This window comes from Aeromonas sp. 600774, from assembly GCF_049175075.1.
GTDB lineage: Bacteria > Pseudomonadota > Gammaproteobacteria > Enterobacterales > Aeromonadaceae > Aeromonas > Aeromonas veronii_A.
In genome coordinates this window covers 113,947-229,289 of the sequence record NZ_JAAKUJ010000004.1, presented here as the reverse complement: position 1 = coordinate 229,289, position 115,343 = coordinate 113,947, and the positions used below count along the sequence as shown (strand labels likewise).

Here is a 115,343-nt window from a genome sequence, read left to right as displayed (position 1 = left end):
AGTGGGAAAAAGTCGTCTCGTAATAGTCCTTGATAAGGGAGAGATCGGCGTCACAGTACTCCTCGAAGATGAGTTCCATCGCCAGCATTCCTGACACAAAAATACCTTTATAATCAATTATAAAAATAGATAAAGACTAACTAGCCAGACCAGCTGACATAAGCAAGATAGCACGCATTTTGTTAACAAAAAAGCGAACATCCTAGAGCACTTCCATAAGGCGATTATGACCATTGGCTACCGGAAAGTTCCACCGTTTAGCTCCTCTCCTGGCCATACTCTGGCATCCCCCCATCCCTCGGCCAAATCCCCCTTCAACTTCACAACTCCCTGTTTGTACGCTTGTTCTGCACTCGCCATGGTGCTTTACTCAACATGATGATCCCTGGAAGGAGTGTGACGGTTGAAAGCATGGATGCTGGCAGGCCAGATGGTGTTGATCCCATTGAGCGGATGGAGCCAGACGCCCCCTCCCGCGGAGGTGGTCTTCCTGACCGTAGCCCCCTCTCCCTTACGCTCGGTCGGTCATGCTGCGCCCGCTCCACAACCCGAAACCGCTCAAACGGCGGCAACCGCCGCTGGCGGCAAGAAGCAGATCCAGGTCTATAAATCGGTGCAGCAAAACGGGGTGGTACGTTACTCCGATATGGCGCCCGAACAGGGCCATTACGAACTGCTGCTGTTCAACGACTGCTTCGCCTGCGATCCCAAATCCAGCGTCAACTGGCAGACCACAGGACTGTTTCTCTATGACTATGCCAGCACCATCAAGGCTGCCGCGAAAACCTATCAGGTTGAGCCTGCGCTGATCAGAGCCCTGATCCATGCGGAATCCGCTTTCAATCCGCTGGCGGTCTCCCGCAAGGGGGCGATGGGCCTGACCCAGCTGATGCCAGCCACAGCGCGGGAGCTGGGGGTCGGCAATGCCTTGCTGGCGGAGCAGAATATTTTCGGCGGGGTGAAATACCTGGCAGGACTGCTCAAACAGTATGACGGCAACATTGCGCTGGCAACTGCGGCCTACAACGCCGGGGCTGGCGCAGTGCAAAAACATGGCGGCATTCCGCCCTATGCGGAAACGCGCGCTTATGTAGAGCGCGTCCAGTTGCTCCATCAACGCTACAAAGAGATGCTGCAGGCCAAGGGACTCTGACGTTTGGCTTGGTGAGTTCTCTTATCTCACCCTTCCAGAAACAAAAAACACGCCCACAGGCGTGTCGATACCACACTTTGTTTCGCAAATGATTACTTCTGCTCAGTCGCCACCAGGCGATAAGCCAGCGCACCCAGAATGGCACCGACAATCGGGGCAACCCAGAACAGCCAGAGCTGGCTGATAGCCCAGTCACCGACAAACAGCGCAACACCGGTACTGCGGGCCGGGTTGACCGAGGTATTGGTCACCGGAATGCTGACGAGGTGGATCAGGGTCAGGCACAGACCGATGGCGATCGGCGCGAAACCGGCAGGCGCACGGCTATCGGTGGCGCCCATGATGACGAACAGGAAGAAACCGGTCATCACCACTTCACACACCAGTGCGGCAGTCAGGCTATAACCACCCGGAGAGTGCTCACCGTAGCCGTTGGAAGCAAAACCGGCAGAGAGATCAAACCCGGCCTGACCGCTGGCAATCACGTAAAGCACGGCAGCAGCGGCAATGCCACCCAGCACTTGCGCCACGATATAAGGCAGTACACCGGATGCCGGAAAACGACCACCCGCCCACAGACCAACGGTCACGGCCGGATTGAGGTGGCAACCGGAGATATGGCCGATGGCAAACGCCATGGTCAGCACGGTCAGACCGAAAGCCATCGAGACCCCCAGCAGACCAATCCCGACGTGAGGGAAGGCCGCAGCCAGCACGGCACTGCCGCACCCGCCCAATATCAGCCAGAAAGTGCCCATAAACTCAGCAGCAACAGGTTTCACATTATTTCTCCCATTTGAGATAACACCGAACAAGACCCGAGAAGGGCCCATGCTTGAACAAGCGCAGCATTATGGGAGTGTGAGTCCAGATTGCGAACCCGGCAGGCGGGGCTCACTCAATGTGACATTCGTCACAATTCGTTGATTAGATAAGAGATTTATCATTAAGACAGCTGGCTGCACATCTCATACCCAAGGGCGTCATGCGACAACTTGTGACACCGTTTAGCTCGAGTAATCATCCCTTGAACGATAAAAACGGAGGCGTGGTCAGTATCCTGCAGGGGCAAAACGGCTGACAACCTGCCCCTGATGCTCAATCCACTCCATAAACATGGCGACGGGACGGGCATAGACGGTGCCATCCTGTTCCGACTGATAGATCACCAGCTGCTCGCCTGTCTCGGTATGGCTGGCCAGGGTCAGCACCTGATAGTAACCCCCCTTGAAGTGACGATAGCGACCGGGTGTGGGTGCATGCATGGAATACCTCTGCAGATGGAACAGGACGGGAAAGGGGAAATATGGGCTGGCCAGTGCCAGTTGTATCAGCTTTTTCTCGTCGGAAATGGCGATGAGGAGGCTTTTTTACACAAGCCAATCGTGCCAGAGAGCGTGAAGATTTCAACACAGTAGAGTAGCTTTGTTAATCACTCCCCCATCTTTCACTGGTGAACCTTGCCAAGCACAAACGATCGTGCTGAATTTAACCTTTTAATAACTCTGTTTTGGGGCTAAAAATCAGGAATTTCTACTAAAAAGAAGATTGTTCTAGGATTCAATTCTGTGAAGAATAGGGGAAAAGATATTTGATACTAAAAACCGCCTTTTTCGCCAACGCGTCCCTGTGGGGAAGGAATCACACTCACCATGTTCACAATCGACAAGTCGCACAAGCTCGACGATGTCTGCTATGACATCCGCGGCCCGGTGCATAAAGAAGCTCGCCGCCTCGAAGACGAAGGCCACCGCATTCTCAAGCTCAACATCGGCAACCCGGCCCCGTTCGGCTTTGATGCGCCGGAAGAGATCATCAAAGATGTGATCCTCAACATGCCCCAGAGCCAGGGCTACTGCGACTCCAAGGGGCTCTTCTCCGCCCGCAAGGCGGTGATGCAGTACTACCAGCAAAAAGGGATGCGCAAGGTCGACATCGACGACATCTACATCGGCAACGGCGCCAGCGAGCTGATCGTGATGGCGATGCAGGCGCTGCTCAACAACGGCGACGAGATGCTGGTGCCCTCCCCTGACTATCCGCTCTGGACCGCCGCCGTCACCCTCTCCGGTGGCCATGCGGTGCACTATCGCTGCGACGAAGGGGCTGACTGGTACCCGGATCTCGACGACATCCGTGCCCGCATTACCCCTCGCACCCGCGGCCTGGTGCTGATCAACCCCAACAACCCGACCGGTGCCGTTTACGGCAGCGAGTTCCTGCTGGAGGTGATCGAGATCGCCCGCCAGCACAACCTCATCATCTTCGCCGACGAGATCTACGACAAGATCCTCTACGACGATATCTCCCACACCAGCGTCTGCACTCTATGCGACGACGTGATGGTGGTGACCTTCAACGGCCTCTCCAAGGCCTACCGTGCCTGCGGCTTCCGTCAGGGCTGGATGGTCATCACAGGTCCCAAAGGCCGTGCCCGCGGTTACATTGAAGGGCTGGAAATGCTGGCCTCCATGCGGCTGTGTGCCAACGTGCCGATGCAGCACGCCATCCAGACTGCGCTTGGCGGCTACCAGAGCATCAACGAGCTGATCCTGCCGGGCGGCCGCCTGCGCAAGCAGCGGGACAAGGCGTGGGAGCTCTTGAACGAGATCCCCGGGGTCTCCTGCGTCAAACCCAAGGGGGCGCTCTACATGTTCCCGCGCCTCGACCCCAAGGTGTATGACATCCGCGATGACCAGAAGATGGTGTTCGACCTGCTGCAGCAAGAGAAGCTGCTGCTGGTGCAGGGCACAGGTTTCAACTGGCCGGCACCGGATCACTTCCGGCTGGTGTTCCTGCCCCGCGAAGAGGAGCTGGAAGATGCCATCGGCCGCCTCGCCCGCTTCCTCAAGGGCTACAAGCAGTAAGCAAAGCTCATGAAAAAGGCTCCCGCGGGAGCCTTTTTGTTATCTGTGGTTTTATCCGTGCCATCAGCCGTGCAGCAGAGCTCCGGCCACCAGCACCGCCATTGTGATGAGGGCTACGCCGATGATAAAGGGCAGCACCCAACGCACGAAGCGATCGTAGGGGATCTTGGCGAGCGCCAGACCGGCCACCAGATGAGCGGCGGTGGGGGCAAACAGGTTGATCCAGCCGGAGGCGGACTGATAGGCGGTGATCACCAGATCCCGGGAGATGCCGGAGAAGTCAGCCAGCGGCCCCATCAGCGGCATGGAGACGGTCGCCAGCCCCGAGGTTGACGGGATGAAGAAGCTCAGGATGATGTGGACCAGATAGGCCATCAGGATGAAGACCGACGAGGATAGTCCAGTCACCAGCCCTTCAGCCCAATGCAAAATGGTGTCGATGATGACGCCCTGCTCCATCACCACATAGATGCCGCGCGCCACCGCCACCACCAGCGCTACCCCGATGAGATCCCGAGCGCCGCTCAGGAAAGTCGCCACATAGTTGGACTCCGGCATCCGGTTGATCAGCGCAATCAGGATGGAGGCGCTAAAGAACAGGGTGGATAGCTCGTCAAACCACCAGCCAAAGGTGGGCAGCACGTCGATCCCCAAATCGGACCAGGGCACCACCGCATAGATCATCAGCAGGAAGGTGCCGAAGAAGACCAGCATGGTGAGCTTCTGCTTGCCGGTGAAGGCGAGGTTGCCGCTCTTCATCTGGGAGAACTCGTCGTCATAGGCAATGTCGGCCAGCACTGAGCGGGATTTGTCCTGCTGCACCAGCTTGGCGTAGCGCATCACGAACCAGGAGGCGAAGATCACCAGCAGCAGCCACTGGATGACCCGCAAACCGATCCCCTCACCGATGGGAATGCCGGCAAAACCGGAGGCGATACCGGTGGCAAACGGGTTGACGGTGGAGGCGAGCACCCCGACCCCGGAGCCAAGCAGGATAATCCCCGCCGCCACCATGCGATCGAAGCCCGCCGCCATCATCACCGGCACGATCAGCGCCCAGAAGGCTACCGTCTCCTCCGCCATGCCGAAGGTGGAGCCGCCGAGGGCAAACAGGGCGATCAGCACCGGGATCAGCAGCCGCTCACGGCCGGCAAAGCCGCGCACAATGGCCCCCACCCCGGCATCAAGCGCCCCGCTTTGCATGGTCACCGCCAGAAAGCCGCCGATGATGAGCACGAACAGCGCCACGTCGGCCGCCTTGTGAAAGCCCTGGATGGGGGCCTTGAGCACCTCGAATACCCCTTGCGGGTGGGCGGGTAACTCAGTGTAGCTGCCGGGCACCGGCAACAGCCGCTCGTCGCCGCTGTAATCAGCCACGGCCGCTGCCGCCACCGGCTGCTGGGTCTTGGCGGTGACATAGTCATATTTACCCGCCGGCAGCACCCAGGTGAGGGCGGCCATCAGCGCGATGATGATGAAAAGCAGGGTATAAACTGTGGGGAGTTGGCGCTTCTTGGGCGCCTCGTTTGGAGTGGTCATAGCTTCCGTACCTCGGCAATGCCGTCTGTGATCCGATCAGCGCAAGACTAGCGGGTTTGATATGGGAAAAAGGTGATCGCTGATAATAAAATTCCGCAATTTGGCGGAATTTTTGCCAAAAAAACAGGGCCCCGCGGGGCCCTGTTTTCACTTGAGTCAGACTCAGAGCTCGACCACGTCGAATTTCACATCCGGATTCACATCCGCATCGTAATCGACCTCGTCCAGACCAAAACCGAACAGGCGCAGGAACTCCTGCTTGTAACCGGTGTAATCAGTCAATTCGGAGAGGTTTTCGCTGGTGATGGATGGCCACAGGTCGCGGCAGGTCTGCTGCACATCTTCACGCAGTTCCCAGTCATCCATGCGGATGCGAGCCTGCTCGTCCAGCGCCATGTCAGACGCGTAGAGACGGGTGCGCATCATGCGATCTACCTGCTCCATGCAGCCCTCGTGAATGCCCTTCTCCTTCATGATCTTGAAAGCCATGGAGATATAGAGCGGCATCACCGGAATGGCGGAAGAGGCCTGGGTCACCACGGATTTCAGCACGGCTACGTGAGCGGTACCGCCCTTGGCAGCCAGATCGCCACGGATGGCGGCAGCGGCGCGGTCCAGATCTTCCTTGGCGCGGCCCAAGGTGCCGTGCCAGTAGATTGGCCAGGTCAGATCGGTGCCGATGTAGGAGTAGGCCACCGACTTGGCGCCGTCGGCCAGCACGCCTGCATTACGCAGGGCAGCCATCCACAGCTCCCAATCCTGACCGCCCATCACTGTGATGGTGTTCTGGATCTCTTCCTCGTTCGCCGGCTCGACGGTAGCGGTGATGATCTGATCCTTGTTGGTATCGATGGCGGTGGTGGTATAGACCTCGCCGATCGGTTTGAGGGCTGAGCGCACCACTTCGCCGGTTTCCGGCATCTTCCGCACCGGAGAGGCCAGGGAGTAGACCACCAGATCGATTTGACCCAGATCCTGCTTGATCAGCTCGATCACCTTGGCGCGGCACTCGTTGGAGAAGGCATCGCCGTTGACGCTCTTGGCGTAGAGGCCCGCCTCTTTGGCTGCCTTGTCGAAAGCGGCAGAGTTGTACCAGCCAGCGGTACCGGTCTTGGACTCGGTGCCCGCTTTTTCAAAGAAGACGCCGAGGGTGGCGGCGCCGCTACCGAAGGCAGCCGCAATCCGGGAGGCCAGGCCATAACCGGTGGAAGCGCCGATCACCAGCACCTTCTTGGGGCCATTCTCGATGGTGCCCTTAGCCTTGGTGTAAGCAATCTGGCGACGAACATTGGCTTCACAACCGACCGGATGAGTGGTGGTGCAGATAAAGCCGCGAACCTTGGGTTTGATGATCATATGGGGTCTCGGATCCGTTTAATGGATGAAATCGGGGCATAAGATACCTCATCTTGCCGCGATAAGGTGCTCTGATGTGTTGAACTGCGGCAAAAATGGGCATCCGAAGGTGGCCATCATGGTCCATGCCATGGTGCCACCTCACGGCAACTAGCAGGCAATGCGGGTAATGTGGCCATCCTGCAGCTTATAGAAGGCATCTTGCGGCAACTCCTGTGACCAGGTCGCCTCATAGCCGAGATCGGCATAGACGCCGCGCAACATGGCACCGAGCAGACCGTGGGAGATAACGATGGCACGCTCGGCGATCGCGGGATCCTGCAACCACAGGTGCGCCCGGCGCTGAATACTCTCGAAGCTCTCGGCCCCCGGTGCCTGCAGATACCAGTCCCCCTTGCCGATATCGAGCTCGGGATGAGCGAGCCGCAGCACCGGGATCTGGCAGCTCTCCCACTCTCCCATCCCCAGCTCCATCAACCGATCGTCCCAGATGATGCGATCAGCTGACAGTCCCAACTGCTCGCACACCAGCTGCGCAGTCTGACGAGCACGGCCGAGCGGGCTAGCATAGACGGTCCAGCGGGCAGGATCCGCCAGTTCGCCAGCAAGGCGCCGCCCCATGGCGATGGCTTGCGCCTCACCCTTGTCGGTCAGATCGGAGTTGCAACGCCCCTGCAGACGCTGCTCAGCATTGAAGCGGGTCTGGCCATGGCGCAGCAGATAGATGAGTCGAGACATGATTTCTCCAGCACGTTCAGAGAGATAGAAAAATAAAGGGGGAAAATGATAGCAGATGAGCCCGAAGGATGGCCCGAACAGAGAGGCTAAAGCGGGCGTAAAAAACGGGTCAAGACTGACCCGTTTGCTGCCAATTTGGCCAGAGTGTGTCGGCTCAGCCCTTCTTGATCTCCCGCAGATAGCGGTAGATGGAGTGGACCGAAATGCCGAGCTGGCGCGCCGCAATCTGGGCGCTGTCTTTTAACTCGAAGATCCCCATGTCGTGCAGCTGGTTGACGATAACCCGGGTCTTCTGGGACGGGGGCACCGCCTCGTTGCCTCGCACCTCGGCACTGACGGTGTCGATGGTGCTGTTGAGCGCTTCGTCGATGTTGCGGGCGAACACCTCCGGGGTGGCATGGCTCTCGTGGGGGTGCATGCACTCCGGCATCATGGTGCGCAGCACGGATTGCAGCGGGGCATCCATGTCGCTGTTGATACAGAGCAACCCGATGGCCCTGTGCTCCCCGTTGCGGATCACGGTAGTAATGGAGCGCAGCGTCTTGCCGGTGGCACACTTGGTCATGTAGGGGCTGGAGATATCCTGCCCGCTCTTGAGCTTCATCATCGCCAGGTTGGTGATGGGGGCGCCGACACTGCGGCCGGTGATATGGCCGTTGGCAATCTTGACGATCGAGGGATTGCGCGCATCCAGACTGTGGAGCAGCACTTCGGTGTGCTGACCATACATGGCGGCGATGCCGTCCACAATGTTCTCCATCGACTTGAGGATCTCAAAATCGCTCGGACTCAACTCTTGCAGCTTCACAATGGGACCTTCTTGCAAGGGTTGCTGCCGGACAATAGACGCCGGGCAGCAACCGACAGGGACATCAGGCGGACATGATATCAATAATGGTGCTGTCTGTGGCAGACATGCCCTCCTTCACCATCTGACCCACGTTACGGATGGTCTGATCCACGTCACCGGCGACGATCCCCTGCCCCGACACCGAGTGGCTGTTGAGGGCCATCAGGAAGCCGCGCACCGCCGCACCGGAGGAGGTACTCACCTTCATGGCGCAGGAGGCTTTCGCCCCGTCACATACCATACCGGCACTGTCGCTCAGCACGTTCTGGATGGCGAAGCAGGATTGCTCGAAGCTGCCGCCCGCCAAATAAACCATGGCCATGGAGGCGGCCGCGCTGGTCACGGTATTGCCACAGAAGGCCGACAGCGGCGGATAGTGGGACTTGATATAGATGGCGCCCAGATGGCTCATGATGAGGGCGCGAGCCAGCTGCTCTTCGCTGGCCGCAAAGCGCTCGGCAATCACCATCACCGGAATGGTGGCGGCAATGCCCTGGTTGCCGCTGCCAAAGTTGCTCATGGCTGGCAGGGTCGCCCCCCCCATGCGGGCATCAGAGGCAGCCGCCGTCATCATCACGATGCGGTTCATCACATCCTCACCGATAAGACCGGCATTGATGTTCTGCTGCATGGTGCGGCCGATCTCGAGGCCATAGGGGTTGTTCATCCCCTCGGCAGAAAGCTTGCCGTTAAGCTCGGAGGCTTTGAGGATGAACCTGATCTGCTCGAACTCCACCTGGGTGGCGAACTCGTAGATGGCGGCGATGCTGATATCGACGCCATCGCAGATGGAACCGGTGGCGCCGCCCTGGCTCTGATCGGCGGTGAAGGTCACCTCGCCATCGCGGCGCTGCTCGACGATGCGGGTATGACCGCCGCAGAGGGTCACTTCGGCGCTGTGTTCTTCACCCTTGTCATCAGAGCCATAAACGGTCACGCGGCAGAAGATAAACTCGGGGGCGGCGGTGCGGCTCACCTGCACCTTGCCGGCATCGATCAGCTGCTGGGCACGCTCCACCTGTGCTGGCTGGATCGCGGCCAGCACTTCCAGCCCGGCGTCGGCGTTACCGCCGATGGCACCGGCCGCGGCCGCAATGGCCAGACCGATCTTGCCGGTGCCCGGCACATAGACACCCATCGAGTTTTTATAGAGATTGTCCGACACCGCAACCTCAAGGCGACCGGGCTCACACCCCAGTTGCCGAGCGGCGACAGCCGCGGCATAAGCGGCGGCGATTGGCTCGGTACAACCCAGCGCTGGTTTGACAACCTGTTGAATAATCTGCAGATACTGCTGCCACGCTTGTTTCATCACTTGAACCTTTTTATCAGCATTAACGAGCGATATGGGCGATCGCTTCCACTTCAACCTTGACGCCCATCGGCAGATCCTTCACTGCGAAGCAGCTGCGCGCCGGACAATCTTTCTGGAAATAGGCTTTATAGACCTCGTTGAACGCGGCAAAATCGCTGATCTCGGCGAGGTAGCAGGTGGTTTTGAGCACGGTATCCAGCGAGCCGCCTGCGGCTTCCAGCACGGACTTCAGGTTTTCCAGTGACTGGCGGGTCTGGGCGGCAATCCCCCCTTCCACCACACCACCCTGCTGCTTGCAGACCGGCAACTGACCGGAGGTAAAGATAAGGTCGCCATAGGCAGTGCCGTGGCTGTAGGGACCGATAGCGTCAGGTGCCGCTGCTGCTGTGATGATGCGTTTCATATAGCCACTCCTGTTTGTGCAATTTTTTTTGCAATCGTGAATCTCATTCCGTTCAACATTATTTGCTTTTTATTTTATCCATTCAACAAAAAGATACAAAAATGGCGTTTAAAGGCACCTTTCGGCCTCAATATAAACCGTGATCATCATCCTGATTTGAACAAAAGTACTCTTATGGGCATTGTTTATGACGGTTTCATTCAACTATATTTGCGCCGCTTTCCCACATCCCTACAAAAAAGAAGGTTTTAATGGACGCGCATAGCACTACACTAGCCAGCCCCGCGATGGGCACGCTGGAATGGAAAGAAGCGGTTCGCTTCGACAGCACCGACTGGGGCTGGATCATCATGAGCATCGGCATGGCCATCGGCGCGGGGATCGTCTTCCTGCCGGTACAGGTGGGGCTGATGGGCTTGTGGGTCTTTCTGCTCTCGGCAGTGATCGGTTACCCCGCCATGTACATGTTCCAACGCCTCTTTATCAACACCCTGGCCACCTCGCCGGAGTGCAAGGATTACCCCAGCGTCATCACCGGCTACCTTGGCAAGAACTGGGGTGTGCTGCTCGGCGCCCTCTACTTCGTGATGCTGGTGATCTGGGTCTTCGTCTACTCCACCGCCATCACCAATGACAGCGCCTCCTTCCTGCAGAGCTTCGGCGTTACCGACGGTCTGCTCTCCGAAAACCCGCTCTACGGTCTGGTGCTGATCTGCGGTCTGGTGGCACTGGCCTCGCGCGGCGAAAACCTGCTGTTCAAGATCTCCACCTTTATGGTGCTGACCAAGATCAGCGTGGTGGCCGTGCTCGGCCTGATGATGGTGGACAAGTGGGATGCATCCAACATCACCGCCATGCCCGCTGCCGGTGACTGGATGAAGGATGCCATCATCATGCTGCCCTTTACCCTCACCTCCATCCTCTTTATCCAGAGCCTGAGCCCCATGGTGATCTCCTACCGCTCGCGGGAAAAGTCGCTGGAAGTGGCCCGCTTCAAGGCGATGCGCGCCATGAATATCGCCTTCGGCATCCTGTTCGTAGTTGTGTTCTTCTACGCGGTCTCCTTTACCCTTGCCATGGGACACGATCAGGCGGTCAAAGCCTCTGAAGAGAACATCTCCGCACTGGCCATGGTGGCCCAGGGGATGCCCGGCCAGACTCTCAAGCTGCTCAGCCTCACCCTCAACATCTTCGCGGTGATGACCGCCTACTTCGGCGTTTACCTCGGTTTCCGTGAAGCCTGTCAGGGTCTGGCGATGAACCTGCTGCGCCGGGTGCTGCCGGAAAACCGCATCAACAAAGGATTGGTCGGCAAAGGGATCATGGTGTTTACCGTCATGCTCTCCTGGGGTGCCATCGTGCTCAACGCCCCGGTACTGAGCTTCACCTCTATCTGCAGCCCCATCTTCGGCATGGTGGGTTGTCTCATCCCGGCCTATCTGGTCTATCAGGTACCGGCGCTGCACAAGTACAAGGGCACCTCCCTCTACATAATCATCGTCACCGGCCTGCTCCTTTGTGTCTCGCCCTTCCTGGCGTTCAACTGATCGATTGCAAACGCCCTCCTTATCGACTTCGGGCCACCTTCGGGTGGCCCGTTTTTTATTGGCGCAACCCGCCTCTCTGTCGCTGCGGCTGCCAAGTCACCCCGCGGGGCAAAAAGCCAAGGGGATCACAACTTGCAAGCTGACCTCCCCCAAGGGGTCTGGTGCGGAGTAATATTCAGGCATCACCGCATGCACCCGTCTTATCGGTTATCGAGGCCTCATATGAAATGGATTTTCAACCCGGCCATCAAGCTGGGCAATCAGCTCTCCTTCAAATACAAATTCCTGCTCTGGTCCTGCCTGATGCTGCTGCCACTGGCCTACAGCATGACCAATCTGCTGGGGCGGCTGCAGGATGACAACGCGCAGGCCAACCGCGAGCTGGCGGGAGTGGTCAATCTAGCCCCTGTACCCGCTATCGAGCAAGCCCTGCTAACCCATCGAAACCTGGTGACCCGTCACGCCTATGAGGTGGATCCGGTCGGTGACGATCAGGTCAAGGCGGCCGCACAAACAGTTGATCAGAGCCTGCAAGCCTTTGCCGACACCCGCCAGAACACCCCCTCCTTTGAGGTGATCCAGCAGGGCTGGACTGCCCTGCAGAGTAAAGCGGGCAAGCTGGAGGTGGAGCAGAGCAACCTGCGCCACGACAAGCTGCTGACCGAAGTACGCCATCTCTACAAGCACATCACCGCCAGCAGCAGCCTGATCCAGGATCCGTCGCTCGGTACCTACTACATGGTAATCCTCGCCAGCGAACGGTTGCCGCAGCTGCGCGACTTGCTGGCCCAGGTGCGGGATCGCGCCGCCACCATCGCCGATTTCGGCCTGTTTCAGGCAGAGGGCTACAGCGGCCTGCGTTTTCGTCTCGACCTCATCAACGCCACCCTGCAGGAGCTGGAGGCCGATCTGACCCTGCTCTACCAGATCGAACCGGCATACCGCGCCGAGCTGGGTCAGCAAACTGATGCTCTGATACAGCTGGTGCGTCAGGGGGTCGAGACCATGGAAAACAAGATGATGAAGGATCAGCTGGTGCAGCTCTCCACCAAGGAGGTACAGGCACTGGGGGATAAGATGGACGAGGCTATCAGCGCGTTGGCAGGCCAGGTACGCCAGCGGCTGGAGGCCGACCTGCATCAGCGGCTGGCCGCCAACCAGCGCCACTTCTGGTGGGTCACCGCGCCGCTGACCGTCAGCTTGCTGCTCTACCTCTACCTGATGATCGGCGCCTATCTCTCCCTGCGCGAAACCGTAGGGCGGGTGCGTGATATTGCCGCCCGGGTCAACGCCCAAGATCTCAGCCAGCATATCGAGATCGTCGGTCAGGACGAACTGGCCGCCATCAGCCACGATTACAACGTGACGCTGGAGACCCTGCGCACCCTGATGCTGCGAGTGCGGGAAAATGGCGTCACCGTGGTGGAGAGCGCCACCGAGATCGAAGCGCGTACCTGCCGCTCACAGGAGGTGATTGCTGATCAGCAAGGAGAGACCCATCAGGTCGCCACCGCCATCAAGGAGCTGGCCGCCACCTCACAGGACATGGCGGGCAACGCCCTGCAAGCCGCCCGCATGACCCAGGAGGCGCAGAACGTGGTCGGTCAGGGCGAGGATGTGGTGGAGCGCACCATCAAGGCCATCGACCATATCAACCGCGAGGTGCTGCGCACCGCCGATACCATCGGCCAGCTGGAGCAGCAGTGCAGCCAGATTGGCGGCGTCATCAGCGTGATCCGCGGCATCGCCGAACAGACCAACCTGCTGGCCCTCAACGCGGCCATCGAAGCGGCCCGAGCCGGTGAGCAGGGTCGCGGCTTTGCGGTGGTGGCCGACGAGGTGCGCTCTCTTGCCAACCGCACCCAGGGGGCTACCGTCGAGATCCAGCAGATGATTGAACAACTGCAATCCGGCGCACGCGCCTCGGTCACCGCCATGTCGGCGGCCAGCCATGAAGCGCAGGAGGGGGTCGGGCTGGCGCAGGAGGCAAAACAGGCCTTCGGTGCCATCACCGAGAAGGTGGATCGGATGGTCGATACCAACGCCATCATCGCCAGCGCCATCGAGCAGCAGGGTGCGGTGGTAAACGAGATCGAACGCAACGTGGTGCGCATCTCGGATGGCAGCGACGAGGCGCTGCAAGTAGCCAACGCCGCCCGCGATGCAGCCCGCCAGATCCACCAGCTCACCGAACAGCTGCGCGCCATGGTACAGAGCTTCGTGCTCTGAGCCAGCGCCCGCCCCCACTCCATCGCCAGCCCCTACCGGGGCTGGTTTTTTGCAAATTCAGACGATCAGGCAGCATTGTTTTTCTTGGCGAAAAAAGTATCGACTAACCATTGTGCGATGAGGATAAAGCGGAGTAATCTTCAGCCACAACAAGATTCGAACGTTACCTTTTTGCCAGCCACAGGCCCGGGGATCAGTTCGACGCCCGATAGGCAGTTCGACAAGAGTTCGGCGAGAGGAAGCTCGCATCACGACACAACCGTTCAGGCGAGGTATCGCAAATGGCGAAGTACCAGTTTTTCTCTATCCCGGCCTCCAACCGGCAGCAGTACACTTTTATCGACATGGCCTCCCCCACCTTCCTGCCCGAGAAAGCGGTGCTGCTGACGCAGGGGTTCGAGGTGGAAGAGGATTTTATCGACGCAGCTAACCCGCGCGAGGCGGTGGAGAAGTATCGCTCCAACTTCCTCTATGTGGCCGATGAGATAGGCAAGTCCGATAGCACCTATGCCGCAGCCGTCGCCATGCTGGAGATTGGCAAGGGGCTATTAGGCAATAAAACCCGTCGAGATAAGGCACAGCGGTGAAGAGTCGTGGCCATCGTGGCAACGTGCCCGATGGCCATATGGCAAGACATCAATTCGGTGAGTCAGAAGCGCCCCAGCTGCTGGAGCATCTCGATTAGCTCCTCTTCGCTGCTCGGCTCATAGGCCAGCTGAAGGCTCGGCGCGGCGCCTCCCATCAGCATGTAGACATTGGTGCTGCAGTGGTCGTAGTGATACCACTTACCGTCGATACAGACGTCGGTATAGCATCTCGGGTCCCTTTTCAGTTCCATATGCACATCCTTTTGTTACATCCCATCAACATCACTCCTGACCGTAAAATAACCACCGAGGTTCACGCTTGATGCAGATCAATGGAAGCGGCTGAAAGGGGCAGATATCTGCCAGATCTGTGGCTTGCGGATGCCCCGAGCCATCATAGGTTATCCAAATGAAGATGGACCGAGCGCCCCGTCATATCGCCGGATGGCCCCCGGTAACAAAAACGGCGCCCGCAGGCACCGTTTTTTCATCTCCCCGCCAAAGCGAGGGGCAAGCCAAAAGGCTTATTCGTCTTCCAGATAGGCGTAGCCTTGCAGGCCCAGCTCCAGCTCGTCGAGCAGGGCTTTGCGAGTGGCATCGTCCAGCGCCGGGTGAGCGGCGATCCGCTGGTAGTTTTCGCGGATCACGGACGGGTCGATGTTGACGTAACGCAGCAGCTGATCGACAGTGTCGCCGCGCACCACGTTGCGAATGTCCATCTTGCCCTCTTCGTCCAGCCATACTTCCGCGCAGTGGGTATCACCGAACAGGTTGTGCAAATCCCCAAGGATCTCCTGATAGGCACCGACCAGGAAGAAGCCGACGTGGCACTCTTCGTTCTCGCCGTAGACCGGCATCGGCAGGGTGCTCTCGACCCCCAGACCGTCGACGTAGTGTTCGACCTGACCGTCGGAGTCACAGGTGATATCCATCAGGATGCCGCGACGGCTAAGCGGACGATCGAGACCAGCCAGCGGCATCACCGGGAATACCTGACCGATACCCCAGGCATCCGGCAGGGACTGGAACAGAGAGAAGTTGGCAAAGCACTTGTCCGCCAGCTTTTCACTCAGCTCGTCAGCCAGCGCACGGTGGTTGCGGTTGACCGGATTGAGCATCTCTTTGAGTGCCAGACAGGTGTTCTGGTGCAGCATCTCGGCCCAGGCACGCTGTTCAAGGTTCAAGAGGCCCATGGTGTACTGGGTATTCACGTCACCCAGATCAGCCACCGAGTCATGGAAGATCTCCAGCAGGGAGGGATCTTCACTACGCAGATCCAGCCAGCCTTTCCACATGTTTTGCAGAATGGTCGGTGCATCTTCGTCCGGCGCGCTGATGTCGTTCATCTCCACCCCTTCGGCACCAATGATATTGGTGACCAGCACGGCGTGGTGGGCGGTCAGGGCACGGCCAGACTCGCTGATGATGGTCGGGTGCGGCAGATCGAACTCGCGGCAGACATCGCCGATGCCCCATACCACGTTGTTGGCGTACTCGGAGAGGCTGTAGTTGGCGGAGCAGTGGCTCTGGGAACGGGTTCCCTCGTAGTCCACCCCCAGACCGCCACCGACGTCCACGACTTCGATGTTGGCACCGAGGCGACGCAGTTCAGCATAGAAACGGCCGCACTCGCGGATGCCGCCCTGAATGTCGCGGATATTGGCGATCTGGGAGCCCAGATGGAAGTGCAGCAGTTGCAGGCAATCCAGCTTGCCCAGCCCGCGCAGACGCTCGATCAGCGCCAGGATCTGGGAGGCGGAGAGACCAAATTTGGACATGGAGCCGCCGCTCGATTCCCACATGCCGGAGCCGGTGGAAGCGAGCTTGGCACGCACCCCGATGTTGGGCTTGATGTTGAGACGAGCTGACTCGTCCAGCACCATCTCCAGCTCGGAGGGCTTCTCCACCACGATGTAGACCTTGTGGCCCATCAGGTTGCCCAAGAGGGCGTGGCGGATATATTCGCGGTCTTTGTAACCGTTGCAGACGATCACCGAGCCTTGCTCATGGTGATGGGACAGCACGGCCAGCAGTTCCGGTTTGGAACCAGCTTCCAGGCCAAGCCGGGGCTTGTCGCTGTAGGACTGGCTGATGGTCTCGATGACACGACGCTGCTGGTTTACCTTGATCGGGTAAACGCAGAGGTAGTCCCCTTCATAGCCAGACTTCTCGATGGCCTGACCAAAGGCGTTGAACAGCGCATCGACCCGACTCTTGAGAATGTCAGGGAAGCGCAGCAACACGGGGGTGGTCAGCCCGGACTGACGCAACTGTTCGATGGCGTCAGAGAGCACAATATGCGCGTCAGGGCGTGATTTGTCGGGGGCAACGGTCACATGACCGGCGTCATTGATATTGAAAAAACCCGCCCCCCAGTAGGGAACGTTGTAGACCTTCAAGGAGTCCTTGCTGGACCAGTTAGTCATGGGCTATGCCTCGCAAATGAGCGACCCAAAGTCGCCTTCGTTACCCTCAATCACATCCAGACCATCTAGTGCAGAGTACGGCGAGCGCTGCCATCACGAGACGCAGCCACCCAAACCAGCGCTTTGCACATCGCGGCAAGCCAGAGGCTGCCTGGTGGATCTTGGGGAAGTAACGAGTCTTGATGTGGGGCTGGTGGCTTTACATCAAGCTCAACGGTATGCGGTGCCACTATGCCGTAGCGCCGCGGTACTTTGATGACCGACGACATCAGCCACGCCGTCAGTTCATCATTCGGCAGCGATCCCGACAGAAGGAGAGGGTTCCAAGGAAGAGAAGCGAAGGCGCCAGCACGCATGCGTGTTGATAGACGACAACAACCACAGCCCACCTCACCGTCAGTGACCGCCCATGACAAGGGAAGATGATGAGCCGGTGGCCCACTCGGTCAAATGAAGGATGAGAGTCTGTTGTTCTCCCTGATACCGGAGCCTAACCGGTATTAAAGAAACCATTCCCCAGCAGTGTCTGTCGTTTCTGCGTGCCTCGCCCTATAGGCGTATGATCGGTCGGGTTTCTGGCGGCTCTGCCTGCTTCAGGGTTGCCCTTGGATCGGCGCGGAGTGTACACACTTACCGCGGGCAGTGACAATAAAAAATAGTGTTCAAAATCCCCTTTTAATGAGTCGATCAAATCTTGCTGGCGGGCAGGCGGGCTCTGGGATGGCGCAGGTTATGCGACAGCCCGGTTTCCCCTTGAAAAGTGTGTGAAAACGCCATAAATGGGCTGACGCCTTGCTGTGCGGTGGCTGAGGGGAATTTGGCCGCCACCGCCAGCGCCTAAATATCGCAATAAATGCCACATTTATGCGATCTCCCTCCCGGACGTTGCGTCGCACGCCGCACCTCACCCGCTCTCCCCTTGCGTCAAAAAATGGGAAAAACCTGCGCTGACGCAATGAGTGCCCCGCACGGATTGGCCACAATGGCCGCTCACAATCGGTTAGAGGCTGACTAATGGATACCCTGCTTGAGCGTTTTCTGCGTTACGTAACTTTTCATACCCGCTCCGATGAGACCAATCCAGCCTGCCCGAGCAGCGAAGGCCAGCTGATCTTTGCCCGTGCCCTGCAAGAAGAGATGAAGGCGCTGGGGCTGACCCGGGTCACCCTGGATGAGCACGGCTACCTCACCGGCTGCCTGCCAGGCAACCAGCCGGACGCCCCCGCCATCGGCCTGATTGCCCACATGGATACCGCCGACTACGAGGCGGAACACGTAGTACCGCAAATCATCGAAAACTATCAGGGCGGCGATATCTGCCTTGGCAAGGGTGACGAGGTGCTCGCCATCCGTGACTACCGGTTCCTGAAAAACTACCTGGGTCAGGATCTCATCACCACCGACGGCACTACCCTTCTCGGCGCCGACGACAAGGCGGGTATCGCCGAGATCCTCAGCGCCATCGACCACCTGCAGGCGCACCCCGAGATCCACCGCGGCGATATCTGGGTCGGCTTTACCCCGGATGAAGAGATTGGCCGCGGCGCCAACCTGTTCCCGCTGGAGAGATTCCCGGCCAAGTGGGCCTATACCGTGGATGGCGGCGAGCTGGGCGAGCTGGAGTATGAAAACTTCAACGCCGCCAGCGCTACGGTGCGTTTTATCGGCAACAACGTCCACCCCGGCACTGCCAAGGGGAGCATGATCAACAGCCAGACCCTGGCCGCCCGCTTCCACGCCGCCATGCCTGCCGAGCAGACCCCGGAGTGCACCGAAGGGTATGAGGGCTTCTTCCATCTGGCCCAGATGAGCGGCACCGTGGAGGAGAGCACCCTCCACTACATCATCCGTGACTTCGACGACGAGCACTTCGCCGCGCGCAAGGCCGAGATGCAGAGCCGGGTGGCCGCCCTGCAGGCCGAGTATCCGAAAGCCCGCATCGAGCTGACCCTGACCGACAGCTATCGCAACATGCGCAGCCAAATAGAGCCGCACATGCATATCGTCGAGCTGGCCAAGGCCGCCATGGAGGCCGCCGACGTGGTGCCGAAAATCAAGCCCATTCGTGGCGGTACCGATGGCGCCCGCCTCTCCTTTATGGGTCTGCCCTGCCCCAACCTCTTCACCGGTGGTCACAACTTCCACGGCAAGCACGAGTTCATCCCGCTGCAATCCATGGAAAAAGCGGTCGCCACCCTGGTGGAGCTGGTGCGCCTCACCGCAGCCTGGCGCGGTTAATCGATTACCATGACAACCAAGGGGGGAGCCGGTTAACTGGCTCCCCCCTTGCTATCTGGCCATCACCCATCAACAAAGGGAAACCGGGGGAGGGTCGCTCAGGAGCAACTGGCTGCCGCTGCCATCAAACTGTCATCCCGCTGACATGTCGCGGGAACAGTGTCACATCATGCTGGGAGCAACGGATCGCCGGAGCCCCCCAGATGTTCACTATCGATACCCTGCTGACTCAGCACTTCCCCCGCCTGCTTGGCTACCCCCTGCTCACCCCGCTGTTAAAGCGGCTGTTGGGCTGGCTGCTCAACGAACGTGCCTTTGCCGACTTTGCCACCCGCTACCCGCACCTGCGCGGCCTCGACTTTGTCGAGCAGGCGCTGACCCAGCTCGATTTCGACTATCGGGTCAGCGAGGCGCAACTGGAGCATATTCCCGCCAGCGGCCGGGTCATTCTTGTTGCCAACCACCCCATCGGCTCGCTGGATGGACTGGCGCTGCTGCAACTGCTCGGTCGCATCCGCCCCGATGTGAAGATCGTCGCCAACCAGCTGCTGGCCCAGCTCGCGCCGCTGCGCCCTTTGCTATTGCCGGTGGACAATATGGAGGGCAAGACCGATCGACAGGCCATCCTCGCCATGAACGAACACCTCGCCCATGAAGGGGCACTGGTGATCTTCCCCGCAGGCGAAGTATCTCGGCTTGGCCTCAAGGGGGTAAAAGATGGCCCCTGGCAGGCAGGCTTTATCAAACTGGCCCAGCGCACCCGCACCCCGCTGGTGCCCATCCATCTGGGAGGGCGCAACAGCCTCTGGTTCTATCTCGCCTCCTGGCTCAACAAGCCCGCCTCCGCCCTATTGCTGGTGCGCCAGCTGTTTCGCCAGCAGGGGCAGACCCTGCCGGTGACCATAGGAGCGCGCATTCCGCTCGACAGTTTTCAGGAGCTGCCCGCCAAGACGGCGGCGCGGCTGGTGCGCAACCACCTCTACCGGATTGGCCGTGGCAAGGCGGGACGGCTGCAGACCGAGGCTCCCATCGCCCTGCCGGAGGATCGCCGCCAGCTCAAACAGGCCATCGAAAGCTGCGAACAGCTCGGCACCACCCCGGATGGTCAGAGGATCTACCTCTACCGCCGCCATGAACTGAGTCACTCGGTGATCCTGCGCGAGCTGGGGCGACTGCGGGAGATCGCCTTTCGCGCAGTGGGGGAAGGATCCGGCAAGCGGCGGGATCTCGATGGCTTTGACAACGACTATCACCACCTGATCCTCTGGGATCCGGCCCGGCTCGATATTATCGGTGCCTACCGGTTCGCCCCGGTGGCCGAGCTGCTGGCCAGCAAGGGGAAGGATGGCCTCTACAGCCACACCCTGTTCGGCTTTGAGGATAAGCTGCTGCCCCGGCTGGAGCAGGCCATCGAGCTTGGCCGCAGCTTTATCCAGCCCGCCTACTGGGGCAAGCGGGGGCTCGATTATCTCTGGTTCGGCATCGGTGCCTATCTGGCCCGCTATCCCCGCTACCGCTACCTGTTTGGCCCGGTGTCGCTCTCCGGCAGCCTGCCGCCGGCGGCCAAGGATCTGCTGGTGAGCTTCTACCGCCAGCACTTTGCCCCCGAGCTTGCGCTGGCCCCCTCCCGCCGTCCCTACCCCGAGACGCAGCCTCTGTTCGAAGGGGTGGATTACGGCGCCGATCTCAAAGCACTCAAGGCCCGTCTCGACAATCTGGGCTGCGCCATCCCCACCCTCTACAAGCAGTACTCCGAGCTGTGCGAGCCGGGCGGGGTGCAATTTATGGACTTTGGTATCGACCCCGACTTCAACCACTGCATCGACGGGCTGGTGTGGGTCGATGTGAGCCGCATCAAGTCCCACAAGCGGGCCCGCTATATCGGCAGTCATCTGGCCGAGCCGCGCTTATAACCCTGCAGGCGCCAGGCAAACAGCCAAAGGCAAAAAAGGAGAGAGAGGCCATGGCCTCCCTCTCCTTTAGCTCTCATGCTCAGCACCTTTTCGAGGCGCTCGGCCCATCTGGCGTTACTCGGCCGCCTTGCGATCCGAGTGGCCGAGATCCCGCTCCGGAGCGATGACGTCACGCACCCGCTGTTTGATCTCCTTGGCCTCGGGGAAGCCGTCATCGACCACCCGATCCCACACCTGCACCCCGCCCACCAGAATGCGAAACTCCCCCTTGCTGGCCGGCACCAGCGCCACCTCCCCCAGATCGCTGTCAAAGGTGGATAGCAGCTCCTGCGCCAGCCAGGCGGCGCGCAGCATCCAGCGACAGAGGGTGCAGTAGCGGATTTCGATGCGGGGTTTGCTGATCAGGGTTTCAGACTCGGTCATGAGTGACTCCATAAAAAAGCGACAATGGCGGGAAGTGGCGTACCGCTGCCCAATAGCCGATCCCGGTTTGGTCAAATCAGTGCTGTTCAACCCCATGAAAATCGGCCAGCCAATGGCGGGCAATGGTACGCATCGCCGATTCTGGCAGCTCGAACAGGCCGGGTGCAAGAGGGCCTGCCGCCAGCATCCGGATCCCTTCCATGATCTCCGCCAGCACCAGATAGACATATTCACCAATCACGGCGCCATGGACGAAGTTAACCGCCTCGCCCCGGTTGAGCAGGTAGATCTGGGTACCATCCGGCCGGTTGAGGGCCAGCACATGGGGGCACACCTCTTCGCTCGGCCACGGCAACTGGGCCAGCGAGAAGGCGAACTCGTCGTCAGCCGAGGTGACCGAAGCGACCATGGTGCCGGGGCGCAGCGCTTGCAGATCCGCCAAGTCCAGCGAGCCGTTGCCGGTAGAGCAGATCACCAGCTCGGCACGGCTCAACGCCTCGGCCTTGGTGATCAGGCGAAAACCGTGAGAGAGCGCTTCGACCTGTCGCAGCACATCGGTCTCCACCAGCCCGAGATGGAGGTTGCGACAGCGCAGGTCGCGGGCGATGCTGCGCCCCACCTTGCCATAGCCAAAGAGCACGGCTTCGCAGACGTTGAAGGTGCGATTGAGGGTGCGAGCCAGCGACTCCGCGGAGTAGACCACGCTCAAACCAATCTGGATATCCTCGGCCTGCTTGAGGGGGCTGCGCGCCACCGACACAACCGGGGTAGCCAGCACCTCCTGCTCATAGCGTTGATGGCCGTTCTCGGTCATCTCCACCACCCCGAGGAAACGGGGGCCGAAGTATTCACTCAAGATCACCTGGGTTTTGGCAAAGTAACCGCCTATGTCGAGGATCAGCAACCGCTCGTGGGGGGCCACCAGCGGTGCAATTTGCTGGATGAGACTGTCGGGATCATTGGTCCAGTGCCGGTTAAGGGGCAGCACCGGATAGTGCTGGGATACCCACTCGAAGGTAGGTCCGTGTACCGATTTCGGTTTGGGTAAAATCGCGCCAATCCGCCCAATCTGACCGAGGGCATCGATAAAACGGGGGCGATCGGGAAGCAGGTGAGTGACCAGCAGAATGCAGAGACCGTCGATACGTCCCTGTCCGGTGAAATGGCGAAAAAACAGATGCTCAGATCCTTGACTGCGCAACTGTGGCCTCCTTATGTGCCGCAAAGCAGGCAAACAGAACCCGGCGCGGCCGGGTTCTGTGTGTGTCCAAATAAAATGAAAATCCTTTTTATCTGAAACACATAGGGGGCTCAATCATTATCTGTCAAGAGTATGAGCGGGTAAGCAAAAATGACCGTAATCGACTGTTTTTCATGCAAAAATCAGTACAACGAAGCTTCTGGCCACACCGTCCAGAGGCTGAGTCCGGTTCCCGAAGCGGCGAGCAGGAGTATCCCCCCCCAGCGCACAGGCAAGGACTTGTCACGCAAAAACCACTCCAGCAGCGGCAACAGCCAGACCGGTAGCAACACCGCCAGCGGCACCTCCACATATTGCCAGGCGAGCATCTGGACCAAGGCGAGGGCCAGCGCCAGACCGGCGGGTGCTACCTTGATGCCAACAAAGGTGGCAAGCAGGGCGCGAAAACCGGCGAAAGCGGCCAGCGCACCGGCCAGCTGGGCAATCAGCAGGCTGCCATCGATGCCGATCACCAGCGCCAGCCAGATAAAGCCGAGGGCAAACCCGAGCCCTTCGCGGCTGTCACAGCGCAAGGTGCTCCAACCAAACCAGAGGATGGCGGGCAGTAGCGCCAGCCAGATCCCGGGTTCGCTCGCCAGTACCGAGGCCAATCCCTGCCACCACACCAACGCACTGAACACCCCAAAGAGCAGCAGCGAGCCGCGCAGATCGTTCACCTGAGCCGCAATGGCGGGCACCAGCAGGGTCAGCGGCAGCCACTGCCACGCCTTTTCCGGCATGCCATAGAGGCCACCGAGCCAGGATCCCACCAGCCAGAGCGCCAGCGCGCCCCACAGATAACCCAGTCGCGGCCAGCGCCACGATAGCAAAGCGGCTCCCAGAGGAGCCGCCAGGGTTTGCAGCAGAAGTTCCGCGCCCATTACTTGCGCACGCCTTCGACAAACAGGTTGATGTTCATCTCGTCCGGAATGCCGGGCAGCATGTAGCTCACGCCAAAGTCACTGCGCTTGATGGTGGTGGAGGCGTTGAAACCGCTGCGGTAGCCGCCCCAGGGATCCTTGCCCTCACCGATCTTGACCAGATCGAAGGCCACTTCCTTGGAGACGCCGTGCAGGGTCAGGGTCCCTTTCAGCACGCCTTTATCCTTGGTGCCCTCGTAAGCGGAGCTGACGAAGGTCATCTTGGGATACTGCTTCACGTCGAGGAAGTCAGGGCTGCGCAGGTGCTTGTCGCGGGCCTCGTGATTGGAGTCGACGCTGGCGGCATCCACTTCAAAGCTCGCCTTGGCCGCCGCCGGGTTGGCGTCATCCATGCTGAAGGTGCCGCTGAAGGTGTTGAAGCGACCCACCAGCTCGGAGAAGCCCAGGTGACCCACCTTGAACTGCACTGTGGTGTGCGCCGCATCCACATCGTAATCCGCCGCCATCAGAGGGGTCGCCATAAACAGGCAGGAGGCCAGCAGAGCCTTGGTCATTTTCATCCGTTCGTTCCTTCATCTTGGGGTTCACATCAGTGGTTAAAATGCTAACCTCGTTCTGAAGATGAATAATCAGTGATTTATTAAATTCATTATTTACTGAGGATGGAAAATGGACCAGATCGCCGCCATGCGCACCTTTATCAAGGTGGTGGAGTGCCAGAGCTTTACCAAGGCTGCCAACCAGCTCGGCATCTCGGTCGCCATGGCCTCCAAACTGATGCAGCAGCTGGAGGAGTCCCTCGCCACCCGGCTGCTGTCGCGCACTACCCGCCAGGTCAATCCCACCGAGGCGGGCCAATTTTACTACCAGCGCTCCCTCGCCCTGCTGGCGGAGCTGGAAGAGACCCACAGCCAGCTGACTCACCACAACCAGCAGCCCAACGGCACACTCAAGCTCTCGGTGCCGATGGATTTTGGCTATCTGCACCTCTCCCCCGCCCTGCCGCTGTTTCGCCAGCGCTTTCCCGATCTCAAGCTCGATATCGAGTACAGTGACCGGCGGGTAGCGCTGGTGGAAGAGGGATTCGATCTGGCGCTGCGGATCGGCCACCTCAGCGACTCCTCGCTGGTGGCGCGCCAGCTTGCCACCATTCGGGTCGAGCTTTGCGCCAGTCCCGCCTACCTGGCACACAAGGGCAGACCGGAAAAACCCGAGGATCTCAAGCAGCACGACTGTCTGATCTACACCCTGACCCAGCCGGAGTGGCACTTCAAACGGGGAAACGAGCAGCAGAGCATCCGGCCACAGGGGCCGCTGCGGGCCAACAACGGGGTGGCGCTGACCCGCGCCGCTTGTGATGATCAGGGCATCATATTGCAGCCCACCTTTATCGTAGGGGAGGCCCTGCGGTCAGGGCAGCTGGTCAGCCTGCTGCCGGAGTGGGACAAGGGAGAGGTGGGACTTTATGCGGTCTATCCGCACCGCCGCTTCGTCTCGGCCAAGGTGCGCTGCTTTATCGAGTTCGTGCAGGAGCGCTATCTCGCCCCGCAACAGTGGGATGTGCCGACCTGATGGCCAGAGCAGAGGGTACGGCCTGCTGGTCCAGCTTGAAACCTAACGCTGGTCGGGTGCGGTGGTGGATGCAGCAACAGGGGTGAGCTTGGCTAGCAGACGCTCCTGCTCGAGGCTTAACTGCCAGCGTGGCAGACGGGTGCGGATCACCGACAACTGCGGCTCACTGAGGGCATAGGGGAGCGCCACTTCAATCTCGGGGCAGTCAAACATGGCGGCCAGCTGCAGGATCAAAATGAGGTTTGCCTCGTCGGTCTTGTGCTTGTTGACCCGTTTGCGGATCTCGTGGCGCAGCTGGGTTTCGGGGTCCTGGGTCATCGCCTGCCAGCCGAAACCGAACAACGGCACCAGCGCGCTGACAATCCCCAGCGCCGTCATCGGCTGCTTGGGGGGATGATAGAGTGCGTTGAGATCCAGCCGAACAGGATTCTGACGAACCTCACCTTCACCAAATAAAATCGTTTTCGTCATTGGATTACCCGTTATATTCCACTAGACTGCGCCGCATATTTTACCCCGATATGCCAACGAGGTGCTGATGCTAAGCGATATCGAGATCTCCCGCCAGTCCCCCCGTCTCTCAATCCACGCGCTGGCCGAACACCTCGCCATCCCCCAGCACCAGCTCAGCCCTCATGGCCACTACAAAGGCAAGCTCAGCCTCGACCTGCTCACGTCTCAGCCAAAACAGCGCGGCAAGCTGGTACTGGTGAGCGCCATCACCCCCACCCCGCTCGGTGAAGGGAAGACGGTGACCACCCTCGGCCTCTCCATGGGGCTCAACCATATCGGCCAGCCCAGCATCGCCACTATCCGCCAGCCGAGCCTCGGCCCGGTATTCGGGGTCAAGGGGGGCGCTGCCGGTGGCGGCCACGCTCAGGTGGTGCCGATGGAGGAGATGAACCTCCACCTTACCGGCGATTTTCACGCTCTGACGGCGGCTCACAATCTGGCGGCAGCTGCCCTCGATGCCCGCCTGTTCCACGAACAGAAACTGGGTGCCGAGTTCACCGCCAAAACCGGCCTGCCGCGGCTCGATATCGATGCCGATAACATCCTCTGGCCGCGCACCCTCGACATGAATGACCGCGCCCTGCGCCACCTCACGATTGGACAGGGGGGCGCTGCCGATGGTGTGGAGCGCAGCGATCGCTTTGTCATCACCGCCGCCTCCGAGCTGATGGCCATTCTGGCTCTGGCGAGCGATCTGAAAGACCTGCGCCAGCGCATCGGCCGCATCCAGCTGGCCCGCGATATTCACGGCAAGCCCATTACCGCCGAACAGCTGGAAGTAGCGGGCGCCATGACGGTGCTGCTCAAAGATGCGCTGCAACCGACCCTGATGCAGACCACAGAGCAGACGCCGGTGCTGGTGCACGCCGGCCCCTTTGCCAACATCGCCCACGGCAACTCCTCGGTGATCGCCGATCGTATCGCCCTTGGCCTGACCGACTATGTGGTGACCGAGGCAGGTTTTGGCTCCGACATGGGGCTTGAGAAGTTCTTCAACATCAAGAGCCGCCAATCCGGCATTACCCCCGCCTGCGTGGTACTGGTGGCCACGGTGCGCGGCCTCAAGGCCAACAGCGGCCTGCTCGATATCCGCCCGGGCCAGCCGCTGCCAGCCAGCCTGCAAGGGGAAGATCTGCCAACCCTCAAGCAGGGCTGCGCCAACCTCGCCTGGCATATCCGGAACGCCCGTCGCTACGGGGTGCCGGTGGTGGTCGCCATCAACCGCTTCCCCACCGACAGCGAGGCCGAGCTGGCGCTGCTGGCCCATGAAGCGCAGCAAGCCGGTGCCTGTGGCGCGGCCATCTCCAACGCCTTCACCCAGGGTGGTGCCGGTGCCAGCGAGCTGGCCCGCGCCGTGGTCACCGCCTGCGAGCAACCAGGTAAGGTGAAACTGCTCTACCCCGACGAGGCGAGCCTCGACGCCAAACTGGCGACCCTGGTGGAGTGCGGCTACGGCGGCCGCGGAGTGCAGCTCTCCGACAAAGCCCGCCAGCAGCTGGCCCAGCTCTCCGCCGAAGGGTGGGATCACTTGCCCATCTGCGTGGCCAAGACGCCGCTCTCCATCAGCCATGACCCTGCTCTCAAGGGAGTGCCGACCGATTTCGAGGTGCCCATCGACGAGGTGAAGCTCTGCGCCGGTGCCGGGTTCGTCTATGCGCTGGCGGGCCCCATCATGACCATGCCGGGGCTGGGCAGTCTGCCTGCCTATCGCCATATCGATATTGATGAAGATGGCGAGATCATTGGACTTAGCTAAAGGTCAGTGAGGGGCTGGCGTCGGCCGATTACGCTTCGCTAATCGACCCTACGCTCAACAAACCAGCCAGAAACAACAAGGCCCCGCCAATTGGCGGGGCCTTCTGTTATCCATGCATCAACCCTTAGAGGGTGAAGCGCTGGGTCATATGGTGCAGGGTGTTGGCCAGCTTGCTCAGCTCGACGCAAGCCTGGGCGATCTGATGGGCACCCTGGGCATTCTCGTCAGCGGCATTGTGAATGTTGACGATGCTGCGGTTGAGCTCTTCGGTCACCGCATTCTGCTCTTCGGTGGCGGTGGCGATCAGGGTGTTCATGTCGGTGATGCGCACCACGGCACCATTGATGGTCTCGATACTGGTACCGGCATCCCGCGCCAGACCGACACTCTCCTGCATCTGGTGACGACTCAGCTGCATGGCGTTGCCCGCCTCGGCAGCGCGGCTCTGCAAGAGCTCGATCATCTTGCTGATCTCGGCGGTCGAGTCCTGGGTACGCTGGGCCAATGAACGCACTTCATCCGCAACGACCGCAAAACCACGACCCTGCTCACCGGCACGGGCCGCTTCGATGGCGGCGTTAAGGGCCAGCAGGTTGGTCTGGCCGGCGATATCGCGGATCACATCCAGCACCACGCTGATGTTGGCGCTGTCGGCCTCCAGCTGCTGCACTACTGTGCCCGCCTGTTCAATCTTGACCGACACCTCTTCGATGCTGGCAATGGAGCTGCGTACCACTTCGCTGCCGGCAGCGGAGGTGCGGGAGGCATCCTTGGCGGCGCTCATGGCATCCGTGGTGTTGCGGGCCACTTCATTGACGGTGGACTGCATCTCGTTCATGGCGGTCGCCACCTGGGAGACTTCGTTCTGCTGGATGGCCATGCCGCTAGCAGACTGGCTGGAGATGGCGCTCACCTCCTCCACTGCGCTGCTGAGTTGGCTCACGGAGCCGGCGATCTCGCTCACCAGATCGGAGAGGGAGCCCTGCATCCGGTTGATGGCTGAGCCCAGCTGACCCAGTTCATCACGGTTGAAACGGTTGTCACGGATCCACTGCTGCAGTTCGCCCTGACCCAGATCGCCATTGGCAATACGTTGGGCCTGACGGGCCAGCATGATCAGCGGGTCGCGGATCTGGCGGGTCAGTACCACGGAGAGCACCACCACAAGGATCAAACCGATCACCAGTGCGATGGTGACGCTCAGGTTGGCGGATTGGTAAGAGGCGACAATGTCACTGCGGGATTCAGAGGCATAACCATGGTTAATCTGAATAAGGGAGGCCACTGACTTGCTCAGCGCGGTGTAAAGGGGAACCCCCTCCTCAAGGAAGATGCGTTGGGCTTCGGCAAGCTGATCGCTGTCTTGCAGCTGTTGGACTCGCTGGTGCAGGGCGACGTAACGATCCCAGTCAGATTTCACCGTATCGAAGGTACGGCGCTCCGCCACATCCTCAGGCCAGATCGTCTTGTCATGGGCAATCAGCTGCTGCGCGATCGAGTTAAGCTGCTGACTGGCAATATTCCGATATTCAGCCCTTTTCAGCGGCTCGGCGGCCACCACGAAATAACCCAGCTCATAACGACGCAACTCACCGAGAGAATCCCCGATCGCACTGGTGCGATTAACCGCTGGCAAGATACTGTCGGTAAACCGGATGGCAACATCATTCATATTGCCAAACTGGACAAGGGCAAAACCGCCGATAAAGGCGACCATCAAACCGAGCACGGCAAAGCCGGCGGTGAGTTTTTTACCTATGGTCATGGTACTGGTATTCATGGGATATCCTGGTGGTCGTTAAATTCGTAGCACTCGTCCGGTTCACGCCCTCCTGGCATGAACTATCTGGCCACCTGTTCAGTGGCGCACCATCCAACCTTGATGAATATCTCTGAATTCCATGAGCGGCAGCGAGAGCCGTGAGGGGGCGCTAGAGTAACCGGATTGTGATGGTTCGGAAAGAGTCTGCCCGGTTACTTTTTGTAAGGTGAAAACGAGGTTTTTTTCGTGTTCGATTAAATATACCGCTCAGATGAATAAATCGAAAAAAATGCATAACGTTTGCATAAGGCAAGCCGAGCAGGTCAAGCCGTTGCAGGCCGCCACTCTCATCCGGAACCAATGAAAAACGCCAGCAATAGCTGCTGGCGTCTCGTTTATTCAGCAAGGCGGTTACAAAACAACCGCCATCTTATCCGCGCAGGCCACCCAGAAATTCGGTCCGGGTATCGGGCTGGGTCTTGAACACCCCGCCGAGGGAGGTGGTGGTGGTATAGGAAGTGGAGTCCATCACTCCGCGCGCCTTGACACAGTAGTGGGTCGCCTTGATGCTGATGGCCACATCCTTGGTGCCGAGCAGGGTCTGCAGCGCCAGCAGGATCTGCTGGGTCAGCCGCTCCTGCACCTGGGGACGGCGAGCGAAGAACTGCACGATGCGGTTGATCTTCGACAGGCCAATCACCTTGCCACGAGGGATATAGGCCACATGGGCCATCCCGTCGATGGTGACGAAGTGGTGTTCGCAGGTGCTGGTGAGGCTGATGTCCCGCACCATGATCATCTCGTCCACCTGCATCTTGTTCTCGATCACCGTCACCTTGGGGAAGGTGGAGTAATCGAGTCCGGAGAAAATCTCGTTGACGTACATCTTGGCGATGCGGTGCGGCGTCTCAGCCAGACTGTCATCGGTCAGATCGAGCCCCAGCGTCTCCATGATGGAGCGCATATGGCCTTCGATCTTCTCCCGCTTCTGCTGGCTGTTCAGCTCGTTGGCAACCAGGGGGGTTTCCAGTCCCTGGGCCTCGAGGGCCGCCCTGACCAGCAAGGCTTCCTGACTCAGTGTTGTCATTCTCTTCTCTCCCATGCTCAGGGACGTCGGGGCCGCCACGCTGGCCACCCCAAGCTTGATGATTGTAAGGCGGCATAGTAAACGGCCATTGCCGCCAATATTCAAGTCAACTTGCGTCCGTCATCATACTTTATGACCATAGCCCGACTTTTACCGCCCCATCCGCTGCCCATCCCCGGCAATTTTTGTGATAATCCCGCCTTCAATCATCACAAGAGGTCATGACGATGGGATTTGATACCAGCGGACTACTGCCGTTAAGCGATGCCCTGCAAGGAATGCTGGAGCAACTGGCCTGCTGTTGCGACAGCGAGCAACTGCCCCTGCCAGAGGCCCTTGGCCGGATCCTTGCCAGCGACATCGCCTCTCCCCTCGCCGTGCCCCCGTTCGACAACTCCGCCATGGACGGTTACGCCGTGCGCCTGGCCGATCTCGCCGCCGGCATCCCGCTCATCATGGCGGGCAAAGCCTTTGCCGGTCAGCCCTATCAGGGCGAATGGCCCGCCGGCCACTGCGTGCGGATCATGACCGGTGCCCCGGTTCCCGCAGGGACAGATGCAGTGGTGATGCAGGAAGAAACGCAGGCCGACGGCGATCGGATCACTTTTCTGGCACAGCCCGAACCGGGCCAGAATATCCGCCGCGCCGGCAGCGATATCGGCAAGGGGGCCTGTGTGTTGCAAGCTGGCACCCGCCTTACCCCGCGCGAGATGCCGCTGCTGGCCTCCCTCGGCATCGCGACCGTGCCGGTACGCCGACCGCTGAAAGTGGCTATTTTCAGCACAGGTGACGAGCTCAAGCCGGTTGGCACCCCGCTGGCCCACGGCGACATCTACGACTCCAACCGCTACGGCGTGCGGGCCATGCTGGCGCGGCTGGGCTGCGACTGCCTCGACCTTGGCATCATCCCGGATGATCCCGCCCAGCTGCGTGCCGCATTTATCCGCGCTGATGAAGAGGCCGATGTGCTGATCACCACCGGCGGCGTTTCGGTAGGGGAAGCGGACTTCACCAAACAGCTGCTGGACGAGCTCGGCGAGATCGGCTTCTGGAAGCTGGCCATCAAGCCGGGCAAGCCATTTGCCTTCGGCCGCCTGCCCCGCGCCTGGTTCTTCGGCCTGCCGGGCAACCCGGTCTCCGCCATGGTTACCTTCGATCAGCTGGTGCAACCGGCGCTGGCCAAGCTCGCAGGCCAGCAGTTCGAGCGCCCACTCCAGCTGCAAGCCATTGCGGCCGAGCCACTCAAAAAGAGCCCGGGCCGACTCGACTTCCAGCGCGGCGTGCTGAGCCAGGGGCCAAACGGTCTCGAGGTGCGCAGCACCGGCTCGCAGGACTCCGCCGTGTTCAGCTCCCTGTCGCGGGCCAACTGCTACATCGTCCTCGAACGGGAACGGGGTCGCGTTGCCGCGGGCGAGACGGTGACCGTCGAGCCATTCGGAGGATTGCTGCTGTGAGCGAGATCCTCTGCGACGCCGAACTGCTGCGCTACAACCGCCAGATCATCCTCAAATCCTTCGACTTCGAGGGACAAGAGGCGCTCAAACTAGCCAAGGTGCTGGTGATCGGCGCCGGTGGCCTTGGCTGCGCTGCAAGCCAGTATCTGGCGGTGGCCGGGGTTGGCCAGCTCACCCTGGTCGATTTCGACAAGGTGGAGCTCTCTAACCTGCAGCGTCAGGTGCTACACAACGATGAGCGAATTGGCCACGACAAAGTAGACTCAGCAGCGCAATCGCTGCGCGCCCTCAATCCCTGGCTCAAGGTGGAGACCCACGCTGCCGTGGCCGATGAGGCGCTGCTCGATACCCAGCTGCCCCGACATCAGCTGGTGCTCGATTGCACCGACAACCTGGCCATTCGCAACCTGCTCAACCAAAAGGCGCGCCAGCACAGGGTACTGCTGGTCAGTGGTGCCGCAATCCGGCTGGAGGGTCAGCTGTGCAGCTTCACCTGGCAGGAAGATGAACCCTGCTACGCCTGCCTCAGCGCCCTGTTTGGCGAGCAGGCCCTCACCTGTGTCGAGGCGGGAGTGCTCGCCCCCGTGGTGGGATTGGTGGGCAGCCTGCAAGCGCTCGAAGCCATCAAGCTGCTGGCGGGCATGGGCAAAAGCTACAGCGGCCGCCTGCTGATGATCGATGGCCTGAGCGGCACCTTCCGCGAGATGAAGCTGCCCAAACGCCCCGACTGCCCCGTCTGTTCCCATCCTTGACGCAAACGGGATCAAAAAAAGCCGAACCCTGTGGTTCGGCTTTTTGGTATCTGCGCCTAACAACCCCTTTCTCAATGGGTCGTGAGGATCCGTTGCAACAGGTGATTAAAGCCCGAGGGGTCTTCCGCAGGCCAGGCGTGGTGGCCGTTGGGGGTGTGGATGGTGGCGTTGGGCAAGGCGGCAAACTGCTCTACCCGTTTGGCCAGCGGCAGGTAGTCGTGACTGGTGGAGATGATGGCCACCGGCTGCCAGATGGCGCCGAGCCGGGCGCGTACCGACCAGCCGGGTAGCGCCTCCAGCAGCGCCTTGTAGGTTTTCTTTTTATTGCGCACGAAACGCAGCCGGAAGGTGTGGCGCACCTGAGCCAGCTCCGGGCCGGGAAAAAGCTCGCGCCCCAGCCACCAGGCGAGCGGCCGCATGCCAAACCAGCGCAGCCACTTGAGGCGCTGGGCGTAACGCTCCTGCTCTTTGGGGGTCTCTAGCAGAAACTCGCTAACACCGTTGACCAGCACCAGCCCCTGCACCTTGTGGGGCAGTTGCAGCGCCAGCTCCAGCGCCACCATGGCCCCGAGCGACAATCCCACCACCCAGGCGGGTTCTTGCTGTGCATCGAGCCAGTTCACCACATCGGCTGCCAGGGTCGCCACATCGAACGGCCCCTCCTGCATGCTCTGGCCGTGGCCGCGCAAGTCCAGCGCCACCACCCGGTACTGTTCGGAAAACCGTTCGATCTGCGCCTGCCAGTCGAGGCTGGAGGAGCCCAGCCCGTGCAGCAGCAACAGTAAGGGGCCCTCTCCCGCACTGCGCAGGGCAAGACCGTTGGATTTGATCACCTGATTGCGGCGCATCAGTTCATTGCCTCTCGACTCATCACCTGAACCATCTCTCGTTGTTATATTGCCCGTGGCCATCCTGCCACGTTATCAGCACGGCGCCCAATCAGCCTTCGCTGACCAAACTCACCGCCTTGATGTAAGCGTAGATCTGCTGCTCCGGCACCAGCGCCAGCCGCCTGGCGGAGCGGCTGGTGATCCGGGCCAGCAGTATCTGCTCACCCAGCGCCAACTGCAACAGGGTCTGGCCGGGGCGCACCTCGCGCACCGCCAGCAGACGGGTGACGAGACAGTTGGAAAGGCTGGAGTGCTCGATGGGGGCGGTGGCGATCACCACATCGCGCCCGGCCACCTTGATCTGCAGGGGCCCCCCCTCGTCCGGCACATGAGTCATGGTGACACGCAAGTGTTGCTCACCAAGCTGCAGAGTCGCCATCTGCTCGTCATTATCGTAGTGAGAGAGGGTCGCCGTCAGCATCACCCCGGCATCGTCGCGACTGGCAAGCGAAAGGTCGGTACGGGCGAAGATCTCGCTCGGTCGACCTTGCGCCTCCACCCTGCCACCTTCCAGCAGCACCAGCTGATCGCAGAGCAGGCTCACCTCCTCCATGGCGTGGCTAACGAAGATCATCGGGATACCGCTCTCCTGCTGCAACCCCTTGAGCACATGGGCCTGATGGATGCGGCTGCGCCGATCGAGCGCCGAGAAAGGCTCATCGAGCAGCAGCAGATCAGGCTCGGCCAGCAGCGCCCGCCCCAATGCTACCCGCTGGCGTTGGCCGCCAGAAAGCGCATGGGCAGGCTGCCCCAGCAGATCGGCAAAACCGAGTCGCACCGCCAGCGCTTCGGGCTGCCAGCGCCCTCGCCCCTTGCGGGCCGCCAGTTGCAGATTGCCAAGCACCGTCAGATGGGGGAAGAGGCGCGAGTCCTGAAACACCAATCCGATCCGGCGCGCTTCGGGCAGAAGTTGAGCATACTCCCGATCGCGCCACCGCAAGCGATCCCTACTTCGGCGATCGAGTCCGGCGATGATGCGCAGCAGTGTGCTCTTGCCGCAGCCGGAGGGGCCGAACAGGCCGAGGATCCCCCCCAGCTCGAGGGTCAGTGCGCAGTCGAGGGTAAAAGGGCCAAACTCGCGCCGGACATGGAGGTTCAGGACATGGCTGCACGAGGCATTGCTTGGCGAAGAAATAGTGGCTGGCTGATTCATCCAAACACTCTCCGCTGTCTGCGCTGCAGCACCCCGTAGACCAGCACTAGCATCACCAGCGAGAAGGCCATCAGGCCGCCCGCCAGAATATGGGCGTTCTGGTAATCCATCGCCTCCACATGATCAAACAGGGCTATCGAAAGCACCTGGGTCTCGCCGGGGATATTGCCGCCAATCATCAGCACCACCCCGAACTCCCCCAGGGTGTGAGCAAAGCCCAGCGCCGCCGCCATCACGAAGCTGGGCAGGGTCATCGGCAAGATGATGTGAAAGAAGCGCTCCAGCGGGCCGAGCCCCAGGGTAGCGGCAGCCTCCAGCTCCTTGTTACCCATGTTGACGAAGGCGGAGGTGAGCGGCTGCACCACAAACGGCAGCGAATAGAGGATGGAGGCAAACAGCAGGCCGAGAAAGCTGAAGGCGAGCGGGGCGCCAAAGGTGTCGCGCCACCAGGCGCCGAAACCATATTCGGGGGAGAAGGCGAGTAGCAGATAAAAACCCAGTACCGTGGGAGGCAGCACCAACGGCAGTGCCACCAGCGCCTCCACCAGCGGCCGCAGCCGGTTCTGACTGCGCGACAGCCACCAGGCCAGCGGCGGTGCCAGCAACAGCAAAATCGCTGTGGTGCAGGCCGCAAGCTTCAGTGTGAGCCAGACCGCCAGCAGATCCCCTTCACTCATTGCCGACCTCCCGGTTGATAAATGCCCCCAACGGCATGGTATCCATCCTTATTGCAAAGAGTGGCCGACCCGAAGGCCGACCACTCAGGGTATCGCATCAGGCCCATCCCCTTATTGGGGCAAGGCATAACCCGCCGCCTTGATCTGCGCCTGACCCGGCCCCTTGAGCCAGGCGACCAGAGCCTCGACCGCGGCGCCTTTCTTCAATACCAGCCCCTGCTGCTCGATGGGGGGATAGAAGCTCGCAGGCACTGCCCAGGCTTCGCCAGTCTTGCCCGCTTCCACCAGATTGGCCCAGGCGACAAAGCCCAGTTCAGCATTGCCGGTGTCGACAAATTGCCAGGTCTGGCCGATGTTGGCGCCGGTCAGCAACCGGTACTGCTTGGGATCGATCTTGAGATGGGTGAGGGTCGCCATGGCGGCCGCACCATAGGGGGCGGTGCGGGCATTGGCGATGGCGAGGTTGCCTTTCCAGCTGCGCAGGGTCGCTTCGTCAGGGGCCGGGCCCCCCTTCTTCCACAGCCCCAGCTGGCCGATGGCGTAGGTGAAGCGATCGCTCCCCTTGCCCTCTTTTTCCAGCTTCTCGGGGGTCGCCGCATCGGCGGAGAGGAAGAGATCGAACGGTGCGCCGTGACTGATCTGGGTGTAGAGCACCCCGGTGGCGGCAGACGAGATGGCCAAGGTATGGCCGGTCTTGGCGGTGAACTCCTTGCCAATACGATCTATGGAGCCCTTGAAGTTGGCCGCCACGGCCACTTTCACTTCATCGGCCTGCACGGCACCAGTATGCAAGGTGGCGGCGCAGACGCCGGCGATGACAACAGATAACAGCGGTTTCATTCCCTTTCTCCTGATGGGGCCCGCACATCCGCGCCCCTTGGCGGGGCCGTGGTTCCCGTTGAACCTGCGCCCCTCGTGATGAACAGGTAGGTCAGGCTTGCCAGCGGGCAGCGGCGGCGTTGTCGCTCTCCTTGGCCTCGACCCAGCGTTGCACACCCTCGGCGGTCAGCTCTTTTTTCCAGAACGGCGCCCGGGTTTTCAAGAAATCCATGATGAAGTGACAGGCATCAAAGGCGGCGTCGCGGTGGGCACTGCTCACCGCCACCAGCACGATCTGATCGCCAAGCCACAACTCGCCGATACGATGAATGAGGGTACACTCCTGCAGCGGCCAGCGGCGACGGGCCTCCTGCACGATATCGGCCAGCGCCTTCTCGGTCATGCCGGGGTAGTGCTCGAGGGCCAACCCCTTCACCTCCTCCCCCTGATTGAAGTCGCGAACCTTGCCAACGAAGGTGACGATGGCGCCACTGTCGGGGCGGGTGGCGAGACGGGCATATTCGTCCGCCAGCGAGAAATCCTCCCGCTGGACCATAATGCGATCGGTCATGGTTGCCTCGCTCATCCTTAACCTCCGGTCACCGGCGGGAAGAAGGCCACCTCATCGCCATCATTGATGGGGGTATCGAGGGGCACCAAGGTCTGATTGACCGCGACCAAGAGCTTGCCGGCTTCCAGCGCCAGCGCCCACTTGTCGCCACGCTCACAGAGCGCCGCGCGCAGTTGTTCGGCGGTGGCGTAGTCGCACGGCAGGCTCAACTCGTCGCAGGCCACCAGCTCTCTTACTTGCGCAAAAAACAGTACCTTGATCATGCTTGTTCCCCGCTCGTTGAGCCCAACTGAAAATGGCCAGACTTGCCGCCTTTTTTCTCTACCAGCCGCACCTGTTCGATCACCATGTCCTTTTGTACCGCCTTGCACATGTCGTAGATGGTCAGCGCCGCTACCGACGCGGCGGTTAGCGCCTCCATCTCCACCCCGGTCTTGCCGGAGAGCTTGCAGAGAGTGCGGATATGCACCCGATTCTGCTCGGGCAGCGGCACTATCTCCACCTCGACTTTGGTCAAGGCCAGCGGATGGCAGAGGGGGATGAGATCGGAGGTCTTCTTGGCGGCCATGATGCCGGCGATACGGGCGGTGGCGAACACGTCACCCTTGTGGTGCTGGCCGCTCAGGATCAGCGCCAGCGTCTCGGGGGCCATGGCAACAAACGCCTCGGCGCGGGCTTCACGCTCGGTTACCTGCTTGTCGGTCACATCCACCATATGGGCATCGCCGCTCTGGTTCAGATGCGTCAGGTTGGGCTGGGTCTGCTTGGTATCTGTCTGGTTCATCGTTTGCTCTCAGAGGTGGGAGACAAAGTTGCACGGCTTGGTGCGGGCATCGAGCTGATCGCGGATCAGTTGCTCCCAACCCAGCTGGCAGGCGCCGGTGGAGCCGGGCAGACAGCAGATCAGGGTGCGATTGGCGAGTCCCGCCAGCGCACGGCTCTGCATGGCGGAGCCTTTAATCTCGGCAAAAGAGAGCTGACGGAACATCTCGCCAAAACCCTGTACGGTGCGCTCGAACAGCACACCGACCGCTTCCGGTACCCGGTTCTGTTCATTGAAGCCGGTACCGCCGTTAATCAGTACCACCTGCACCCCCTCATCGGCGATCCACTCGCTCACCCGCGCGCGGATGCGAAACAGGTTGTCCGGGCAGAGCGCCCGATCGGCCAGCTGATGGCCCGCGTCGGTAAGGGCCGAGACCAGATAGTCGCCCGAGCTGTCATCGGCGGCAGTGCGGCTGTCGGAAACCGTCAGCACGGCGATCTTGAGGGGAATAAATACGTTGTTTTTCTGTCCCATCGGGCAGCTCCTTGTGGCTATGGGCCGTCAACGAGGCAGGAAGAGAAGGGGTATGAGAGGCCAGCTGTCAGGGCGCAAAAACGGACGCAGACAGGGGTGACCAACTTGCTCAAGCGTGTGACGGCGGGCTGATTCTATCAAAGGTTTCACGAGATATGGGATTTAAAAGACACACAAATCTGATGCTTGTCCCATATATGAACAAAACGCAGGCCGGGCAAACCCGGCCTGTCGTCGCAGGATCAGAACCCTTTCACCCCGGTCATGTCGGGCAGCTGGTGAGCTATCCCCTTGTGACAATCGATACAGGTAGCCTGCCCCTCCTTGCCGAGGTTGGCAGAGTGCATCTGGACGGCACGCTGTCCTTGCAGGGAGAAGTCCATGTACTCGAAGTTGTGGCAGTTGCGGCACTCGCGCGAATCGCTCTCCTTCATCCGCTGCCACTCCCGCTCCGCCATCTCGCGTCGGTGTGCCTCGAACTTCTCGCGGGTATCCACCTTTCCGGTGATCATGCCCCACAGCTCCTTAGAAGCCTGCACCTTGCGGATGATCTTGTAGGTCCACTCATGGGGCACGTGGCAATCCGGGCAGCTGGCCCGTACACCGGAGCGGTTGGCGTAGTGGATGGTATCGCGATACTCCTCGAACACATTGTCTTTCATCTCGTGACAGCTGGTACAGAAGGCCTCGGTATTAGACGCTTCCATGGCGGTGTTGAAACCACCCCAGAAAATCACGCCGCCGAAGAAGCCCATCAGCAGAATGACCCAGAGAGCCGCCTTCGACGGTGACTTGAAGGTGGTCCACAGACGCTGCACAAAACCGGGTAATTTCATCTATGGGCTCCTTAGTTCAGCGCTTCAACAGGCTTGAAGGTATTTTCCACCAAGGGCTTGGCATCTGTTTGCGGCACGTGGCACTGCAAGCAGAAGTAACGACGGGGGGAGACTTCACCCAGCGTCATGCCATCGCGGGTCTCGAAGTGAGTCGGGCTGATCTTGGGTGCCTTCATGGCGCTGGCATTCTTGAAGCTGTGGCAGGCCAGGCACTTGTTGACCTTGGTATCCACTTCGTAGTTGCGAATGTCGTGGGGGATCAGCGGCGGCTGATGCATGTACTGGCGGTCGTAGGGCGCGCCATCCTTGCGGAAGTTTTTCAGCGGCGCAGCGGTGGAATCGGTCACCAGATCGGTGGCGCCCCGCTCGGACTTGAGGCCACCGGTACTGTTGGTGATCTCGGGGGCCGCTGCCATCAAGGATCCCGCCATCAGGCAGGCCAGCATTGCTCCAATCAGCTTTTTCATTATTTGTTCTCCGACGTTTTTTCTGCCTTGACGGCAAAACCTACAGTGATTTCAAAAACTTGTTCCGCGCAGACATCGATGCAGCGGCCACAGTTGGTACACTCCTGAGCCGCAATCAAGGGCTCGTGACCTCGCTTGGCACCATGAACAGGCCCGCGCAGGATGGGACGCTCCGGGCAGACCGCATAACAATCCATGCAGTTGTTGCACCGCTCGCGCCCCTTGGCAGAAATCTTGATAAATCCGACCCGGTTGACCAGGGCATAGAAGGCCCCCACCGGACAGAGATGACCGCACCAGCCCCGCTCAACTACGAAGAGATCGAACAGGAACAGCGCTGCAAGCAGGGCCCAGCCCGCCCCCATGCCAAACAGCAGACCGCGCATGGCCAGCGACACCGGATTGACCAGCTCCCACGCCATTACCCCGGCCACCGCTGGCACCACCAGCACCATGGCCAGCAGCCAGTAGCGGGTCGCACGGCTGAACTGGCCATTTCCCTTGAGGCCAAGACGCCCCCGGAGCCAGGCCGCCGCATCCGTGATGAGGTTGACCGGACAGACCCAGGAGCAGAACACTCGCCCCCCAACCAGCCAGTAACCGGCCAACACAATGGCAGCACCCAGCCAGAGGGTGGTGAGGGGCCAGTGGCCCGCCGCCAGCGACTGCAACAGCGTGAGGGGATCGGTCAGCGGCACCGTCTCCAGCAACAGCGAGCTGGAGAGGTTGCCCTTGAGGATCCAGATGCCCGCCAGCGGCCCCAGCAAAAACAGCCCGAGCACGCTGAACTGACTCAGCCGACGCAGCAACAGGAAGCGGTGGGAACGCCACCAACCCAGTTTGATGCGAGCCTCTTCCCCCGGATAACGACTCATAACCCCTCCGGTTTGCGGGTGGGCAGGGTGAGCCTGTCGCCGATGAGCGACTTGTTCCCCGCCTTGGCCTTCTCTTCCCAGCCGAGCCGGTAGTGATGACCCAGCTCACCTTTGGCGAGCTGGCGTGGCGCCACCTTGATGGCTGCCTCCTCCAGCACGCAGGCATGCTCGCACTTGCCACAGCCGGTACAGACATCGCTGTGTACCGTGGGCAGGAACATGGCGTGTTTGCCGGTACGCTGGTTATGCTGCAGCTCAAGAGTGATCGCCTTGTCAATCAGCGGGCAGACCCGATAACAGACATCGCAGCGCAGACCCAGATAGTTGAGACAGGTCTCGTGATCGATGAGCACTGCCACCCCCATCCGGGCCTGATCGATGTCGGTCATCTGCTGATCCAGCGCCCCGCTCGGACAGGCCACCACGCAAGGGATGTCATCACACATCTCGCAGGGCACGGCACGCGCCTTGAAATAGGGGGTGCCAGTGGTCACAGGGTCAAACAGCCGGGCGAGCTTGAGAGTGTCGTAGGGGCACGCCTCGACGCAGAGCCCGCAACGCACGCAGGCGCTGAGGAACTCTGTTTCATCGAGAGCGGCGGGCGGGCGCAGCGCCTGGGCAGGCACAGCTTGCGCCTGCTGGCGGGCCACGCCACCGAGCCCCACGCCAAGCAGGCCCACACCGCAGGCCCCCTTGGCCATGTCGGCCAGAAACTGGCGACGACTACGACTCATCTCGCACTCCCCCGCCTTAAGCCTTCATCACCTTGACGGCGCACTTCTTGTAATCGGTCTCTTTCGAGAGCGGATCGGTGGCATCCAGGGTCAGCTTGTTGACCAGCTGGCTGGCATCAAAGAAGGGCATGAAGACCAGTCCTTTCGGCGGACGGTTGCGACCACGGGTCTCGACACGGGTCTTCACCTCGCCACGGCGGGAGGAGACAATCACCTCTTCACCACGGCGCACGCCGCGAGCCTTGGCATCGTCCGGGTGCATGAAGAGCACCGCATCCGGGAAGGCGCGATAGAGTTCGGGCACCCGACGGGTCATGGTGCCGGTGTGCCAATGCTCCAGCACGCGACCGGTGGAGAGCCACAGATCGTACTCTTTATCGGGCGACTCGGCGGCGGGCTCGAACGGCAGGGCGAAGATGACCGCCTTGCCATCGGGCTTGCCATAGAAGCGCACTCCCTCGCCCGCTTTCACATAGGGGTCGAACCCTTCGCGATAGCGCCACAGGGTCTCTTTGCCATCTACCACAGGCCAGCGCAGACCGCGCGCTTCGTGGTACTGATCGAACGGTGCCAGATCGTGACCGTGGCCACGACCGAAGGTGGCGTACTCCTCGAACAAGCCCTTCTGGACGTAGAACCCGAAGTGCTCGGCTTCGTCGTTCAGCATCCCCTTGCTCTGCTCTTTCGGGAACTGGTTGACCTGACCGTTGGCATAGAGCACATCAAACAGGGTCTTTCCCTTCACTTCCGGCATCTTGGCAATCAGCTCAGCTGGCCACACCTCTTCCACCTTGAAGCGCTTGGAGAACTCCATCAGCTGCCACAGGTCGGACTTGGCCCCTTCTGGTGCCTTCACCTGCTGGTGCCAGAACTGGGTGCGGCGCTCTGCGTTGCCGTAGGCCCCCTCTTTCTCCACCCACATGGCGGTGGGCAGGATGAGGTCAGCGGCCTGGGCAGTGACGGTCGGGTACGGGTCAGAGACCACGATGAAGTTGCGCGGGTCGCGATAGCCAGGCAGGCGATCGGTATTCATGTTGGGGCCGGCCTGCATGTTGTTGTTGCACATCACCCAGTAGGCGTTGAGCTTGCCATCTTTGAGCATGCGATCCTGCAGCACGGCGTGGTAACCCACCTGCTCCGGGATGGTGCCTTCCGGCAGTTTCCATATCTGCTCGGCAATGGCGCGGTGCTTGGGCTCGGTCACCACCATGTCGGCAGGCAGACGGTGGGCAAAGGTGCCCACTTCCCGCGCGGTGCCGCAGGCAGAGGGCTGACCGGTCAGTGAGAAAGGACCATTACCCGGTTCGGAGATCTTGCCGGTCAGCAGGTGGATGTTGTAGCAGAGGTTGTTGGCCCAGACGCCACGGGTATGCTGGTTGAAACCCATGGTCCAGTAGGAGACCACCTTCTTGCTCGGGTCGGCATAGAGCTTGGCCAGCTTTTCCAGCTTCTCTTTGGAGACGCCGGAGAGCTTGGAGACCGACTCCACATCGTAATCCGCCACGAACTTGGCAAACTCCTCGAAGGTCATCGGAGTGGCATCGCCGCTGTCCGGGTTCTTCGCCTTCTGTTGCAGCGGATCGGTCGGGCGCAGGCCATAACCGATGTCGGTGACCCCCTTCTTGAACACGGTGTGCTTGTTGACGAAGTCCCAGTTCACCTTGTCGTTCTGGATGATGTAGTTGGCGACATAGTTGAGGATCGCCAGATCGGTCTGGGGGGTAAATACAATGCCGTTGTCCGCCAACTCGAAGCTGCGGTGCTCGAAGGTGGAGAGCACGTGCACCTGTACATCCGGATTGGAGAGACGACGATCGGACATCCGCGACCAGAGGATGGGGTGCATCTCGGCCATGTTGGAGCCCCACAGCACGAAGGCGTCGGCCTGCTCGATATCGTCATAGCAGCCCATCGGCTCATCCATACCGAAAGTACGCATGAAGCCGACAACCGCAGAGGCCATGCAATGGCGGGCATTGGGGTCAATGTTGTTGGAGCGGAAACCGGCCTTCATCAGCTTGGCGGCAGCATAGCCTTCCCAGACGGTCCACTGGCCGGAGCCGAACATGCCGACGGCGGTCGGCCCCTTCTCTTTCAGGGTCGCCTTGAACTTCTCGGCCATGATGTCGAACGCCTGATCCCAGCTGATGGGGGCGAAGTCGCCATCCTTGTCGAACTGGCCGTTCTTCATCCGCAGCATGGGCTGGGTCAGGCGATCCTGGCCGTACATGATCTTGGAGAGGAAGTAGCCCTTGATGCAGTTGAGGCCACGGTTGACCGGTGCATCGGGGTCGCCCTGAGTCGCTACAACCCGACCATCCTGAGAGCCCACCAGCACGGAGCAGCCGGTACCGCAGAAGCGGCAGGGAGCCTTATCCCAATGGATGGCTGTCTTGTCGGTACTGGTGATGAGATTGGCTGCCAGCGTGGGGGCACTGACACCGGCCACGGCTGCGGCAGCTGCCACCGCGTTGGCCTTCATAAAGTCGCGTCGACTCAGCTTCATGGCATATCCTCACATTGCTTATCGCGTAATAGTTGTCGAATCTGTCGAACGGGAGCCAGCCATCAGCGGTAGAGGGCACGCCCGGCATCCCATCACTCTTTTCAGTGATCGCCCAGTTCATCGAACTGGTGGTAAATCAGGGCGGCTGAGAGCACACCCGGCATCGCCTGTATCGCATCAATGGCCGCCATGATCGGTCGCTGGCTCGGACCTTCCAGGGTCACGACCAGCTTGCCCTCGTCACTGACGGCGTGGATCTCGGCCCCTTCCAAGGCGCCAATCTGCCCGGCGAGCTGATGGCGCAAGGGGGGCTGGGTCAGCACCACCAGACTCGATACATGGAACTCCTGATCCATTGTGGCTTCTGTGTCACACGGCTTCTGACTCATTCTGACTCCTGCTTGAGGGTGTACTGGCTCGCACCACCGGATGGGGCGGCTCGCCCGTCGACCTTGATGCTGCCAACCGGACAATCCTGCACACAGGCGCCGCAGCCGTTACAGCGATCCGGCTCGACCGTCGGGGTGGGCACGCGCCCCAGCACCGGAATAAAGCGAATGGCATTGGGCTCGCAGCTGTCCTGACAGCGCTGGCAGAACACCTGACCATTGGCCAGACAGTTGGCTTCGATATGGGCCTTATAGTGCCAGGGGGACTCGCTGGTCAGGCGAAACAGGGGCACCTTGCAGACCGTGACGCACTCGGTGCAGAAGGTGCACTCGCCACGCTGGAAATCGACCACCGGAAAACCGCCCTCGCCATTCACCAGGATCTGCTCCGGACAGGCGGCCAGACAATCCCCGCAGCGGGTGCAGTCGGCGACAAATGCCGACCAGTTGACTGACCAGGGCAACTGCACCGGCGGTTCGGCGGTTCTCAGCCGCCCCCGGAACAGGCCGCGGCGGGCAAGATCGATCTCATCCGGCATGTTGACTCCTGTTCTGGTGAAGAAGGGGACAGTACGAGTCCATGATTGGCATTCTTGATACCAATTATAAGAGTGGGTGTATATTGCGGCCCTGACAAGGTAAGGGATATACCACCAGGGAGATAAACAGGGGGGATTCTTGCGCCAGATCAAAGCCTTGCAGCGCAATAAAAATGGAGGTATCGGTTAAAATACCTCCATGTGAGGATTGCTATTTAATCGTTGGCGATTTTTTGCGGTTATCCGCCGATCGAGGCGAGATGAGGAGTGATGCCGGCATTGCCCTCATGGAGACGATGGGTGGCACTCTTGCCCGCCAGTGCCGCGCGAATGCGCTGTTGCAGCTCATCAGATTGCCCATCTGCGCCGAGCAGATCCCGCAGGTCAATGCCGTTGTCGCCAAACAGGCAAAGATGCAGCTTCCCCAGCGAGGAGACCCGCAGCCGGTTGCAACCGGCACAGAAATCCTTGCTATAGGGCATGATGAGCCCCACCCCACCTTGCGAATCAGGGTGCATAAAGACCTGCGCCGGACCGTCATCCGTGCCCCGCAACTGCTGCACCCAGCCGCTCTCCAGCAAGCGCTGTTTGATCTGTTCGCCGCTGACATGGTGGTCACGAAACAGGGTATCCATCTCGCCGGTCTGCATCAGCTCGATAAAGCGCAGCTCGATGGGCCTGTGCCTGATCCAGCCCAGAAAGGCATCGAGCTGGTAGTCGTTGAGCCCCTTGAGCAGCACCGCATTGATCTTCACCGATTTGAAACCGGCGGCCAGTGCTGCTTCGAGCCCCTCCATCACTTCGGCCAGCTTGTTCTCACCGGTGATCTGGTGAAACTGGCGCGGGTCGAGACTGTCGACACTGACATTCAGCGCATTGAGTCCTGCATCAAACCACTCCTGAGCCCGCTCCTTGAGGCGATAGCCGTTGGTAGTCATGGCGACCTTCTCGATACCCGGGGTAGAGGCAATCACCCTGACGATCTCGGTGAAATCGCGGCGCAGGGAGGGCTCGCCCCCCGTGATGCGCACCTTGCGGGTGCCCATGGCGGCAAAACCGCTGACCACACGGCGGATCTCGTCAATCGAGAGAAAGGGTTGACGCCCCGCTTTGTGACCTTCGGGGGGGCGATAGCCGTCAGGCAGGCAATAGGTGCAACGGAAATTGCACACATCGGTCACTGACAGACGCAAATAGTAAAAACGACGGGAAAAACCATCTTCAAGTGGCAACATAAACACCTTTCCAAATACGGGAGGCCAGGGCATTTCTTTCCTGACCCTTACAGCTCGAACGTCGGCTGACGGCTGGTTTCCCCCTATCGCTAGGACTTAGGCAAAACCGCTCGGAGTTCATCTAGTTTTTCGATGCTAACACAAGTTGGAGTACACTCCCACGCATCTTGCGGGGTCTTTATCACTATCCAGAGGTGCGCATCAGTATGGGAAAACGGTTCAGGGTCCATTCGGTCAGCAGTGCCATTGGCCGCGCCATGGTGTTGATCCTCTTCATGGCCAGCCTGATCGCGCTGGTCGCCATGGTCACCCTCTTCTACTCGGTACCCGATGCCAAGGCGATCAACCTCTCCGGTTCGCTGCGGATGCAGGCCTACCGGATGGCCTACGAAATCGAGCGGGGCGACAGCGTGCTGGGGCGCCTCTCCCAGTTTGAAGAGACACTTCATGCTGCGGAGCTACAGGAGACCCAACGCTGGATCACACCTGCCTCTCTGCGTCGCACCTATGGCGAGGTGCTCAGCCAATGGGAAGTAATGCGCCAGCACATTGAGGATCGTACCCCCAGACGCTACACCGATAACACCGAGCAGTTTGTGGCGGCCATCGACAATTTCGTCAATCAGATGCAATACCACGTGGAATTCAAGGTGCGGATGCTGGCACTTGCGGAGGGGCTCGGCCTGCTCGCCATCATCACCATCGCCTGGTTCACGGTGCGCTTCACCCGCCAGCAGGTGGTCGCCCCCCTAAACCAGCTGGTCTACTGCGCCCGCCAAATCCAGCGGCAGGATTTCGATCTTAAGCTGCCCGCCCACGGCGAAAACGAGCTGGGGGAGCTGTCGCGCGCCTTCGTCACCATGGCCGACGAGCTGGGCAAGCTCTATCGGGAGCTGGAAAACAAGGTGGAAGAGAAAACCGCCAAGCTGCAACAGGCCAATGACACCCTCTCGTTTCTCTACTCGACCGCCCAGAAGCTGCACGCTGCTCCACTCAGTACCCGTACCCTCATCAAACTGCTGGACCGCGCCGCCGCCCACCAGCATATCGACCATATCCGGCTGACCCGCTTCGAACACAACGCCATGCCGGTCTACATCTCGGGGCGCACCGGCTGGCCCGGCGATCTCGATGCGGTCGCCAGCTTCTATCTACAGATGGATGAACAGGAGTTCGGCCGCCTCGACATCATCAGTCAGCACCCTATCGACGAACGGTTGATCAAAAACTTCACTATGCTGCTGGCCCAAGTGCTGCACAAAGATCAGACCCTGCTGCAACAGCAACGACTGCTGTTGATGGAGGAGCGGGCGGTGATCGCACGAGAACTGCACGACTCGCTGGCGCAGGCCCTCTCCTATCTCAAGATCCAGTCCACCCTGCTCAAGCGCTCTTACGCCAAGGGGCAGCATGATAAGGCGCAGGAGGCGATGCTGCAGATCGACGAGGGGCTCAGCAATGCCTATACCCAATTGCGCGAGCTGCTCGGGACTTTCCGCCTCACCATAGGGGATGCCAATCTGGGGGAAGCAATCCGGGTAATGCTCGATCAGCTACAGCCCCAGACCCAGGCCGAGATCCGGTTCCATTACGGACTGGCCGACAACGACCTGGAGGCAGGCCAGCATATCCACATTTTGCAGCTGATCCGTGAGGCAGTACTCAATGCCATCAAACACGCCAACGCGCAAGTGATTGATGTTAGCTGTGAGACCCTCGCCAGTGGTAACATTGAGGTTCAAATTTCAGATGACGGTGTCGGGATCGGACTCGCCAGCTCGGCGATCAACCATTACGGTTTGAGCATCATGAACGAGCGAGCAAGCAAACTGCATGGACTGTTGACCATCAGCGAACAGCAGCCACAAGGCACCCGCGTGCATCTGACCTTTCCCACCAGTCTAACGAGAGACGCCTGATGGACGAGATGAAATACACTGTTCTGGTCGTAGACGACCATCCCCTCATGCGCAAAGGGATTGTGCAGCTGCTGGCTCTGGAAGATAACATGGAAGTGACCGGTGAAGCCTCCAACGGCACAGACGCCGTGGCACTGGCCAAAGAGTCCGAGCCGGATCTGATCCTGCTCGATCTCAACATGAAGGGGCTCTCCGGCCTCGACACCCTCAAGGCGCTGCGCGCTGAGGAGATCACCTCCCGGGTAGTGATCCTCACCGTATCCGATGCCCGTCAGGATGTGGTGGCCCTGCTCAAGGCGGGTGCCGATGGCTACCTGCTCAAGGATACCGAGCCTGACCTGCTGCTGGCCCAACTGGCAGACGTGATGACCGGCAAGCAGATCCTGAGCGAACCGCTGCGCCCCTATCTCGAAAACATCTACGAGCTGGATCACCTGCAGCAGAAGCTGGAAAGCTTAACGCGTCGCGAAATGCAAATCCTGCGCGAAATTGCAAAAGGCCTCTCCAACAAACAGGTCGCCTCGGTACTCCATATCTCCGAGGGAACGGTCAAGGTTCACGTGAAGAGCCTGCTGAAGAAACTCGAGGCGCAAAGCCGCGTGGAAGCGGCTGTCATGTATCTGGAGCAGCGCAACTAACGCCCTCCACCGCCCGAAAAGCCACCCTCCGGTGGCTTTTTTCATTCTCTGGCACAGTCGCTGCATTGTCATATTCAGCAACTACTCAATGGAGGATGGAACATGAAACTACAACCTTTGGCACTGTTCCCCTTGCCTTCCCACATACTGCCGGGCGGCAAGCTTCCTCTGCGTCTGTTCGAGCCACGCCACCTGCAGATGCTCAAGGAGTCATTCATCAACGATCAGGGCTTTGGCATCGTGATGGAAGAGTCGACCACCTCGGGACAATCCGGCCGCATTCTGCCGGTGGGCACCCGGGTCAAGGTGACCGACTTCTACACCCTCAATGATGGCCTGCTGGGTGTGACGGTGCTGGGACTGGAGCGCTTCTGCATCCACGAGATGGAAACAGACGAGATGGGCCTGCGTCGGGCCAAGGTGGAGATGCTGCCCAACTGGCCGAGCACCCACTCCGATTTCAACGACAAGCTGCTGGTCAATCGCCTGCGGGAAGTGTTCGAGCAGTATCCAGAGCTTGATGAACTCTATCCGGACAAGCGCTTTGAAGATGCCGCCTGGCTCTGCCAACGCTGGCTCGAGATATTGCCGATGCCGATTTATGAAAAGCAAATGCTGATTGCCAAACAAAACAGCGAAGCGGCCCGTAAATTCCTGCATCGCCTGATTTCACAATGACAAAAACAGCGTTGCAAAATGCAATTATTCCAACAATGAAAATGTGAAATTCGCATTTTGCGAGTGAGTAGGAACGCAGAACGCCATAACAAGAGAGAGCCGCTGCGCTAAACGGCCAAAATTGAACACAAAAGAGTCTAAAAAAGTTGGCACAGATTTTTCATATAGATTGATACAACCCGATTTATCCCGTGCTCTCTTCAGTATTTGCTGAAGAACTGGTCAACCCACAAAGTTGACCATTTTTTTTATCCGCGCGTCGGCAACCGCTGACCAAAGTGACGCTGCAAACACTCTCTCAGCCGCGACAAGGTGATGGGTTTGGCGAGAAAATCATCCATCCCCTGTTCCAAACAGCACGCCTTGTCCTCCGCCATGGCATTGGCGGTCAATGCAATGATGGGCATGGTGTAACCAAGCTCACGCAATCGTCTCGTCGCCTCCAGTCCATCCATCAGCGGCATCCGCATATCCATCAGGATCAGATCAGGTTGCTGCTCATCCACCTCTGCAAGAGCCTCAAGTCCGTTGGCTGCAAGCCGTACCTTTCTCACCATCTTCTGCAACATCAGCGACACCACCAGCTGGTTGACCGGACTGTCCTCCACCACCAGTACGTCCAGTGGCAACAAGGGCTGATCACTCTCCTCTCGCAGGGGTTGGCAATGGCAAGGCAGTGCCATGCCCGGCAGCTCGAACCAGAAACAGCTTCCCTTGCCCGGCTCACTCTTCAGGTGGATCTCTCCCCCCATCAGGGTCACCAGTCGCTTGCTGATGGCAAGGCCTAGCCCAGTACCGGAAAAGCGGCGAGTCGCAGAATTATCAACCTGGGAGAAGGGCTCAAACAAGGTGGGTAGATCTGCCCTGGCGATCCCTATCCCGGTATCGGAGACAGAGACCCGCAATCTCTCATCCTGCCAGCCCAGATGTAGATTAACCTCCCCCTGCTCGGTAAATTTGAGGGCGTTGTCCAGCAGATTGCCCATCACCTGAGAAAGGCGCATCGGATCCCCCTGCAACTCGGCAGGGACAGCCTCATCTACCCGATAGTTCAGTGCAATCCCCTTGGATTCAGCACGACTCTGCAAAGGGTCAATAATGGACTGGCATAACTGGATCGGTTGCAGGGTCTCGCAGCGAAACACCAGGGTTTGCGACTCGATTTTCGAAAAATCGAGCACGTCATCGATGATAGTCTGTAGCAATCGCGCCGAGTGGGTTGCGTGGCGTAGCAGTTGCTTCTGCTCGGGAGCCAGCTCGGCGTGCAGCACCAGGTCGAGCATCCCCAGCACTGCATTCATGGGGGAGCGGATCTCGTGGGTCATCATGGCGAGAAACTGGGATTTGGCACGGTTGGCCGCTTCTGCATCATCCCGTGCGCGGGCCAGCTCCTCTTCACGGCGGATCTGGTGGCTGATATCACGTGCGGTACCACGATATCCGGTAAAAGTCCCTTCATGATCAAAACAGGGTTCGGCACTCACCTCCATCCAGCGTGGGCCATCGAGCATCGCAACCTGCATGCGTACAGCCCGGACCGGTTTACGCTTCTCCAATAGTTCAAGATATACCTGTGACTCGGTGCTCTGCTTGTTGCAAACATAGTCATAGAGGGTTGGCCGGGTCGCCAGCGGGGTCATATCGTCAAGGTAACCTGGCTCGGAAGCATAGCTGAGCCGATGTTCGGCATCCGTCTCCCAGAACCAGTCGGAGGCCATGGCGGCAAAACTGCGAAAACGGCGTTCACTGGCCTGCAGCGCCTCGGTTTTCACTGCGACCTGTTCTTGCAAACGGGCCCGATAGGTGATGTTGACCAATGCCTGGGCGATAAGCGGACGGCAACGCTCCATGGCGGCCTTGCTGGTGAGATCAAATGTGCCCGCCCGGGCGTGGCGGCAGATGAGGGTGGCGGTAAAACCGGGAGCCTGCAGCCCGGTCAGCATTACGCTGGCCCAGCCCGGCTCGCTAGCCAGCGGCGCCAGCTCAGGCAGCTGGGAAGGATCGTAAATCACCAGAGTTTCACCCGCTATGGCGCGGGCAAATGCCGGGGTCATGAGCCAGTTGCGGGCAGAGCGCATCGGCTCGGTACTGAGGTGGGTAACGCCTTGCTCGCCACTCCAGGCCACCACATCTGCGTGCTCAAAGCCGATAAAGGGTTTGAGCACTTGAATAAGGCTCTCCAGCACCTGCTCCAGCGTTTTGGCATCAGCTAATGTAGCTACCCCTTTCAACAGGGTATGGGATTCATGGCGATACTTGGCCTCGCGCTCACGACAACGCATAAGGTCGACCAGAGTCGTCTGCAGTTTGTCACCAAGCGCTTCCAGTTCACTGTTGCCAATCATCTTGTATCCTGCTCTGCTCAACTGGTCAGAAAGATCACACTCGATACCATCAGATTGCCATGGGCGAGCTCACCATGAGGCAAGCGCCCCTGTTCACCGAATGTAAAGGGAGTAATAAACGGAACTTTGCCAAGACGTGCCTGACTTTGTTCAACAAACTGGCACAACATATCACCTAGCGCCAAACGGCAACCAGCACAAAAGATAATAAGCGCGCCTATCGGCAGCAGCTCGGCATCGACACCATAGGCAGGTTCGATCCGAATAGCGTTAAGGCTGCGCTGCAACAGCCCCTCCTGGCTGCTGTACATCAGCAGCAGGCGCTCCCCTTGCACCACATCGGTAAAAAGCCGCAGCCCCCCCTGTTCGGTCACCGCCTCGGGATGGGAGAGCTTGTAGTAAGGAATGCCATCAAGAGCCCCCACCTGACGGGCCAGCGGGGTGAGCGTGGTCTCCCGCAAAATCGCCCCCACCGGCCAGGACTGCTCACGCCCGCACCAGCGGGCATAGACCTCAGCGGCGGGCAGGTGATCGATGGTGAGTACCTCCCGCCCATCACAGGCGGTGATCTCGCCGCTGAACTCGGCAGGCACGTAACCGGAGTGAAACTGAAAGGCCAGCTGGCAATCGGGATAGAGCACCGCCAGACCGATGCCATCCTGAGCCACCGCCTCATCCCAGCAGAGCTGCCAGTCACCGCTGACGCTGCTATCTGCCGCGGACCCACCGACCACCGGCACCGAGGCACCGAGTTCGGCCTCGATACCGGCCAGCAACCCCTCTTCCTTGCCGGGACTGGCATGAAACAGGATCAACTGGGGCAGCTCGCCCGGCCGACCACAGTCGCTCATGGCTCGGCGCAGCAACTGCCGCACATCCACCCCGTCACCGCTGGCACCGGCTACCCCGAAGGCCCCTTTCTCGTCATACAGAGCCGCCACCGCCAGCCCATATCCGTCTCGGGCGTGGTGTCCCATCTCGGTCATGACACCACCGCAAGAGCTGCAACCCAACAGACGGGTCGTCGGGAACTGGCATTTGAGCGCTTCGCGCAGTATCGCCCCGTCATGGGCTTGGGTAAAATAGAGTAACAGCAGGGAGGGGGCCTGATCGGCATGGTGGCGCAGCTGCGCGCAGATATCTTGGGCCGCCAGCGATGAATTCTGGGCGAGGGAGTGAACGGTCAGAAATTTCAACACCATCTCCTTGTTTTATCGAATGGCAGCCTCAAGCAAAAATCATACCTTTATCAAACAATTATCTCGCTTCGCTTGCTAACATAGCGGTCAACTGAGACCAATAACAGGACGCCCATATGTGGCAAAAAAACATCAATGACTTCGATCGGGTCGTTGCCATCGGTGGTGGCCACGGCATGGGACGAGTGCTTTCGTCCCTCTCGTTTCTCGGTCAACGGCTCACCGGCATCGTCACCACCACAGATGATGGTGGCTCGACCGGACGCCTGCGCAAGAGTCAGGAGTGCATCGCTTGGGGCGATCTGCGCAACTGCCTGAACCAGCTGGTGACCGATCCCAGCATCGGCAGCCTGTTGTTCGAATACCGCTTCGCCGGCAAAGGCGAGCTGGCGGGCCACAACCTTGGCAACCTGATGCTGCTGGCGCTCGATAATCTCTGTGTCCGTCCTCTTGATGCTATCAAGCTGATCAGTGACATGCTCAAAATCGAGTCACAATTGCTACCCATGTCTGAATTTCCCACCGATCTCTGCGCCCATATGGAGTGTGGCACCCAGATCCTGGGAGAGGTATCCATCGATCAACTGGCAACACCGCCTCTCTCCCTCGGCCTGATGCCGGAGGTGCAAGCGACCCGCGAAGCGGTGCTGGCACTGCAGCAGGCGGACATGATCATTCTTGGGCCGGGCAGTTTTCTCACTTCCATCATGCCACCACTGCTGCTGGCCGAGATCACCCAGGCCATCAACGAGAGCAGCGCCATGCTGGTCTTCGTCTGTAATTTGGTGGCGGAAAACGGCCCTGCCAGCCAACTTGATCTGATGAGTCAGTGTCGCTGGCTGGAGTCTCGGGTCGGCCAGGGTCGGCTGGATGCCATCTTGGCACCACAGGGCTCGAGTGATGCGGGGGACTGGCAAGGGCGAGTGATCGAAGCCGAGCTGGGCGAGCTTGAGCTGCCCCATCGGCACGATCGGTTGAAGCTGAAACTGGCGTTGGACCGAATCATCCAGCAACTGCTCAACCAGCGTTAGGCAACGGTCACGGCGCCCCGGCACCCCTGCATGGCGCCGTTACTGATAATCAGCAAGAAACGCGATCACCTGGGGCAAGGAGGCCTCCAGCAGTTGCAACTGGCGCTCTGCCTCGGCCACATCGGCCTGTTTGCTGGCCATCTCCAGCGCCATCACCTGCTGATAACTCGGTATGGCGCCATAGCTGCCACAGGATGATTTCATGCTGTGCGCCACCCGAGCCAAAGCCTCCCACTCCCCCTGCTCATAGAGGGGTCTGAGCTGACTCAGCTGCTCGCCCACCTCTTCAATAAAGACTGCGATGACCACGGGCAGCATATCCTGACCGATATCCTCTGCCAGCTGCTGCAACACCTTGCGATCCACCCACTCCATGCGAGGCTCCTCCAGAACGGTATTCAAACAGACCATACTATAGATAGTTTTCGATGTCGTGGCTCACGACCAAGCAGTGAGGGAGCACCCGATTGGATGGCTCAGGGAATAAAGTGGCAAAAAATGTGATCAGTATCGAAATAGCGATGCTGAAACGCCCCTCAAGACAACAACTTGATTGCCAAAAATTAACAATCGATCAACACTCGATGCCGTCAGAGTGATGATGCTCAGCAACACCTCTCATCCCTTTTGCCTTTTATGGCTGCTGCGAAGAACCAGGGTAGGTATCTACCCTGGTATTTTTTTATCTTGCCCAAGCGCAACCCGATTGGTCGCCACCCGCTCCCCCATGCGAAACAGATTGAATTCGCCGGGCGCCATTTTGACCCAATTCTCATTGCCGGTCAGCGGACGGGTGGTGATCAGGGTCACCACATCGTTGGGGGTGGTCTCGCTTTGAAAGTCGATCACCACCTCCTCATCCAGCAGGCTCGCCTCGCCAAATGGCGCACAACGGGTCAGCCAGTGCAGGTTGTTGGTGCAGTAGCTCATCACATACTCCCCGTCCGAGAGCAGCATGTTGAATACCCCGAACGCTCTGAGCTCGTCACACAAGGTGGCGAGATAGCGAAACATGGCGGGAAAGTTGGCCGGACGCTTGGGATATTTTTGCTCCAGCCGGTCGAGCAGCCAGCAGAAGGCGTGCTCGCTGTCGGTATCCCCTACCGGACGGTGGCGACCGGTTGGCAGCTTCTTGTAACCGGTCAGCTGACCGTTGTGAGCGAAGGTCCAGTAACGGCCCCACAGCTCACGGGTAAAGGGGTGGGTATTTTCCAGCGACACGCAGCCACGGTTGGCCTGCCGAATGTGGCTGACCACGGCGCAGCTCTTGATGGGCAGCGCCTGTACCAGTCTGGCGATGGGAGATTGGGCACTGGGCTCGGGATCCTTGAAGGTGCGAAAGCCCTTCCCCTCGTAGAAGGTGATCCCCCAGCCATCCTTGTGGGGCCCTGTCTTGCCGCCGCGCAGCATCAACCCGGTAAAGCTGAAGCAGATATCGGTCGGCACATTGGCACTCATGCCGAGCAGTTCGCACATATCCGGCAGACTCCTTTCATGATTTGGCTTGTGTCATGTTCGACCAGCACACTGGTTCGACAGACAGCAGGGGAAGGCGCAATTCCTTCCCCTGTGGCAGCAACCGGTCGATGACAAAACATCAACCTGTGATGCCCTTGTCCGGTAGCGTGGCCTGATTACTTGGCCATCTCTTTTTCGACCAGCTGGATCAGGATGTGGATCACCTTGATGTGCACTTCCTGAATACGGTCGGCATAGCCAAAGTGCGGAACCCGGATCTCGACATCCGCCAGGCCTGCCATCTTGCCGCCATCCTTGCCGGTCAGAGCGATCACTTTCATCCCTTTGGCGCGGGCAGCCTCGATGGCTTTCAGGATATTGCCGGAGTTGCCGCTGGTGGAGATACCAAGCAGCACGTCGCCACGGCGGCCGACCGCTTCTACGTAACGGGAGAAGACATAGTCATAGCCAAAGTCGTTGGAGACGCAGGAGAGGTGGCTCGGATCGGAGATGGCGATACCGGCGTAACCCGGGCGGTTCTCGCGATAGCGACCGGTCAGCTCTTCGGCAAAGTGCATGGCGTCACAGTGGGAACCACCGTTGCCACAAGAGAGCACCTTGCCCTCTTCCTTGAAAGAGTCAGCCAGCAGTTTGGCGGCCGCTTCGATGTTTTTCAGGTTCTGCTCATCAGCCAGGAAGGCCTGCAGCACGCTGGCAGCTTCGGTCAGTTCATTGCGGATCAATTCTTGGTACATGATGTCTCTTCCACTGTTTTTAGTGTGCGTGTAGATCGCGGCTATTCTCGCACAAGCGAATCGCACAGTCGCCCCCCTGCGAGCCACAGCGCTGGCGGCGCGTGAGCGTTATGGGGATCACAGAGAGAAGGTAATGAAGATGTAAACAGCTTGATAACTTTGTGCGTATGAATTACAACAGGGGCCATATCCAACAGGTCAGACCTCTGGATGAGTTACACCAAGTTGGCACATTTATACACGCAAGGAGCAAGCAATGACGACGACCCTCACTCTGCTCGGGGTGATCCTGGTTATCGGAGCCCTGGCCTATCGCCGGGCATCCCTGTTCATCTCCACCCTGGTCACCGGCGCCGCCCTGGCGCTTGGCGCCATCTATGGTCATGTGCCCTTGCTGGTATGGGCGCTGTTCGCGGTGATCGCCATCCCGCTCAATCTGGTGGAGTTTCGCCGCAATCAAATAACCAAGCCGCTGTTCAAGATCTACAAATCGATCATGCCGGAGATGTCCCGCACCGAAAAAGAGGCGATTGAAGCGGGCACCACCTGGTGGGAAGCCGACCTGTTCGCGGGCAACCCGGACTGGAAAAAGCTGCACGCCATCCCGGTCAGCACCCTATCTGCCGAAGAGCAGGCCTTTATGGATGGTCCGGTCGAGGAAGTGTGCCGCATGGTGAGCGACTGGGAAGTGACCCACGAGCGCGCGGATCTCTCCCCCGAGGTGTGGCAATACCTGAAGGACAACAAGTTCTTCGCGATGATCATCAAGAAGAAATATGGCGGTCTGGAGTTCTCGGCCTACGCCCAGTCCTGCGTCCTGCAAAAACTGTGCGGCGCCAGCGCCGTGCTCGCCTCCACCGTCGGCGTGCCCAACTCGCTGGGCCCGGGCGAACTGCTGCAGCACTATGGCACCGACGAGCAGAAAGATTACTACCTGCCCCGCCTGGCGGTAGGTAAAGAGATCCCCTGCTTCGCCCTGACCAGCCCGGAAGCGGGCTCTGACGCCGGCTCCATCCCCGACTTCGGTATCGTCTGCAAGGGTGAGTGGGAAGGAAAAGAGGTGCTCGGTATGCGCCTCACCTGGAACAAGCGCTACATCACGCTCGCCCCTATCGCCACCGTCTTGGGTCTCGCCTTCAAACTGCGTGATCCGGAACACCTGTTGGGGGATGAGGAAGAGCTTGGCATCACCTGCGCCCTCATTCCCACTCACATCAAGGGGGTCGGCATCGGCCGTCGCCACTTCCCGCTCAACGTGCCGTTCCAGAACGGCCCGACCCAGGGCAAGGATGTGTTCGTCCCGCTCGATTTCATCATCGGTGGCCCGGCCATGGCTGGTCAGGGCTGGCGCATGCTGGTCGAGTGTCTGTCGGTTGGCCGCGGTATCACATTGCCCTCCAACAGCACAGGTGGCGTCAAGATGCTGGCCCTGGCAAGCGGCGCCTACAGCCGCATCCGTCGCCAGTTCAAGCTGCCCATCGGCAAGATGGAAGGGATTGAAGAGCCGCTGGCCCGCATCGGTGGCAACGCCTACATCATGGGCGCCGCAGCCAACCTGACCGTGACCGGCATCGACCTTGGCGAGAAGCCCTCGGTCATCTCCGCCATCGTCAAATACCACCTCACCGACCGTGCCCAGAAGTGCATCATCGATGCCATGGACATCCACGGCGGCAAAGCCATCTGCATGGGCCCCAACAACTATCTGGCCCGTGGCTATCAGGGTGCGCCCATCGCCGTTACGGTAGAAGGGGCCAACATCCTGACACGCAGCATGATCATCTATGGTCAGGGCGCTATCCGCTGCCACCCGTATGTACTGCCGGAGATGCTGGCTGCCAGCCACCCGGATAAAGAGCAGGCGCTGAAAGATTTCGACAAGGCGGTATTCAGCCACGTCGGCTTTGCCATCAGCAACCTGGTACGCAGCTTCTGGCTCGGTATCACCGGCGCCCGCTTTGCCGCGGCCCCTTACAAGGATCAGACCAAGGGCTACTACCAGCAGCTCTCCCGCCTCTCGGCCAACCTGGCGTTCCTGTCAGACATGGCGATGGGCACCCTGGGTGGCGAGCTCAAGCGCAAGGAGCGGGTCTCCGCCCGCCTTGGCGACGTATTGAGCCAGCTTTATCTGGCCTCCAGCGCCCTCAAGCGCTATCAGGACGAGGGACGCCAGCAGGCCGACCTGCCGCTGCTGCACTGGGCACTGCAAGATGCCATGTTCAAGGCACAAGAAGCGATCGACGAGCTGCTGCGCAACTTCCCGAACCGCTGGATTGGCCTTGCCCTGCGCGCCGTGGTATTGCCGCTGGGTCGTGACCTGAACCGTCCGTGCGACAAGCTGGACCAGCAAGTGGCCCGTCTGCTGCAAACCCCGAGCGAGACCCGCAGCCGCCTGGCCAAGGGCCAATACCTGACTCGCGAAGAGGGCAACCCCTTCGGTCTGCTGGAGCAAGCGCTCGATGACGTGCTGGCCGCCGAGCCGCTGTTCGAGAAAGTCTGCAAGAGCGATGGTATCAAGCGTCCCTTCATGGCGCTGGACAAGGTGGCCGACATGGGTCTGGCCGCTGGCGTACTGACCCAGAGCGAAGCCGAGCTGCTGCGCCGCGCCGAGGTAAGTCGCCTGCGCACCATCAACGTCGATGATTTTGACCCCATCGATCTGGTGGCCAACAAGAAGCTGTTTGAAGCCTCCGCTTACCATCACGCGGCCTGATAACCAGCTATCGACAACGCCTCCCTTGTGGAGGCGTTTTTTATGGGCGCTCACCACTTTTCACGACCCCCGCAGCCACCACTTGCACTCACAGCTCCCCCGACCAGCTGCGGGCCCCGTGTGGTCAGCCGGGAAAAAAGGCACAATAGCCGACAAATCGAATCACCAAGGAAGCCAAGATGACCCTTGAGCACCTGATCCTGTGGCGCCGCGACCTGCACCGCCTGCCGGAAGCCGCCTGGAAAGAGTTTCGCACCACCAGCCTGATTGCCCACCACCTGAGCGAGCTCGGTTATCGCATTGTGCTCGGCGACAAACTGCTGGCCAGCAATCTGATGATGGGGCGTGATGTGGATGTGGCGGCCGAGAAGGCTCGTGCCCGCCGTCAGGGAGCCCATCCCGACTGGCTGGAGCGGATCGGCGATGTCACCGGGCTGATGGGGGAGCTGGATACCGGCCGTCCCGGCCCGACCCTGGCCTTTCGCTTCGATATCGACGCGGTGGAGGTGGAAGAGTCCGATGCCGAACAGCACCAGCCGCAGCAGGAGGGTTTTGCCTCCCACAACAAGGGGTGGATGCACGCCTGCGCCCACGATGGCCACACCGCCATCGGCATGGGGCTGGCCAGCAGCCTGATGGCGATGAAGGAGCAGCTGTGCGGCCGCATCAAGCTCTTCTTCCAGCCCGCCGAAGAGGGGTGCCGCGGTGGCAAGGCGCTGGCCGCCGGGGGGGCACTCGATGACGTGGATGCCCTGCTCTCGCTCCATATCGGTATTCACGCTGGCAGCGGCGAGCTGGTGATCAACCCCACCGAGTTCCTCTGCTCCACCAAGTTCGACGTCCACTTTATGGGCTCCGCCGCCCACGCAGGGCTCGAACCCAACGCTGGCAGCAATGCGCTGGCAGCCGCCTGCATGGCCACCACCGCCATGCTCGGCATTCCCCGCCACCGCGACGGCATGACCCGTATCAACGTCGGCCAGCTCCACGCTGGCAGCGGCCGCAACGTCATCCCCGATCACGCCGAGCTGCGCGGTGAAACCCGCGGCGCCGACAGCACGCTCAACGACTATATGTTCAGTCAGGTACAGCGCATCGTCGAAGGGACTGCCCTCGCCCACGGCGTCACCTACCGCATCATCAAACAGGGCGAGGCTATTGCCCTCGACAACAGCCCGGCACTGCAGGCCGAGCTGGCGGCGCTGGCCCGCAAGCAAGGGCTCGCCACCATCCAGACTCGCCGCTTTGGCGCCAGCGAAGATGCCGGTTTTCTGATGGAGCGGGTGCAAAAGCAGGGGGGCGAAGCGGCTTACCTCATCCTGGGGGCCGATCTGGCGGCGCCGCACCATCACAACGAATTCGATTTCGATGAGCGGGTGATGCAAAGCGGGGTCGAGCTGCTGGCCGCCTGGGCACGCGCACGGCTGGGTGTGGCAGAAGCAGCCCTCTCTTGATATCCCCTCGGCCAGCTCACCGGCTAACGGGATCAAAAAAAGGCGCCTCGGCGCCTTTTTTCTGCAAGAAAAACCTGAGCGCTACTCGCGGAGTTTGCGATGCACATCGGGGCGACCACCGGTCACGCTATCGGCTCGCCCCTCCTCTTTGGCCTTCTCGGCCCGCTTTTTGCGCATCTCGCGGGGATCGGCGATGAGTGGACGGTAGATCTCGATGCGATCGCCGTCGTGCAGCGGCTCGCTCCCTTTCACCGGGCGGCTGTAGATACCGAACTTGTTGACCGACAAGTCAATCTCGGGGTGCTTTTGCACGATGCCGGACTGCTCGATGGCCGCCAGCACGCAAGTCTCGGGCGCCACCCGCAGGGCAATCACCGTCTGCTGCTGCGGCAAGGCATAGACAACCTCGATATTGAGCTGGTCAGACACCGTAGACCTCCTTCGCCCGGTTGGAGAAGGCGGAGACCATGGAGCTCACCAGATCGCGGAATACTTGACCAAATGCCACCTCGATAAGCTTGGAGGTAAACTCGAAATCGAGATCAAACTCCACCTTGCAGGCGTCGACATCGAGCGGGGTAAAGGTCCACCAGCCCGCCAGCTTGCGGAACGGGCCATCCACCAGCTCCATCCTGATCTGGCGGTTCACATCCAGCTGATTGCGGGTGGTAAAGGTCTTGGCAATCCCCGCCTTGGCCACATCGACCGACGCCATCATGTAGTCATCGCCAGCCTCGTGGACACGGCTGCCAACACAGCCGGGCAAAAACTGCGGATAGGCATCCACATCGTTAACCAACTTGAACATCTGTTCTGCACTGAACATCACCAGGGCACTGCGCGTAATTCGGGGCATGGCTTTTCCTCATCCAATCGGCGCGATTTTATCACCATGTTTGGGGTTGTGGAGGTAAAACCTCAGCCAAACCGCTCAGAAAGCCACCACTTGACCTGCTGCGCGTTTTACAGCCGCCCCTGCCTACGTATAATACGAGCCTCCTAGTCATTGCCGGAAATCGCCCGTCATGAGCAAAAAAAACAGTAAAAACAAAGCCGGGTCCAGCACCATTGCACTCAACAGAACCGCGCGCCACGAATACTTCATCGAAGAGAAGATCGAAGCGGGTCTGTCCCTGCAAGGGTGGGAAGTCAAATCCCTGCGGGCGGGCAAGGCCAACATCAGCGAAGCCTATGTCATCTTCCGCGATGGCGAGGCCTATCTGTTCGGCTCCAGCTTCCTGCCACTGCAAGCGGCCTCCAGCCATGTGGTATGTGACCCGACCCGCACCCGCAAACTGCTGCTGAGCCGTCGTGAACTCGACAAGCTCGAAAGCCTGATTGCCCGTCAGGGCTACACCATAGTTCCCCTCGCCCTCTACTGGAAACAGTGCTGGGTCAAGGTCGAGATCGGCCTGGTGAAGGGCAAGAAAGAGCACGACAAGCGCGAAGATACCAAGGCCCGCGAGTGGGATCGGGAAAAAGCCCGCATCATGAAGAACAAGCATCGCGGCTAACCTGCTACTGGCAGGATCAGGACGTCAGTTCACCTTCCCCCAGCGCAGCTGGCTCTTCAGGTTCAGCTGCGTACAATAAATCGGCAAACAGACTGGCTGCCAGAGGGAATGGGTATCAACGCCTTGCTATGACAGCATTTTTGCGTACAATCGCAATTAACAACTTGGGGCTGATTCTGGATTCGACAAGATTCACGAAACCCAAGGTGCATGCCGAGGTGCGGTAGGCCTCGTTAATAAACCGCAAAAAAATAGTCGCAAACGACGAAAACTACGCACTAGCAGCTTAATAACCTGCATAGAGCCCTTCTACCCTAGCTTGCCTGTGTCCTAGGGAATCGGAAGGTCATCCTTCACAGGACCGTGTGGAAGTCCTGCTCGGGGCGGAAGCATTAAAACCAATCGAGCTAGTCAATTCGTGGCGTGTCTCTCCGCAGCGGGTTGGCGAATGTAAAGAGTGACTAAGCATGTAGTGCCAAGGATGTAGTAATTTTGGACGGGGGTTCAAATCCCCCCAGCTCCACCAAACGTTTGGAAAGGGCCACCTCGCAAGAGGTGGCCCTTTTTTATCGAGTTTATCCAGGGTGAAAGCCTCAACGTCTCATAGAAAGCGCAGGGGAATATCTGCACTGGGGGCGGTCACGTCCACAAACTGGTCAATACCTCGCCACAACCGGGCATGCTCACGGACTGCCTGCTGATAGGCCCAGGTTGCGATGGCGGTAGAACGCTCTGCATCGACGCTCACCAAGGGAGCCAGCTCGCCCGTGAGGTACACCCCGTGGGTCAGGATATTCTGCTCATACCAGGCATCCCTGTGCTCGGGAGCGGCGAGAAAATCCCGTTTGCTCCGGTTACAGTTGGCGTGTGCCAGTACGAAGTTGTGGCCCAAATCGATTGGATAACGACGCCAGGGGATGAAATGGTCTACCTCACCACTCCCGTGTATCGCCTTGTTACAGTAAAAACAGGTTCCCCCCTGCAAGTCCCTCAATACCTCTCCTACTCGCCCCAGCGCCTGACGGCTTGAACCAAATAGAAAATTCTCCAACCCCACACTGGGGCCAATCAGTGGCTGATTACCCTTGATGTCGCAGATAAGCTGTAACCAATGCTGTCGAGAGAGGGAGACCACCAGATCGTAAAAGCGGTGGAGACAGTAGAGAATGCCGGGGTTAAGGCAGATATGATCCGCGCCCCTTTGATGAGGATAGAGGTGACACTCCTCTCGCCCACCCAGGATCTGCAGACGCCACAAGGGCCCCTCAACAAGGATCCGCCGAACTCGGGCAAGAAGAGGCCGCCAGGCGTCGTGACGACGCAGTGTAGTCACCGAGCGGACACCCTCTTCACGCAGCCGCGACAACTCCGTCAGCATGATGGCCTGACGACCGCTGCTCTGTTTGAGCAAGGTGGCCGTTTCTCCCGTCGCCGAGTAGGGCAGACTGTGCTGCCAATAGAGCTCCACAAACTTGGTGGCCAGTTCGTCCAGCGTAATAGTGCGCGCCGCCATCAGCTCATGGGTCTCGGTACTGCGCTCAATTGCAATATCTGCAATCCCGTGAAGCAAGGCGCACTTGTAAGTGGCAACAAAGTCGCCTTCGGTAAAGATGCGTTGCAGATAGGCAATAAAAGCGAGTTGTTGCTCAGAGGAGGCGTGCATGCTCGCTCCCAAGGATCAGACTCTGCCAACTCAACCCGGTACGCGCCAAGGCATCCCCCTGTGGTTCTGACACATGGAGCAGTGTCATCCCCTCCGCCAATGCAAGCCGCTCCACTTCATCGACAGCTACCGGATACATGGCTCGCTCCCGCATCTCCAGCTCCGACACAGTCAGGCGAAGACTCAGTACCAGATAGCCGTCTGGTGAGAGCAGCTCATGAAGACGTGCCAGAGCCAAGGGTCGAGACTCCGGGGGTAGATGCATCCAGACAGCACTGAGCAAAATCAGATCAAAAGTACCGGTCACGCGAGAGAGAGCAGGCATAGCGTCATTGACCCACGCCACCGCTGCCTCACGGGTATGACATTGCCCCTGCGCAGCAAGTGCCTGACAGGGCTCGGCAGCGACCACAGTGTTGCCCTGATGGAGCTCGGCTAAAAACGCAGCATCCCGACCACTGCCAGCCCCCACATCAAGCACCCTGCGCGGTGCAGCCAAAAGCCAAGGCTCCAGCAGAGTGAGCCAGTCGCCGTGAACGGCGCGCGCAGATACCTGTTGGTAACGAGTCGCCAATTCGGTGGCATGGCACTGGTAGTAGTCGAGGGACACAATGCGTTCCAAACGGAAAAGGAAGTAAAATAATCTCACAAGATCAGTTAGTTGGCCATGGCCAGAACGACACTTTCCCAACATGAACGATTAATCGGGCAGCGGCATTTACAAAACCGGGTGTCCGCCAAAAGAACCGCGGCCAGAGGGCTCTGAATGATGCCACCATTCAACATTTCGGGTAATATTCGGCCAACTCACTGATCTCTTGGCACTTATTATCGCCATGAGAGGTCAACGCCAGATGGAGATGGCTATTAATGAACTCGACTGATGTCGTGACCCTGTTTGGGGATGACAAGATTCTTTCCTTTGACCTTGAACTGACCCGGGACGAAAAACTCCGTCATCTGGGGGCGCGCCTGGCTGGTCGTGAACTCAATCTCAAGGGCCCGCAGGATCTCGCACTCAAGGAGTTAAATGCGCTGGCACAAGGGGCGGATGTGATCCTTGGTCACAATATTCTCGATTTTGATCTTCCCTGGTTGGCCAAACAGGCTGTACGCCCTCAGTTACTTCTCGAAAAGCCGGTAATAGATACCCTCTATCTATCTCCCCTTGCCTTTCCCAAAAACCCCTATCACCGCTTGGTCAAGGATTACAAACTGGTCCGGGACACCCTCAATGATCCGGTCGCGGATGCAAGGCTCGCCTTGCAGATCTTCTCGGAACAGTTGACGGCTCTGCAAACCTTACCCCAGCCCCAATTGCAGCTTTATCAATATCTGTTCGACCAGGGAGTCATGGCGCAATTCAAGACTCAGGGTCTGTCACTGGTGTTTGCCAGACTGACAGGCCGCCCGCCAGTGCGGGTCTCGGAGCTACCCACTCTCATCAAGAGCATTGCCCATGAGAAAGCGTGCCCCAATCAGCTCAACCGAGTGATTGGTGATGCCCTGCGTCAACCCATGCTGTTGTTACCATTGGCTTATGCCTGCGCCTGGTTGCCCGTGTCTGGCGGGAACTCCGTGTTGCCCCCCTGGATTTGGCGCCGCTTCCCCCAGACTGCAGAGATCATTCACACAGTTCGTGAACGTCACTGCGGTCATGCCGACTGCAGCTACTGCCAGGAGAACCACGACGCACGCCGCCATCTGCAGCGAATTTTCGAGCTCGACAACTTCCGCAACTTGCCTGATGGGACACCATTGCAGAAGACCTTGATCGAGGAAGCCATGGCTGGCGTTGCATTGCTCGGCATACTCCCAACCAGCGGTGGCAAGTCGCTCTGCTACCAGCTCCCGGCACTGGTGCGTAACCAGCGAAGCGGTGCTCTCACGGTCGTGATATCCCCCCTGCAGGCACTGATGAAGGATCAGGTGGACAACCTTAAACACAAGGCCGGTATTGAAGGGGTTGCCGCTATCTCGGGGCTGCTGACGTTACCAGAGCGAGGCGCGATTCTTGAACAGATCCGCATGGGGGATATCGCCTTGCTCTATATCTCCCCTGAGCAGCTGCGCAACCGCACAGTCAAACAAGCAATACGACAACGTCAGATCGGTGGCTGGGTATTTGACGAAGCGCACTGCCTGTCGAAATGGGGGCATGATTTTCGCCCTGACTATCTCTACTGCGCCAAGGCCATCGCCACAATTGCCAAGGAACAGCAGGTCCCCATGCCTCCTGTCTTCTGCTATACCGCGACCGCCAAACCGGATGTGATTGAGGATATTTGCGCCCAGTTTCTCGATAAACAACCCAGACCTCTTCTCAGACTGGAAGGCGGGGTTGAACGTACCAACCTCGAATATGCCGTCGTTGAGTGTCCCGGTCTCAACAAACAGGGCCATATCCTTAACCTGCTCGAGCAGTTCTTCGGTGAGGAAAAGCCCGGTTCCTGCGTTATCTACTGCGCAACCAAGCGCAGCGTGGACGAGCTGGCTGATTTCCTCGGTCAGCAACAATCCCTCCCTGTCTCGCGCTTTTACGCCCGAATGGACAGTGCACAGAAAAAAGCGACTCTCGAACAATTTATCAATGGCGAGATCCGGGTCATCTGCGCGACCAACGCCTTCGGGATGGGGATCGACAAGGATGATGTGCGTTTGGTGATCCATGCCGATATCCCCGGCTCCCTCGAAAACTATCTACAGGAAGCGGGACGAGCGGGACGCGATACAGCACAAGCTCACTGCGTACTGCTGTTTGATGAACAGGATATCGAGAAACAGTTCCAGCTCGAGGCCATGAGTGAAGTCAGCCTGCGCGATATCAAACAGATCCTGCGCGGAATAAGACTCAGGGCCAGCAAAGGAGGCAAGCAGGATAACAACTCGCCACTGGTCGCCACCAGTGCAGAGCTCATCAACCAGCCAGAGGTAGAAACCAGCTTTGCTGCCGATGACAGCAATGCGGATACCAAAGTCAAGACAGCTATTGCCTGGCTCGAACGAGCGGGCTATCTGGAACGCAGTGACAACATCACTCAGGTATTTCAGGGTCGTCCCCTGTTTGCATCCACCGAGGAGGCGATGAAAAGGGTAGAGAGTCTGAAACTGGCCCCCAAGGCCAAAGCCATATGGCAAGCGGTTATCCAGGCGCTGATGAGTGCTGCCGACGATGATGGCCTCAGTGCCGATACCATCGCCGAAGAGGCAGGCCAATACATGGCAGACAAGGGAAGTGGTGTTCAGGCCAGCGAAGTGATGCGGGTACTCACCCAGATGGCGGATGTCGGTCTGCTCTCTCAGGGGATGTTACTGACTACCTGGCTTCGCCCCAAAGGAAGAGACAATGCCCGGGTGCTCTGCGGGCAAGTACACAGCATTGAAAAGGCGATGCTGGACACCTTGCGTGAAAGAGAACCCGAACCTGATACAGGGCAAGGGCTGATCTTTAACATTCGACTGGTCAATCAGGCCATCAAAGATCTGGGGCATGGGCGGTGTAACCCTGGCTTGCTGCGCAATTTGCTGACCAGCTGGGCCCAGGATGGTCGCTCGGGGGGCGAGAAAGGCTCCATTGATGTCAAATATCTCTCTCGGGATCTTTACCAACTCACCTTCAACCGAACCTGGTCCCAGATTGAGCAGACAATTGATCAACGCCATCGCGTCACAGGCGCCACCCTCGATTTTCTTTACACCCTGTTGGCAAGCAGCGAAGAGAGTGTCCAGCGCCAGGTAATGCTGTCATTTGCCCTGGAACAACTGGTCAAATACCTGCGAGAAGACATGGATGTGGCTCAGCTAATGAACAAGCGGGAGGCAAGCAGCCAGCAGGAGTGGTTGCTCAAAGGAGCAGAGCGGGCACTGCTCTATCTGCATGAGCAACACGCCATCGTACTGCAAAATGGTCTTGCAGTGTTCCGAAGCGCCATGACCCTCACGCTGACGGCTGAGCGGCAGCAACAATACAACAAGGCAGACTATCAGCCGCTTGAGCATCACTATCGCCAGAAGGTGATTCAGATCCATGTGATGAATGAATACGCCCGCATCAGCCTGGAGCACTTCAAGAAAGCCAAAAAGCTGGTGACAGACTACTTCTCCATGGAAGCTGACAAGTTCCTCGGTCACTACTTCAAAGGGCGCAACAAGATCCTGGAGCTGGCGACCAGCGAACACTCCTGGAAGCGCATTGTCGAAGATCTTCACAACCGTGCCCAGGAGCAGATCGTCCAGGCACCGCCCGAGCAAAACTTGCTGGTACTGGCAGGCCCGGGTTCAGGCAAGAGCAAGGTGATTATCCACCGCTGCGCCTATCTGATGCGGGTCAAGCAGATCTCCCCCTCGCGGATCATGTTGCTCTGTTACAACCATAATGCGGCGATGTCCCTGCGCCGACGCCTGGCCGAACTGCTCGGACGCGATGGAGCAAGGGTCTCGGTATTCACCTTTCACGGTCTCGCCATGAGTCTGACGGGCAATGCGGTGCAAAACCGGACATCCGACGATATCGACTTTACCACCATCATTGATGACGCAATCAAGCTGCTCCGGGGAGAGCAGAACCAGCTCGGTCTCGAATTGGAAGAGCAGCGAGAACGACTGCTGGGAGGACTGCAATTTCTGCTCGTCGACGAGTATCAGGACATTGATGAACAACAATACCAGCTTATCGCGGCACTGGTGGGCAAAAGCGAAGAGGATGAGGAGGCCCAACTGCATCTGATGGCTGTGGGTGATGATGACCAATCGATCTACGCCTTTCGCGACGCGAACGTCAGCTTTATTCGCCGCTTTGAGCAAGACTACAACGCACAGACTCACTTCCTGACCTGGAACTATCGTTCCACCGCCCACATCATCGAGACCTCCAACCGCCTGATTGAGCACAATCAGGATCGCATGAAGCGTACACATCCCATCGAGATCGACGACAGGCGTAAGATGGAAGTGGCTGGGGGGCACTGGGAGGGGATGGAGACAGCACAGGGTCGCGTCATCATCCAGCAGTGCCAGGATGCAGCCCAACAGGCAGCCGAGGTCGTGAGACATATCGCGCTTATCCGTGAGAAGACTCCCACTTGCCCACTGGAATCTATCGCCGTGCTGGCCCGTAATGGGCTGGAGAAGGAGGAACTGGCCTGGGTTCGCTCAGCGCTGGCAGATGCCGATATTCCCTGTCGTTTTACTCTGGATAAAGAGAACGGTTTTCCTGTGCATCGCTGCCGTGAAATCTTGCGCTATCAGAATTGGCTACAACAGCAAGGTCATGCCCTGCTGACAGCGGAGCAACTTGCTGCACCTCTCCCTCCACTCTCACTGGCCAACCGTTGGGAGGAGCTACTGCACGATCTGATTGCTCAGTGGCAAGCCAGCCAGGGAGAGCATGCTCTTTCTGCCCACCACTTCCTGATGTTCCTCTACGAGTATTTGAGCGAGCAAAAACGCCAGATCCGCTTCGGTAAAGGAGTGTTGTTAAGTACGGTGCATGGGGTTAAGGGGGAGGAGTATCGCCATGTGATACTTCTCGACGGCGGCTGGCAACGCGTAGCGGAGCTATCGAACTGTAACCTGGAAGAGGAGCGGCGCCTCTTCTATGTGGGGATGACACGTGCTATCGAAAGGCTGGTTCTCATGGCTCGCCACGATCAACGTAATCCCCATATTCCACTGATCGCCTCCCACTGCTACGTGCAGAGACCTAACGCAACCCGACCGGACAGACTACGCCGCTTCGCCATGATGGGTATGTCGCAACTGGTGTTGGGCTATGCCGGACGCAGTAGCGAGACTCATCGTATCCACCGCCTGCTCAGTCAGATAAAGGTTGGCGATGCCGTGCGTATCGCTCCCGATAAAAACAACAAGCTTCATGTGTATCACCAGAATCACGAAATAGCTCGCCTCTCCCTGCTCGGCGAAGAGACCTGGAAATTCGACATGAATAGCATCCGTGAAGCCCGAGTGATTGCTCTGGTGGAACGACGTAAAGAACAGGAGAAAGAAGAGTATCAACCCCAGATATGCAGCGAGCGCTGGGAGATCCCAATCATTGAGTTGGAGTTGTAACATCAGGTCTTAGTACAGCAAAACGGTGACCAGCGGCAGTTTTCATCAGATGGCCCATCCAGAGCCATATCTGTATTCATTTTGCCGATCGCAAGGTGCTGCCAGTTCGGCTATTTCCAATGTTGCTTGCTCCTCGCCACAAACCGAAACAAAAGTTGCATATTTTAGGATATCTCTCATCGTGCCATCATGAGCAAGATCCATATGACACACAGTTTATGGTTGCTTTAATGGCCATAAAATTGCAGGTAATACGATGTTTTAACTAGACATAGGTAGTCAAAATCCAGATCGTCCTCCACGGATATCACCACCAGTGAAATCGTTTTCTTTTTAGACAAATAACCTGAGTTAAATCAAATAAAGTTGCATATCATCTTTGGTATGGTGAAGTCATACCAAGCGGTCTTCTCTATCGCTTCCCTGCTGGCCCAGCCAGATGCAGCATTTTCTGCGCCTTGAAACCGAGTTATGACGCTATGATCACCATCACCCTCGATGGGGCTCAGTTGACGGTTAACCCGAACCAGACCCTGCTCCAGATAGCCAAACAGCACCAGATCGACATCCCCTCCCTGTGCGGTGACAACACCAGCGCCCCCAAGACGCCGTGCGATCTCTGCGTGGTCGAGATTGCCGGTCTCGGCATCCGGCGCGCCTGCGAGACGCGCCCCGAGGCAGGGATGGTGATCACGACCCAAAGCGATGTCCTGCGTGCGCACCGCCAGCAGGCGCTCGGCCGCATCCTCTCGGACCACTACGCCGATTGCGAAGCCCCCTGCCAGCGCGCTTGTCCGGCCGGGGTGGACATTCAATCCTATCTGCATCACATCGCCATAGGGGAGCACGAAGCGGCCATGGCCGTTATAAAACAGACCCTGCCGATGCCCCTCTCCATTGGCCGGGTCTGCCCCGCTTTTTGTGAAGCGGAGTGCCGCCGCGCGCTAGTGGATGAGCCGCTGGCCATTCGTCAGCTCAAGCGCCATGCCGCCGATCTCGATCTGGCAGAGGTTGCCCCCTATCAACCGGCAAAGAAGCCCGCCAAGGGCAAGCGGGTTGCCATTATCGGCAGCGGCCCGGGCGGCCTCACCTGCGGTTACTATCTGGGTTACGAGGGATTCGAGGTCGATCTGTTCGAGGCAATGCCAGAAGCGGGTGGATGGCTGCGCTACGGCATCCCCGAATACCGGCTGCCCAAGGCGATCCTCGATCAGGAGATTGCGCTGATGTGCCAGAGTGGCATGCGGATCCACACCAGGCAGCGACTGGGCCACCAGATCACTCTCTCGGCGCTGTGCCGCGACTATGATGCGGTCTGTCTGGCGGTTGGAGCTTCCAAGGCGGTACCGATGGATTACCCGGGCAGCACCCTGGCCGGTTGTTATCTTGGGGTCGATTACCTCAAGGATCAGATGCTCACCAAGCGGCTCACCACTGGCAAGAAGGTTGCGGTGATCGGGGGTGGTAATACCGCCATTGACTGCGCCCGCACGGCGGTCAGGCTGGGGGCTGAAACCACCCTTATCTATCGCCGCACCCGCGCCGAGATGCCCGCCGAAGCCTACGAGATCGACGAGGCGGAGCACGAAGGGGTGCGCTTTTTGATGCTCACCAATCCGGTAGAAAATCTGGCCGATGAGGCTGGTCGCGTCTGTCAGGTGCGCCTCGAGAAGATGGCCCTCGGCGAGCCGGACGCCTCCGGTCGCCGCCGCCCGGAGCCAACCGGCGAGTACCTCATTGAAGAGTTTGATACCGTGATTGCGGCAGTGTCGCAGCAGCCGGATCTCAGCTTTATGGAAGGGGAATCCCTCACCCTCCCCTTCACCCGCTGGCAGACACTGGAATCCCACCCCGAGACCATGCACAGCGGCCACGGCAACCTGTTCGCCATCGGCGATCTGCGCCGCGGGCCTGCCACCGCCATCGAGGCGGTTGCCGATGGCCGCAAGGCGGCGCTGGCCATCGATCAGTTCCTCCACGGTGACATGATCGACCCGGTTCGTCCTTTCAACGCCTGCAAGGCCCCCACACTCAAGCAGGTCGATCCCGCCCAGTTTGCTCACCTGAAAAAAGTCGCCCGCACCATCATGCCCCATCTGGCAGAGCAGGATCGCGAGGGCAGCTTTGCCGAGGTGGAGCGTGGTTTGAGTGATGCCGATACCCGCAGCGAAGCCAGCCGCTGCCTCGAGTGTGGCTGTCAGGCCAACACCGATTGCGCGCTGCGCGACTATGCCACCGAATACGAGGTCGAGCAGAGCGCTCTCGATACCAGCCAGTGCCAGAAGTTTGCGGTGGATAACAGCAGCGAATTTATCGTGTTCGATGCCAACCGCTGCATCGGCTGTGGCCAGTGCGTGCAGACCTGTGGTGAGCAAGCGGTGCAGGGAGTGCTGCGCTTTGCCAAGCACAGCGATGGCACCCTCTCGAACCGGCCGCAGTTCGACACGGGACTCTCGATGGGCGACTCCCACTGCGTGCAGTGCGGCGCCTGCGTACAGGTCTGCCCCACCGGCGCCCTGGTGGATGCCCGCGACAAGTCACAGGGGCGCACCGAACTGCTCACGCCGGTCAATACCATCTGCACCTACTGCGGGGTCGGCTGCGGTGTCACCCTCTACGTCGATGAGGCGCGCAACCGCATCCGCTATGTGGAGGGGAACCGCAACTCACCGGTCAACCAGGGGCTGCTCTGCGTCAAGGGGCGCTTTGGCTTTGACTTTATCCAGAGCGAGGAGCGCCTCACCACACCGCTCATCCGCAAGGATGGCAAGCTGGTGCCCGCCAGCTGGCAGGAGGCCATCGCTCTGGTGGCCGAGCGCTTCACCGCCCTGCGCAAACGCTATGGCAGCGATGCGCTGGCGGGTTTTTCATCGGCCAAAACCACCAACGAAGAGAACTACCTGTTCCAGAAGTTCATGCGCCGGGAGCTGGGCACCAACAACGTGGATCACTGCGCGCGGCTCTGCCACGCCTCCACCGTCACCGGGCTGGAGGCGTCACTCGGCAGCGGCGCCATGACCAACGACATCCCGAGTATCGACCACTCGGATCTCATCTTCATCATCGGCTCCGACACCTCGGCGGCCCACCCCATCATCGGCTCCCATATCAAGCGGGCCGTCACCACGGGCAAGGCGCGGCTGGTAGTGGCCGATCCCAAGCGGATCGAGATGGCGGACCATGCCAGCCTCTATCTGGCCCATCGCCCCGGCACCGACGTGATGCTGCTCAACGGCCTGATGCAGCAGATCATCCAGAACAACTGGCACGACAAGGCCTATATTGCCGATCGGGTGGAAGGGTTCGAAGCGCTGCAAGCGGAGGTGCTCTCCCCCGCCTATGCCCCGGACAAGGTGGCCCTCGTCACCGGCGTACCGGCCGAGCAGGTGATCGAGCTCGCGCGCCTCATCGGCACCGCCGAACGCACCGCCATCTACTACTCGATGGGGATCACCCAGCACACTACCGGCCACGACAACGTGCGGGCCATCGCCAACCTGCAACTGCTGTGCGGCAACATCGGCATCGAAGGAGGCGGCATCAACCCGCTGCGAGGCCAATCCAACGTGCAGGGTGCCTGTGACATGGGGGCGCTGCCCAACTGCCTGCCCGGCTATCAGAAGGTGGCCAACCCCGAGGTGCATGCCCGCTTCGCAGCCGCCTGGCAGCAGCCAGACTTGCCGCGCACACCCGGCCTCACCCTCACCGAAACCATAGATGCCGCCTGTGCGGGCAGCATCAAGGGGCTCTATGTGATGGGGGAAAACCCGGTGCTGAGCGATCCGGATCAACACCACGTCATCGAGGTGCTCAAGCAGCTGGAGTTTCTGGTGGTGCAGGATATCTTCCTCTCCGAAACCGCCCAACTCGCCGATGTGGTGCTCCCCTCCTGCTCCTTTGCCGAGAAGAGCGGCCACTTCACCAACACAGAGCGGCGGGTGCAGCGCATCTCCCCCGCCCTCAAGGCGCCGGGTGAAGCACGGGAGGATTGGTGGATCATCCAGCAGATTGCCAACGCCATGGGCGGCGACTGGCACTATCAACACCCGCAGGAGATCACCGCCGAGATCTGCCGGGTCACCCCGCAATACGCCGGCATCCAGTGGGATAAGGTAGGTGTAGAAGGGCTACAGTGGCCCTGCAACGACGCAGCGCCCGAAGGCACTCGCCTGCTCCACGGCAAGCAGTTCACCCGTGGCAAGGGGGAGATGGTTGCCACCCCGTTCCGCTATGCCGCCGAACTGCCCGACGAGACCTATCCCATCGTGCTCACCACCGGCCGCCTGCTGGAGCAGTTCCACACCGGCACCATGACCCGCAAGACCAAGGGGCTCGACAAACTGGCTGGCCCGCGAGTGATGATGAGCGTGGTGGATGCGCAGCGGTTGGGCATCAGCAACAGTGAGCGAGTGAAGGTCACCAGCCGCCGCGGCCATATCGAGTTGCCCGCTTTCGTCACCAAACGGATGCAGCCGGGAGTGGTCTTTATCCCGTTCCACTTTGCCGAAGCCCCGGCCAACCGGCTCACCATCAATGCCACCGACCCCCACGCCAAGATCCCCGAGTTCAAGGTCGCAGCTGTGCGCATCGACAAGCTGGAATCCCCGTCACAAGCTGGAGAGCTCTCCATGCAGAAGGAACCGGCCAAGCCAAACATCGAGGTTGCCTGAGGGGAATAGCAAAACCTGAGTAGCCGCCTGCCGGGAGAGTTTATGGGGTTGCGATAGCAGAAGAGGGGTATGAGAAGGGGCCACCAGCCAAAAAGTACAAATGGTTAGCTTCGATGAGAAGCTAACCATTTGTTTTATATGGTGCCGATAAGGGGAATCGAACTCCTGACCTTCGCATTACGAATGCGCTGCTCTACCAACTGAGCTATACCGGCTTGTTGCTATCCACATTCATGAAAAATGGCCAGCGAGTCAATCGAGCCAACTCGATTTTATGAATTGGCTCATGGTATTAGAGCCCGATTTACAAGTCGGCAAACTCGGGGATATGGGCCCGGCCGCGGCTTTCGAGGAAATCGAGCAGGACGCGGGGGGTGCGCACCAGGATCCGCTCTTGCGGGAAGCCGGCTTCGGTCACCAGACGGTGACAGTGGTCAAAATCACCAAGGGTAAATGCCACGTGGGAATCGGAGCCGAAGGTGAGGTAAGCCCCCAGATCTCGCGCAGCTTCCACGATGGCGCGGCAGTTGCCTTCACTCCCCGGGCGCGAGTGAATGAAGGAGGAGTTGTTGATCTCCAGCGCCACCCGATAGTCCGCAGCCGCCTTTACCACCGCCTGAATGTCGATGGGAAATGCGGGGTTGCCCGGGTGACTGATCATGTCGACCCGGCCGCTCTTGATGGCGTTGATCATTGCCTGGGTGTGAGTGGCCCGATCGCAGGGAGGGAATACCTGTTCATGAAAACCCGCCATGATCATGTCGAGGCGCGACTCATAGCGCTCGGGAAAATCGATCTCCCCCTCCAGGTTTTTGATGTTGGCCTCGATACCCCGCAGGATCCCCACCCCGTCCACCACTCTTGGCAAGATCGGCAAGTTGGCAAAATGCCAGACATGAGGGGCATCGGCCATCTCGGGCCCGTGATCCGTGGTGGCAAACAGCTTGATCCCCTTGGCCCTGGCGATGGGCAGATAGTCGTGGATGGTGCTGTAGGCGTGAGTGCTGGCAATGGTGTGAGTGTGGGTATCGACCGGGTACTTCATCTTCTCTCCCCTCATATCTTGAAGGGGCAGCATAACAAAGTAGGGGGAATTGGGCCACGCCGGCACTTGCCACACTTTGTCACAAAATACCGAGGAACTGACATAGTCTGAGGGGCCCTGACTGGCATACTGCCCCCGTCGATACACGCCTGAACTCGCATCGACAGTTTGTCGTCAGGATGACACGAACTCATTTTCCCCACCGTCGCGCCTTGCGGCGGTTTTTTTTACCTGTTTGCCACCACATCGCTGTCAACAGGGCAAAAAAATGCCCAACTAGCAAGAAGCAGGTTGGGCGAGACTTAATGTTTAATTGCAGTGGCATTGATATAGAGTCTCCTGCTGTGGAGTTAGTTCCAATCTTTTTGCCCCTTTTAACAAAAAACATTCCGCTAACACTCATTCACATTCTCTTGACACTTCACGTTATGAAACGTACTTTTTAAACATTCGTTTAAGTGAGGTGTCCTGTGAGTAAAATCGATACCAAAAACCGTATTCTCGACGCCGCTGAAGTGCTGTTTGCCGAGCGGGGATTCGCCGATACCTCTTTGCGTCTGATCACCAGTGAGGCCGACGTCAATCTGGCGTCGGTGAACTATCACTTCGGCTCCAAGAAGGAGCTGATCCAGGCGGTGCTCGACCGCTATCTGAGTCTGTTTATGCCTGATCTAGATGCCCGCCTGCGGGTGCTGATGGAGCAAGAGCAGCTGACCCTGCTGCAACTGTTTGAAAGCTTTGTCGAACCGCTGATGAAGCTCTCGGCGGTGCGGGCCAATGGCCCGGCCATCTTCATGCAGCTGCTGGGGCGCGGCTATATCGATAGCCAGGGTCACCTGCGCCGCTTTATCACTGCCCACTATGGCCCCATTTTGCAGCGGATCACCCAGGCCATCTCCAAAGCCAACCCGGCCCTGTCGCCGGCAGATCTCTTCTGGCGCCTGCACTTCACCCTGGGCACCGTCGTCTTCACCATGGCCTCTGCCGATGCGCTGCGCGACATCGCCCTGGCCGATTTTGGCCAGCAGCTCGATGTCGAGGGGCTGGTTCGCAACGTCATTCCTTATCTGGCGTCCGGAGTCGGGGCGCCAGTGGAGTCGACCAGGCTCTCCCTGGCCGTGTAACAACCAACAATAAATCAACGGAAACAGTGAAATAGAAGGAACTTCGGTATGATCACATTGCTTATCCTGCTGGTGCTGGCGATTGCCGTTGTGCTCGGCGTCCCCTCACTGCGCAAACAGTGGGTAACCCGTCCTGTGTTCGGCATCTTCAAGAAGATATTGCCGCCCTTGTCGGCCACCGAGCGGGAGGCCATGGAAGCCGGCTCCGTCTGGTGGGATGGCGAGTTGTTTCGCGGCAACCCCGACTGGAAAAAGCTGCACGGCTACGGCAAGGCCGAGCTGACCGCCGAGGAGCAGGCCTTTATCGACAATCAGGTCGAAACCCTGCTCGCCATGGTTGATGACTTCAAGATCGTCAACGAGACCAAAGACCTGCCGGAGCCGGTCTGGGACTATCTGAAGAAGGAAGGCTTCTTCTCCCTGATCATCCCGAAATCCTATGGCGGCCGCGAGTTCTCGGCGATTGCCAACTCCACTATCGTCACCCGCATCGCCACCAAGAGCCTGAGCGTGGCGGTCACCGTCATGGTGCCCAACTCCCTCGGCCCGGGCGAGCTGCTGATGCACTATGGCACCCAGGCCCAGAAAGATTTCTGGCTGCCGGGGCTGGCCAGTGGCAAAGAGGTGCCCTGCTTCGCCCTGACCGGTCCGGAAGCGGGCTCCGATGCCGGCGCCATTCCTGACAAGGGGATCGTCTGCAAGGGGATGCACAAGGGTGAAGAGGTGCTGGGTATTCGCCTCAACTGGAACAAGCGCTACATCACCCTGGCGCCACGAGCCACCGTGCTGGGGCTGGCGTTCAAACTCTATGACCCGGAAAAGCTGCTGGGTGACAAGGAAGAGCTCGGTATCACCTGCGCGCTTATCCCCACCAGCCACCCGGGTGTGCGCGTTGGCGATCGCCACTACCCCATGGGTCTGGCGTTCATGAACGGCCCGACCTTCGGCAAGGATGTGTTCATTCCGCTCGACTGGATCATCGGCGGCCCGGATTACGCCGGTCGCGGCTGGCGTATGCTGGTGGAGTGCCTCTCCGCCGGTCGCGGCATCTCGCTGCCTGCTCTGGGCACCGCTTGCGGTCACATGGCGAGCCGCACCGTGGGCGCCTACTCCTATGTGCGCAAGCAGTTCGGCATGTCCATCGGCAAGTTTGAAGGTGTTCAAGAGGCGCTGGCCCGTATCGGCGGCCTCACCTATCAGCTCGAAGGGGCCCGTCGCATGACCGCCGGTTCCCTGGACCTGGGTCAGGCGCCGGCCATCGTCACTGCGATTTCCAAGTACCACATGACCGAGATGGCGCGCCAGATCATGGATGACTCCATGGACATCCACGCCGGTCGTGCCATCCAGCTGGGCCCGAAAAACTACACCGGCTACGCCTACATGGGGATTCCGGTCGCCATCACGGTGGAAGGGGCCAACATCCTGACCCGCAACCTGATGATCTTCGGGCAAGGGGCCACCCGCTGCCACCCGTACGTCTTTGCCGAGCTGGAAGCGGCGGCTGATACCGACGTGGAGCGCGGTCTCGAGAAGTTTGACACCCTGCTGATGAAACACATCGCCTTTGGCGCCGGCAACTTCTTCGGTTCCCTGTTCCAGGGGTTGACTCTGGGTCAATTCAACAGCGCGCCGGTGGCCGGCGAAACCGCCCGTTACTACAAGCAGTTGTCTCGCATGAGTAAAGGGCTGGCACTGTGCGCCGACGTCTCCATGCTGATGCTGGGTGGCGATCTCAAGCGCAAGGAGATGATCTCCGCCCGTCTGGGTGACGTGCTGAGCCACCTCTATCTGGCCTCCGCCACCCTCAAGCACTACGAGGATCAGGGCCGTATGGTCTCCGATCTGCCGTTCGTGCAGTACGCGGTGGAGCGCAACCTCTACCTGATTGGCAAGGCGTTCGAGGGCTTTTTCCAGAACTTCCCGAACAAGGTGGTGGGTGCCGTACTCAAGCGCGTGGTATTCCCGTTCGGTGTCGGTTACAAGATGCCGGCCGACGACCGCTGCCACGCCATCTGTCTGGCCATGATGAAGCCGGGCGAATTCCGCGACCGTCTGACGGCGCTGTGCTACGTCGGCAAGGACGAGACGGATCCGGTCGGCCTGATGGAGCGCGCCTTCCAGGCCATGGTCGCTGTGCAGCCCTACGAGAAGAAGCTGGTGCAGGCCCAGAAAGAGGGCAAACTGCCCCGCAAACTGGCGCTGCCGGAGTTGGTTGCCGCCGCGCTGGCCGGTTCCATCCTGAGCAAGGACGAAGCGGACAAGCTGCTGGCCGCCGATGCCCTGCGCTACGAAGCGATCCAGGTAGACAACTTCGCCCCGGGCGAGCTGGAAGGCTTCTCCCAGCAAGCAAACAAGCAGCCAAACAAGGTCGAGCACGCCGCCTGATCCCCTGGCAAACCAGTACCAAACCGGCCCTTGTGGCCGGTTTTTTGTTTGTTAACCATGCATTTACAAGCCGGGAGAATTCCAGTTAAATGCTTGAGTCCCTGTTGCAGGGGCTTTGGAAGCAAGGCCAGCGGAATGGCCGATAACAACAACTCAGGAAGAGTGAATGAACCTCGCCAAAACGGCGATCGAACGCCCCATCTGGGTGGCGGTCTCGATCGTGCTGATTTTCCTGCTGGGCCTGCTCAGCATCCGGGGACTGCCGATCCAGCTGTTCCCCGACATCGACCGTCCACACCTCAACATCTCGGTGAGCTGGCGTTCAGCCTCGCCGCAAGAGATGGAGTCGGAGATCACCGACCCCATCGAGCAGGAGATGCAGGGGGTGCAAGGGCTCAAGAGCCTTGTCAGCAAAAGCTATCCCGGCTTTACCGAAATCGACATGGAGTTTGCCCTCGGCACCGACATGCAACGGGCCCAACTCGATGTGATTTCGCGATTGAACCGGGTCTCGGGATTGCCGGACAAGATCGGCGGCCCCTACGTCAACAACTACAGCAGCAACGATACCCTCACCTTCTTCTTCATCCAGCAGTTGCCCGGTGCCAAAGGGGTGATCGATGATCATCAGGCGCTGATCGAGGCGCGGGTCAAACCCGAGCTGGAGCGCATCGAAGGGGTCTCGACAGTCGCAGTCGAGGGGATCAACGAGCGCCAGATCCAGATCCGCTTCGACCCCTACCGCGCCGCAGAGCTGGGGGTGGAGATCCCGGTGCTGGCCAGCCGGGCCACCACCGGCTGGGACGTGTCGGCCGGTACCCTCGACATCGGTCGCTGGGAGTACAAGCTGCGCTTCGCCGGTCGTTACGATGTCGAGTCGCTGGGGGACAAGGTGGTGGACTGGCGCGATGGCCTGCCCATCTATCTGCGGGATGTAGCAGAAGTAAGGGTGGCCCGGGAAGAGAACCCGGTGCTGCGGATCCAGAACGGCAATACCGCCATCGCCACCCAGATCTTCAAGGAGAGCGGTGCCAATGCCCTGGCCTCCCTTGAGGCGATCAAGGCCCGGGTGAACGAGCTCAACCGCGAGGTGCTGGAACCGGTCGGGCTGCACATGGAGCAGTCGTTCGATGCCTCCCTCTACATCAATCGCGCCATCAGCATGGTCACTGCCAACCTGGGGCTCGGGGTGCTGCTCTCCTGTGCCATCCTCTGGCTCTTCCTGCGCCGGCTCAAGGCGACCCTGATGATTGCCCTCGCCATCCCCATCAGCATCATGCTCACCTTCTGTCTGCTCAAGGTGATGGATCGCACCCTCAATATCATCTCGCTGGCGGGCATCGCCTTTGCCGTCGGCATGGTGCTCGACGCCGCCATCGTGGTGCTGGAGAGCATCTACCGGCGCCACGAGCGGGGGGATTTGAGCAAGGCAGAGGCGGCGCTCGAAGGTACCCGTCAGGTGTGGACGGCGCTGGTCGCCTCCACCCTCACCACGGTCGCCATCTTCCTGCCGGTGCTGCTGCTCAACGATGTGGAGGGTCAGCTGTTTGCCGATCTGGCGCTCACCATCGCCTGCGCCGTGACGGTCTCCATGCTGGTCGCCGTCATCGTGCTGCCTGCGGTGGCTGCGCGCTGGATGGGACATGAAACACTGACCGATCCCTATGAGTCGCTGTGGCAGCGCACCACTCGTCATGTGATCCGCTGGACCTCGACCTCACGCCAGCGCTGGACGGTCATCACCCTGATGATGAGCCTGCCGGCCTTGGCCACCTGGGCGCTGCTGCCGAAGATGGACTATCTGCCGGACGTGAAACGGGACGCGGTGGATGTCTGGATGAACTTCACCCCCGGGGTCAACCTCAAGGCCCAGCGCGAAGAGGTGATCGATACCCTGATAGCCCGCCTCGCCCCCTACATGAAGGGGGAGAAAGAGCCTGCCCTCAAGAACTACTACATCTTGCGCTACCCGGGGGGCGCCCAGATTGGCGTGCGACCCAAGGACGAGACCCGCATCAAGGAGCTGGAGAGCCTGTTGATGAAACAGCTGCTGGTGGGTATTCCCGACACCCGGGTGTTCGGCGGTCAGGGGTCGCTGTTTGGCGGCTTTGACAGCGAGAACGGCGTCTCCCTGCTGCTGCAGGGAGGCAACCTGCCCGAGCTCTATCTGGCGGCCCGAGCCAGCATGGGGATCCTCAGCAAGGACCTGCCGGGAGCACAGATCCGGCCCGAACCGAGTCTCGACTTCACCGCCCCCGAGCTCAAACTGGTGCCGCAAGATCGGCGTCTCGCCGAAGTGGGTTGGGATCGCACGCCCCTGCCCACCATCATCCAGACCTTTGGCGACGGCTTGCGGGTTGGCGAGTATTTCGACGGCGAGGATCGGCTCGACATCATGCTGATGGGGCAGAGCTCCGCCAATCCGGACGAACTGAAGGCAGTGCCGCTGGCCACCCCCTCCGGGCGCATCGTCCCCCTTGGCGAGCTGCTGCGGGTGGAGCACGACATGGGCCCGGCCAGTATCTTCCGGGCCGATGGGCGTCGCAGCATCATCCTGCAGATAGCGCCCCCGGCGGGCATGACCATGGAGCAGGTGATCGACACCCTGAAAAACCGCAGTTTTGCCGCCATCCGCCCCCTGCTGCCCGCCGGTGGCGAGCTGCGCATTGCCGGCAATGCCGACAGCCTGCAACAGGCACTCGACAATCTGGGGACCATCTTCCTGTTCGCCGTGGTGATCCTGCTGGTGCTGCTGTGGGGGGTGTTTGCCTCCATCAAGGATGCCCTGCTGGTGCTGCTCACCCTGCCCCTTGCCTCGGTTGGCGGCGTGCTGGCGCTGCAACTGAGCGGGCTGCTGGTGCCGCTGCCTATGGACCTGCTCACCATCATCGGCTTTGTCATCCTGCTGGGACTGGTGGTCAACAACGCCATCCTGCTGGTGCATCAGACCCGCACCGCCGAACGGGACGGTATGAGCCGTCAGCTGGCGGTAGCTGATGCCTTGCAAAGCCGGATGCGCCCCATCGCCATGACCAGCCTCACCAGCATCTTCGGCATGCTGCCGCTGATGCTGAGCCCGAGCGAGGGGAGCGAAATTTACCGCGGGCTCGCCACCGTCATTGTTGGCGGCATGAGTTGCAGCACCCTGTTTACCCTGATCCTGTTGCCTGCCTTCCTGCGTCTCGGGGAGCAGGTGGCGATCCCACAACCCCTGCGCCAGCGGGCCTGAGCAAGGAGCTCATCAATGACACATATGATTACCCGAATGTTGGCTGGCGCTGCACTGATTGCAGGCAGTGCGCTACCGGTATTGGCCGATCAGGGCAAGATGGTGACCCTGGCGGATGTGACCCGAGGGGATGCGGCCGCCAATATCTGGGTCAGCGGCACGGTGGCGAGTCGCCAGCAAGCTGCGCTCAGTGCCGAAGTGAGCGGCCGGGTGGAGTGGATCGCCGAATTTGGCAGCCGGGTCAAAAAAGGGGACGAGCTGCTGCGCCTCGACAGCGCAGCGCTGCGCCTCTCGCTGGAGCAGGCCTGCGCCGAGCAGGCGAAATGGCAGAGCAACTTGCGCTTCGCTCGCGCCGAATCCCAACGGATCACCCGACTGCACCAGCAAAAGAGCGCCTCCCAGAGCCAGTACGACAAGGCCAGCTACGATGTGGAGCAGGCCGCGCTGGCCGAGCGACTGGCCGCCATACAGGTAAACCAGATTGAAGAACAGCTGCGCCGCAGCCACATCTATGCCCCGTTCGACGGAGTGGTGAACAACCACTTCATCCAGCCCGGCGAGCATGTGGACGCGGGCGAGCAGGCGCTGGAACTGGTCAATCCGGATCAGCCGGATATCCGCCTGCAAGCCCCCATTCTCTGGGCCCAGCAGCTGGCGCCGCAAACCCGGCTACGGGTGGAGGGGGAGCAGCTGAGCGGTCACGGCGTCTATTACCAGCGAGCCGCCAGCGCCGATCCCAAGTCGCGCCTCATCGAGTTGCGCCTCAAACCGGAAGCGGGCACCTTTATCATCGGCTCGCCGGTACGGGTTGCCCTGCCACTGGGGGATCAGCAGAGCATGCTGCTGCCCCGGGACGCTCTGGTGCTCGGCACCGATGGCAGCGTGGTCTATCAGGTGGCGCGAAGCGGCAAGGCGCTCAAGGTGAATCGGGTGCCGGTCACCGTGCTGTTTGGCGACAGCCAGCAAGTTGCGGTGAGCGGCGCCCTCAAGCAGGGGGATCGGGTGGTGGTGCGTGGCGCAGGCAGCCTGCAGGATGGCGACACCATAGCGCTGTTCAAGGGCTAACCAGGCCCGACGCAAGCTGGCCAATCTTTGCCCGCTTGACCCGGGACATACAGCCAAACGGGCCACAGTTTGCTATCTTGGCGGCCATCACTCGCGTTTAGAGCAATCAACACCCATGAGCATTATTTTGGGCATCGATCCGGGTTCGCGGATCACCGGATACGGGGTTATCCGGGTCGTGGGCGGCAAGGCCGAATACTTGGGCTCTGGCTGCATCCGCACCGATTGCGGCGAGCTGCCGGAGCGCCTCAAGCAGGTCTATGACGGGGTATGCGAGATCATCACCCAGTTCAAACCCACCGAATTTGCCATCGAGCGGGTCTTTATGGCCCGCAACGCCGACTCGGCCCTGAAACTGGGACAGGCCCGGGGCAGCGCCATCGTCGCCGCGGTCAACGCCTATCTGCCGGTGAGCGAATACTCTGCCACCCAGATCAAGCAGGCAGTGGTGGGCACCGGTGGCGCCGCCAAGGAGCAGGTGCAGCATATGGTGACCCATCTGCTGAAACTCTCCGCCACCCCGCAGGCGGATGCAGCAGATGCCCTCGGCGTCGCGCTCTGCCACCTGCACACCCGCCAGAGCCTGATCAAGATGGCCGGCCGCGCCAGCAGCTCGGTACGTGGCCGCTATCGCTGAGCCCCTGCCCACCCAGACGACTCGTCTCGGTATCACCAAATAAAAAACCGCCCCGGACCTCCGGGGCGGTTTTGCTTGGCCGTTTTGTTTGGCTACCTAGCGAGCCGAGACGGTGATGCTGGCGAGATCGATCAGATTGACCGCCCCCTTTTGACCGCCTGCATCGTTGTAGGTGTCGTTCGCCTTCAGGTAACTCATGTTGTAAAAATCGCTCACCCGAATGTCATACTCTCCGGCGGGCAGATCCACCACGAACGGCGTCGAGTCACGCAACGGTTTGAGGTCGCCCTCTTTCATCACATGGGGCATCTGCACCATGCCGCTGGCGACAACCTTGCCACCACTAAGCACCGAGATCCGTTTCACCCCGTTGGTCACCCCCAGATTGATGGCATGCTGGGCATTGCTGTATTGCAAACGAATAGTACGCTTGCCATCCAGCTTGACCCCCTGCACCAGCAGGCTGTCGTCGGGGCGGCCCCAATCCTTGAGGTAAGGGACGGGAATGGCCCCATCGGCGGCGCTCACGCTGCCGGTATGGGAGACGTTGGCCGCATCGATGGCGATATGTTGCAGCGCAGGCTGATAGCAAACCGGCTTGGCATGATGGGAGCGGTTGCCAGACTCCGGATAGACCGCCTCGGCACTGTAGCAATAGGCCTGGCCCGGCTGTAACACCATGTCGTCGACCCAGCTGGTCGCCCGATCCAGCCCGGAGGCCACCTGCTTGCCATCCCGATAGATGTTGTAGCTGAGCGCCCCCTTGTTGACACTATCCTGCAGGGCAACAACCAGCTTGCCACTCTGCTCGCTAACCCCGAGCAGGGTCGGCTCGGTCGGTGCAAACACCAGCCGGTTCTCGACATCCAGCGGCGCCACATCCTTGATCAGGCGGATCTCCTGATCATCAGCCACGGCGGCACCGAGCGTCACCTCAATCCGGTTGCCAGGGGCCAGCATATTTTCACTTATCTGCTCCCCCACCGGAACGCCATTGAGCGTCACGCTCTGCACCGGATAGTAACTGCCCTCCCCGCCCAGCTCCGGCAGTTGCAGCACTATGTCAATCTGCTTGCCACGATAGTTCAATCCCTTGAGTGCAGCCTCGGGCTTGGCCCCCATCAGCTTGTGCAAGTGAGCGGTGACAAACGGCTTGATCCGGATCCCCCCCTCTTCCACCTTGTAGCCGAAGGTGGTGTCGGTCACCATGCCAAGGTAGCCCCCGACAGACCAGAGCTGGCGCTGGGAGTTGATCACCGGTCCCGTCAAATCGGGATGGGTCAGATCCATCAGGGAGGGCTGGCCGGAGAGCCACTCGAGGTTCTCCATGTTGGATAGGTTCAGCGCGGCACCGCGCATCAGGGAGTCGATATGGTGATCGACCACGGCAACGTTCTGCACCATGGCCGCCGCCTTCAGCCCGTAGGCGGAGACAAAGGGCCAAATGGCGCGGTTATGGTAAACCGGCATATCGGGTTGCTGCGGGAAGTAGACCGGCGCGCCATAAGGGCCCATGGGATAGCGACTGATGATCTCTTTGGCCTGCGCCTCATCGGCAACACCGGCCAGAATGGCGAGGGATTCCCCCAATAGATCGAACTTGTAGGCCGGGCTCTGATCGGTAGTGGTGTTGATCAGGCTGGCATACATCTTCTCGTCCGCCAGCCAGAAAGCGCGATTAATCGCCAGTTTCAGATCCCCCGCCCACTGGTTATAGCGGATCGCCAGCTCATCGTGCCCCAGCTCGCCCGCCACCCGCGCGGCCAGCAGCAACCCCTGATAGTGGGTCACGTTGGTGGAGAGAGATTTGCTCATGCCGATGTGAGCGATATCGGCGGTGATCCACTTGGCATAGGTCTGGTCGCGCCAATCGAGGAAGGATTGCTCGCCGACATAGAGACCATCTGCGCTATCGAAGGCGGCCAGACGATCACTCTCTATGGTGTTGCTCAGTCCTTCAAAGACCTCGGGCAAGAACGCACTGCGCTCGGCATCAGGCAGGGCGGCCAGCACCCGCTCGGCCCCCAGGGCCCAGCTCATGCGGTCGGTACTGATGGGCCAGCTGCCCCCGGTACCGGTATCCTGGATGATCTGGCGTCCTTGCGGGATCAAATTGTCCAGATCGCTTTTCAGCTCGGCTCTGAAATCCGAGAGCTTGAATCGCAGGGAGTTACGCGCACGCTGAGGATCAAGCGCCCCCAGCCCCAGATCGGTGGCGTAGGAGAGATCCCGCGTCCAGACGTAATGCCACTTGGCGCCGGTTTCAAAACAGTCGCACGGGATCGCCTGACCCCCGTTGTAACTGCCATCCTTGACCTGCGCCACGCTGTTCTGGCGCATCTCGTGGGTAGCCAGCGCAAACAGGGCATCAAAGACCATGTTGCCGGAGCGCAGGCGGGGCAGATCCGCTTGCTCCTGATAGGTAGTAAAGCTATCACCCGGATCACGCAACTCCTGAGTGGTCGACTGCGCATAGCTACGATACTCGTCACTGGCCCGCTTGACCGAGAAGGTGGCCGTTTCCGTCACTCCGGGCTTATAGGTCTCATACTCACGCTTCTCGATCAGCTCATGCCCTTCATGGGGATTGATCATGCCCAAATCACTATCGCCTGCAACGCTGACCTGCAACAGAGGAGCATTCTCATCCTGGCTGGCATCCAGCAGGAACTTGTAATACCCCTCCTGCTCTACCCGCACGGTTGCCAGCTGGCACTGAGCATCGCAGCGCTGCATCTTGACCGGGTTGTTCAATGCAATGACGCCATTGAGCCCAAAGCCGATCCCCTCCTGCGCGGAGGCGATCTTAATCTTGTGCTCACCCGCCGTCAGCTTGGCCACCATCACATACTGCTTGTCCCCCTGATAGACCATCTGCAGGACAGGCTCCAGATTGCCATCAATCCCTTTCAGATAGAGACTCTCGCTGTAATTGGGGTCATCACGCACCATGGAAAACTCGATGGCCGGTGCAGCCAGATCGGCATTGGTCACCTTGACCTGAATGTCGAGCAGCCCCTTTTCCGTCACCACCAGACGGTTGTTCTGCCCGTTGTTCTGGTAGTACATGGGATAGACCTGACCGGGGAAGATGCTGGTCTCCTTGCGGGAATCCGCAGAGAAATCGGGATATTTGGTCCACTCGGGGCCAGCCACTTTGAACGGGGACATACCCGAGTTCATTTTCAGGTTGTCCAGACGATAGACACCATCCTTGAAGGTCAGTTTGAACTTCTCCTCACGACCCCAGCCGCTAAACTCACCGACCATATAGAGATCAAAATTCCAGGGCGCCTTCACCTCGGGTTTGGCCCCGTTATCGTTGCCGCTGGATGAGCTGTCGTTACAACCGGACAAAAGAACCCCGCCGCAGCATAACGCCACGGATAATGCCAATGGACGAATTTTCATATATTCCCTTCGTTACTTTTTTGTTTTGTTATTGAAACAGCATTGAGTAAAACTGTTTTTGCCAGTCTACGTGGTCAACATTCACCAGAAAAATAGACTGCAACCCAATAGGCATAGATAACATCTATAACCAGATGAAATTACGTGATCCCCAGCACCAAACCGGCTATCAGGTGGCAAAAATGTATTGAAAACAACGTGAAGGGAGCCACATAAAATAGCCTGTCAGCGAAGAGGATTATTTGACAGCCCATGGTGATTACACTAGCTTGGCGCACCACCCGCCCATGACCGGACGCCATATTCGTGGACAAGCATCTAAGACAATTTATTGCAGTAGCCACCCACAAAAATGTCAGTCTGGCCGCCAGGCAAATGGGACTCAGCCAGCCGACGCTGACACACAACATGAAAAAACTTGAGGAGAGTCTGGAAACGACCTTGCTGGTCAGGCACGCGGGCGGCGTGACGCTCACCGCTGCTGGAGAGCTGCTGCTGGAGCAGGCGCGCATGATGCAGCGGATCTACGATGATACCCTCAGGCAGCTGGCCACCCTGCGCGAGCGCACCGCACGACCGCTAAACGTGGGCACCGGACATGCATGGTGGCAACCGGTATTGCAGCCTGTCACCGCCCGCTATCAGCAGGCCAACCCATCCTGCGCCATCAATATTGAAGTCGGCAACCATCTGCGTCTGCTCGATCTGCTGTTGGGCAATCATATCGATCTGTTTCTCGGACATGAAATTCACGGGCTGGCCAAAAATTACAGCCTGATATTTATCCCGCTATTTATTTCTCACGATGGGGTATTTGTCAGAGCGGGCCATCCCCTCACAGGGAAAATATGCAGCAAGCAGGACCTGGTCGATTATCCCAGCCTGCTGGTGACGCCGGATGAGGATAAATATCTGCATCTGGTCGATGATTTGGCGAGAAAAAAGCAGGAACGCGCCGCCATGAAGTTAAATGACAAAATCATTTATAGCAGCAACTCCCTGCTCACCAGCATTGATATTGTCAATAACAGCAATGCTGTCATGCCTTATCCGGTGAGCATGGCTGGTTATTTTTCCCGATTCGGTATTGGCCAGCTGAATATGGGCGAAGAGTACAACAAGGGGACTATCGGTATTTATATCCCTCGCGAGAAGATCGATGAGCCCCACATTCAGATGTTGTGCCAGGACCTTCAGGCTCAGGTCACTTGCAATAGCCCCTTGATCGCCACCTTCTGAGCCCGCAATAACCGAGCCGAACGCCTCTATCAAGGTCACCGGCTGGATGAATCAACAGCTCATCCAGCCAGATATCCCAACCCTTACCCCACCTCCCCCAGCGCGCCGATCAGGGCGTCGAGTCCTTGATCTACTTTCGAGCGAGGGCAGCCGACGTTGAGGCGGATATAGCCTGTGCCTTCTGGGCCGTAGGTGTCGCCGCGCATGATGGCGACCCGGTATTTCTCCACCAGCAAAGCTTGCAGCGCATCCATCCGTTCGGTGGAGTCGATGCCAAGGCCGTTCAAATCAATCCAGGCGAGATAGGTTCCCTCTGGCACCCGATAGTCGATGGCGGGGAAAGCCGCGTTGAGCCGCTGCAGATAGGCGGCCCGTGAAATCGGTCGTCAGACGGCAAGGCGGATGCTGACCCAGATGCAGCAACCCGAGCTCGCCCCACCCGCCATATCATCACGGCTCACCAGCAAACCGCAAAAGCGAGCATCGACCAGAGGCACACGGCTGCGGCGCGCGGGCAAATAACAAAGAGGGGGCGCAAAATGTGAGCCTGCTCACTGCGCTGGCAAGGAGAGATTGAGAGTCAAGTGGAGAGGAATATGATGGGCGCCCGCATCTCTTCACGAGCCCCTTTATGAGCAACCCGCACGACCAGAATCCGCCAACTGAAATCCATCGCTGTGACAAATGCAGGGAGCGTACCCGTCATATCGTGGTGCTGGTCGCCCGCGATCACTGCCAGGACATCATGCCCAAGGATCCGCGCAAAGCCTTCTGGCAAGCCTTTACTTCCAGCAGCATCACCAACTGGGCGTTTGGTGAAACACTGGCCTACCAGACCACCCATGTAAAACATCTAATTTGCGAACGCTGCGGGGAGAAGTTTCTGGAGTATTGAGTGGCGGTAGTACCCGGCAAGAGGTGAAGCTCAGCTTGCACTCACAGCGCCAGGCGGACAGATAACACCCACTTAATGAGTAATTTATTGATCTCTGGCAGGTTTTTGCCCTGTCATGGTTTCATTCAATTTTAATCGAGATTAATATGCCTCAGTTGGAAACCGGCCTACCTAGGTTTATGCATCAAGCTGTTTGGCCACCATTTTATATGGACGAATTACTGCTGCAGAGTAGAGACCATAGTCTACAAATAGTGAAAATTGGTCTTAAAAAGAAGAGATAAATAGTATTCATAATTTATATATCATTCCGAATTAATCATTATCTCTCGACAAAAAATTTTATTTTTACATTTAATTATCACATCATCTCAATGACGGTAACTATATGAGATTACATGAAATAAGCATTAAGAATTTTAGGAAGCTTAGAGATTGCACCATTCATTTTAGAGATTCAACATTTTTAATAGGTGCTAATAATGCAGGTAAATCCAGTGTATTCTCTGCAATTAAACTATTACATAGTGCTGGTAACGCCATACGAGAAGACTATTCAAAGACATACAACGATGAGCAAGAGCTCTATGAGTATGCAGAAGAAATAGAAATTATCGCCCGATATCACAACTTACCGGATGACGCGAAGGAGTGGATAGGTTTTAAAGGTCGAGTTATTCATGTCGATACACCACTAAAAAATGAAACATCTAACAGTATCGTATATAAAAAAGTATGGTCTATCAAACAGTCAAAACCCAAATTTTACATGTTAGAATATCCTAAAAAACCAAAGGATGTTTTTTCAAATGCAATAAATGTATCAGATTTGGTTAGTGAAACATTCTCAGCAGACTTCTTGAGAGAGTTTTTTGGTGACACTAACTTCGACAAAAAAATATCCCTAAAAGCTAATCAAGAAAAACTGGAAGACCTAACCGATTACTGGGAGGTTCAAGATAATCAAGAACCGAAATGGGTTGAAAATCCTGGTGGAATACCAGGCAACGTATTATCTAAATTACCACGCATTGTAATTATTCCTGCTGAATCCTGCGTATCAGAACTTACATCTAGCAGTGGAGCATTACATTCACTCTTAGGTGATTTATTTGAACAAGTGCGCTCCACATCTGAAAACTACGAACAAGCACAAATATTTCTAAACAGATTGGCTTTAGAGCTCAACCCAAATGATATAGAAACTGACTTTGGCAAGCTCATAGAAGAGTTGAATGGAATGGCTCACAATCTATTTCCAGATTCATCTGTTCATGTTTCAGCAGCCCTAGACAAACCAGAAAAAACAATAAAACCTCAATTTTCGGTTGAGTTAGAAAGTAACGTCAAGACTGAGGTTTCTTATCAAGGCCATGGAATGATACGTGCAACTGCATTTCAACTGCTACGCTTTGTTCAAGAGTTTGTAAATAGAACGGCAGATAATCCAAGAAGTACAATATTTTGTTTTGAAGAACCTGAAATTTATTTGCATCCTTCCGCGGCAAATCAATTAAGAGATTCACTCTATGATTTAGCCGGGCCAAGCTGTCAAATAGTAGCAACAACTCACTCACCATACATGGTTAATCTAGGCACGGAAAAAAGTGTGAGCTTAACTAAATTTTCCTATAATGCAGACCGATTTACTGACACGACTTCATTCAACTTAGAAAGCGCATTTTCAAACCTTCAAGACAATGAAAAACAAAATCTTAAAATGCTACTCAAGATAGATGATTATATATCTCGAATGTTTTTTACGAACAAGTGTGTCTTTGTTGAAGGCGATACTGAAGAAGTTGTTGTGCGCGAAACTATTAAGAGATTATCTCCCGAAGATAAAGCTCGAGTTATCGGTAACTGTGAATTTTTAAGAGCTAGAGGAAAAGCCGTATTGATATCCATAGCCAAGTATCTTAATGCATTAGATGTTGAATATATTTTTATGCATGATAGAGATGCGGGAACAGCTAAAGCCGAAGCGATGAATGCACCTATTTTGGCTGAAACTGGAGCTGATCGAAGAATTATGATTGAAGAGTGTATTGAAGACCTTCTAGGCTATGATGCTCCATCGAGTGAAAAACCATACAAAGCATTTCAACATATATCCCAAAATTGGGACAATGATTTTAATGGTCTTCCTGAACGCTGGAAAACCATTTTTTTAGAATTATGTGCACCATATTTGGACCATCTAAAACCGATCCAATGAGCTCATAGGCTTGGGTAGCGAAGCATATTCAGACATTCGCGTAATCAACATCAATCCAGTAGGGTGCAATAAGCGCAGCGCATTGCACCTCTATCTTTGCCACCACCCAGCCTGCCCAAACAAGCGGTGCAATTCACTTTGTTTATTGCACCCTATGGTGCGCCAATGGCTGTGGTTTTTCTTGCCCGTTGTGGTGAGCTGTCTGGCACCGATGGTGCAACCCATTTATCCAGCTTGTTCTGCTCGCACCTCCTCTGCGTCCGCCCCTCGCATCCCGCCAGCGAGGCCATTTCTGTGCGTTGGCTCACATCCAGCAGCCATTTTTCACCTCACAAATTTATAGAAAGAGCGCGCCCATCCACTGCGTAAAAACTCACCGCACGGCCAAAACGCTGAACCACGAACAAACACAAACAATTGATTTTAATCATCAATAAAAATATGAGCGATTCAATCCGCCCCCATTTCAGCAGCTGTTCAGCTTTGCGATCAGGGTCACACTCAAAGTGATGGCGCACAAAAATCCAGTTATTCGCACATTTGTCCGATAGGGTGACCTCTCCCTCGGCGCGATAATAGTCGGGTCAATTTTGTCTGCATGCCGGCCTGCAAGGGCGGCATGCCAACAGGCTCCGGCAACGGAGCGGGGAGAGCGCCATGATAACCACCTTGATCAATGAACATCTGATCAACCTCGATTTGAAAGCGACGCGTAAGGAAGAGGTCTTCACCGAGATGGCCCGCCTGCTGGCGTCGCAAGGCAAGGTCAGCGACGAGCAGGCCTTTATCAAGGATCTGTGGGCCCGCGAAGAGCTGGGTAACACCGGCTTTGAAGAGGGCGTGGCCCTGCCCCACGCCAAGAGTGCGGCGGTATGCAATCCGGCGGTCGCCATCGGCATCAGCCGCAACGGCATCGAGTACGGCGCCGAAGATGGCAAGCCGTCCCACATTTTCTTTATGATCGCCTCCCCCGATGGCGGCGCCAACCACCATATCGAAGTGCTGGCCGAGCTCTCCGGCAAGCTGATCGAAGAGGGCTTTATCGCCAAACTGCTGGCGGCAAAAACCCCGGCCGATGCGCTGGCGCTGCTGCTGACCAAGAAAGAGGAGCAGAGCGCGGCCCCGACCACCAGCAAAGGCTTTATTATCGGTGTCACCGGCTGCCCGGCCGGTATCGCCCACACCTATCTGGCGGCCGAGTCGCTGGAGCGCGCCGCCAAGGAGCTGGGTTATGAGGTGAAGGTGGAGACCAACGGCTCCATCGGTGTCAAGAACAGCCCGACCGCAGACGAGATTGCCCGCGCCACCGCCATCGTGGTCGCCTGTGACAAGCAGGTGGACATGGCCCGCTTCGCTGGCAAGCCGCTCATCAAGACCGGCGTAAAAGCCCCCATCAAGGATGGCAAGGGTCTGATTGAGCAGGCGCTGAAAGCCCCCGCCTATGTGGCGGACAAGGATGAGAAGAAGGGTGACGAGAAGCGCGCCAGCGGCGGCAGCTCGGATCTCTATCGCTACCTGATGAACGGCGTATCGCACATGATCCCGTTCGTGGTGACCGGTGGTCTGCTTATCGCCCTGTCACTGGCCATCGGCGGTAACCCGACCCCGAGCGGCATGCAGATCCCGGAAGGGAGCATGTGGAACCAGATCCTCAACGTGGGCGTGGCCGCCTTCACCCTGATGATCCCCATTCTGGCGGGCTATATCGCCTACGCCATCGGTGACCGTCCGGCACTGGCGCCGGGCTTTATCGGCGGCTGGATCGCCAACAACGGCAGCTTCTACGGCGCTGATGCCGGGACCGGCTTTATCGGTGCCATCATCGCGGGCCTGTTGGTCGGTTATCTGGTGCGCTGGATTGCCACCCGTCAGTACCACAAGATGGTGCAACCGCTAGTGCCGATCCTGATCGCCCCCATCATCGGGTCGCTCTTTATCGCTGCGGTCTTTATCTTCATCATCGGCGCCCCGATTGCCGACATGATGACTGGCCTGAACGCCATGCTGCTCTCCATGAGCGGTGGCAGTCTGGTGCTGCTGGGTATCGTGCTGGGTGGTATGGCTGGTTTTGATATGGGTGGCCCGGTCAACAAGGTGGCCTTCCTGTTCTCGGTGGGCATGATTGCCTCCGGTCAGACCCAGTTTATGGGTGCCATGGCCTGCGCCATCCCGGCTGCCCCTCTTGGCATGTCGCTGGCGACCGTGCTCGGTCGCAAGCTCGGTATCTTCGATGCCTCTGAAATCGAAGCGGGCAAAGCCGCCGGTGCCATGGGTCTGGTGGGAATCTCCGAAGGGGCGATTCCGTTCGCCGCCCGTGACCCGCTGGCCGTTATCCCGGCCAACATTCTGGGCAGCATGACCGCCGCCGTGATGGCCTTCCTGTTCGGCATCACCAACAGCGTTGCCCACGGTGGCCCCATCGTGGCCCTGCTGGGCGCCGTCAACAAGCCGCTGCTGGCCCTGCTCTGCATGATCTGCGGCGCCATCGTCACCGGCGTGGTGGCGGTTGCCCTGAAAAAGCTGCGAGTCAAAAAGAGTGACGAGGTGACCCTGGCCAAGGTGGCCTGAGTCCCCCCTCGCCATCGCGGCTCGTAGAGCATAAAAGAGGCCACCCCACGGGGTGGCCTCTTGTTTTTTGGGGATAGCTGGCGAGCCGTATTTCCCAAAATCGCCCCCCGAGAAATGGTGGTCAATCAGCCCTCTCCCTTCACTTTTCCCCTTACCTTTCCCTGGCTCCCTTCTGGCCTATCCATCCCACCAGCCCAGCCCAGCCCAGCCCAGCCCAGCACTCGCACAAAGCGCCAAACTGGCTGAAATGGCAGCAATCCGGCGTCAGCGGTGTGATGTTTCTCACGCTTTGTCCGCGAAAGCGCAAAAACTAGGAAAATTTCCTAGCCCCACTAGGGATGGCTCTCAAGCCATTTTTTGCCCCTCTTATTAGAGTCACCCCACCTGATGTCGTGACCCGCACCGCGACGGGCAATGTGCCCCGTCATCCCGTGCCGGGCCCGGGTTTATATGGATGGAGCGTCGAGCGCAGCAACGGCTGACAGCCCCGACGTTCCGTTCCCCCTTCCGTGGCGTGACCTCGAACAACCTATCTACAAATGAGGGGCGCGGCGGAAATACCGTCTATCTCGCAGAGGATGAACGAAGATGTTGAAATTGCTCCAACAGGTCCGGGTCCCCACCCTCGACCTGCCGGTCGAAGCCCGGCGCAAGCTCTGGTTCAAGCCGTTTATGCAATCTTATCTGGTTGTATTTATTGGCTATTTGACCATGTATCTGATCCGCAAGAACTTCAACATTGCGCAAAATGACATGATCCAGGAGTACGGTCTCTCCATGACCGAGCTTGGCATGATCGGCCTTGGCTTCTCCATCACCTACGGGGTGGGCAAGACCATCGTCTCCTACTATGCCGACGGCAAGAACACCAAGCAGTTCCTGCCGCTGATGCTGATCCTCTCCGCGCTCTGCATGCTGGGCTTCAGTGCCAGCATGGGCGGCACCGGTTTCAGCCTCTACTTCATGATCTTCTTCTATGCCCTGAGCGGTTTCTTCCAGAGCTGTGGTGGCTCGTGCAGCTACTCCACCATCACCAAGTGGACCCCTCGCAACAAGCGCGGCACCTATCTGGGCATGTGGAACCTCTCCCACAACGTGGGCGGTGCCGGTGCGGCCGGTGTGGCGCTGTTCGGTGCCAACTACCTGTTCGATGGCAACGTGCTCGGCATGTTTATCTTCCCCTCCATCATCGCGCTGATCGTCGGTTTTATCGGCCTGCGCTTTGGTAGTGATTCACCGGAAGCCTATGGCCTTGGCAAGGTGGAAGAGCTGTTTGACGAAGTGGCGAGCGAAGAGGATATCGCGACCGAAGAGCAGAAGCTGACCAAGTGGCAGATCTTCGTGAAGTACGTGCTGCTCAACAAGGTGATCTGGCTGCTCTGCTTTGCCAACATCTTCCTCTACGTGGTGCGTATCGGTATCGACCAGTGGTCCACCGTCTATGCCCACCAGGAGCTGGGCTTCTCCAAAGACGTGGCTATTCAGGGCTTTACCTTCTTCGAAGTGGGCGCACTGGTCGGCACCCTGATGTGGGGTTACCTCTCCGATCTGGCCAATGGCCGTCGTGGTCTGGTTGCCTGCGTGGCGCTGGCGCTGATCATCGCCACCCTGGGTCTCTACCAGCATGCGACTACCCAGTTTATGTTCCTGGGCTCCCTGTTCACCCTAGGCTTCCTGGTGTTTGGTCCGCAACTGCTGATCGGCGTCGCCGCCGTAGGCTTCGTCCCCAAGCAGGGCATCAGCGTGGCTGATGGCGTCAAGGGCACCTTTGCCTACCTCATCGGTGACAGCTTCGCCAAACTGGGTCTGGGCATGATCGCCGATGGCACCCCCATCTTCGGTCTGACCGGCTGGACCGGCACCTTCGCCGCGCTGGATATCGCAGCCGCCGCCTGTCTGGTACTGATGGGTTGTGTCGCGGTCGCCGAAGAGCGCAAGATCCGCCGCATCAAGCGCGAACTGAAAGCCGCCGAACTGGCCGCCCAGACCGCCTGATAGCCATAACAACAGACGCAGATTGTTCAGGGCCACCCACCGGGGTGGCCCTTGTTGTTTGGAGCAACCAGCCACCCGACTGGCCCGGCATGAGCCTGCACTGCCGTTCAAGGGGCAGGCATATCCCCATCAAGATCCCACTTTTCATATGCGCTTTTGGTAAAAGCCCCCCGCTGGCGCTATCTTGTTGCTCCCCCTTGTCAGCATCACAGAGAGCAGATGAAGATCGTCGCCGTCACCGCTTGCCCGACCGGTATTGCCCATACCTATATGGCTGCCGATGCCCTGCAAAAAGCCGCCACTGGGCTGGGACTCAAGATCAAGGTCGAGACACAGGGCGCCATGGGCATGGAGAACATGCTGACCGCCCGCGATATTGCCAGCGCCGACCTGGTGCTGATTGCTTCCGATATCGAGATTGAGCAGAAAGAGCGCTTCCTCGGCTGCACCATCCATCAGGTGAGACTGGAAACCGTGCTGCTGGATGCCAACGCCGTACTCAAGGCCCTGCCGATCCCGGCCTGATGCTGACCCGCGAAATCACCTTCTACTGCCAGCAGGGGTTGAGCATCACCCAGGCCAAGCAGTTGAACCGGCTGGCGGGGATGTTCAAATCCACCATCCGCTGTGCCAACCTCACCCGGCGCCAGACCGTTGCCGCCAGCAACCAGCTCTCCCTGTTGACCCTCGCCACCCAGCCCGGCGATCTCTGCCAGTTGCAAATTGAAGGGTGCGATGCCGAGCTCGCCCACATGGCCTTCACCTGCTGGTGCGGGGAGCTGGGTCAACCGCTGGTGCGCCCGCGCACCGCCGCGCTGGCGGAGTTGCGACTGGCAAACGCCTTGCCCGACTACCATTTTGCCCTGCGCCAGCTGGCCCACAGCCCCGAACCGCTGACCAAAGCCGAAGCCCTCGAGCATCTGATCGATCTGCTGCCCACCGAGCTGATCACCGACCGCGCCACACTGACCGCCGCAGTGGAGCGGCGCGAGCAGGTCTCGGCCACCATCATCCGCCCCGGCCTTGCCATGCCTCATGTATTGAGCGAAGGGATCAGCCAACCAGCGCTGACCCTGCTCAATTGCAAGGAGCCCATCGAGTGGGGCTCTCAAATCGGGCCGGTGCAGACCATTATTCTGCTGGCGGTGCCGATTGGTAGCGGACGGGAGACCCTGCGCCCCCTCACCCGACTGGCGCAGGCGATGATCGACGATGTGGTTAGCCACGCCCTGCTGTTGGCGGGCTCGGCCCCCGCCCGTCAGGCTATCGTCATAGAGAGCCTGCTAAGCTAGGCGAATTGGCTCCGGGCACTGCTTGCTGTAACGCCAGCCATTCATCCAGCCCTCAGCACCCTGTGGTACACTCGCTGCCATCGTCTGTCTGAAGTGTGTATCCGATGAAATCTCCCCGCTCCCGTCTCTCTGTCAACCGTACGCCGCGCGATAACGCCCCGCGCACGACTACCAAACCAGCCGCACCCCGCCATGCATCCCCCCGCAAACCGGAGCTGGCCCCAGAGGATCGCAAATTGCTCCTGCTGAACAAGCCCTATATGGTGCTCTGCCAGTTCACCGACGAGGCGGGCCGCGAGACTCTCAAGGATTACATCAAAGAGCCCGGCATCTATGCCGCAGGGCGGCTCGATCGCGACAGCGAGGGGCTGCTGCTGCTCACCAACGATGGCAAGCTGCAGGCGCGCCTCACCCAGCCGGGGGAGAAGACCCCCAAGACCTACTGGGTGCAGGTGGAAGGGCTCCCGAGCGAGGAGAAACTGGCCGCCCTGCGCGCCGGTGTGGAGCTCAATGACGGCATGACCCTGCCCGCCGGGGCGCGCATCATGGATGCACCTGCGGTGTGGCCGCGCAATCCGCCCATTCGCGAGCGCAAGGAGATCCCCACCAGCTGGCTGGAGATCAAGATCATCGAGGGGCGCAACCGGCAGGTACGGCGGATGACCGCCCATATCGGCCACCCCACCTTGCGCCTTATTCGCTACGCCATCGGTGACTGGACCCTGGATGGTCTGGCACCCGGCGAGAGCCGCGCCCTGCCCGCCCCCGAGCTGGCGCCGAGCTCCAGCCGCAGCCCTCGTCCCTCCTCATCCCGTTCAGGCGCTCATACCGCCAAACCGGCCAAACCGGCAGGAGATGCGCCACGGCGGGCCAGCCAGCCGAGACGGGACGAGCGTCCCCGCAGCACTCACCCAACCGAGCGTTCAACCTCAAGCCCGACTGGCGGCAAAACCCGCAGCAGCGGGCGAGGAACGGCACGCAGACCCGCCCGAGCGGGCAATCCCAATAGCAACGACAAGGGGTCATGATGAGCAATCAGGCAGAGCAATCGGCCACCAGCCACGCCCGCATGGAGGCGCGCCTGACGGTCGCCGCCCTGGTGCAGTGGCAGGGGCGCTTTCTGGTGGTGGAAGAGGAGATAAAAGGCCAGCGCCGTTTCAACCAGCCCGCCGGCCATGTGGAGCCGGGGGAAAACCTGCTTGAAGCGGCCTGTCGCGAACTGAAAGAGGAGACGGGGCTGACCGCCACACCGACCGCCTGGCTTGGCACCTATCTCTACAAACCGGCCGACAGCGAGGCCACCTATGTGCGCACCGCCATCATCTTCGACCTTGAAAAAGCGCCGGGTCAGCACCATCCAGAGGATCCTGACGGCGATGTGCTGGCTTGCCACTGGCTCACTCTGGAAGAAATAGCGGAATGCAAACCGGCCCTGCGCAGCCCCTTGGTATGGCAGTGCATTCAGGATTATCTGGCGGGAACACGGCTGCCACTCTCGGCCCTCAAGGCCTTTATATGAGGCCATTTGACACTCTTTTTCGGCGACAAAGGCCAACAACAGAAAAACGATTTCCTGCTATCAGGCTCCTGATGGGAACTGCGGCATGGATATGTGACCGGGGGCGCAAAACTCTGGTAGAATACGCCCCGTTTAAACGAACTGGTAACTTCGACTAATGACAGACAACAGCCAAATCAAGGTGATCGTCGGCATGTCCGGCGGCGTGGATTCTTCCGTCTCGGCCTACCTGCTCCAGCAGCAGGGCTATCAGGTCGAAGGCTTGTTCATGAAGAACTGGGAAGAAGACGACACGGACGAGTACTGCTCTGCCGCCCAGGATTTGGCTGATGCCAAGGCCGTCTGCGACAAGCTGGGGATGAAACTCCACACCATCAACTTCGCGGCCGAGTACTGGGACAACGTGTTCGAGCACTTCCTCGAAGAGTACAAGGCTGGCCGCACGCCGAACCCGGATATCCTGTGCAACAAGGAGATCAAGTTCAAGGCGTTCCTCGAATTTGCCGCCGAAGAGCTGGGTGCCACCTACATCGCCACCGGCCACTATGTGCGCCGTGACGACAGCACAGGCCGCCCGCGCCTGCTGCGCGGTCTCGATACCAACAAGGATCAGAGCTACTTCCTCTATACCCTGAGCGAGAAGCAAGTGGGTCAGAGCCTGTTCCCGGTTGGCGATCTGGAGAAGCCCGAGGTGCGCCGCATCGCCGAGCAGCTGGATCTCATCACCGCCAAGAAGAAAGACTCCACCGGCATCTGCTTTATCGGCGAGCGCAAGTTCAAGGACTTCCTGGCCAAGTTTCTGCCCGCCCAGCCCGGCAAAATCGAGACCGTGGATGGCAAGGTGATCGGCGAGCATCAGGGTCTGATGTATCACACCCTGGGCCAGCGCAAGGGGCTCGGTATCGGTGGTCGCAAAGATGCCACCGAAGAGGCCTGGTATGTGGTCGACAAAGAGGTCGAGCGCAACGTGCTGGTGGTGGCGCAGGGCGAACATCCCCGCCTCTACTCCGATGGTTTGATTGCCAGCCAGTTGCACTGGGTGGATCGCACCCCCATTCGCGAACCGCGTCGCTGCACCGTCAAGACCCGCTACCGCCAGCAGGATATCCCCTGCCTGATCCAGCCCATCGACGACGAGACCATCCGGGTCATCTTCGACGAGAAACAGGCTGCGGTCACCCCGGGCCAGTCCGCCGTCTTCTACGACGGGGAAGTGTGTCTGGGCGGCGGCATCATCGAACAACGTTTCAGCCATCCGGTTTGAATCCTTAACAGAAGGCAGCAGACGTGAACGATAAATTCCAAGACAGAACAATGGCCTTTGCCGGCATCTGCCAGGCCGCGTATCTGGTGCAGAAGGTGGCCCGAGACGGCAGCTGTGACGAGGCCGCCCTGCGCGAGAGCCTCTCCAGCATTCTGGTGACCAACCCGAGCCAGCCGCTCGAGGTGTTCAACAACACCCATCTGGCCATTCGCGACGGCTACCGTGCGCTGGTCGAGCAGCTAGGTGCCGACGGCAGCCAGAAGAATGCCGAGCTGACCCGCTACGTGGTCAGCCTGATTGCACTGGAGCGCAAGCTGGCCAAGCGCAAAGACATTCTCAATATGCTGGGTGAGCGGATCAGCCAGATCGGTCGCCAGCAACAGCACTTCGATCTGCTCGACGAGCAGATTTTGGCCAACATGGCGAGCATCTACAGCGATCTTATCAGCCCCATCGGGCCGCGCATCCAGGTGGCGGGTACCCCGCTGTTCCTGCAGCAACCGCTGGTGCAGCACAAGGTGCGCGCCCTGCTGCTGGCAGGCATTCGTGCCTGCGTGCTGTGGCGTCAGCTCGGTGGCAGCCGCACCCAAATCATCTTCGCTCGCAAGAAGATGGTGGAGCTGGCCAAACGTTACTAATCATCGGCTCGCGCGCGGGCAAGCGAGGTCGACATCAGGGTGAACAGCCGCACATCCGCCTTGATGACAACTCAGCCCCACGCGCGAGTGGATACGGATCCCCCACACAAATCATCAGGAGTTCACCCCATGGAGCTGTCCGCGCTGACTGCTGTTTCCCCGATTGACGGTCGTTATGGCGACAAGGCCGATGCCCTGCGCCCTATCTTCTCCGAATTCGGCCTGCTGCGTTTTCGCGTCGAAGTCGAGGTGCGCTGGTTGCAAAAACTGGCCAGCCACGCCGGGATCCCGGAAGTCCCTGCCCTGAGCGCGGCCGCCAACGCCCTGCTCGATGGCATAGTCAGCAACTTCAACGAGAGTGACGCCGCCCGTATCAAACAGATCGAGCGCACCACCAACCATGATGTGAAAGCGGTGGAGTACTTCCTCAAAGAGAAAGTCGAAGTGAACCCGGAGCTGGCGGCTGTCAGCGAGTTCATCCACTTCGCCTGCACCTCGGAAGACATCAACAACAACTCCCACGGTCTGATGCTGAAAACCGCTCGCGAAGAGGTCATCAAGCCTTATTGCGAGAAACTGATCAGCGAGCTCAAGCGTCTGGCTCACGAGTACCGTGACATGCCGCTGCTCTCCCGTACCCACGGCCAGCCGGCGACCCCGAGCACCATGGGCAAGGAGATGGCCAACGTCGCCTACCGTCTGGAGCGCCAGTTCAAGCAGATCATGGCGGTGGAGATCCTCGGCAAGATCAACGGTGCGGTCGGCAACTACAACGCCCACCTCAGTGCCTACCCGGATGTGGACTGGCACCAGTTCTCCGAGGAGTTTGTTACCTCCCTGGGTCTGACATGGAACCCCTACACCACTCAGATCGAGCCGCACGACTATATCGCCGAGCTGTTCGACGCCATGGCCCGCTTCAACACCATCCTGATCGACTTCGACCGCGATGTGTGGGGTTACATCTCCCTGGGTCACTTCAAGCAGCGCACCATCGCGGGGGAAATCGGCTCCTCCACCATGCCGCACAAGGTCAACCCCATCGACTTCGAGAACTCCGAAGGCAATCTGGGTCTGGCCAACGCCGTGTTCCAGCATCTGGCGAGCAAGCTGCCCATCTCCCGCTGGCAGCGTGATCTGACCGACTCTACCGTGCTGCGCAACCTGGGTGTGGCAGTGGGTTACTCCCTGATTGCCTATCAGGCGACCCTCAAGGGCATCTCCAAGCTGGAAGCCAACGACGCAGCCATGGCTGCCGATCTGGATGCCAACTGGGAAGTGCTGGCCGAGCCGATCCAGACCGTGATGCGCCGCTACGGTATCGAGAAGCCTTACGAGAAGCTCAAGGAGCTGACCCGTGGTCGCCGCGTCGATGCTGAAGGGATGCGCACATTTATCGACACCCTGGAGTTGCCGGAAGCGGTCAAGGTCGAGCTGAAGAAGCTGACCCCGGCCAACTACATCGGCGACGCCCAGCGTCTGGTCGATCTGCTGAAGTAAGCCAACCGGCAGTGACGAAGGGGCCCTGTGCACGATACGCCACAGGGCCCCTGTTATTTTCCCTGCCACGGCAGGATCCCGAGTGGCTTTTCCCAAGCCCGCCTTGGGCAAAACCTCTTTGCGATACACGAGAAACAGCATGTACGAACTCAATCTGGATATCGCTCACTTCCTCGAGCACTACTGGCAGAAGCGCCCGCTCCTTATCAAGGGTGGCTTCAAGGACTTTCAGGATCCCATCAGCCCGGACGAGCTGGCGGGTCTGGCCATGGAAGAGGTGGTAGAGTCCCGCCTCGTCACCCGTTTCGACGGCAAGTGGGATGCGGCCCACGGTCCCTTCGAATCCTATGACCATCTGGGCGAAGAGAACTGGACCATTCTGGTACAGGCCTGCAACCACTGGGCCCCCGAGGTGAACGAGCTGGCGGTGCCGTTCCAGTTCATCCCGGGCTGGCGCTTTGACGATGTGATGGTGAGCTTCTCCACCCCCCATGCGGGTGTCGGCCCCCACATCGACAACTACGATGTGTTCATCACCCAGGGTCTGGGCAAGCGCCACTGGCGAGTCGGCGATGCCAAGCCGCTCAACGAGTTCGCCGCCCACGCCGCCCTGCTGCACTGCGAACCGTTCGAGGCGATCATCGACGTCATCATGGAGCCGGGTGACATCCTCTACATTCCGCCAGGATTCCCCCACGAAGGCTACGCCATCGAGCCCTCCATGAACTTCTCGGTGGGTTTCCGCGCGCCGGATGCCAAAGCGCTTATCTCCTCCTTTGCCGATCACCTGATCGACAACGAGGTGCGTACCGAGCGTTACGGCGATGCCGATCTCAAGCCCCGCGCCCGTCACGGCGAGATCCAGCCCCACGAACTGCACCGTCTGCGCGAGCTGATGCAGCAGGCCCTTGATGACGAGACCCTGTTCAAGGAGTGGTTCGGCACCATGATCTCCGAGGCCAAGCACGATCTGGACGTCAATCCGGTGGAGCCAGACTACAGTGCCGAGGAGGTAGCCGACCTGCTGACCCAGGGCGAGCCTGCCATCAAGGTGCCGGGTCTGCGCACCGTCTGGTTTAGCGGCGAGAGCCAGCAGTGCTTCATCGACGGCGAAGCCTGGACGCTGCAGAGCGAAGACGCGGCCGCCATTTCGCTCTTGTGTGACAAAGACATCATCACTCAGGCCGACATGGTGGAGCTGGCCGATCAGGCTGGCTTCCTGCAACTGCTGACCCGTCTGGTCAACCGTGGTTACTGGTTCTTCAACTGATCCGGCGGTAAGCGAAGGATAAAAAGGCGCCTTATGGCGCTTTTTTGTCACTCAGAGGCGATTCAATTAGCAATCGATGCGCGAAGCTGAACCTACTCTTGATGAACCGACAGGTGGTCATTTATTGAGCTAACATGGATGGGTATCATGCGTCCGTCCCTGTTCACAAGAGAAGCGCCACCATGCAAATCACCTCCCGGCCCATGCCGCTGCCCGATTACGGCAAATCCCCCTCCTCTCCCGCTGTCACACCCGAGCAGGTCAATCAGGCCCGTAACGAAGCACTGACCAAGAAGGATGAATTGCAGGCACAGAGCGAAGAGAAAGCAACGGTTCGCAGAACCCTGGCGGTCTCTTATACGGCTAACCAGCAAGATAAAGCCGTGGTGGAGCGCTACCTGGAGGCCAGCGGTCAGGAGAGCGACAGCAAGTCGGGCCCGAGCACGGCTGATATGTATCAGGCTGCGAATCGCTACCAGCGCCAGCAGAATCTGAGCGACTACATGCAATTCCAGCAGAGCCCGCTCGCCCAGCAGATGGGTGACATGGTGGGCGAAGATAATCGCAAGGGCACCCAGCTCGATATCATTGCCTGAGCCTATTTGCTCGAATAAGCCCGGCAGGGACTGATATAAACTGAAAAAGCCCTCGATGAGGGCTTTTCGTTATAGCTTGTCGCTGCAACTTCTCGCTAGAAATGGGACTCTTCTGCCTGCGCGTCCGGCAGCTCGTCAGGGAGTTCATCAAACAGGGGGTGATAGAGCACCTCCCCCTGCACTCCCGCAAACCCCCCTTCCTGCAGCTCCATCGCCATAAAGCAGTCGGCAGGTACCTCATAGATGCAGTGCAGGCCAAACTCGCTGGCCGGGCGGAAACCGAAACGGCTGTAATAGGCCGGATCCCCGAGTACTACCACCCCTTTCCAGTCCATCTCGAGCGCCGTATCAAGCCCTTCACGGATAAGATCCGAGCCAATCCCCTGACCTTGCCAGTCAGGATGAACCGCGACCGGCGCCAGACCGAGCCAGGGCCCTTCCATGCCGTTAATGGTGATCGGGCTTAGCATCAGGTGCCCCATGAACTCGTACTCTTCCTCTTCGACCATGGTCACTACGGCGGCACCACATTCGCGCAGGCGGTTGACCAGTTCGGCCTCATCGGAACGACCGAAGGCGGCACTCAGCAGCTCATAGACCGGCAGCATGTCACCGGGGCGCTCGGTTCTCAACATCAGGTATTACTCCTCGTACAGCAGAGCGGGCATTATTCCACACAACGGCTGGTCATTCTGAGTACCTTTGTCCAAAAATGGGAGGGTGCACTCAGGAAAACGAGCGGCAAACTGCTGCTGCAAGGCTGTTAGCGTAGCCGGGGTGGCCCTGTTCATCGCCTCGCGGTAGGCCAGCCAAAGGGCGGGAGCCTCCCGCGCCAACCGCTCAAAGGTCAGTTCGGGCGTTTGATGCCAACAGCCATCCAGCTCGTCGACCAGCTCCGGCAGCTCCACCAGCAGCCGTAACTGCTGATAGCGTATCTGCGAAGAGTCACCGTTGCTGCCCAGCGCCTGCGCCATCAATTGGTTGAACCAGTGGAGCCGTGATACGCGCTCCTCGCGGCTGAGCAGATCGGGCCCTTGACGCTGCAGCGCGGCCAGGTGCAGCAACCACGCCAGCCCCTGTTCATCCCTGTCTTTCAGCAAGACGCCGCCAAGATGGGACAACTGCTCCGGTTCGGCCTGCTCCAGCAGATCGATGGGGTAACAGTGCATCGCCAGCAACCGCTCAAGATGCGGCGGGCAGTGCAGAGAGCAGGGCTCCTCCGCGCCCCTCTCATCCACAAAGAGCGAAATGGCCAGCTTGCCGTTGGTACTCTGCCGATTGGTCGTTGCGGGATCCCACAGGATCACCACGGCGATCCGCTCATCTGCCAGCCAGCGGGAAATTTCCTCGGGCAAGGGATTGGGCAAGGAGGGAGCGCGATCCAGTCGCCAGTAGCTCACCTCGCACGGCTGACGACCGCTGATATGGCGCCGCCCGCGATAGTGCATCCCCAGTTTTGCCATCACCCGGCCGGAGGCTAAATTGTCTAGCATATGGCGAGCCGTCAGCGCAGGCAGTTGCAGTTGGTCAAAGGCGAACCCCTTGACCAAACCAGCGGCCCGGGTCGCCAGACCGCGATTTTGCCAGGGCACGCCCACCCACCAGGCGAGCTCGCCATTCCATTGCAAGGAGATCACTCCAACCAGCGCCACCCCTTGCTCCTCTGGCAAGGTGATGGCCCAGCTCCAGCCAAGGCCAAGCGCCGCTTTGCGCCAGCTGAGCGCCAGCCAGTCGCGGGCCCCCTCCGGCGGATAGGGGTGAGGAATATTGAGGGTGTAGCGCGCCAGCGCCTCGTCGCTGCAGTAGCGCACTATCTCGCGTTCATCGTCGGCCTGCAGCGGTCGCAATACGACACCTGATAGCGGATGCCCCTCAGCCAGGGTCGGCACCGTCACGCGGCGCGCCAGCAGGCGATTGAGCACGGCGCCCAAATCGGCCTCGGGGGTGAGCGGCAGATCGGCCCCCACAGGGCCAAGGGTGAGCAGTCCCTGCTCCCTGGCGAGGGTCAATAGGGAGGTAGAGGCACTGATCAGGATCTGGCGGCTGGGATCAACATGAAAATCCGCCAGCAGATCCCCATCGAGCCAAGTAGCCAGCAGGGCCCCCGGGCAGAGCACCCCGTCAGGAGGACTGCTCGCCCAGGGAGCATCGGTTTGATCGAGGACGGCGGCCGCCTCTTTGCCCAGTAGCAGCTGCCAGCGATGACCCTGCTGCTGCCAGTGCGGCAACAGCGCAGCCCACTGCGGTTGCCACAGACTGGCCTCGATCAGCAGTTCCATCAGCTGGCCTGACAGGCCGCGGGCAGCGTCAGGTGACGGGGATGGGCTTCAATACGGGCGATCCAGCTACGGATAGCGGGCCACCCCTGCAGAGAGAAGATCCCCTCCTCTGCCACATGGGTGTAGGCATAAAGGGCGATATCGGCGATGGTCGGCGCATCACCACACAGGTAGGGGCTCTGTTTCAGCTGTTGCTCCATCACCGCCAGCGCCTTCTCGCCACCGGCTTTCAGCCCGTCGAGACGCGCCTCCTGCGACTCGGGTCGGCCGAGATAGTGAACGATGAAGCGGGCCACCGCGATGTATGGCTCGTGGCTGTATTGCTCGAAGAACATCCATTTGAGCACCTCGGCCTGCTGGCGCGGATCGGTTGGCCACAAGGTGCTACCTTGCGCCAGATAGAAGAGGATGGCATTGGATTCCGCCAGCGTATCGCCCTGACCCATCTCCAGCACCGGGATCTTGCCGTTGGGGTTCATGGCCAAAAATGCAGGGGTACGGGTATCCCCCGCCTGAATATCGACCTCTACCCACTCAAGGGGCAGCTCCAGCCAGCGGGCCAGCAGCCACACCTTGTAACAGTTGCCGGAACGCAGATCACCATACAGACGCATACACACTCCTTGTGAAAACAGATTTGAACAGCGCACTCAGGGAGCCAGACGCTCGATATGCCAGCCATCCCCATCGCGGGTGTAGTAGAAACGATCGTGCAGGCGATGCTCACCCCCCTGCCAGAATTCGACCGTGTCGATCCGCACCCGAAAACCGCCCCAGAAGCTCGGCAGCGGCACTTCGCCATTGGCAAACTTCTGCTTGAGCTCGAGGAATTTGGCCTCCAGCACACCGCGCGCCGAAATGCGGGTCGACTGCTTGGAGACCCAGGCGGCAATCTGGCTATCCTTGGGACGGCTGTGGAAATACTTCATCACCTCGAAGGTGCTCATCTTCTCCACCCGACCGGTCACATGCACCTGTCTGTCCAGCGTATGCCAGGGAAAGAGCAGGCTGATACGGGGATTGCCTTCCAGCTGCTGCGCCTTGCGGCTGCCCATGTTGGTGTAAAAGACCATCCCCTGGGCATCGTAGTGCTTGAGCAGCACGGTACGCTGCCAGGGCTGACCATCGGCATCGACGGTCGCCACCACCATGGCGGTGGGATCGGTCAGTTTGGCCTCACAAGCCTGCGCCAACCACTTCTCGAAAAGCGCCAGCGGCTCGGCCGGCAGATCGGCCCGGTGCAGCCCGCCACGGGTATACTCCCGACGCAGATCAGCAACATCCATCATCTTGATTTTCCTTCTCTCTTTGCCGCCCATGCGGCCATGCGTGCTGGCATTGTGCGACGAGCACGCCATGGGTACAAGCCTTGTGACCAGCAAATGGCTGCTGCAAAAAAAGAGGGAGGCTCACGCCTCCCTCCTTGATATACCCTTCGCACGATCTTGGTACGCGCAGGCTTATTGCCTGCCAGCGACAGCAGGACAATGCGCCAGCATGCGCCGGTTGTAATCGGCCGCATAGGCCGCCAGCTTGGCCTGGGCCTCTTCCTGTCCGGGCTTGATGACATCCCCCAGACCGTCGAGGTAGCGCACACCGCAGCGCGCCTTGGCCGAGGCCTGCTGCTCCGGCGCGATGCCGGGCGCCACCTCGCCGCGCCCGGCCCGCACGATCAACCGGTAATCCTGCTTTGCCAGGCTGGCGCTGACCGCCTGCTCCAGAGTATCGGCGTCGGCCTGACAGCCGCCAAGCAGGGACACCAGCATCAGCCAGCCAACCCTCATCCGCGCCTCCGTTGCCAACCCAGCAGGGCCAGCGCCAGAGTCCAGAGACCGAGGGCACCACCGCCGCCGCTACCGCCCGAACTGCCGCCGCTTTGGACAACCGGCAGCTTGGAGGGACTGATCGCGAAGAAGATGTTGTCGCTGCAGGCCACCTTCAGGCGGGCAGAGCTGGCCAGATCCGCCGGCAGGGTGACAGTGGCGGCGCCGCTGTTGGGCTGGCTGACCGCCAGATTGCTCCAGCTGGTTCCCTCGTTTTGGGTGATGAACAGGTCTACCTTGCTGCAGCTGATCGGCGCCAGCGTGGTGCCGGCCACATCCCAGCTGACAGCCAGGCTTGCCCCCGGCGTCAATGCCACCCCAATCGGGGCGGTCAATCGGAAGGCACTGCCAGTGTTGATCACCTGGACCTTCATGTCGTCGCTGGCGACACCGCCCTTGCCGTCACGCACCGTCAATCGGAAGTTGAGATCCCGGTTAGTGGTGGGCCATGCCTCGCCCTTGGCGAGCGAGCCCGAGAGCAGGGATGGCAAGCTCGGCAAAATCCGCTCCGGCGAGCCGGTCGGCGACACGAAGCGGAACAACGGACGGGAGCCGTCATCGATCATGTCAAGAGCACTGCTGGACGGGTCGCCCAGATCAATCTGCTCCCAAGTGTAGGTCAGGGGATCCTTGTCCAAATCGGCGCCGGCCCCCTTGAGCACGAATGGCGTGTTGGCGGGAATGATATGGCTGGCTCCGGCCACCGCCTGGGGCGTGTTGTTGACGAGATTCAGGGTGGTGCCACAGGCCGGCACGGTCGCCATGTGCGCCCGCATCTGCTCGATAGATTTGCTGTGAAAATAGGGATCGCTGTGGGGCTGGATGTTCTCGTCCCCGCAGATCCCGGCATAGGCCATGATAGAAGTACCGCTGCCCGGCTCCCAGGCTTGTGCCGCCTCCCGATTGCCACCGCCGCAACTGCCAGTGGTGCCGTTGAAGGTGTGGTCGGCACCGAACTGGTGGCCGATCTCGTGAGCCACGTAGTCGATAAAGAAGGCATCCCCCACCGGCTTATCGGAGCCCGTCATCCCGGCCGACTTGTCCGCGGTGCACAGCACGCCGAGCCCGGCCAGGCCACCTCCCCCGGTATTGACCACATGCCCGATATCGAATGCGCCCAGCTCACCATTGGCGAAGGCTTCTCCCTGTACCAGGACGTTCTTGCTGGTGTCATCAGCCTCATAGATGCTGCTCACGCCGCTCACGTAGTCAGGGTTATCGCCGTTGTAGAAAGGGTCTGTTACCGGATCGGTAAAAATCACAGAATCGTTGCCGCTGGCCAGCACGAACTCGGCCCCCACATCTCGCTGGTACACCTCGTTGACCCGGTTGAGCAGGGTAGTAATGGCCGCCAGGGCCAGCACTTGGGAGCCGCCATGATATTGGGTGTACTCACCTGCGGCCGAGATAGCGATGGTGTAACGTTTGCGAACATTACCATCCACTTGCACCTTGCGAGCCAACGTTTTGGCGTCAGCCCCGATCACCTTGTCGGCGTCTTCTTCCAGTCGGCTGTAGGCATCCTGCTGGTAGTAAATTGCATACCCCTCGGCATTGCGCAGCGGATCGACAAACACCATCTTGCCCTGATGGCTGAACATGGCATGAAAACCTTGCGGCCCCAGATCGAAGCGTCCAGTATCAACCGGATGAGCCGGGTTGTACCCCTTGAAGGTGCGGATCTGAGGATACTTGGCTGCAAGGTCTGCGGGCAGTACATTGTAAGCTTCCAGTGCAAAGGTAACCTCCCCCCCATCAGGCAGTGGCAAGGTCAGCTTGCTGGCCCCCGCTTGCAACCCGGCAAAATAGTCGAGCGGCACCTTGGCGACCCGGAACTGATGAGCCCGTACCTCATAACCCTCGTCAGCTGTTGCTCTGGCGGCAACCGTGCTCCATTCGCTGGCCATCAGGCTGGTTGAGCCCAGCATGCTGGCAACCAGCAAGGCCACCCTAGAGTATTTCGTCACATGCATTGTTTTTAGTCCTTGTATTAATGCAATCGCCTGAATTGCGGCCTGTACTTTATTTTTATTCGGCCACATCAATACAAAGCTGAAGCAACCCTTTCCACCATTCCCGAGTGGGAGTGTTGCGCCAACCCCGTCTAACCCCTATCATTGCGCGGATTTGTCAATTTTAGAACAGCCCCTCTTCACAAAGGTGCAGTTCATCTTTATCTGGCCAAGGTTAATCTCATGCTCAAATCCCCACTGTTGCCCCGTTTCGGGGATCTGGTCGTTGCCATTATTGACGATGTGCTCGGTCAGGGTCTTACCCTCGACCGTGCCTATGCCCGTCACTTCTCAGGCATCGAACTCAAACCGCAAGAACAGGCAAGGATTGCCCTGGTCACCGGCGACCTGTTGCGTCGGCTGAGCCTCTACTGTGCTCTGACAGGTATTCAGGTGCGTCAGGCCGAGAAGAATGTCTGGCCGCTGCTGCACAGCTGGCACGCCTTCCACAAAATCGCCCAGCCCAACAACCCGACGCTGGATCGCTTCAACGAAGAGGCCTTCCGCCGCCGTCTGACCGAGGCGAAGAAGAACCCGGTGCTGATGGATGGTTGCCCGAGCTGGCTGGAGAAACTGGGCAACGAACAGCTGGGTGAAGCCTGGCCTGCCGAGCGTGCTGCCCTGGCCTGGATGCCCAAGCGTTACCTGCGGGTCAACACCCTCAAGTGCACCCGTGATGAGCTGCAGGCCATTCTGGCCAAAGAGCAGGTCACCACTATTCCGGTTGAAGGTGTGGAGACGGCCCTGCAGGTCACTTCCGACGCCGCCCTGTTCCGCACCAAGGCCTTTGCTGATGGTTGCTTCGAACAACAGGACGCTGGCTCTCAGTTGGTTGCGGCAGCTCTGGAAGTTGCCCCGGGTATGCGTGTCATTGACGCCTGCGCCGGTGCCGGTGGCAAGACTCTGCATATCGCCGCCATGATGCAGGGCAAAGGCCGCCTGCTGGCGATGGATGTGGAAGAGTGGAAGCTGGAGAACCTCAAGCAACGCGCCCGCCGCGCCGGTGCCCACAATGTGGAGACCCGGGTCATCACCAGCAGCAAGACCGTCAAGCGCCTCAAAGAGAGCGCCGACCGCGTACTGCTGGACGTGCCCTGCTCCGGTCTTGGCGTACTCAAACGCAATCCGGATGCCAAGTGGCGTGATACCGCCGAGCGTCTGCCTGTACTGGTCGCACTGCAAGAAGAGATCCTGCAGCGCTACAGCCAGATGGTGAAGGTGGGCGGTCTGCTGGTTTATGCAACCTGCTCCATTCTGCCCCAGGAGAACCGTCAGCAGGTGGACAAGTTCCTCGCTGCCAACGAGAACTTCCGTCTGCGTGACGATCACACCGTAAGCCCGGCCGAGACCGGCTTCGACGGCTTCTACATGGCTCGTATCGAACGGATCGCCTGATCCAGCGTGATCTGCTCCTTGCGCCCTTATCGCGCACGGCGGGTTCGATGAAAAAAGAGCGGCAGCCCTCGGGCTGCCGCTCTTTTTATTGATAAGGATCGCCGCGTCAGGACTCCAGCGCAGCAATCGCCTCTATCTCGATCTTCACATCCTTGGGCAAGCGGGCCACCTCCACGCAGGAGCGCGCCGGATACATGGCATCGTGCTCGGTGAAGAAGTCGTTGTAGACCCGGTTGACCGCGGCAAAGTCGTTCAGATCGGAGACAAACACCGTGGTCTTGAAGATATTGCGCACCTGGCCGCCTGTCGCCTCGACAATCGCCTTGACGTTTTGCAGGGAGCGCAGGGTTTGCGCTTCGATCCCCTCCGCAATGTCGCCGCTCACCGGGTCCAGCGGGATCTGACCGGAGGTATAGAGGATGTTGCCAATCCGGGTGGCCTGCACATAGGGGCCGATGGCGCCAGGCGCCGCTTTGGTACTGATAACCTGTCGCATCTGTTACTTCCTCGTGCTGACAAACAAAAAGTAGGCCCGGAGCAAGCCGGCTCACTCCGGGCATGAGAGTTAGATCATGTTGGTGAAGGTTCTGGAGATGACGTCCTGCTGCTGCTCGCGGGTCAAGGCGTTGAAGCGCACCGCATAGCCGGAGACCCGGATGGTCAGGCTGGGGTACTGGTCCGGATTCTCGATGGCATCCAGCAGCATCTCGCGATTCATCACGTTGACGTTGAGGTGCTGACCCCCTTCTACATCCCGCTCATGGTGGAAGTAGCCATCCATCAACCCCACCAGATTGTTCTCGCGATTAGCCGGCTCCTTGCCGAGCGCCCCCGGCACGATGGAGAAGGTGTAGGAGATCCCGTCCTTGGCATATTTGAACGGCAGTTTGGCTACCGAGGCGAGCGAAGCGACCGCCCCCTTGCGATCCCGACCGTGCATCGGGTTGGCCCCCGGCGCAAACGGCGCACCGGCACGGCGGCCATCCGGGGTGTTACCGGTCTTCTGGCCATAGACCACGTTGGAGGTGATGGTCAGGATCGACTGAGTCGGCACCGCATTGCGGTAGGTCGGCAGCGCCTGGATCTTCTTCATGAAGCGCTCGACCAGCTCGCAGGCGATGGAGTCGGCCCGCTCGTCGTTGTTGCCGTACTGGGGATACTCCCCCTCAATCACGAAATCGACTGCCAGCCCGTCCGCATCGCGCACCGGCTTGACCCTGGCGTACTTGATGGCCGCCAGCGAATCGACCGCTACCGACAGACCGGCAATGCCGCAGGCCATGGTGCGATAGACATCGCGATCGTGCAGCGCCATCAGCGAGGCCTCGTAGCTGTACTTGTCGTGCATGTAGTGAATAAGGTTGAGCGCGCTGATGTACTGCACCGCCAGCCAATCCATAAAGCTGTCGAGGCTGGCCATGACAGTGTCGTAATCCAGCACCTCGTCCATGATAGGCGCCACTTTCGGACCAACCTGGATCTTCAGCTTCTCGTCCACCCCGCCGTTGATGCAATAGAGCAGGGTCTTGGCGAGGTTGGCACGGGCACCGAAGAACTGCATCTGCTTGCCGATCACCATAGGGCTCACGCAGCAGGCAATGGCGTAATCATCGCTCTCGAAGTCGGTGCGCATCAAGTCATCGTTCTCATACTGCAGGGATGAGGTATCGATGGAGACGCGGGCGGCATAGGTCTTGAAGGCCCGCGGCAGCCCTTCCGCCCAGAGGATAGTGAGGTTGGGCTCGGGCGCCGGCCCCATGGTCTTGAGGGTGTGGAGGTAGCGGAAGGAGTTCTTGGTCACCAGAGTACGGCCATCCAGCCCCATACCGCCGATCACCTCGGTCGCCCAGATGGGATCGCCGGAGAAGAGGGAGTCAAACTCGGGAGTACGCAGGAAGCGCACCATGCGGATCTTCATGATGAAATGATCGACCAGCTCCTGGGCATCCTGCTCGCTGATGAGCCCCGCCTTCAGATCCCTCTCGATATAGATGTCGAGGAAGGTGGCGGTACGGCCGAGGGACATGGCGCCACCGTTTTGCGACTTCACCGCCGCCAGATAGGCAAAGTAGAGCCACTGCACCGCCTGCTGGGCAGTGCGCGCCGGCCCGGATATGTCAAAGCCGTAGCTGGCCGCCATCTGCTTGATCTGCACCAGTGCCCGCTTGTGCTCGGCCAGCTCTTCGCGCTGGCGGATCACCTGCTCCAGCTGCTCTCCCCGCTCGAGAGCCGGTTGCAGATCGGCAAACTGCAGTTCCCGCTCACGGATTAGATAATCTATGCCGTAAAGCGCGACCCGACGATAATCTCCGATAATGCGACCGCGGCCGTAACCATCCGGCAAACCGGTCAATACCCCTGACTTTCGGCAGCGCAGCATCTCGGGAGAGTAGACGTCGAACACCCCCTGATTGTGGGTTTTGCGCAATTCGCTGAAGGTATATTCAAATTCGGGATCCATCTCCCTGCCATATGCTTCAAACGAGCTGCGGATCATATTTACGCCACCAAACGGGTGCAGCGCTCTTTTAAGGGGCTTGTCGGTTTGCAGGCCAACTATTTTTTCCAGCCCCTGCTCGATATAACCCGGCCCGTGGGCGGTGATGGTCGTGGCAATATTGGTATCAAAATCGACCGGTGCGTGGGTGGCATTCTCGATACGGATCCCCTCCATCACCTTGTTCCATAAAGTGGTGGTCGCTTCGGTCGCATCTGCTAAAAACTGTTCGTCACCTTCATAGGGGGTGTAGTTCTGCTGGATAAAATCACGGACGTTGATCTCGTGCTTCCAGTTTTCACCGGCAAACCCTTGCCATGCCTGACGGAATTTATCCTGATCCAATTGCATATCAACTTTCATCAAATAAACCTCATTCACTACTCATGACACTACAGTGGAAGATGTCAGACGCACTCGGCCTGACGAACCTGCTGCCCCAGACGAATGGCATCCAGCGCGATCATTTTCTCTTCATTGGTGGGAATAACCGCCGCCAGCACCATGGACTCTGCCGCCGAAATAATCCGACAACCCTCGCTATTGGGACGCTGGTTAAACGGCTCGCTGATCGCTACGCCAAATACCTGAAGTCGTTCGCATACCAGCTTTCTGATAAAGGCCGAGTTTTCGCCAATACCGCCGGTGAAAATAACGGCATCCAGTCGGCGCAATGAGGTGGCATGACCACCGATATGGCGGGCAATACGATGGGCAAAGGCGTGAATGGCCAATTTCGCCCCAGGATGTCCTTCGTGATAGGCAGCTTCCAATACCCGCATATCGGAGGAGAGCCCCGAAATACCTAGCAGGCCGGACTGCTTGTTCAATACCCGCTCGATATCCTCGATAGATTGTCCTGTCTTGCTGGCGATATAGGCCAGCGCGCCAAAATCGATATCGCCGCTGCGGCTGCCCATGATCAACCCCTCCAGCGGCGTCATCCCCATCGAGGTATCGACGCTCTTGCCATCCTGCACCGCACAAATAGAGGCGCCATTGCCCAGATGGGCGATGACCAGACCGGCATGCTGCTCATCCAGCCCCATAAATACGCAAGCCTGCTCGGCCACATAGCGATGGGAGGTGCCGTGGAAGCCATAGCGGCGCACGCCGTAATCCTGCAAATATTGGTAAGGCAGCCCATAGATATAGGCTTCCGGCTTCAGGGTCTGGTGAAAACCGGTATCAAATACCGCAATTTGGGGCTGGTTGGGAAAGAGCTGGCGGGCGGCCATCACGCCGCTCAAATTGGCGTGGTTGTGCAGCGGGGCCAGTGGCGAGACCTGCCTGATTTTGGCCAATACATGTTCATCAATGATCACGGCTTCACTAAATTCACTCCCACCATGAGCAATTCGATGACCCACCAGTGCAATGGCATCACGCAGATCCCGTTTTTTCAATTCCGCCGCGATGGCAGCCAATGCACAGGTGTGGTTATTTTCAGGTAATAACATTGCGGGCGCTTTACCCACTTGCAATTGGGGATGGGCCGTCTCAATACCATCGGCCATCCCGGAGATCACCACCTCGCAGGTTTTACTATCCAGTACCGAGAATTTGACCGACGAAGAGCCGCAATTGATAACCAGAACCAACGAATCAAACTTCATTACATCGCCTCGATATTTATGCTGTCGAGTCACTGCAGTCAGAGCATCTTTGCAACTGTGTTTAGTGGCCAAATAACGGATAGCCTTGCCCTCGGCCCAAATAATTGGGCCAACCAAGAACCGGTTATTG

94 protein-coding genes, 1 tRNA gene, 1 other RNA gene, 1 pseudogene and 1 riboswitch (1 of these 98 running past the window's edge) are annotated in these 115,343 nt (G+C 59.3%); of the genes and pseudogenes, 41 read left to right on the top strand and 56 right to left on the bottom strand.

Annotated elements, in window-relative coordinates:
• On the bottom strand, positions 1-79 hold the start of the coding sequence (locus tag G5171_RS06605; RefSeq protein WP_005344181.1) for a GNAT family N-acetyltransferase. 362 nt of this gene lie to the left of the window's left edge; 79 of the gene's 441 nt are visible here — the first part of the coding sequence; its start codon is at positions 77-79; its stop codon lies beyond the left edge, outside the window.
• Positions 80-403: 324 nt separating this feature from the next.
• On the opposite strand from G5171_RS06605, the gene G5171_RS06600 reads away from it, so the two are divergent.
• Positions 404-1,153 carry a lytic transglycosylase domain-containing protein gene (locus G5171_RS06600; RefSeq protein ID WP_419772928.1) on the top strand — a complete coding sequence of 250 codons (750 nt, stop codon included), beginning with the start codon at positions 404-406 and terminating at the stop codon, positions 1,151-1,153.
• Between the two features lie 92 nt (positions 1,154-1,245).
• Here the strand turns inward: G5171_RS06600 and aqpZ are convergent, their stop codons facing one another.
• Both aqpZ and G5171_RS06590 read right to left on the bottom strand, forming a co-directional pair.
• Positions 1,246-1,935, bottom strand: coding sequence for an aquaporin Z (gene aqpZ, locus G5171_RS06595; protein WP_421250525.1), 690 nt, complete (start codon positions 1,933-1,935; stop codon positions 1,246-1,248).
• A gap of 270 nt (positions 1,936-2,205) precedes the next feature.
• A complete protein-coding gene (locus tag G5171_RS06590; RefSeq protein ID WP_421250526.1) occupies positions 2,206-2,418 on the bottom strand; it encodes a DUF1653 domain-containing protein in 213 nt (70 codons plus the stop codon).
• Positions 2,419-2,805: 387 nt separating this feature from the next.
• Here G5171_RS06590 and G5171_RS06585 point away from each other — a divergent pair, with 387 nt between their 5' ends.
• Positions 2,806-4,020, top strand: a complete 1,215-nt coding sequence (locus tag G5171_RS06585) for a pyridoxal phosphate-dependent aminotransferase (protein ID WP_043851260.1) — start codon at positions 2,806-2,808, stop codon at positions 4,018-4,020.
• A gap of 63 nt (positions 4,021-4,083) precedes the next feature.
• Here the strand turns inward: G5171_RS06585 and G5171_RS06580 are convergent, their stop codons facing one another.
• From G5171_RS06580 to G5171_RS06555, 6 genes are all read right to left on the bottom strand, one after another.
• Entirely contained in the window at positions 4,084-5,559 is a 1,476-nt protein-coding gene (locus G5171_RS06580; protein WP_421250527.1) for a YfcC family protein, read from the bottom strand.
• Positions 5,560-5,721: 162 nt separating this feature from the next.
• On the bottom strand, positions 5,722-6,915 hold the full coding sequence (gene fabV / locus G5171_RS06575) for an enoyl-ACP reductase FabV (protein WP_421259977.1): 1,194 nt from the start codon (positions 6,913-6,915) through the stop codon (positions 5,722-5,724).
• 150 nt (positions 6,916-7,065) lie between these two features.
• The gene (locus G5171_RS06570; RefSeq protein ID WP_159157263.1) at positions 7,066-7,653 is read right to left on the bottom strand and encodes a histidine phosphatase family protein; all 588 of its coding nucleotides are present in this window, start codon (positions 7,651-7,653) and stop codon (positions 7,066-7,068) included.
• Positions 7,654-7,807: 154 nt separating this feature from the next.
• Positions 7,808-8,461 (bottom strand): helix-turn-helix transcriptional regulator, encoded by a 654-nt coding sequence (locus G5171_RS06565; RefSeq protein ID WP_005334376.1) that lies wholly within the window; start codon positions 8,459-8,461, stop codon positions 7,808-7,810.
• Between the two features lie 64 nt (positions 8,462-8,525).
• Positions 8,526-9,815 (bottom strand): serine dehydratase subunit alpha family protein, encoded by a 1,290-nt coding sequence (locus G5171_RS06560; RefSeq protein ID WP_201991871.1) that lies wholly within the window; start codon positions 9,813-9,815, stop codon positions 8,526-8,528.
• 22 nt (positions 9,816-9,837) lie between these two features.
• Positions 9,838-10,221 (bottom strand): Rid family detoxifying hydrolase, encoded by a 384-nt coding sequence (locus G5171_RS06555; RefSeq protein WP_005344164.1) that lies wholly within the window; start codon positions 10,219-10,221, stop codon positions 9,838-9,840.
• Between the two features lie 251 nt (positions 10,222-10,472).
• Between G5171_RS06555 and G5171_RS06550 the strand changes: the two genes are divergently transcribed.
• The 3 genes from G5171_RS06550 to G5171_RS06540 all read left to right on the top strand — a co-directional run bounded on the left by G5171_RS06550 (position 10,473) and on the right by G5171_RS06540 (position 14,584).
• On the top strand, positions 10,473-11,768 hold the full coding sequence (locus tag G5171_RS06550) for an amino acid permease (protein WP_159157265.1): 1,296 nt from the start codon (positions 10,473-10,475) through the stop codon (positions 11,766-11,768).
• A gap of 222 nt (positions 11,769-11,990) precedes the next feature.
• Positions 11,991-13,997 (top strand): methyl-accepting chemotaxis protein, encoded by a 2,007-nt coding sequence (locus G5171_RS06545; RefSeq protein WP_421250529.1) that lies wholly within the window; start codon positions 11,991-11,993, stop codon positions 13,995-13,997.
• Positions 13,998-14,278: 281 nt separating this feature from the next.
• Positions 14,279-14,584 (top strand): hypothetical protein, encoded by a 306-nt coding sequence (locus tag G5171_RS06540; protein WP_236768505.1) that lies wholly within the window; start codon positions 14,279-14,281, stop codon positions 14,582-14,584.
• A gap of 62 nt (positions 14,585-14,646) precedes the next feature.
• On the opposite strand, the gene G5171_RS06535 is transcribed toward G5171_RS06540, so the two are convergent.
• Both G5171_RS06535 and speA read right to left on the bottom strand, forming a co-directional pair.
• Positions 14,647-14,835 carry a hypothetical protein gene (locus G5171_RS06535; protein ID WP_005334402.1) on the bottom strand — a complete coding sequence of 63 codons (189 nt, stop codon included), beginning with the start codon at positions 14,833-14,835 and terminating at the stop codon, positions 14,647-14,649.
• A 273-nt stretch (positions 14,836-15,108) separates the two neighbouring features.
• Complete coding sequence (gene speA, locus G5171_RS06530; RefSeq protein WP_005344160.1) at positions 15,109-17,010, bottom strand: biosynthetic arginine decarboxylase; 1,902 nt, start codon at positions 17,008-17,010, stop codon at positions 15,109-15,111.
• A 1,014-nt stretch (positions 17,011-18,024) separates the two neighbouring features.
• Between speA and pepT the strand changes: the two genes are divergently transcribed.
• Both pepT and G5171_RS06520 read left to right on the top strand, forming a co-directional pair.
• Positions 18,025-19,248: a peptidase T gene (gene pepT / locus G5171_RS06525; RefSeq protein WP_421259976.1), complete on the top strand. Its 1,224-nt coding sequence runs from the start codon at positions 18,025-18,027 to the stop codon at positions 19,246-19,248.
• 203 nt (positions 19,249-19,451) lie between these two features.
• Positions 19,452-21,161, top strand: a complete 1,710-nt coding sequence (locus tag G5171_RS06520; protein WP_421259975.1) for a lysophospholipid acyltransferase family protein — start codon at positions 19,452-19,454, stop codon at positions 21,159-21,161.
• Between the two features lie 114 nt (positions 21,162-21,275).
• On the opposite strand, the gene G5171_RS06515 is transcribed toward G5171_RS06520, so the two are convergent.
• From G5171_RS06515 to G5171_RS06500, 4 genes are all read right to left on the bottom strand, one after another.
• Positions 21,276-21,584: a SelT/SelW/SelH family protein gene (locus tag G5171_RS06515; protein WP_019445942.1), complete on the bottom strand. Its 309-nt coding sequence runs from the start codon at positions 21,582-21,584 to the stop codon at positions 21,276-21,278.
• A 76-nt stretch (positions 21,585-21,660) separates the two neighbouring features.
• Complete coding sequence (locus G5171_RS06510; RefSeq protein ID WP_421250531.1) at positions 21,661-22,785, bottom strand: adenosylhomocysteinase; 1,125 nt, start codon at positions 22,783-22,785, stop codon at positions 21,661-21,663.
• Positions 22,786-22,967: 182 nt separating this feature from the next.
• Positions 22,968-23,705, bottom strand: coding sequence for a hypothetical protein (locus G5171_RS06505; RefSeq protein WP_421250532.1), 738 nt, complete (start codon positions 23,703-23,705; stop codon positions 22,968-22,970).
• Positions 23,705-24,265: a YceI family protein gene (locus G5171_RS06500; RefSeq protein WP_005334411.1), complete on the bottom strand. Its 561-nt coding sequence runs from the start codon at positions 24,263-24,265 to the stop codon at positions 23,705-23,707. Before G5171_RS06500 ends, G5171_RS06505 begins: the two co-directional genes overlap by 1 nt.
• 109 nt (positions 24,266-24,374) lie before the next feature.
• On the opposite strand from G5171_RS06500, the gene G5171_RS06495 reads away from it, so the two are divergent.
• Complete coding sequence (locus tag G5171_RS06495; RefSeq protein WP_421250533.1) at positions 24,375-25,277, top strand: LysR family transcriptional regulator; 903 nt, start codon at positions 24,375-24,377, stop codon at positions 25,275-25,277.
• Between the two features lie 42 nt (positions 25,278-25,319).
• Here the strand turns inward: G5171_RS06495 and G5171_RS06490 are convergent, their stop codons facing one another.
• Positions 25,320-25,748, bottom strand: a complete 429-nt coding sequence (locus G5171_RS06490) for a hypothetical protein (RefSeq protein WP_106842653.1) — start codon at positions 25,746-25,748, stop codon at positions 25,320-25,322.
• Between the two features lie 67 nt (positions 25,749-25,815).
• Here G5171_RS06490 and G5171_RS06485 point away from each other — a divergent pair, with 67 nt between their 5' ends.
• Positions 25,816-27,546: a formate--tetrahydrofolate ligase gene (locus G5171_RS06485; RefSeq protein ID WP_421259974.1), complete on the top strand. Its 1,731-nt coding sequence runs from the start codon at positions 25,816-25,818 to the stop codon at positions 27,544-27,546.
• 124 nt (positions 27,547-27,670) lie between these two features.
• Here G5171_RS06485 and G5171_RS06480 read toward each other — a convergent pair whose 3' ends face one another.
• Positions 27,671-29,326, bottom strand: a complete 1,656-nt coding sequence (locus G5171_RS06480; protein ID WP_421259973.1) for a methyl-accepting chemotaxis protein — start codon at positions 29,324-29,326, stop codon at positions 27,671-27,673.
• A gap of 412 nt (positions 29,327-29,738) precedes the next feature.
• Positions 29,739-30,395, bottom strand: a complete 657-nt coding sequence (gene folE, locus G5171_RS06475) for a GTP cyclohydrolase I FolE (RefSeq protein WP_421250536.1) — start codon at positions 30,393-30,395, stop codon at positions 29,739-29,741.
• A gap of 227 nt (positions 30,396-30,622) precedes the next feature.
• Here folE and moeA point away from each other — a divergent pair, with 227 nt between their 5' ends.
• A complete protein-coding gene (moeA, locus tag G5171_RS06470; RefSeq protein ID WP_421250537.1) occupies positions 30,623-31,849 on the top strand; it encodes a molybdopterin molybdotransferase MoeA in 1,227 nt (408 codons plus the stop codon).
• Positions 31,846-32,601, top strand: coding sequence for a molybdopterin-synthase adenylyltransferase MoeB (gene moeB / locus G5171_RS06465; protein ID WP_421250538.1), 756 nt, complete (start codon positions 31,846-31,848; stop codon positions 32,599-32,601). Before moeA ends, moeB begins: the two co-directional genes overlap by 4 nt.
• Positions 32,602-32,672: 71 nt before the next feature.
• Here moeB and G5171_RS06460 read toward each other — a convergent pair whose 3' ends face one another.
• The 16 genes from G5171_RS06460 to moaA all read right to left on the bottom strand — a co-directional run bounded on the left by G5171_RS06460 (position 32,673) and on the right by moaA (position 45,592).
• The gene (locus G5171_RS06460) at positions 32,673-33,449 is read right to left on the bottom strand and encodes an alpha/beta fold hydrolase (protein ID WP_421250539.1); all 777 of its coding nucleotides are present in this window, start codon (positions 33,447-33,449) and stop codon (positions 32,673-32,675) included.
• A 91-nt stretch (positions 33,450-33,540) separates the two neighbouring features.
• A complete protein-coding gene (modC, locus tag G5171_RS06455; protein ID WP_421259972.1) occupies positions 33,541-34,644 on the bottom strand; it encodes a molybdenum ABC transporter ATP-binding protein in 1,104 nt (367 codons plus the stop codon).
• The gene (gene modB, locus G5171_RS06450) at positions 34,641-35,321 is read right to left on the bottom strand and encodes a molybdate ABC transporter permease subunit (protein ID WP_005361814.1); all 681 of its coding nucleotides are present in this window, start codon (positions 35,319-35,321) and stop codon (positions 34,641-34,643) included. The genes modC and modB overlap by 4 nt, the downstream gene beginning before the upstream one ends.
• Positions 35,322-35,432: 111 nt before the next feature.
• Positions 35,433-36,161, bottom strand: coding sequence for a molybdate ABC transporter substrate-binding protein (gene modA / locus G5171_RS06445; protein ID WP_421244097.1), 729 nt, complete (start codon positions 36,159-36,161; stop codon positions 35,433-35,435).
• Positions 36,162-36,252: 91 nt separating this feature from the next.
• Positions 36,253-36,726, bottom strand: a complete 474-nt coding sequence (gene moaE / locus G5171_RS06440) for a molybdopterin synthase catalytic subunit MoaE (protein WP_139407100.1) — start codon at positions 36,724-36,726, stop codon at positions 36,253-36,255.
• 2 nt (positions 36,727-36,728) lie between these two features.
• On the bottom strand, positions 36,729-36,974 hold the full coding sequence (gene moaD, locus G5171_RS06435; RefSeq protein ID WP_005353453.1) for a molybdopterin synthase sulfur carrier subunit: 246 nt from the start codon (positions 36,972-36,974) through the stop codon (positions 36,729-36,731).
• On the bottom strand, positions 36,971-37,495 hold the full coding sequence (gene moaC, locus G5171_RS06430) for a cyclic pyranopterin monophosphate synthase MoaC (RefSeq protein WP_421250541.1): 525 nt from the start codon (positions 37,493-37,495) through the stop codon (positions 36,971-36,973). Before moaC ends, moaD begins: the two co-directional genes overlap by 4 nt.
• 9 nt (positions 37,496-37,504) lie before the next feature.
• On the bottom strand, positions 37,505-38,011 hold the full coding sequence (gene moaB, locus G5171_RS06425) for a molybdenum cofactor biosynthesis protein B (RefSeq protein WP_331378060.1): 507 nt from the start codon (positions 38,009-38,011) through the stop codon (positions 37,505-37,507).
• Positions 38,012-38,253: 242 nt separating this feature from the next.
• On the bottom strand, positions 38,254-38,847 hold the full coding sequence (locus G5171_RS06420; RefSeq protein ID WP_216979206.1) for a cytochrome c3 family protein: 594 nt from the start codon (positions 38,845-38,847) through the stop codon (positions 38,254-38,256).
• Positions 38,848-38,858: 11 nt separating this feature from the next.
• Entirely contained in the window at positions 38,859-39,314 is a 456-nt protein-coding gene (locus G5171_RS06415; protein ID WP_421211642.1) for a nitrate reductase cytochrome c-type subunit, read from the bottom strand.
• The gene (gene napH, locus G5171_RS06410) at positions 39,314-40,189 is read right to left on the bottom strand and encodes a quinol dehydrogenase ferredoxin subunit NapH (RefSeq protein WP_216979208.1); all 876 of its coding nucleotides are present in this window, start codon (positions 40,187-40,189) and stop codon (positions 39,314-39,316) included. The genes G5171_RS06415 and napH overlap by 1 nt, the downstream gene beginning before the upstream one ends.
• Positions 40,186-40,923, bottom strand: a complete 738-nt coding sequence (gene napG / locus G5171_RS06405) for a ferredoxin-type protein NapG (RefSeq protein ID WP_201907395.1) — start codon at positions 40,921-40,923, stop codon at positions 40,186-40,188. Before napG ends, napH begins: the two co-directional genes overlap by 4 nt.
• A gap of 16 nt (positions 40,924-40,939) precedes the next feature.
• Positions 40,940-43,429: a nitrate reductase catalytic subunit NapA gene (gene napA / locus G5171_RS06400; RefSeq protein WP_421259971.1), complete on the bottom strand. Its 2,490-nt coding sequence runs from the start codon at positions 43,427-43,429 to the stop codon at positions 40,940-40,942.
• 101 nt (positions 43,430-43,530) lie between these two features.
• Positions 43,531-43,785, bottom strand: a complete 255-nt coding sequence (locus tag G5171_RS06395) for a chaperone NapD (RefSeq protein ID WP_041234405.1) — start codon at positions 43,783-43,785, stop codon at positions 43,531-43,533.
• 29 nt (positions 43,786-43,814) lie between these two features.
• Positions 43,815-44,357, bottom strand: a complete 543-nt coding sequence (gene napF / locus G5171_RS06390; protein WP_201907391.1) for a ferredoxin-type protein NapF — start codon at positions 44,355-44,357, stop codon at positions 43,815-43,817.
• Between the two features lie 239 nt (positions 44,358-44,596).
• Positions 44,597-45,592 (bottom strand): GTP 3',8-cyclase MoaA, encoded by a 996-nt coding sequence (moaA, locus tag G5171_RS06385; RefSeq protein WP_421250542.1) that lies wholly within the window; start codon positions 45,590-45,592, stop codon positions 44,597-44,599.
• Positions 45,580-45,720, bottom strand: a riboswitch (molybdenum cofactor riboswitch). Its footprint overlaps the gene before it by 13 nt.
• Before the next feature lie 78 nt (positions 45,721-45,798).
• On the opposite strand from moaA, the gene narQ reads away from it, so the two are divergent.
• The 3 genes from narQ to G5171_RS06370 all read left to right on the top strand — a co-directional run bounded on the left by narQ (position 45,799) and on the right by G5171_RS06370 (position 48,827).
• Entirely contained in the window at positions 45,799-47,511 is a 1,713-nt protein-coding gene (gene narQ / locus G5171_RS06380; protein WP_337072675.1) for a nitrate/nitrite two-component system sensor histidine kinase NarQ, read from the top strand.
• Positions 47,511-48,149, top strand: coding sequence for a two-component system response regulator NarL (gene narL, locus G5171_RS06375; RefSeq protein WP_216979212.1), 639 nt, complete (start codon positions 47,511-47,513; stop codon positions 48,147-48,149). The genes narQ and narL overlap by 1 nt, the downstream gene beginning before the upstream one ends.
• A gap of 102 nt (positions 48,150-48,251) precedes the next feature.
• Entirely contained in the window at positions 48,252-48,827 is a 576-nt protein-coding gene (locus G5171_RS06370; RefSeq protein ID WP_005334473.1) for an LON peptidase substrate-binding domain-containing protein, read from the top strand.
• A gap of 248 nt (positions 48,828-49,075) precedes the next feature.
• Here G5171_RS06370 and G5171_RS06365 read toward each other — a convergent pair whose 3' ends face one another.
• Together G5171_RS06365 and G5171_RS06360 are read right to left on the bottom strand one after the other, a co-directional pair.
• Entirely contained in the window at positions 49,076-51,172 is a 2,097-nt protein-coding gene (locus tag G5171_RS06365) for an ATP-binding protein (RefSeq protein WP_421259970.1), read from the bottom strand.
• Between the two features lie 17 nt (positions 51,173-51,189).
• Entirely contained in the window at positions 51,190-52,374 is a 1,185-nt protein-coding gene (locus G5171_RS06360) for an FIST signal transduction protein (RefSeq protein ID WP_421259969.1), read from the bottom strand.
• A 113-nt stretch (positions 52,375-52,487) separates the two neighbouring features.
• On the opposite strand from G5171_RS06360, the gene G5171_RS06355 reads away from it, so the two are divergent.
• Entirely contained in the window at positions 52,488-53,402 is a 915-nt protein-coding gene (locus tag G5171_RS06355; protein WP_421259968.1) for a gluconeogenesis factor YvcK family protein, read from the top strand.
• A 39-nt stretch (positions 53,403-53,441) separates the two neighbouring features.
• On the opposite strand, the gene G5171_RS06350 is transcribed toward G5171_RS06355, so the two are convergent.
• The 3 genes from G5171_RS06350 to lpcA all read right to left on the bottom strand — a co-directional run bounded on the left by G5171_RS06350 (position 53,442) and on the right by lpcA (position 55,615).
• On the bottom strand, positions 53,442-53,777 hold the full coding sequence (locus tag G5171_RS06350; protein WP_421259967.1) for an Hpt domain-containing protein: 336 nt from the start codon (positions 53,775-53,777) through the stop codon (positions 53,442-53,444).
• 291 nt (positions 53,778-54,068) lie between these two features.
• The gene (locus G5171_RS06345; protein WP_113739126.1) at positions 54,069-54,878 is read right to left on the bottom strand and encodes a class II glutamine amidotransferase; all 810 of its coding nucleotides are present in this window, start codon (positions 54,876-54,878) and stop codon (positions 54,069-54,071) included.
• Positions 54,879-55,036: 158 nt separating this feature from the next.
• Positions 55,037-55,615 carry a D-sedoheptulose 7-phosphate isomerase gene (gene lpcA / locus G5171_RS06340; protein WP_005334485.1) on the bottom strand — a complete coding sequence of 193 codons (579 nt, stop codon included), beginning with the start codon at positions 55,613-55,615 and terminating at the stop codon, positions 55,037-55,039.
• A 256-nt stretch (positions 55,616-55,871) separates the two neighbouring features.
• Here lpcA and fadE point away from each other — a divergent pair, with 256 nt between their 5' ends.
• Positions 55,872-58,328, top strand: a complete 2,457-nt coding sequence (gene fadE, locus G5171_RS06335) for an acyl-CoA dehydrogenase FadE (protein ID WP_337072672.1) — start codon at positions 55,872-55,874, stop codon at positions 58,326-58,328.
• Between the two features lie 179 nt (positions 58,329-58,507).
• A complete protein-coding gene (locus tag G5171_RS06330) occupies positions 58,508-59,782 on the top strand; it encodes an amidohydrolase (RefSeq protein WP_245095414.1) in 1,275 nt (424 codons plus the stop codon).
• 81 nt (positions 59,783-59,863) lie between these two features.
• On the opposite strand, the gene G5171_RS06325 is transcribed toward G5171_RS06330, so the two are convergent.
• Both G5171_RS06325 and G5171_RS06320 read right to left on the bottom strand, forming a co-directional pair.
• Positions 59,864-60,211 carry an RnfH family protein gene (locus tag G5171_RS06325; protein WP_058059898.1) on the bottom strand — a complete coding sequence of 116 codons (348 nt, stop codon included), beginning with the start codon at positions 60,209-60,211 and terminating at the stop codon, positions 59,864-59,866.
• On the bottom strand, positions 60,204-60,638 hold the full coding sequence (locus tag G5171_RS06320) for an SRPBCC family protein (RefSeq protein ID WP_005334496.1): 435 nt from the start codon (positions 60,636-60,638) through the stop codon (positions 60,204-60,206). Before G5171_RS06320 ends, G5171_RS06325 begins: the two co-directional genes overlap by 8 nt.
• A 169-nt stretch (positions 60,639-60,807) precedes the next feature.
• On the opposite strand from G5171_RS06320, the gene smpB reads away from it, so the two are divergent.
• Together smpB and ssrA are read left to right on the top strand one after the other, a co-directional pair.
• A complete protein-coding gene (gene smpB, locus G5171_RS06315) occupies positions 60,808-61,296 on the top strand; it encodes an SsrA-binding protein SmpB (protein WP_005334498.1) in 489 nt (162 codons plus the stop codon).
• A 166-nt stretch (positions 61,297-61,462) separates the two neighbouring features.
• Positions 61,463-61,822, top strand: a transfer-messenger RNA (tmRNA) gene (gene ssrA / locus G5171_RS06310).
• A gap of 75 nt (positions 61,823-61,897) precedes the next feature.
• Here the strand turns inward: ssrA and G5171_RS06305 are convergent.
• Together G5171_RS06305 and G5171_RS06300 are read right to left on the bottom strand one after the other, a co-directional pair.
• Positions 61,898-62,959 carry an HNH endonuclease gene (locus tag G5171_RS06305; protein WP_421250547.1) on the bottom strand — a complete coding sequence of 354 codons (1,062 nt, stop codon included), beginning with the start codon at positions 62,957-62,959 and terminating at the stop codon, positions 61,898-61,900.
• On the bottom strand, positions 62,943-63,569 hold the full coding sequence (locus tag G5171_RS06300; RefSeq protein ID WP_337926474.1) for a class I SAM-dependent methyltransferase: 627 nt from the start codon (positions 63,567-63,569) through the stop codon (positions 62,943-62,945). The genes G5171_RS06305 and G5171_RS06300 overlap by 17 nt, the downstream gene beginning before the upstream one ends.
• Before the next feature lie 260 nt (positions 63,570-63,829).
• Between G5171_RS06300 and G5171_RS06295 the strand changes: the two genes are divergently transcribed.
• Both G5171_RS06295 and fdhF read left to right on the top strand, forming a co-directional pair.
• Positions 63,830-69,028, top strand: a complete 5,199-nt coding sequence (locus tag G5171_RS06295) for a RecQ family ATP-dependent DNA helicase (protein WP_421259966.1) — start codon at positions 63,830-63,832, stop codon at positions 69,026-69,028.
• 479 nt (positions 69,029-69,507) lie between these two features.
• Entirely contained in the window at positions 69,508-73,698 is a 4,191-nt protein-coding gene (gene fdhF / locus G5171_RS06290; RefSeq protein ID WP_421259965.1) for a formate dehydrogenase subunit alpha, read from the top strand.
• 139 nt (positions 73,699-73,837) lie between these two features.
• Here the strand turns inward: fdhF and G5171_RS06285 are convergent.
• Positions 73,838-73,913, bottom strand: a tRNA-Thr gene (locus G5171_RS06285).
• Between the two features lie 89 nt (positions 73,914-74,002).
• On the bottom strand, positions 74,003-74,743 hold the full coding sequence (locus G5171_RS06280) for a phosphatase (RefSeq protein WP_421259964.1): 741 nt from the start codon (positions 74,741-74,743) through the stop codon (positions 74,003-74,005).
• Positions 74,744-75,213: 470 nt separating this feature from the next.
• On the opposite strand from G5171_RS06280, the gene G5171_RS06275 reads away from it, so the two are divergent.
• From G5171_RS06275 to ruvC, 5 genes are all read left to right on the top strand, one after another.
• A complete protein-coding gene (locus G5171_RS06275; RefSeq protein WP_005334507.1) occupies positions 75,214-75,867 on the top strand; it encodes a TetR/AcrR family transcriptional regulator in 654 nt (217 codons plus the stop codon).
• 48 nt (positions 75,868-75,915) lie between these two features.
• Positions 75,916-78,255 carry an acyl-CoA dehydrogenase gene (locus G5171_RS06270; RefSeq protein ID WP_421250575.1) on the top strand — a complete coding sequence of 780 codons (2,340 nt, stop codon included), beginning with the start codon at positions 75,916-75,918 and terminating at the stop codon, positions 78,253-78,255.
• Positions 78,256-78,421: 166 nt separating this feature from the next.
• The gene (locus G5171_RS06265) at positions 78,422-81,484 is read left to right on the top strand and encodes an efflux RND transporter permease subunit (RefSeq protein WP_421250576.1); all 3,063 of its coding nucleotides are present in this window, start codon (positions 78,422-78,424) and stop codon (positions 81,482-81,484) included.
• 15 nt (positions 81,485-81,499) lie between these two features.
• The gene (locus tag G5171_RS06260; RefSeq protein ID WP_421244120.1) at positions 81,500-82,549 is read left to right on the top strand and encodes an efflux RND transporter periplasmic adaptor subunit; all 1,050 of its coding nucleotides are present in this window, start codon (positions 81,500-81,502) and stop codon (positions 82,547-82,549) included.
• Positions 82,550-82,664: 115 nt separating this feature from the next.
• Positions 82,665-83,186, top strand: a complete 522-nt coding sequence (gene ruvC, locus G5171_RS06255) for a crossover junction endodeoxyribonuclease RuvC (protein WP_005334512.1) — start codon at positions 82,665-82,667, stop codon at positions 83,184-83,186.
• A gap of 96 nt (positions 83,187-83,282) precedes the next feature.
• Here ruvC and G5171_RS06250 read toward each other — a convergent pair whose 3' ends face one another.
• Positions 83,283-86,384 carry a hypothetical protein gene (locus G5171_RS06250; protein WP_421259980.1) on the bottom strand — a complete coding sequence of 1,034 codons (3,102 nt, stop codon included), beginning with the start codon at positions 86,382-86,384 and terminating at the stop codon, positions 83,283-83,285.
• Between the two features lie 519 nt (positions 86,385-86,903).
• Between G5171_RS06250 and G5171_RS06245 the strand changes: the two genes are divergently transcribed.
• Positions 86,904-87,836 carry a LysR family transcriptional regulator gene (locus tag G5171_RS06245; protein ID WP_421250578.1) on the top strand — a complete coding sequence of 311 codons (933 nt, stop codon included), beginning with the start codon at positions 86,904-86,906 and terminating at the stop codon, positions 87,834-87,836.
• 83 nt (positions 87,837-87,919) lie between these two features.
• Here G5171_RS06245 and G5171_RS06240 read toward each other — a convergent pair.
• Positions 87,920-88,192: pseudogene (locus G5171_RS06240) on the bottom strand (aminotransferase class I/II-fold pyridoxal phosphate-dependent enzyme); the annotation flags it as partial.
• A gap of 275 nt (positions 88,193-88,467) precedes the next feature.
• On the opposite strand from G5171_RS06240, the gene G5171_RS06235 reads away from it, so the two are divergent.
• The 13 genes from G5171_RS06235 to G5171_RS06175 all read left to right on the top strand — a co-directional run bounded on the left by G5171_RS06235 (position 88,468) and on the right by G5171_RS06175 (position 103,591).
• Complete coding sequence (locus G5171_RS06235; RefSeq protein WP_421250579.1) at positions 88,468-88,731, top strand: hypothetical protein; 264 nt, start codon at positions 88,468-88,470, stop codon at positions 88,729-88,731.
• Positions 88,732-89,119: 388 nt separating this feature from the next.
• A complete protein-coding gene (locus G5171_RS06230) occupies positions 89,120-90,949 on the top strand; it encodes an AAA family ATPase (RefSeq protein WP_421259963.1) in 1,830 nt (609 codons plus the stop codon).
• A gap of 657 nt (positions 90,950-91,606) precedes the next feature.
• On the top strand, positions 91,607-93,517 hold the full coding sequence (locus G5171_RS06225) for a PTS fructose transporter subunit IIABC (protein ID WP_421259962.1): 1,911 nt from the start codon (positions 91,607-91,609) through the stop codon (positions 93,515-93,517).
• Between the two features lie 588 nt (positions 93,518-94,105).
• Positions 94,106-95,512 carry a hexose-6-phosphate:phosphate antiporter gene (gene uhpT, locus G5171_RS06220; protein ID WP_005334609.1) on the top strand — a complete coding sequence of 469 codons (1,407 nt, stop codon included), beginning with the start codon at positions 94,106-94,108 and terminating at the stop codon, positions 95,510-95,512.
• 219 nt (positions 95,513-95,731) lie between these two features.
• Positions 95,732-96,037 carry a PTS fructose transporter subunit IIB gene (locus G5171_RS06215; RefSeq protein WP_005334611.1) on the top strand — a complete coding sequence of 102 codons (306 nt, stop codon included), beginning with the start codon at positions 95,732-95,734 and terminating at the stop codon, positions 96,035-96,037.
• Positions 96,037-96,804: a PTS sugar transporter subunit IIA gene (locus tag G5171_RS06210; protein WP_201902712.1), complete on the top strand. Its 768-nt coding sequence runs from the start codon at positions 96,037-96,039 to the stop codon at positions 96,802-96,804. Before G5171_RS06215 ends, G5171_RS06210 begins: the two co-directional genes overlap by 1 nt.
• Positions 96,805-96,908: 104 nt before the next feature.
• Entirely contained in the window at positions 96,909-97,832 is a 924-nt protein-coding gene (locus G5171_RS06205; RefSeq protein WP_421259961.1) for a pseudouridine synthase, read from the top strand.
• A complete protein-coding gene (locus tag G5171_RS06200; protein WP_064339722.1) occupies positions 97,832-98,323 on the top strand; it encodes an NUDIX hydrolase in 492 nt (163 codons plus the stop codon). Before G5171_RS06205 ends, G5171_RS06200 begins: the two co-directional genes overlap by 1 nt.
• Before the next feature lie 157 nt (positions 98,324-98,480).
• A complete protein-coding gene (gene mnmA / locus G5171_RS06195; RefSeq protein ID WP_005353619.1) occupies positions 98,481-99,587 on the top strand; it encodes a tRNA 2-thiouridine(34) synthase MnmA in 1,107 nt (368 codons plus the stop codon).
• Positions 99,588-99,610: 23 nt separating this feature from the next.
• Positions 99,611-100,225: a high frequency lysogenization protein HflD gene (hflD, locus tag G5171_RS06190; RefSeq protein ID WP_421259960.1), complete on the top strand. Its 615-nt coding sequence runs from the start codon at positions 99,611-99,613 to the stop codon at positions 100,223-100,225.
• A gap of 129 nt (positions 100,226-100,354) precedes the next feature.
• Positions 100,355-101,725 carry an adenylosuccinate lyase gene (gene purB / locus G5171_RS06185; protein WP_005334624.1) on the top strand — a complete coding sequence of 457 codons (1,371 nt, stop codon included), beginning with the start codon at positions 100,355-100,357 and terminating at the stop codon, positions 101,723-101,725.
• A 139-nt stretch (positions 101,726-101,864) separates the two neighbouring features.
• The gene (locus G5171_RS06180) at positions 101,865-102,995 is read left to right on the top strand and encodes a cupin domain-containing protein (protein WP_005353621.1); all 1,131 of its coding nucleotides are present in this window, start codon (positions 101,865-101,867) and stop codon (positions 102,993-102,995) included.
• Positions 102,996-103,177: 182 nt separating this feature from the next.
• On the top strand, positions 103,178-103,591 hold the full coding sequence (locus G5171_RS06175; RefSeq protein WP_421259959.1) for a hypothetical protein: 414 nt from the start codon (positions 103,178-103,180) through the stop codon (positions 103,589-103,591).
• A 95-nt stretch (positions 103,592-103,686) separates the two neighbouring features.
• Here the strand turns inward: G5171_RS06175 and G5171_RS06170 are convergent, their stop codons facing one another.
• The 6 genes from G5171_RS06170 to G5171_RS06145 all read right to left on the bottom strand — a co-directional run bounded on the left by G5171_RS06170 (position 103,687) and on the right by G5171_RS06145 (position 109,666).
• Positions 103,687-104,226 carry a GNAT family N-acetyltransferase gene (locus tag G5171_RS06170; protein WP_128816154.1) on the bottom strand — a complete coding sequence of 180 codons (540 nt, stop codon included), beginning with the start codon at positions 104,224-104,226 and terminating at the stop codon, positions 103,687-103,689.
• Between the two features lie 6 nt (positions 104,227-104,232).
• Entirely contained in the window at positions 104,233-105,870 is a 1,638-nt protein-coding gene (locus G5171_RS06165) for a GNAT family N-acetyltransferase (RefSeq protein ID WP_421259958.1), read from the bottom strand.
• A complete protein-coding gene (locus tag G5171_RS06160; protein ID WP_216979245.1) occupies positions 105,870-106,484 on the bottom strand; it encodes a glutathione S-transferase family protein in 615 nt (204 codons plus the stop codon). The genes G5171_RS06165 and G5171_RS06160 overlap by 1 nt, the downstream gene beginning before the upstream one ends.
• Before the next feature lie 36 nt (positions 106,485-106,520).
• A complete protein-coding gene (pdxH, locus tag G5171_RS06155; protein WP_216979246.1) occupies positions 106,521-107,159 on the bottom strand; it encodes a pyridoxamine 5'-phosphate oxidase in 639 nt (212 codons plus the stop codon).
• A 171-nt stretch (positions 107,160-107,330) separates the two neighbouring features.
• The gene (locus G5171_RS06150) at positions 107,331-107,654 is read right to left on the bottom strand and encodes a hypothetical protein (protein WP_005344032.1); all 324 of its coding nucleotides are present in this window, start codon (positions 107,652-107,654) and stop codon (positions 107,331-107,333) included.
• On the bottom strand, positions 107,651-109,666 hold the full coding sequence (locus G5171_RS06145) for a reprolysin-like metallopeptidase (protein ID WP_421211549.1): 2,016 nt from the start codon (positions 109,664-109,666) through the stop codon (positions 107,651-107,653). Before G5171_RS06145 ends, G5171_RS06150 begins: the two co-directional genes overlap by 4 nt.
• 222 nt (positions 109,667-109,888) lie before the next feature.
• Between G5171_RS06145 and G5171_RS06140 the strand changes: the two genes are divergently transcribed.
• The gene (locus G5171_RS06140) at positions 109,889-111,100 is read left to right on the top strand and encodes an RsmB/NOP family class I SAM-dependent RNA methyltransferase (protein ID WP_216979248.1); all 1,212 of its coding nucleotides are present in this window, start codon (positions 109,889-109,891) and stop codon (positions 111,098-111,100) included.
• Positions 111,101-111,206: 106 nt separating this feature from the next.
• On the opposite strand, the gene G5171_RS06135 is transcribed toward G5171_RS06140, so the two are convergent.
• From G5171_RS06135 to tdcD, 3 genes are all read right to left on the bottom strand, one after another.
• Positions 111,207-111,596 (bottom strand): RidA family protein, encoded by a 390-nt coding sequence (locus G5171_RS06135; RefSeq protein WP_216979249.1) that lies wholly within the window; start codon positions 111,594-111,596, stop codon positions 111,207-111,209.
• Positions 111,597-111,665: 69 nt separating this feature from the next.
• The gene (gene pflB / locus G5171_RS06130; protein ID WP_337072580.1) at positions 111,666-113,960 is read right to left on the bottom strand and encodes a formate C-acetyltransferase; all 2,295 of its coding nucleotides are present in this window, start codon (positions 113,958-113,960) and stop codon (positions 111,666-111,668) included.
• A gap of 44 nt (positions 113,961-114,004) precedes the next feature.
• Complete coding sequence (gene tdcD, locus G5171_RS06125; RefSeq protein ID WP_421259957.1) at positions 114,005-115,213, bottom strand: propionate kinase; 1,209 nt, start codon at positions 115,211-115,213, stop codon at positions 114,005-114,007.
• Positions 115,214-115,343 lie beyond the last annotated feature (130 nt).

Coding starts and splice junctions, on each gene's coding strand:
- G5171_RS06590 (WP_421250526.1), bottom strand. CDS start 2,418: ATGCATGCACCCACACCCGGTCGCTATCGTCACTTCAAGGGGGGTTAC.
- G5171_RS06585 (WP_043851260.1), top strand. CDS start 2,806: ATGTTCACAATCGACAAGTCGCACAAGCTCGACGATGTCTGCTATGAC.
- G5171_RS06580 (WP_421250527.1), bottom strand. CDS start 5,559: ATGACCACTCCAAACGAGGCGCCCAAGAAGCGCCAACTCCCCACAGTT.
- fabV (WP_421259977.1), bottom strand. CDS start 6,915: ATGATCATCAAACCCAAGGTTCGCGGCTTTATCTGCACCACCACTCAT.
- G5171_RS06570 (WP_159157263.1), bottom strand. CDS start 7,653: ATGTCTCGACTCATCTATCTGCTGCGCCATGGCCAGACCCGCTTCAAT.
- G5171_RS06560 (WP_201991871.1), bottom strand. CDS start 9,815: ATGAAACAAGCGTGGCAGCAGTATCTGCAGATTATTCAACAGGTTGTC.
- G5171_RS06555 (WP_005344164.1), bottom strand. CDS start 10,221: ATGAAACGCATCATCACAGCAGCAGCGGCACCTGACGCTATCGGTCCC.
- G5171_RS06550 (WP_159157265.1), top strand. CDS start 10,473: ATGGACGCGCATAGCACTACACTAGCCAGCCCCGCGATGGGCACGCTG.
- G5171_RS06545 (WP_421250529.1), top strand. CDS start 11,991: ATGAAATGGATTTTCAACCCGGCCATCAAGCTGGGCAATCAGCTCTCC.
- G5171_RS06540 (WP_236768505.1), top strand. CDS start 14,279: ATGGCGAAGTACCAGTTTTTCTCTATCCCGGCCTCCAACCGGCAGCAG.
- G5171_RS06535 (WP_005334402.1), bottom strand. CDS start 14,835: ATGGAACTGAAAAGGGACCCGAGATGCTATACCGACGTCTGTATCGAC.
- speA (WP_005344160.1), bottom strand. CDS start 17,010: ATGACTAACTGGTCCAGCAAGGACTCCTTGAAGGTCTACAACGTTCCC.
- pepT (WP_421259976.1), top strand. CDS start 18,025: ATGGATACCCTGCTTGAGCGTTTTCTGCGTTACGTAACTTTTCATACC.
- G5171_RS06520 (WP_421259975.1), top strand. CDS start 19,452: ATGTTCACTATCGATACCCTGCTGACTCAGCACTTCCCCCGCCTGCTT.
- G5171_RS06515 (WP_019445942.1), bottom strand. CDS start 21,584: ATGACCGAGTCTGAAACCCTGATCAGCAAACCCCGCATCGAAATCCGC.
- G5171_RS06505 (WP_421250532.1), bottom strand. CDS start 23,705: ATGGGCGCGGAACTTCTGCTGCAAACCCTGGCGGCTCCTCTGGGAGCC.
- G5171_RS06500 (WP_005334411.1), bottom strand. CDS start 24,265: ATGAAAATGACCAAGGCTCTGCTGGCCTCCTGCCTGTTTATGGCGACC.
- G5171_RS06495 (WP_421250533.1), top strand. CDS start 24,375: ATGGACCAGATCGCCGCCATGCGCACCTTTATCAAGGTGGTGGAGTGC.
- G5171_RS06490 (WP_106842653.1), bottom strand. CDS start 25,748: ATGACGAAAACGATTTTATTTGGTGAAGGTGAGGTTCGTCAGAATCCT.
- G5171_RS06485 (WP_421259974.1), top strand. CDS start 25,816: ATGCTAAGCGATATCGAGATCTCCCGCCAGTCCCCCCGTCTCTCAATC.
- G5171_RS06480 (WP_421259973.1), bottom strand. CDS start 29,326: ATGAATACCAGTACCATGACCATAGGTAAAAAACTCACCGCCGGCTTT.
- folE (WP_421250536.1), bottom strand. CDS start 30,395: ATGACAACACTGAGTCAGGAAGCCTTGCTGGTCAGGGCGGCCCTCGAG.
- moeA (WP_421250537.1), top strand. CDS start 30,623: ATGGGATTTGATACCAGCGGACTACTGCCGTTAAGCGATGCCCTGCAA.
- G5171_RS06460 (WP_421250539.1), bottom strand. CDS start 33,449: ATGCGCCGCAATCAGGTGATCAAATCCAACGGTCTTGCCCTGCGCAGT.
- modC (WP_421259972.1), bottom strand. CDS start 34,644: ATGAATCAGCCAGCCACTATTTCTTCGCCAAGCAATGCCTCGTGCAGC.
- modB (WP_005361814.1), bottom strand. CDS start 35,321: ATGAGTGAAGGGGATCTGCTGGCGGTCTGGCTCACACTGAAGCTTGCG.
- modA (WP_421244097.1), bottom strand. CDS start 36,161: ATGAAACCGCTGTTATCTGTTGTCATCGCCGGCGTCTGCGCCGCCACC.
- moaE (WP_139407100.1), bottom strand. CDS start 36,726: ATGAGCGAGGCAACCATGACCGATCGCATTATGGTCCAGCGGGAGGAT.
- moaD (WP_005353453.1), bottom strand. CDS start 36,974: ATGATCAAGGTACTGTTTTTTGCGCAAGTAAGAGAGCTGGTGGCCTGC.
- moaC (WP_421250541.1), bottom strand. CDS start 37,495: ATGAACCAGACAGATACCAAGCAGACCCAGCCCAACCTGACGCATCTG.
- moaB (WP_331378060.1), bottom strand. CDS start 38,011: ATGGGACAGAAAAACAACGTATTTATTCCCCTCAAGATCGCCGTGCTG.
- G5171_RS06420 (WP_216979206.1), bottom strand. CDS start 38,847: ATGAAATTACCCGGTTTTGTGCAGCGTCTGTGGACCACCTTCAAGTCA.
- G5171_RS06415 (WP_421211642.1), bottom strand. CDS start 39,314: ATGAAAAAGCTGATTGGAGCAATGCTGGCCTGCCTGATGGCGGGATCC.
- napH (WP_216979208.1), bottom strand. CDS start 40,189: ATGAGTCGTTATCCGGGGGAAGAGGCTCGCATCAAACTGGGTTGGTGG.
- napG (WP_201907395.1), bottom strand. CDS start 40,923: ATGAGTCGTAGTCGTCGCCAGTTTCTGGCCGACATGGCCAAGGGGGCC.
- napA (WP_421259971.1), bottom strand. CDS start 43,429: ATGAAGCTGAGTCGACGCGACTTTATGAAGGCCAACGCGGTGGCAGCT.
- G5171_RS06395 (WP_041234405.1), bottom strand. CDS start 43,785: ATGGATCAGGAGTTCCATGTATCGAGTCTGGTGGTGCTGACCCAGCCC.
- napF (WP_201907391.1), bottom strand. CDS start 44,357: ATGCCGGATGAGATCGATCTTGCCCGCCGCGGCCTGTTCCGGGGGCGG.
- moaA (WP_421250542.1), bottom strand. CDS start 45,592: ATGTTGCCACTTGAAGATGGTTTTTCCCGTCGTTTTTACTATTTGCGT.
- narQ (WP_337072675.1), top strand. CDS start 45,799: ATGGGAAAACGGTTCAGGGTCCATTCGGTCAGCAGTGCCATTGGCCGC.
- narL (WP_216979212.1), top strand. CDS start 47,511: ATGGACGAGATGAAATACACTGTTCTGGTCGTAGACGACCATCCCCTC.
- G5171_RS06370 (WP_005334473.1), top strand. CDS start 48,252: ATGAAACTACAACCTTTGGCACTGTTCCCCTTGCCTTCCCACATACTG.
- G5171_RS06365 (WP_421259970.1), bottom strand. CDS start 51,172: ATGATTGGCAACAGTGAACTGGAAGCGCTTGGTGACAAACTGCAGACG.
- G5171_RS06360 (WP_421259969.1), bottom strand. CDS start 52,374: ATGGTGTTGAAATTTCTGACCGTTCACTCCCTCGCCCAGAATTCATCG.
- G5171_RS06355 (WP_421259968.1), top strand. CDS start 52,488: ATGTGGCAAAAAAACATCAATGACTTCGATCGGGTCGTTGCCATCGGT.
- G5171_RS06350 (WP_421259967.1), bottom strand. CDS start 53,777: ATGGAGTGGGTGGATCGCAAGGTGTTGCAGCAGCTGGCAGAGGATATC.
- G5171_RS06345 (WP_113739126.1), bottom strand. CDS start 54,878: ATGTGCGAACTGCTCGGCATGAGTGCCAATGTGCCGACCGATATCTGC.
- lpcA (WP_005334485.1), bottom strand. CDS start 55,615: ATGTACCAAGAATTGATCCGCAATGAACTGACCGAAGCTGCCAGCGTG.
- fadE (WP_337072672.1), top strand. CDS start 55,872: ATGACGACGACCCTCACTCTGCTCGGGGTGATCCTGGTTATCGGAGCC.
- G5171_RS06330 (WP_245095414.1), top strand. CDS start 58,508: ATGACCCTTGAGCACCTGATCCTGTGGCGCCGCGACCTGCACCGCCTG.
- G5171_RS06320 (WP_005334496.1), bottom strand. CDS start 60,638: ATGCCCCGAATTACGCGCAGTGCCCTGGTGATGTTCAGTGCAGAACAG.
- smpB (WP_005334498.1), top strand. CDS start 60,808: ATGAGCAAAAAAAACAGTAAAAACAAAGCCGGGTCCAGCACCATTGCA.
- G5171_RS06305 (WP_421250547.1), bottom strand. CDS start 62,959: ATGCACGCCTCCTCTGAGCAACAACTCGCTTTTATTGCCTATCTGCAA.
- G5171_RS06295 (WP_421259966.1), top strand. CDS start 63,830: ATGAACTCGACTGATGTCGTGACCCTGTTTGGGGATGACAAGATTCTT.
- fdhF (WP_421259965.1), top strand. CDS start 69,508: ATGATCACCATCACCCTCGATGGGGCTCAGTTGACGGTTAACCCGAAC.
- G5171_RS06280 (WP_421259964.1), bottom strand. CDS start 74,743: ATGAAGTACCCGGTCGATACCCACACTCACACCATTGCCAGCACTCAC.
- G5171_RS06270 (WP_421250575.1), top strand. CDS start 75,916: ATGATCACATTGCTTATCCTGCTGGTGCTGGCGATTGCCGTTGTGCTC.
- G5171_RS06265 (WP_421250576.1), top strand. CDS start 78,422: ATGAACCTCGCCAAAACGGCGATCGAACGCCCCATCTGGGTGGCGGTC.
- G5171_RS06260 (WP_421244120.1), top strand. CDS start 81,500: ATGACACATATGATTACCCGAATGTTGGCTGGCGCTGCACTGATTGCA.
- ruvC (WP_005334512.1), top strand. CDS start 82,665: ATGAGCATTATTTTGGGCATCGATCCGGGTTCGCGGATCACCGGATAC.
- G5171_RS06235 (WP_421250579.1), top strand. CDS start 88,468: ATGAGCAACCCGCACGACCAGAATCCGCCAACTGAAATCCATCGCTGT.
- G5171_RS06230 (WP_421259963.1), top strand. CDS start 89,120: ATGAGATTACATGAAATAAGCATTAAGAATTTTAGGAAGCTTAGAGAT.
- G5171_RS06225 (WP_421259962.1), top strand. CDS start 91,607: ATGATAACCACCTTGATCAATGAACATCTGATCAACCTCGATTTGAAA.
- uhpT (WP_005334609.1), top strand. CDS start 94,106: ATGTTGAAATTGCTCCAACAGGTCCGGGTCCCCACCCTCGACCTGCCG.
- G5171_RS06215 (WP_005334611.1), top strand. CDS start 95,732: ATGAAGATCGTCGCCGTCACCGCTTGCCCGACCGGTATTGCCCATACC.
- G5171_RS06210 (WP_201902712.1), top strand. CDS start 96,037: ATGCTGACCCGCGAAATCACCTTCTACTGCCAGCAGGGGTTGAGCATC.
- G5171_RS06205 (WP_421259961.1), top strand. CDS start 96,909: ATGAAATCTCCCCGCTCCCGTCTCTCTGTCAACCGTACGCCGCGCGAT.
- G5171_RS06200 (WP_064339722.1), top strand. CDS start 97,832: ATGAGCAATCAGGCAGAGCAATCGGCCACCAGCCACGCCCGCATGGAG.
- mnmA (WP_005353619.1), top strand. CDS start 98,481: ATGACAGACAACAGCCAAATCAAGGTGATCGTCGGCATGTCCGGCGGC.
- purB (WP_005334624.1), top strand. CDS start 100,355: ATGGAGCTGTCCGCGCTGACTGCTGTTTCCCCGATTGACGGTCGTTAT.
- G5171_RS06180 (WP_005353621.1), top strand. CDS start 101,865: ATGTACGAACTCAATCTGGATATCGCTCACTTCCTCGAGCACTACTGG.
- G5171_RS06175 (WP_421259959.1), top strand. CDS start 103,178: ATGCAAATCACCTCCCGGCCCATGCCGCTGCCCGATTACGGCAAATCC.
- G5171_RS06170 (WP_128816154.1), bottom strand. CDS start 104,226: ATGTTGAGAACCGAGCGCCCCGGTGACATGCTGCCGGTCTATGAGCTG.
- G5171_RS06165 (WP_421259958.1), bottom strand. CDS start 105,870: ATGGAACTGCTGATCGAGGCCAGTCTGTGGCAACCGCAGTGGGCTGCG.
- G5171_RS06160 (WP_216979245.1), bottom strand. CDS start 106,484: ATGCGTCTGTATGGTGATCTGCGTTCCGGCAACTGTTACAAGGTGTGG.
- pdxH (WP_216979246.1), bottom strand. CDS start 107,159: ATGATGGATGTTGCTGATCTGCGTCGGGAGTATACCCGTGGCGGGCTG.
- G5171_RS06150 (WP_005344032.1), bottom strand. CDS start 107,654: ATGAGGGTTGGCTGGCTGATGCTGGTGTCCCTGCTTGGCGGCTGTCAG.
- G5171_RS06145 (WP_421211549.1), bottom strand. CDS start 109,666: ATGCATGTGACGAAATACTCTAGGGTGGCCTTGCTGGTTGCCAGCATG.
- G5171_RS06140 (WP_216979248.1), top strand. CDS start 109,889: ATGCTCAAATCCCCACTGTTGCCCCGTTTCGGGGATCTGGTCGTTGCC.
- G5171_RS06135 (WP_216979249.1), bottom strand. CDS start 111,596: ATGCGACAGGTTATCAGTACCAAAGCGGCGCCTGGCGCCATCGGCCCC.
- pflB (WP_337072580.1), bottom strand. CDS start 113,960: ATGAAAGTTGATATGCAATTGGATCAGGATAAATTCCGTCAGGCATGG.
- tdcD (WP_421259957.1), bottom strand. CDS start 115,213: ATGAAGTTTGATTCGTTGGTTCTGGTTATCAATTGCGGCTCTTCGTCG.